Source organism: Exiguobacterium sp. s191 (genome assembly GCF_018618955.1).
GTDB lineage: Bacteria > Bacillota > Bacilli > Exiguobacteriales > Exiguobacteriaceae > Exiguobacterium_A > Exiguobacterium_A abrahamii.
In genome coordinates, this window is sequence record NZ_JACSNC010000003.1 from 56167 (window position 1) to 171509 (window position 115343).

114 protein-coding genes, 1 riboswitch and 1 other annotated feature (1 of these 116 running past the window's edge) are annotated in these 115343 nt (G+C 46.3%); of the genes, 59 read left to right on the forward strand and 55 right to left on the reverse strand.

All coding sequences use genetic code 11. The features are described 5' to 3' along the window. Positions 1-14: 14 nt before the first annotated feature. Positions 15-620, reverse strand: coding sequence for a hypothetical protein (locus tag KNQ09_RS13615; RefSeq protein WP_050678446.1), 606 nt, complete (start codon positions 618-620; stop codon positions 15-17). A 30-nt stretch (positions 621-650) separates the two neighbouring features. Continuing rightward, on the reverse strand, positions 651-2333 hold the full coding sequence (argS, locus tag KNQ09_RS13620; protein WP_214858817.1) for an arginine--tRNA ligase: 1683 nt from the start codon (positions 2331-2333) through the stop codon (positions 651-653). A 60-nt stretch (positions 2334-2393) separates the two neighbouring features. Then, positions 2394-2612 (reverse strand) — a binding site (T-box leader). Between the two features lie 129 nt (positions 2613-2741). On the opposite strand from argS, the gene KNQ09_RS13625 reads away from it, so the two are divergent. Continuing rightward, positions 2742-4418 (forward strand): GGDEF domain-containing protein, encoded by a 1677-nt coding sequence (locus KNQ09_RS13625; protein WP_214858818.1) that lies wholly within the window; start codon positions 2742-2744, stop codon positions 4416-4418. Positions 4419-4454: 36 nt separating this feature from the next. After that, on the forward strand, positions 4455-5216 hold the full coding sequence (locus KNQ09_RS13630; protein ID WP_251138211.1) for an alpha/beta hydrolase: 762 nt from the start codon (positions 4455-4457) through the stop codon (positions 5214-5216). 58 nt (positions 5217-5274) lie between these two features. On the opposite strand, the gene trhO is transcribed toward KNQ09_RS13630, so the two are convergent. After that, positions 5275-6189: an oxygen-dependent tRNA uridine(34) hydroxylase TrhO gene (trhO, locus tag KNQ09_RS13635; protein WP_082627445.1), complete on the reverse strand. Its 915-nt coding sequence runs from the start codon at positions 6187-6189 to the stop codon at positions 5275-5277. A gap of 238 nt (positions 6190-6427) precedes the next feature. Between trhO and KNQ09_RS13640 the strand changes: the two genes are divergently transcribed. The 4 genes from KNQ09_RS13640 to KNQ09_RS13655 all read left to right on the forward strand — a co-directional run bounded on the left by KNQ09_RS13640 (position 6428) and on the right by KNQ09_RS13655 (position 10190). Beyond that, complete coding sequence (locus tag KNQ09_RS13640; RefSeq protein ID WP_023469681.1) at positions 6428-7075, forward strand: TVP38/TMEM64 family protein; 648 nt, start codon at positions 6428-6430, stop codon at positions 7073-7075. A gap of 263 nt (positions 7076-7338) precedes the next feature. Then, entirely contained in the window at positions 7339-7665 is a 327-nt protein-coding gene (locus KNQ09_RS13645) for a DUF485 domain-containing protein (RefSeq protein WP_023469682.1), read from the forward strand. Beyond that, positions 7662-9218, forward strand: coding sequence for a solute symporter family protein (locus KNQ09_RS13650; RefSeq protein WP_075642919.1), 1557 nt, complete (start codon positions 7662-7664; stop codon positions 9216-9218). The genes KNQ09_RS13645 and KNQ09_RS13650 overlap by 4 nt, the downstream gene beginning before the upstream one ends. Before the next feature lie 114 nt (positions 9219-9332). Further along, positions 9333-10190, forward strand: coding sequence for a sulfite exporter TauE/SafE family protein (locus tag KNQ09_RS13655; RefSeq protein WP_064300678.1), 858 nt, complete (start codon positions 9333-9335; stop codon positions 10188-10190). Positions 10191-10245: 55 nt separating this feature from the next. Here the strand turns inward: KNQ09_RS13655 and KNQ09_RS13660 are convergent, their stop codons facing one another. Then, positions 10246-11622: an alanine/glycine:cation symporter family protein gene (locus KNQ09_RS13660; RefSeq protein WP_064300679.1), complete on the reverse strand. Its 1377-nt coding sequence runs from the start codon at positions 11620-11622 to the stop codon at positions 10246-10248. 144 nt (positions 11623-11766) lie between these two features. Here KNQ09_RS13660 and KNQ09_RS13665 point away from each other — a divergent pair, with 144 nt between their 5' ends. The 3 genes from KNQ09_RS13665 to KNQ09_RS13675 all read left to right on the forward strand — a co-directional run bounded on the left by KNQ09_RS13665 (position 11767) and on the right by KNQ09_RS13675 (position 15231). Next, positions 11767-12984 carry a PucR family transcriptional regulator gene (locus tag KNQ09_RS13665; RefSeq protein ID WP_029342896.1) on the forward strand — a complete coding sequence of 406 codons (1218 nt, stop codon included), beginning with the start codon at positions 11767-11769 and terminating at the stop codon, positions 12982-12984. Positions 12985-13105: 121 nt separating this feature from the next. Continuing rightward, entirely contained in the window at positions 13106-14230 is a 1125-nt protein-coding gene (gene ald, locus KNQ09_RS13670) for an alanine dehydrogenase (protein WP_064300680.1), read from the forward strand. 140 nt (positions 14231-14370) lie between these two features. Next, positions 14371-15231: a tetratricopeptide repeat protein gene (locus KNQ09_RS13675; protein ID WP_064300681.1), complete on the forward strand. Its 861-nt coding sequence runs from the start codon at positions 14371-14373 to the stop codon at positions 15229-15231. Between the two features lie 3 nt (positions 15232-15234). Here the strand turns inward: KNQ09_RS13675 and KNQ09_RS13680 are convergent, their stop codons facing one another. Then, the gene (locus KNQ09_RS13680) at positions 15235-15882 is read right to left on the reverse strand and encodes a diacylglycerol/polyprenol kinase family protein (protein ID WP_064300682.1); all 648 of its coding nucleotides are present in this window, start codon (positions 15880-15882) and stop codon (positions 15235-15237) included. A 115-nt stretch (positions 15883-15997) separates the two neighbouring features. Between KNQ09_RS13680 and KNQ09_RS13685 the strand changes: the two genes are divergently transcribed. Continuing rightward, entirely contained in the window at positions 15998-16621 is a 624-nt protein-coding gene (locus KNQ09_RS13685; RefSeq protein ID WP_023469690.1) for a DUF1836 domain-containing protein, read from the forward strand. A 45-nt stretch (positions 16622-16666) separates the two neighbouring features. On the opposite strand, the gene KNQ09_RS13690 is transcribed toward KNQ09_RS13685, so the two are convergent. Both KNQ09_RS13690 and KNQ09_RS13695 read right to left on the reverse strand, forming a co-directional pair. Beyond that, positions 16667-17143, reverse strand: coding sequence for an LURP-one-related family protein (locus tag KNQ09_RS13690; RefSeq protein WP_023469691.1), 477 nt, complete (start codon positions 17141-17143; stop codon positions 16667-16669). A 171-nt stretch (positions 17144-17314) separates the two neighbouring features. Then, a complete protein-coding gene (locus tag KNQ09_RS13695) occupies positions 17315-17701 on the reverse strand; it encodes a restriction endonuclease (RefSeq protein ID WP_230088865.1) in 387 nt (128 codons plus the stop codon). Positions 17702-18004: 303 nt separating this feature from the next. Between KNQ09_RS13695 and KNQ09_RS13700 the strand changes: the two genes are divergently transcribed. Together KNQ09_RS13700 and KNQ09_RS13705 are read left to right on the forward strand one after the other, a co-directional pair. Continuing rightward, a complete protein-coding gene (locus KNQ09_RS13700) occupies positions 18005-20140 on the forward strand; it encodes an ATP-binding protein (RefSeq protein ID WP_214858819.1) in 2136 nt (711 codons plus the stop codon). Further along, the gene (locus KNQ09_RS13705) at positions 20140-21204 is read left to right on the forward strand and encodes an SDR family oxidoreductase (protein ID WP_251138212.1); all 1065 of its coding nucleotides are present in this window, start codon (positions 20140-20142) and stop codon (positions 21202-21204) included. Before KNQ09_RS13700 ends, KNQ09_RS13705 begins: the two co-directional genes overlap by 1 nt. Before the next feature lie 51 nt (positions 21205-21255). On the opposite strand, the gene KNQ09_RS13710 is transcribed toward KNQ09_RS13705, so the two are convergent. Further along, positions 21256-22647: a TrkH family potassium uptake protein gene (locus KNQ09_RS13710; protein WP_064300686.1), complete on the reverse strand. Its 1392-nt coding sequence runs from the start codon at positions 22645-22647 to the stop codon at positions 21256-21258. A 160-nt stretch (positions 22648-22807) separates the two neighbouring features. Between KNQ09_RS13710 and KNQ09_RS13715 the strand changes: the two genes are divergently transcribed. The 3 genes from KNQ09_RS13715 to motB all read left to right on the forward strand — a co-directional run bounded on the left by KNQ09_RS13715 (position 22808) and on the right by motB (position 24673). Beyond that, complete coding sequence (locus tag KNQ09_RS13715) at positions 22808-23047, forward strand: hypothetical protein (protein ID WP_023469697.1); 240 nt, start codon at positions 22808-22810, stop codon at positions 23045-23047. A gap of 98 nt (positions 23048-23145) precedes the next feature. Then, complete coding sequence (gene motA, locus KNQ09_RS13720) at positions 23146-23931, forward strand: flagellar motor stator protein MotA (protein WP_023469698.1); 786 nt, start codon at positions 23146-23148, stop codon at positions 23929-23931. Beyond that, on the forward strand, positions 23906-24673 hold the full coding sequence (gene motB, locus KNQ09_RS13725; RefSeq protein WP_214858820.1) for a flagellar motor protein MotB: 768 nt from the start codon (positions 23906-23908) through the stop codon (positions 24671-24673). Before motA ends, motB begins: the two co-directional genes overlap by 26 nt. Before the next feature lie 42 nt (positions 24674-24715). On the opposite strand, the gene KNQ09_RS13730 is transcribed toward motB, so the two are convergent. The 6 genes from KNQ09_RS13730 to KNQ09_RS13755 form a co-directional block, all read right to left on the reverse strand. After that, a complete protein-coding gene (locus tag KNQ09_RS13730; protein ID WP_023469700.1) occupies positions 24716-25249 on the reverse strand; it encodes a DUF420 domain-containing protein in 534 nt (177 codons plus the stop codon). A 3-nt stretch (positions 25250-25252) separates the two neighbouring features. Next, positions 25253-26680, reverse strand: coding sequence for a dihydrolipoyl dehydrogenase family protein (locus KNQ09_RS13735; protein ID WP_214858821.1), 1428 nt, complete (start codon positions 26678-26680; stop codon positions 25253-25255). Next, positions 26677-27054, reverse strand: a complete 378-nt coding sequence (locus KNQ09_RS13740) for a DUF1499 domain-containing protein (RefSeq protein WP_050678428.1) — start codon at positions 27052-27054, stop codon at positions 26677-26679. Before KNQ09_RS13740 ends, KNQ09_RS13735 begins: the two co-directional genes overlap by 4 nt. A gap of 93 nt (positions 27055-27147) precedes the next feature. Next, the gene (locus KNQ09_RS13745; RefSeq protein WP_251133726.1) at positions 27148-28506 is read right to left on the reverse strand and encodes a sensor histidine kinase; all 1359 of its coding nucleotides are present in this window, start codon (positions 28504-28506) and stop codon (positions 27148-27150) included. 23 nt (positions 28507-28529) lie between these two features. Continuing rightward, complete coding sequence (locus KNQ09_RS13750; RefSeq protein WP_023469704.1) at positions 28530-29222, reverse strand: response regulator transcription factor; 693 nt, start codon at positions 29220-29222, stop codon at positions 28530-28532. 20 nt (positions 29223-29242) lie between these two features. Continuing rightward, entirely contained in the window at positions 29243-30448 is a 1206-nt protein-coding gene (locus KNQ09_RS13755) for a hypothetical protein (protein WP_251138213.1), read from the reverse strand. 178 nt (positions 30449-30626) lie between these two features. On the opposite strand from KNQ09_RS13755, the gene KNQ09_RS13760 reads away from it, so the two are divergent. Then, positions 30627-31457 (forward strand): Cof-type HAD-IIB family hydrolase, encoded by an 831-nt coding sequence (locus KNQ09_RS13760; RefSeq protein ID WP_064300691.1) that lies wholly within the window; start codon positions 30627-30629, stop codon positions 31455-31457. Positions 31458-31826: 369 nt separating this feature from the next. On the opposite strand, the gene KNQ09_RS13765 is transcribed toward KNQ09_RS13760, so the two are convergent. Beyond that, entirely contained in the window at positions 31827-32486 is a 660-nt protein-coding gene (locus KNQ09_RS13765; protein ID WP_208796370.1) for a uracil-DNA glycosylase, read from the reverse strand. Between the two features lie 80 nt (positions 32487-32566). On the opposite strand from KNQ09_RS13765, the gene KNQ09_RS13770 reads away from it, so the two are divergent. Next, on the forward strand, positions 32567-33292 hold the full coding sequence (locus tag KNQ09_RS13770) for a WecB/TagA/CpsF family glycosyltransferase (RefSeq protein WP_214858823.1): 726 nt from the start codon (positions 32567-32569) through the stop codon (positions 33290-33292). A 280-nt stretch (positions 33293-33572) separates the two neighbouring features. On the opposite strand, the gene KNQ09_RS13775 is transcribed toward KNQ09_RS13770, so the two are convergent. After that, on the reverse strand, positions 33573-34205 hold the full coding sequence (locus tag KNQ09_RS13775) for an NAD(P)H-dependent oxidoreductase (RefSeq protein WP_023469709.1): 633 nt from the start codon (positions 34203-34205) through the stop codon (positions 33573-33575). 146 nt (positions 34206-34351) lie between these two features. Then, a complete protein-coding gene (locus KNQ09_RS13780) occupies positions 34352-34810 on the reverse strand; it encodes a MarR family winged helix-turn-helix transcriptional regulator (protein ID WP_029342913.1) in 459 nt (152 codons plus the stop codon). A 171-nt stretch (positions 34811-34981) separates the two neighbouring features. On the opposite strand from KNQ09_RS13780, the gene KNQ09_RS13785 reads away from it, so the two are divergent. Beyond that, entirely contained in the window at positions 34982-35242 is a 261-nt protein-coding gene (locus tag KNQ09_RS13785; RefSeq protein WP_214858824.1) for a hypothetical protein, read from the forward strand. Between the two features lie 17 nt (positions 35243-35259). Beyond that, complete coding sequence (locus tag KNQ09_RS13790; protein WP_214858825.1) at positions 35260-36213, forward strand: LacI family DNA-binding transcriptional regulator; 954 nt, start codon at positions 35260-35262, stop codon at positions 36211-36213. A gap of 54 nt (positions 36214-36267) precedes the next feature. Here KNQ09_RS13790 and KNQ09_RS13795 read toward each other — a convergent pair whose 3' ends face one another. The 5 genes from KNQ09_RS13795 to cbpA form a co-directional block, all read right to left on the reverse strand. Further along, entirely contained in the window at positions 36268-36921 is a 654-nt protein-coding gene (locus KNQ09_RS13795) for a C40 family peptidase (protein ID WP_214858826.1), read from the reverse strand. A 219-nt stretch (positions 36922-37140) separates the two neighbouring features. Further along, positions 37141-40338: an efflux RND transporter permease subunit gene (locus tag KNQ09_RS13800; protein ID WP_214858827.1), complete on the reverse strand. Its 3198-nt coding sequence runs from the start codon at positions 40336-40338 to the stop codon at positions 37141-37143. A gap of 14 nt (positions 40339-40352) precedes the next feature. Then, the gene (locus tag KNQ09_RS13805) at positions 40353-40910 is read right to left on the reverse strand and encodes a TetR/AcrR family transcriptional regulator (RefSeq protein ID WP_064300696.1); all 558 of its coding nucleotides are present in this window, start codon (positions 40908-40910) and stop codon (positions 40353-40355) included. Positions 40911-41120: 210 nt separating this feature from the next. After that, the gene (locus KNQ09_RS13810) at positions 41121-41891 is read right to left on the reverse strand and encodes a pyrroline-5-carboxylate reductase family protein (RefSeq protein ID WP_214858828.1); all 771 of its coding nucleotides are present in this window, start codon (positions 41889-41891) and stop codon (positions 41121-41123) included. 60 nt (positions 41892-41951) lie between these two features. Continuing rightward, a complete protein-coding gene (gene cbpA, locus KNQ09_RS13815) occupies positions 41952-42590 on the reverse strand; it encodes a cyclic di-AMP binding protein CbpA (protein ID WP_023469717.1) in 639 nt (212 codons plus the stop codon). A 340-nt stretch (positions 42591-42930) separates the two neighbouring features. On the opposite strand from cbpA, the gene KNQ09_RS13820 reads away from it, so the two are divergent. The 9 genes from KNQ09_RS13820 (at position 42931) to queF (ending at position 49088) form a co-directional block, all read left to right on the forward strand. After that, on the forward strand, positions 42931-43548 hold the full coding sequence (locus KNQ09_RS13820) for a DUF47 domain-containing protein (RefSeq protein WP_023469718.1): 618 nt from the start codon (positions 42931-42933) through the stop codon (positions 43546-43548). Between the two features lie 16 nt (positions 43549-43564). Continuing rightward, positions 43565-44569, forward strand: coding sequence for an inorganic phosphate transporter (locus KNQ09_RS13825; RefSeq protein ID WP_023469719.1), 1005 nt, complete (start codon positions 43565-43567; stop codon positions 44567-44569). Positions 44570-44700: 131 nt separating this feature from the next. Then, positions 44701-45516: a pyridoxine/pyridoxal/pyridoxamine kinase gene (pdxK, locus tag KNQ09_RS13830; RefSeq protein WP_023469720.1), complete on the forward strand. Its 816-nt coding sequence runs from the start codon at positions 44701-44703 to the stop codon at positions 45514-45516. Positions 45517-45577: 61 nt separating this feature from the next. Then, on the forward strand, positions 45578-45946 hold the full coding sequence (locus tag KNQ09_RS13835) for a YojF family protein (RefSeq protein ID WP_214858829.1): 369 nt from the start codon (positions 45578-45580) through the stop codon (positions 45944-45946). Beyond that, positions 45943-46593: a bacillithiol biosynthesis deacetylase BshB2 gene (gene bshB2, locus KNQ09_RS13840; protein WP_023469722.1), complete on the forward strand. Its 651-nt coding sequence runs from the start codon at positions 45943-45945 to the stop codon at positions 46591-46593. The genes KNQ09_RS13835 and bshB2 overlap by 4 nt, the downstream gene beginning before the upstream one ends. 171 nt (positions 46594-46764) lie before the next feature. Continuing rightward, complete coding sequence (gene queC, locus KNQ09_RS13845) at positions 46765-47421, forward strand: 7-cyano-7-deazaguanine synthase QueC (protein ID WP_023469723.1); 657 nt, start codon at positions 46765-46767, stop codon at positions 47419-47421. After that, positions 47418-47873: a 6-carboxytetrahydropterin synthase QueD gene (gene queD, locus KNQ09_RS13850; RefSeq protein ID WP_023469724.1), complete on the forward strand. Its 456-nt coding sequence runs from the start codon at positions 47418-47420 to the stop codon at positions 47871-47873. Before queC ends, queD begins: the two co-directional genes overlap by 4 nt. After that, a complete protein-coding gene (gene queE / locus KNQ09_RS13855; RefSeq protein WP_023469725.1) occupies positions 47870-48586 on the forward strand; it encodes a 7-carboxy-7-deazaguanine synthase QueE in 717 nt (238 codons plus the stop codon). Before queD ends, queE begins: the two co-directional genes overlap by 4 nt. 13 nt (positions 48587-48599) lie before the next feature. Then, positions 48600-49088, forward strand: a complete 489-nt coding sequence (gene queF, locus KNQ09_RS13860) for a preQ(1) synthase (RefSeq protein ID WP_023469726.1) — start codon at positions 48600-48602, stop codon at positions 49086-49088. Positions 49089-49352: 264 nt separating this feature from the next. Here queF and KNQ09_RS13865 read toward each other — a convergent pair whose 3' ends face one another. Then, the gene (locus tag KNQ09_RS13865) at positions 49353-49634 is read right to left on the reverse strand and encodes a helix-turn-helix domain-containing protein (protein ID WP_023469727.1); all 282 of its coding nucleotides are present in this window, start codon (positions 49632-49634) and stop codon (positions 49353-49355) included. A gap of 257 nt (positions 49635-49891) precedes the next feature. Here KNQ09_RS13865 and KNQ09_RS13870 point away from each other — a divergent pair, with 257 nt between their 5' ends. The 5 genes from KNQ09_RS13870 (at position 49892) to KNQ09_RS13890 (ending at position 55923) form a co-directional block, all read left to right on the forward strand. Beyond that, the gene (locus KNQ09_RS13870; RefSeq protein WP_023469728.1) at positions 49892-51559 is read left to right on the forward strand and encodes a PTS transporter subunit IIBC; all 1668 of its coding nucleotides are present in this window, start codon (positions 49892-49894) and stop codon (positions 51557-51559) included. 86 nt (positions 51560-51645) lie between these two features. Next, complete coding sequence (locus tag KNQ09_RS13875; protein WP_023469729.1) at positions 51646-52449, forward strand: endonuclease/exonuclease/phosphatase family protein; 804 nt, start codon at positions 51646-51648, stop codon at positions 52447-52449. 169 nt (positions 52450-52618) lie between these two features. Further along, complete coding sequence (locus KNQ09_RS13880; RefSeq protein WP_023469730.1) at positions 52619-54031, forward strand: sucrose-specific PTS transporter subunit IIBC; 1413 nt, start codon at positions 52619-52621, stop codon at positions 54029-54031. 34 nt (positions 54032-54065) lie between these two features. After that, on the forward strand, positions 54066-55001 hold the full coding sequence (locus KNQ09_RS13885; protein ID WP_353049758.1) for a PRD domain-containing protein: 936 nt from the start codon (positions 54066-54068) through the stop codon (positions 54999-55001). Further along, complete coding sequence (locus tag KNQ09_RS13890; RefSeq protein ID WP_050677176.1) at positions 54988-55923, forward strand: carbohydrate kinase family protein; 936 nt, start codon at positions 54988-54990, stop codon at positions 55921-55923. Before KNQ09_RS13885 ends, KNQ09_RS13890 begins: the two co-directional genes overlap by 14 nt. A gap of 106 nt (positions 55924-56029) precedes the next feature. Here KNQ09_RS13890 and KNQ09_RS13895 read toward each other — a convergent pair whose 3' ends face one another. Next, the gene (locus tag KNQ09_RS13895; protein WP_064300700.1) at positions 56030-56725 is read right to left on the reverse strand and encodes an alpha/beta hydrolase; all 696 of its coding nucleotides are present in this window, start codon (positions 56723-56725) and stop codon (positions 56030-56032) included. A 173-nt stretch (positions 56726-56898) separates the two neighbouring features. Here KNQ09_RS13895 and KNQ09_RS13900 point away from each other — a divergent pair, with 173 nt between their 5' ends. Continuing rightward, a complete protein-coding gene (locus tag KNQ09_RS13900; protein WP_231681714.1) occupies positions 56899-58155 on the forward strand; it encodes a purine/pyrimidine permease in 1257 nt (418 codons plus the stop codon). A gap of 44 nt (positions 58156-58199) precedes the next feature. Here the strand turns inward: KNQ09_RS13900 and KNQ09_RS13905 are convergent, their stop codons facing one another. The 4 genes from KNQ09_RS13905 to KNQ09_RS13920 all read right to left on the reverse strand — a co-directional run bounded on the left by KNQ09_RS13905 (position 58200) and on the right by KNQ09_RS13920 (position 62114). Further along, entirely contained in the window at positions 58200-59693 is a 1494-nt protein-coding gene (locus KNQ09_RS13905; protein ID WP_047390672.1) for a peptide MFS transporter, read from the reverse strand. A gap of 239 nt (positions 59694-59932) precedes the next feature. Continuing rightward, positions 59933-60568, reverse strand: a complete 636-nt coding sequence (locus tag KNQ09_RS13910) for a Rossmann-fold NAD(P)-binding domain-containing protein (RefSeq protein ID WP_058704374.1) — start codon at positions 60566-60568, stop codon at positions 59933-59935. A gap of 20 nt (positions 60569-60588) precedes the next feature. Continuing rightward, complete coding sequence (locus tag KNQ09_RS13915) at positions 60589-61788, reverse strand: glutathionylspermidine synthase family protein (RefSeq protein WP_214858830.1); 1200 nt, start codon at positions 61786-61788, stop codon at positions 60589-60591. After that, positions 61785-62114 (reverse strand): hypothetical protein, encoded by a 330-nt coding sequence (locus tag KNQ09_RS13920; protein WP_035395686.1) that lies wholly within the window; start codon positions 62112-62114, stop codon positions 61785-61787. Before KNQ09_RS13920 ends, KNQ09_RS13915 begins: the two co-directional genes overlap by 4 nt. A 147-nt stretch (positions 62115-62261) precedes the next feature. On the opposite strand from KNQ09_RS13920, the gene KNQ09_RS13925 reads away from it, so the two are divergent. The 4 genes from KNQ09_RS13925 (at position 62262) to KNQ09_RS13940 (ending at position 65471) form a co-directional block, all read left to right on the forward strand. Continuing rightward, positions 62262-62705, forward strand: coding sequence for a hypothetical protein (locus tag KNQ09_RS13925; protein WP_050677179.1), 444 nt, complete (start codon positions 62262-62264; stop codon positions 62703-62705). An 86-nt stretch (positions 62706-62791) separates the two neighbouring features. Beyond that, positions 62792-62965: a hypothetical protein gene (locus tag KNQ09_RS13930; protein WP_214858831.1), complete on the forward strand. Its 174-nt coding sequence runs from the start codon at positions 62792-62794 to the stop codon at positions 62963-62965. Between the two features lie 31 nt (positions 62966-62996). Then, positions 62997-64553, forward strand: a complete 1557-nt coding sequence (locus KNQ09_RS13935; RefSeq protein WP_133208420.1) for an ABC-F family ATP-binding cassette domain-containing protein — start codon at positions 62997-62999, stop codon at positions 64551-64553. A 132-nt stretch (positions 64554-64685) separates the two neighbouring features. Then, positions 64686-65471 carry an alpha/beta hydrolase family protein gene (locus tag KNQ09_RS13940; RefSeq protein WP_214858832.1) on the forward strand — a complete coding sequence of 262 codons (786 nt, stop codon included), beginning with the start codon at positions 64686-64688 and terminating at the stop codon, positions 65469-65471. A 9-nt stretch (positions 65472-65480) separates the two neighbouring features. On the opposite strand, the gene KNQ09_RS13945 is transcribed toward KNQ09_RS13940, so the two are convergent. From KNQ09_RS13945 to KNQ09_RS13955, 3 genes are read right to left on the reverse strand one after another with little or no spacing between them, the layout of a single operon-like run. Beyond that, positions 65481-66059, reverse strand: a complete 579-nt coding sequence (locus KNQ09_RS13945; RefSeq protein ID WP_214858833.1) for a ferric reductase-like transmembrane domain-containing protein — start codon at positions 66057-66059, stop codon at positions 65481-65483. Next, a complete protein-coding gene (locus KNQ09_RS13950; protein WP_214858834.1) occupies positions 66047-66937 on the reverse strand; it encodes an FAD:protein FMN transferase in 891 nt (296 codons plus the stop codon). Before KNQ09_RS13950 ends, KNQ09_RS13945 begins: the two co-directional genes overlap by 13 nt. An 11-nt stretch (positions 66938-66948) precedes the next feature. After that, positions 66949-67257 carry a hypothetical protein gene (locus KNQ09_RS13955; RefSeq protein ID WP_058704368.1) on the reverse strand — a complete coding sequence of 103 codons (309 nt, stop codon included), beginning with the start codon at positions 67255-67257 and terminating at the stop codon, positions 66949-66951. Between the two features lie 100 nt (positions 67258-67357). Between KNQ09_RS13955 and KNQ09_RS13960 the strand changes: the two genes are divergently transcribed. From KNQ09_RS13960 to KNQ09_RS13970, 3 genes are all read left to right on the forward strand, one after another. After that, positions 67358-68035, forward strand: coding sequence for a response regulator transcription factor (locus tag KNQ09_RS13960; RefSeq protein ID WP_064300706.1), 678 nt, complete (start codon positions 67358-67360; stop codon positions 68033-68035). Next, complete coding sequence (locus KNQ09_RS13965; protein ID WP_214858835.1) at positions 68028-69197, forward strand: sensor histidine kinase; 1170 nt, start codon at positions 68028-68030, stop codon at positions 69195-69197. The genes KNQ09_RS13960 and KNQ09_RS13965 overlap by 8 nt, the downstream gene beginning before the upstream one ends. Before the next feature lie 79 nt (positions 69198-69276). Beyond that, positions 69277-69690 carry a DUF2231 domain-containing protein gene (locus KNQ09_RS13970; protein ID WP_214858836.1) on the forward strand — a complete coding sequence of 138 codons (414 nt, stop codon included), beginning with the start codon at positions 69277-69279 and terminating at the stop codon, positions 69688-69690. 67 nt (positions 69691-69757) lie between these two features. On the opposite strand, the gene KNQ09_RS13975 is transcribed toward KNQ09_RS13970, so the two are convergent. The 5 genes from KNQ09_RS13975 to KNQ09_RS13995 form a co-directional block, all read right to left on the reverse strand. Next, positions 69758-70990, reverse strand: coding sequence for a DEAD/DEAH box helicase (locus KNQ09_RS13975; protein ID WP_023469749.1), 1233 nt, complete (start codon positions 70988-70990; stop codon positions 69758-69760). A 104-nt stretch (positions 70991-71094) separates the two neighbouring features. Further along, positions 71095-71394, reverse strand: coding sequence for a DUF3817 domain-containing protein (locus KNQ09_RS13980; RefSeq protein ID WP_050677188.1), 300 nt, complete (start codon positions 71392-71394; stop codon positions 71095-71097). Between the two features lie 78 nt (positions 71395-71472). Next, positions 71473-72438, reverse strand: coding sequence for a ring-cleaving dioxygenase (locus KNQ09_RS13985; protein ID WP_050677189.1), 966 nt, complete (start codon positions 72436-72438; stop codon positions 71473-71475). A 119-nt stretch (positions 72439-72557) separates the two neighbouring features. Then, entirely contained in the window at positions 72558-72758 is a 201-nt protein-coding gene (locus KNQ09_RS13990) for a cold-shock protein (RefSeq protein ID WP_023469752.1), read from the reverse strand. 275 nt (positions 72759-73033) lie between these two features. After that, entirely contained in the window at positions 73034-75424 is a 2391-nt protein-coding gene (locus KNQ09_RS13995; RefSeq protein WP_214858837.1) for an immune inhibitor A domain-containing protein, read from the reverse strand. A gap of 256 nt (positions 75425-75680) precedes the next feature. Here KNQ09_RS13995 and KNQ09_RS14000 point away from each other — a divergent pair, with 256 nt between their 5' ends. From KNQ09_RS14000 to KNQ09_RS14010, 3 genes are all read left to right on the forward strand, one after another. Beyond that, complete coding sequence (locus tag KNQ09_RS14000; protein ID WP_214858838.1) at positions 75681-77168, forward strand: HD domain-containing phosphohydrolase; 1488 nt, start codon at positions 75681-75683, stop codon at positions 77166-77168. Positions 77169-77186: 18 nt separating this feature from the next. Continuing rightward, entirely contained in the window at positions 77187-77618 is a 432-nt protein-coding gene (locus KNQ09_RS14005; RefSeq protein ID WP_050677192.1) for a GyrI-like domain-containing protein, read from the forward strand. Between the two features lie 173 nt (positions 77619-77791). Then, positions 77792-79327: a M4 family metallopeptidase gene (locus KNQ09_RS14010; RefSeq protein WP_214858839.1), complete on the forward strand. Its 1536-nt coding sequence runs from the start codon at positions 77792-77794 to the stop codon at positions 79325-79327. 106 nt (positions 79328-79433) lie between these two features. On the opposite strand, the gene KNQ09_RS14015 is transcribed toward KNQ09_RS14010, so the two are convergent. The 4 genes from KNQ09_RS14015 to KNQ09_RS14030 form a co-directional block, all read right to left on the reverse strand. Beyond that, positions 79434-80300: a hypothetical protein gene (locus tag KNQ09_RS14015; RefSeq protein ID WP_064300712.1), complete on the reverse strand. Its 867-nt coding sequence runs from the start codon at positions 80298-80300 to the stop codon at positions 79434-79436. A gap of 68 nt (positions 80301-80368) precedes the next feature. After that, positions 80369-81352 (reverse strand): YhdH/YhfP family quinone oxidoreductase, encoded by a 984-nt coding sequence (locus KNQ09_RS14020; protein ID WP_214858840.1) that lies wholly within the window; start codon positions 81350-81352, stop codon positions 80369-80371. A gap of 254 nt (positions 81353-81606) precedes the next feature. Then, positions 81607-82116 (reverse strand): hypothetical protein, encoded by a 510-nt coding sequence (locus tag KNQ09_RS14025; RefSeq protein ID WP_251138214.1) that lies wholly within the window; start codon positions 82114-82116, stop codon positions 81607-81609. Between the two features lie 46 nt (positions 82117-82162). Continuing rightward, positions 82163-82936: a hypothetical protein gene (locus KNQ09_RS14030; protein WP_214858841.1), complete on the reverse strand. Its 774-nt coding sequence runs from the start codon at positions 82934-82936 to the stop codon at positions 82163-82165. Positions 82937-83077: 141 nt separating this feature from the next. On the opposite strand from KNQ09_RS14030, the gene KNQ09_RS14035 reads away from it, so the two are divergent. Then, complete coding sequence (locus KNQ09_RS14035; RefSeq protein ID WP_214858842.1) at positions 83078-84715, forward strand: glycoside hydrolase family 55 protein; 1638 nt, start codon at positions 83078-83080, stop codon at positions 84713-84715. Between the two features lie 260 nt (positions 84716-84975). Here KNQ09_RS14035 and KNQ09_RS14040 read toward each other — a convergent pair whose 3' ends face one another. The 3 genes from KNQ09_RS14040 to KNQ09_RS14050 all read right to left on the reverse strand — a co-directional run bounded on the left by KNQ09_RS14040 (position 84976) and on the right by KNQ09_RS14050 (position 87801). Further along, the gene (locus tag KNQ09_RS14040) at positions 84976-85797 is read right to left on the reverse strand and encodes a DUF1028 domain-containing protein (RefSeq protein ID WP_035395554.1); all 822 of its coding nucleotides are present in this window, start codon (positions 85795-85797) and stop codon (positions 84976-84978) included. A 99-nt stretch (positions 85798-85896) separates the two neighbouring features. Continuing rightward, positions 85897-87300, reverse strand: coding sequence for a YfcC family protein (locus KNQ09_RS14045; RefSeq protein WP_214858843.1), 1404 nt, complete (start codon positions 87298-87300; stop codon positions 85897-85899). Positions 87301-87519: 219 nt separating this feature from the next. Beyond that, the gene (locus KNQ09_RS14050) at positions 87520-87801 is read right to left on the reverse strand and encodes a putative quinol monooxygenase (RefSeq protein WP_064300718.1); all 282 of its coding nucleotides are present in this window, start codon (positions 87799-87801) and stop codon (positions 87520-87522) included. A gap of 156 nt (positions 87802-87957) precedes the next feature. Between KNQ09_RS14050 and KNQ09_RS14055 the strand changes: the two genes are divergently transcribed. The 5 genes from KNQ09_RS14055 to KNQ09_RS14075 all read left to right on the forward strand — a co-directional run bounded on the left by KNQ09_RS14055 (position 87958) and on the right by KNQ09_RS14075 (position 94192). Then, on the forward strand, positions 87958-88443 hold the full coding sequence (locus KNQ09_RS14055) for a cupin domain-containing protein (RefSeq protein ID WP_023469764.1): 486 nt from the start codon (positions 87958-87960) through the stop codon (positions 88441-88443). Positions 88444-88529: 86 nt separating this feature from the next. Then, complete coding sequence (locus KNQ09_RS14060) at positions 88530-89420, forward strand: aldo/keto reductase (RefSeq protein ID WP_214858844.1); 891 nt, start codon at positions 88530-88532, stop codon at positions 89418-89420. 13 nt (positions 89421-89433) lie between these two features. Then, the gene (locus KNQ09_RS14065) at positions 89434-90366 is read left to right on the forward strand and encodes an aldo/keto reductase (protein WP_064300720.1); all 933 of its coding nucleotides are present in this window, start codon (positions 89434-89436) and stop codon (positions 90364-90366) included. An 81-nt stretch (positions 90367-90447) separates the two neighbouring features. Further along, entirely contained in the window at positions 90448-90900 is a 453-nt protein-coding gene (locus KNQ09_RS14070; protein ID WP_156501866.1) for an OsmC family protein, read from the forward strand. A 127-nt stretch (positions 90901-91027) separates the two neighbouring features. Beyond that, positions 91028-94192, forward strand: a complete 3165-nt coding sequence (locus KNQ09_RS14075; RefSeq protein WP_214858845.1) for a DEAD/DEAH box helicase — start codon at positions 91028-91030, stop codon at positions 94190-94192. Here the strand turns inward: KNQ09_RS14075 and mutT are convergent. Next, positions 94167-94571, reverse strand: coding sequence for an 8-oxo-dGTP diphosphatase MutT (gene mutT, locus KNQ09_RS14080; RefSeq protein WP_064300723.1), 405 nt, complete (start codon positions 94569-94571; stop codon positions 94167-94169). The two genes, KNQ09_RS14075 and mutT, sit on opposite strands and share 26 nt — an antisense overlap. A gap of 186 nt (positions 94572-94757) precedes the next feature. Here mutT and KNQ09_RS14085 point away from each other — a divergent pair, with 186 nt between their 5' ends. Next, entirely contained in the window at positions 94758-95942 is a 1185-nt protein-coding gene (locus KNQ09_RS14085; protein ID WP_064300724.1) for a class I SAM-dependent rRNA methyltransferase, read from the forward strand. Between the two features lie 84 nt (positions 95943-96026). On the opposite strand, the gene KNQ09_RS14090 is transcribed toward KNQ09_RS14085, so the two are convergent. Continuing rightward, entirely contained in the window at positions 96027-97025 is a 999-nt protein-coding gene (locus KNQ09_RS14090; protein WP_064300725.1) for a zinc-binding dehydrogenase, read from the reverse strand. A 109-nt stretch (positions 97026-97134) separates the two neighbouring features. Between KNQ09_RS14090 and pepT the strand changes: the two genes are divergently transcribed. Beyond that, positions 97135-98370, forward strand: a complete 1236-nt coding sequence (gene pepT / locus KNQ09_RS14095) for a peptidase T (RefSeq protein ID WP_064300726.1) — start codon at positions 97135-97137, stop codon at positions 98368-98370. A 39-nt stretch (positions 98371-98409) separates the two neighbouring features. On the opposite strand, the gene KNQ09_RS14100 is transcribed toward pepT, so the two are convergent. The 4 genes from KNQ09_RS14100 to KNQ09_RS14115 form a co-directional block, all read right to left on the reverse strand. Then, positions 98410-99429, reverse strand: coding sequence for a DUF916 domain-containing protein (locus tag KNQ09_RS14100; RefSeq protein WP_214858846.1), 1020 nt, complete (start codon positions 99427-99429; stop codon positions 98410-98412). A gap of 23 nt (positions 99430-99452) precedes the next feature. Continuing rightward, the gene (locus tag KNQ09_RS14105; RefSeq protein ID WP_167507595.1) at positions 99453-100145 is read right to left on the reverse strand and encodes a WxL domain-containing protein; all 693 of its coding nucleotides are present in this window, start codon (positions 100143-100145) and stop codon (positions 99453-99455) included. A 16-nt stretch (positions 100146-100161) separates the two neighbouring features. Next, positions 100162-101730 carry a hypothetical protein gene (locus tag KNQ09_RS14110; RefSeq protein ID WP_214858847.1) on the reverse strand — a complete coding sequence of 523 codons (1569 nt, stop codon included), beginning with the start codon at positions 101728-101730 and terminating at the stop codon, positions 100162-100164. Positions 101731-101962: 232 nt separating this feature from the next. Next, a complete protein-coding gene (locus KNQ09_RS14115) occupies positions 101963-102832 on the reverse strand; it encodes a prohibitin family protein (protein ID WP_195866042.1) in 870 nt (289 codons plus the stop codon). A gap of 299 nt (positions 102833-103131) precedes the next feature. On the opposite strand from KNQ09_RS14115, the gene KNQ09_RS14120 reads away from it, so the two are divergent. The 3 genes from KNQ09_RS14120 to KNQ09_RS14130 all read left to right on the forward strand — a co-directional run bounded on the left by KNQ09_RS14120 (position 103132) and on the right by KNQ09_RS14130 (position 107198). Further along, entirely contained in the window at positions 103132-104754 is a 1623-nt protein-coding gene (locus KNQ09_RS14120; protein ID WP_023469778.1) for an ABC-F family ATP-binding cassette domain-containing protein, read from the forward strand. A gap of 65 nt (positions 104755-104819) precedes the next feature. Further along, the gene (locus KNQ09_RS14125; protein ID WP_214858848.1) at positions 104820-105203 is read left to right on the forward strand and encodes an NUDIX domain-containing protein; all 384 of its coding nucleotides are present in this window, start codon (positions 104820-104822) and stop codon (positions 105201-105203) included. A gap of 114 nt (positions 105204-105317) precedes the next feature. Continuing rightward, positions 105318-107198 carry a PhoX family protein gene (locus KNQ09_RS14130; protein WP_214858849.1) on the forward strand — a complete coding sequence of 627 codons (1881 nt, stop codon included), beginning with the start codon at positions 105318-105320 and terminating at the stop codon, positions 107196-107198. 39 nt (positions 107199-107237) lie between these two features. Here the strand turns inward: KNQ09_RS14130 and KNQ09_RS14135 are convergent, their stop codons facing one another. The 6 genes from KNQ09_RS14135 to KNQ09_RS14160 form a co-directional block, all read right to left on the reverse strand. Continuing rightward, complete coding sequence (locus KNQ09_RS14135; RefSeq protein WP_029342963.1) at positions 107238-107705, reverse strand: SRPBCC family protein; 468 nt, start codon at positions 107703-107705, stop codon at positions 107238-107240. A 76-nt stretch (positions 107706-107781) separates the two neighbouring features. Continuing rightward, positions 107782-108729: an ATP-grasp domain-containing protein gene (locus KNQ09_RS14140; RefSeq protein WP_214858850.1), complete on the reverse strand. Its 948-nt coding sequence runs from the start codon at positions 108727-108729 to the stop codon at positions 107782-107784. After that, on the reverse strand, positions 108726-109784 hold the full coding sequence (locus KNQ09_RS14145) for an LLM class flavin-dependent oxidoreductase (RefSeq protein WP_214858851.1): 1059 nt from the start codon (positions 109782-109784) through the stop codon (positions 108726-108728). Before KNQ09_RS14145 ends, KNQ09_RS14140 begins: the two co-directional genes overlap by 4 nt. A gap of 74 nt (positions 109785-109858) precedes the next feature. Then, positions 109859-109961: riboswitch (SAM riboswitch) on the reverse strand. Between the two features lie 112 nt (positions 109962-110073). Next, the gene (locus tag KNQ09_RS14150) at positions 110074-110712 is read right to left on the reverse strand and encodes a DUF975 family protein (RefSeq protein WP_050678780.1); all 639 of its coding nucleotides are present in this window, start codon (positions 110710-110712) and stop codon (positions 110074-110076) included. 63 nt (positions 110713-110775) lie between these two features. Further along, entirely contained in the window at positions 110776-112041 is a 1266-nt protein-coding gene (locus KNQ09_RS14155; protein WP_251138215.1) for a DUF2325 domain-containing protein, read from the reverse strand. 90 nt (positions 112042-112131) lie between these two features. Beyond that, positions 112132-112917, reverse strand: a complete 786-nt coding sequence (locus KNQ09_RS14160; RefSeq protein ID WP_214858853.1) for a DUF817 domain-containing protein — start codon at positions 112915-112917, stop codon at positions 112132-112134. Positions 112918-113069: 152 nt separating this feature from the next. Here KNQ09_RS14160 and KNQ09_RS14165 point away from each other — a divergent pair, with 152 nt between their 5' ends. From KNQ09_RS14165 to KNQ09_RS14180, 4 genes are all read left to right on the forward strand, one after another. Beyond that, on the forward strand, positions 113070-113735 hold the full coding sequence (locus KNQ09_RS14165) for a YczE/YyaS/YitT family protein (protein WP_023469787.1): 666 nt from the start codon (positions 113070-113072) through the stop codon (positions 113733-113735). Between the two features lie 154 nt (positions 113736-113889). Then, on the forward strand, positions 113890-114345 hold the full coding sequence (locus tag KNQ09_RS14170; protein WP_023469788.1) for a MarR family winged helix-turn-helix transcriptional regulator: 456 nt from the start codon (positions 113890-113892) through the stop codon (positions 114343-114345). Between the two features lies 1 nt (position 114346). After that, positions 114347-114982, forward strand: a complete 636-nt coding sequence (locus KNQ09_RS14175; RefSeq protein ID WP_050678777.1) for a nitroreductase family protein — start codon at positions 114347-114349, stop codon at positions 114980-114982. Between the two features lie 52 nt (positions 114983-115034). Then, positions 115035-115343, forward strand: partial view of a nitroreductase family protein gene (locus KNQ09_RS14180; RefSeq protein WP_023469790.1) — the 5' portion only. Its footprint extends 327 nt past the window's final position; the window shows 309 of its 636 coding nt (coding positions 1-309); the start codon lies at positions 115035-115037; the stop codon falls past the right edge of the window.

Here is a 115343-nt window from a genome sequence, read left to right on the forward strand (position 1 = left end):
GTGTATCTTATTGATCAGAGATAACGGACAAGCGATGCCTTGACGACATCTACTTGTGTGAAGTTCGTCTCTTCCGCGAATGTTTCGATGACTTGACGGACATCCCCTTGACGACGTACGAAGCTCGTCGGGACTGGTGTCGTACCGACAAGTTGCTCATGCAGACTCGTCAATCGATGATCATCGATGATCGTCGTCATCAAATCAAGGAACAAGAGAACATGCAGACGGTTCAAATAATCCCATGGTTTGTCTTCCGAACGGAATTCATTACGAGCGAGCCATTTTTTCAACCCGATCGCATCGATTTGACTCAACGTCTCTGTCGTACGTGCCGACTTCCAAAGCGTTAACAATTCCCCCAGTTTTTTTCGTGTCTGTTTCTTACGCATGAAGAATTCAAAATTATCTTTCGTCCGTAATGCGTCTCCTTCAATCGGAGCAATCAAATCAGCTTCCGGCGCCGTCACGAAATCGTGAACGAAATCGACAGACTCTCCCGGTAACCAAGCAGCGACTTTCCCGTGAAAATCAGCCATAAAGGCGACCGTTTCTGCCAAAGGCTCCTGCTTCATCTGTGAAGCAGCTTGCTGTAATCGTTCTTTCGTCTCAGTCTTCATAATCTACCTCTTCTTATTCGTGGATTGGTCTTACATTTCTTCTGGAGCGCCGACACCAAGCAAACGAAGACCCTCTGTCAAGACGATCGTGACCGACTTGACGAGTGCAAGACGCGATTGTTTTGCTGCGTCATCTTCGAGAACACGGACGTGTCCGTAGTATTTATTGAAGCTTTGTGCAAGATCTAAGACGTAGCGGCTGATGATTGATGGCTCGCGACGTGTGAACGCGCGATCGATGACCGTCGAGAATTGGTTTAGCATCGAGACGACACCCCATGCATGATCATCGGCACTACCAGCGAATGGTGTGCCATCATAGCCACCTTTACGAAGCAACGAGTGCGCACGGGCATTCGTGTACTGGACATACGGTCCTGTTTCGCCTTCGAATTTCAACATCTGCTCAAGATCGAACTCGATGTTGTTCATCCGTTCGTTCTTCAAGTCGTGGAAGATGACGGCGCCGACACCTACTTGACGAGCCGTTGCTTCGGCATTCGCTAAGTTCGGATTTTTTTCCGCGATGTTTTGCTTCGCGACGTCGATCGCTTCTTGTAGTACTTCTTCAAGTAAGACGATCCGACCTTTACGCGTCGACATTTTCTTTCCGTCCTTCATGATCAGACCGAACGGCACATGGTGCATTCCGTCGACGTTCTCAAATCCAAGTTTCTTCAAGACTGCGAACAATTGCTTGAAGTGAAGCGCTTGTTCCCCACCGACGACGTAGAACGCTTGCTCAAAGCGGTACGTTTCGAGACGATAGACAGCAGCTGCTAAGTCACGTGTCGCATAAAGCGTTGCGCCATCTTTCTTTTTAATCAAGGCAGGTGGCATACCTTCTGCTTCGAGGTCGACGACCATTGCCCCTTCTGATTCGACGAGGAGATCTTTTTCTTCGAGCAAATCGATGACGTGTTGCATCTTATCGTTGTAGAAGGCTTCTCCGTTCAAACTATCGAATTTAACACCGAGCATCTCATAGACACGGTTGAACTCGACGAGTGAAACTTCACGGAACCACGTCCAAAGCGTCGTCGCCTGCTCATCACCTTGCTCGAGTTTTTTGAACCAGAGACGTCCTTCATCTTCAAGAGCTGGGTTCGTTTCCGCTTCTTCGTGGAACCGGACGTATAATTTCAACAATTCCTTGATTGGTTCTGCACGAACTGCCTCTTCCTCACCCCACATCGTGTAAGCCACCATCAATTTCCCGAACTGTGTTCCCCAGTCCCCTAGATGGTTGATCCCGACGACGTCGTACCCTTTTTTACGTGAGATTTGGTTGAGCGCGTTCCCGATGACCGTCGAACGCAAGTGACCCATCGAGAAAGGTTTCGCGATGTTTGGCGCTGAGAAGTCCGTGACGATCGTTTTTCCATTCGCTTCACTTGATCCGAATGCCTCTTTCTCCGTCAGGACTTGGTTAACGATTTCTTGCGAGACGACTTCCCGGTTCAAGAAAACGTTGATGTAAGGACCAACAGCTTGAACGTTCGAGAACAACGGCGCGTCAATTTTTTCTGCGAGCTCCGAAGCAATCATGTTCGGTGCTTTACGGAATGCTTTCGCGAGCATGAAACATGGGAATGCTAGATCTCCATGATCTTCATGTTTCGGTTGCTCGATCAGTTGTTCGATTTGTTCAACCGATAAGGCACCTTCCATGACGTGATGTAATACTTCTGCATACTGCGCTTTATAACTCATCTTTATTTCCTCCTGCTTCACTGATTTTTTGGCAATAAAAAACGCCCCTTGCGCCACGCGCAAAGAGACGGAATGACCGCGGTACCACTCTTCTTGGTGTCATTTCGACACCCACCTTGTTCGGGGATAACGGGGTTCCCCCGGCTACGCCTTTTCCATCAGGAATCGGGTAGCGTCTCAGAAGTGCGTTTCACGACCGGTTCGTCCTCAGGCTTCCACCATTCCCTGATTCGCTAGTTGACGAATATCAACCGTTACTCTCTTCATCATCGACTGTATTCGATATCTTTCACATTATACGCAATTCTTTCTTTTCTCTCAACCTTATTTTTTTGGTAAATGGCTTATCAAAATTTCCACAATTCGGGTATAGGAATAAAAGATACTTCTCAGGGGGAGGGATGTTTCATGCGCTACTACCAACATGTAGCCCGGACGAGCTGGATCGTCTTCGGTCTCGTCGCCTTGACATTATTAGTGATCGGCATCGTTCATCCACCAACCTTCCATCCTTCTGTCTCCATCATCAACACCCTTTATTTATTCGGACTCGTTCTCCTGTTTCAGTTCGATAATGTCCGTCGTGGTGGCATTTACTATACATTCCAAGAAGGAATTATCTTATTTTTATTCCTCAATTACGGTTTAACGTACGCCTTGATTTTAAGCCAAATCGGTATTCTCGTCTTTCAATTCATGTCCCATCGAAAAGCGATTCGTTGGAAACGTTTCGTTTATCTTTACCCGATCAATGCCTTATTCGATTTAGTCTACATTTCGCTTCCGGCCTTTGCGTATTATGCGCTCGGCGGACCGATCGGCTCAAACTTTACGTATACGAAAGCCTTGCTCCCTTTCACCGGCTTTTTGATCACCGTCTTCCTTGTCTCTTACTTCCAATGTCTGTTCGTCAATCGCTTCCTCTACTTGAAATACGATTGGCAACGTCTCGTAAAGCTTCAGTCCCTCGTCTACGGGATTAGCATGTTAAGTGCTCTACTTGGAATCTGGTTCTACGATGAAAGTCCGCTCGTCGCGGCTACAGTTTCCGCCTTGATTCTCTTTTTGTTCAAACGTCTGTTGCAAGAGCGTGGCGACTCCCTTGAAGCAAACGATAATGCGAAGCGATTCGATGATGCGAAGGAACACTTGTTGATTTCCCGCTTCGAACGCGAGACGATCGATTCACTGCTCCTCGATTTACCACATCTATTGCCGTTTTCTGAAGGTTGGATCTCAATTCAACAACAGCGGAAACAAGTCATCTATAATATCCGGACGAAACAACCGATTGACGTGTTACCACTGTTTCATTCCTTGTCAGCCGACGATTTGCATACCCCGATCATCTATGGGCTGCGTTGCGACTGGGGAAACGATATTCAAATCGGATTGCCTGTCGATCGTCACTCGATGCTAGCGATTCCTTCGATTACGAGCGGAGAGGTCGATGTTTCGATCATCCTGTTCCATCAAGTCGCAGACGCCTATGATGTGACGAATGCCGACGAATTATCTCGTTTGCTCCGTATCTTTTGTCGCGTCTTAGAACGCTCACGTGAAACGGTCCAACTCTATACGGAAAGTCGGACCGATGCCTTGACCGAGTTACCGAATAGTCGTGCTTTTTATGAACACGGTCGGCAGGAATTTGCCGCTGACTGCTATCCGCTCTCCGTGATCCTGTTCGATATCGATCATTTCAAACGTGTCAATGATACGTACGGTCATAAAGTAGGCGATCTCGTCCTTCGTGAACTCGGTCGACGTATCAAGGCGATCCAATTACAATATGATGATGTCTTTGCTGCTCGTTATGGTGGGGAGGAATTCGTACTTCTGTTGCGAAATGGTAGTCAAGAGGCTGCTATCCAGATTGCCGAGACGGTCCGCCATGCGGTCATGGATCGTCCCTTCCTCGTCGATGGTCACCGACTGTCCTTAACGGTCAGCCTCGGAATTGATACAGTGGAGGAAAGATATCAACGGACGTTCGAAGAATCGTTACGTCAAGCCGACCATGCACTCTATGTCGGCGGAAAACACAATGGACGCAATTGTACCGCGCATTATGCAAATCTTTGAAAGGTCGTGACTCTATTGTCGATTACGGAAATTGAAATGACGCTACCGACATCACAAGCTCACCGGACGATTCGGATTCATCGTCCGCCCCATTTAGATCCTTCTGAAGCGTTACCGGTGATTTATATGCACGATGGACAAAACGTCTTCAGTGGAGAAACCGCCTCGTTCGGAAAAGGCTGGGAGATTCATCTTGCGCTACAACAAACACAGATTCCGGCAATGGTCGTCGCGATCGACAGTCCAGAAGACGGCATGGACCGTTACGACGACTACGCGCCTTGGAGTGATGAAGCTTTATTGATGCGGACTGCCTATCCTTCGCACCGGAAATCGATCGGAGGAAACGGTAAGGTCTATATGGACTGGATCATCCGCGAGTTAAAACCATACATTGATGCCAACTACGCGACACGTCCTGATGATACGACGATGATCGGCAGCTCGATGGGTGGCGTCATCTCGCTCTATGGATTATTCGCGTATCCGGAAGTCATCACGCGTGTCGCTGCCCTGTCGACTGCCGGATGGGCAAACTTTTCCTCACTCCTTGAATTCATCGAGCGCAGTCCGTCGCTGTCTACTGCCCATCGCTGTTATATGGATGTCGGGACAAAAGAAGTGAGTGGTCCGATGACGGAGACAGATTATTTACACACAAATGATGTCTTAGCACGCGCGGTCGAACAGAAACTTACTCAAAGTCGCTATACGATCATCCCGGAAGCGATTCATCATGAAACCGCCTGGGCGAAACGTTTACCGGATGTTTTGCGTTACTTGTTTCCTTCCTCGTGAATACACAAAAAGCCGGGCGATTTCTACTAAAGAAATCTTCCGGCTTTTTACGCGTGCCTTATACTAATTCTTCTTGTTGCTCTTTTTCATAACGGTTGCGCGGATGCTCCCGGCATTCATCGGAACACGAACGCATGACTTTTGGTTCGCATTCTTCACAGCAGAAGTGCTGTCGATTACATTCCGGGTTTGCACAATTAACGTAGCGCGTCTCCGGTTTTCCACAGTAGTAACATTCTGAGACGACAGAAGGATTGACGGCATTGACAGGAACTTGTACACGCTCATCAAAGACGTATAGTTCGCCTTCCCAGTCTTCTCCTTGCGTCTGTTCATCTTTTCCGTACATGACGACTCCGCCTTTAAGATGGAAGATATCATCACTCTGTTGCCGTTTACGGAAGTACGCCGTGAATTTTTCACAACGAACGCCACCCGTACAGTATGTGAGAACCTTTTTCCCTTCAAACAAATGCTCGTTCTCGTCAAGCCACTCCGGGAATTCCCGTGAAGCATCGACATCCACTTTTACAGCATTCTTGAAGTGTCCGAGGTCGTATTCATAGTTGTTGCGTACATCGAGAATGACGACATCATCTTGTTTCATCATTTCTTTCCACTCTGCTGGTTCAAGATACGCAGCGTGTTCTTCTGGTACGTTGAATTCATCCTCAAAACGCCATGTGACGAGTTCTTTTTTGTAACGGACGAACGTCTTTTTGAAGGCGTGCCCTTCGACTTCATCGATTTTGAATTCGATGTCAGCGAATCGTGGATCCGCCGTCAAGTCCTTCATGTATTGTTCCGTTTGTTCGACCGTTCCAGAGAGTGTGCCGTTGATTCCTTCTGGTGCGATCAAAATCCGACCTTTAATACCGAGCTCTTTACAGTAAGCAAGATGCTCTTTCGTTAGCTGTTCCGCATTTTCGATCGGAACATACTTATAAAATAATAGTACGCGATAAGGTTTCATATTCCTCATTAGCCCCCATGTCAGTTTTTTGCAGTAAAACGAACGTTGGCAAACGAAGCGTCTAGCTATTGACTAGCTGGGAACGCCTGCAAAACGCACCCATTTAAGTATAATACCAACTCCCTTTCGAATGTACAATCTACAATTCCTGAATCCCTTTCAAGGAATTTCATTCCCTTTCTGAATCAGAAAGAGGTAAAATAAAACACAGTAGTACATCTCGCAAGGAGGATTCCGAATGCTCCATACACTTCGTGACTGGATCGAGCAGATGATTTTCTTTCTCCAAGACTTACCTGGAGGAGCTGCCACCGGTTTGATTGCCCCGTTTCTTGAGTCTCTATTTCCTTTCCTGCCACTCGTCCTGATCATTTCCGCGAATGCGGCAACCTATGGTTTTGGTATGGGTGTTCTCGTATCATGGGTCGGGAGCATGCTTGGATCACTCGTCGTCTTCGCTTGTATTCGATATCTATTTCGTCGTCCGGTTACGCGTTGGCTTGAAAAACACCATGCCGCACAACAGTGGATCGAACGTGTTCGTCACATGAGTCCCATCTCACTCGGATTCTTTTTTTCACTTCCGTTCATGCCTGCGTTCATCATCACGTCCATTTCCGCCATGATTCAACTATCGCTGCGGACGTATTTGATCGCTGCTGGTGCCGGTCGTCTGATCGTCGTCATCATCTTCTCGCTAATCGGAAAGGAATGGTCCACGTTTCTTGAACGTCCGATGCGTCTTGTCCTTCTATTTTTGATTTTACTCGCCATCTGGGGAGTCAGTCGCGGTACGGAAGAATGGCTGAAGCGTCGTGCGCTCTCAAAACGTGCGGATCATTTACGGGAAATCGAAGATAAGATCGAACGTCCATCTGAAAAATGACTCAAGCCTGTCTATGCTTCCATAGGCAGGCTTTTTAAGTTGTTCTCATTTTCCGGGTACTAGGTCTTTTGAATCATTTTCCGACATAATTAATATATAAAAATAACGTTCAAACAATGTTCAATATTGCAAACGCTTACATTAAATTGGTATGACCAATATTAATATAATAATGAGCTTTTCTTCTTAAAAATTAGGATAGCTTTTCCAGAAACGACATCCTTATAATGAATTTACATTCATTCCTTAAAGGAGGCGTCCTCATGCATCAAGTGTCCGAAGTTCAAAAAAATGAAGCGACTCAATCCGCTCCAGCAATCGTCGAGAGCGCTACTTTTCAACAATTGATGCGTCAAAAGAATGGCTTCATTCTTCCAGCCATCAGTTTCTGTCTTATTTTTTATTTTACGCTTCCGATTTTAACAAGCTACTTCACGATTTTAAATCAGCCGGTGTTCGGTGATATTACAGGTGCTTGGATCTTCGCTTTTGCTCAGTTCATCATGACGTGGACGTTCTGCATGATGTACAGCAAAAAAGCACGTGCCTTTGATCGACTCGTCGAACAGATCAAGGAGGAGTCGAAATGAATTATACTGCCGTTGCCTTATTTGCGGCGATCGTCGGTTTGACGCTCGTCATTACATACTTTGCTGCTCGTAAAACAAAAACTGCTAACGACTTTTATACAGCGGATGGTGGACTCACTGGTGCACAAAACGGGATGGCGATTGCCGGCGACTATATGTCTGCTGCCTCGTTCCTCGGAATTGCTGGAATGATCGCTTTAGCCGGATTCGACGGATTCTTCTACTCGATCGGCTTCCTCGTTGCCTATCTGGTTGTCTTGTACCTCGTTGCCGAACCACTTCGGAACCTTGGGAAGTACACGATGGCGGATATGATTGCCGCTCGTTTCAATGCTTCAAAAGTTCGAGGAGTCGCTGCCATGAACTCAATCGCGATCTCGATTTTCTATATGATTGCGCAACTCGTTGGTGCGGGTGCCTTGATTGAACTGTTATTAGGAATTCCTTACACGACAAGTGTCATCATCGTCGGTATCTTGATGACAGTCTACGTTGTCTTCGGTGGTATGACGGCGACCTCATGGGTCCAAATCATCAAAGCGATTCTCTTGATGGCAGGAACAGCTGTCATTTCGTTCATGGTATTCGCCAAGTTCGATTTTTCGATCTTCAAGATGTTTTCAGAAGTCAAACAAGCGACACCGCTCGGTGATTCATTCTTGAATCCCGGAAACAAGTTCAAATTACCGCTCGATACGATTTCATTGAATCTCGCACTCGTTCTCGGAACGGCTGGATTACCACATATCTTGATTCGTTTCTTCACTGTTAAGGATGCTCCAACTGCTCGTAAATCCGTCGTATATGCGACGTGGATCATCGGTGCCTTTTATATCTTGACGATCTTCCTCGGCTTTGGTGCCGCTGCTTTCGTCGGTTCTGAAGATATCATTGCTGCCAATGCTGCTGGTAACATGGCGGCACCACTTCTCGCTCAAGCACTCGGTGGTGATTTACTCTTCGCGTTCGTTGCCGCGGTCGCCTTTGCGACGATCCTCGCCGTTGTTGCGGGACTCGTCTTATCCGCAGCATCCGCCTTTGCCCATGACTTCTACAGTCATATTCTTCGCAAAGGACAAGCAACGGAAAAAGAACAGATGACGGCAGCACGACTCGCTTCCATCGCCGTCGCCTTGATTTCGATGGTACTGGCATTGTTCGCGCAAACGATGAACGTCGCGTTCCTCGTTTCGCTTGCCTTTGCTGTCGCGGCAAGTGCCAACTTGCCAGTCATTCTCTTGACGATCTTCTGGCGCCGTTTCAATACTGGCGGAGCTGTCACAGGTATGGTCGTCGGGTTATTCTCTTCACTGATTCTCGTCGCACTCAGTCCAAACCTTTGGGCAGTCGACGGTTCAGCCTTGTTCGTCGGGGAAGCCCTCTTCCCGCTGACGAATCCAGGAATCGTCTCCATCCCGCTTGGCTTCCTCGGAGCCATCGTCGGAACATTGTTGACGAAATCGAACGAAGTTGCCGGTAACTTCGAACGTATCGTAGTCAAGGCCAATACCGGTATCGATGCAGCCGCAGAAGTCGCCGCGTCAAAAGAATAAGTTCCCCTTAACGGCTCCTTCAACCCCCTTGAAGGAGCCGTCCCCTTTTACATTCTTCTCATTCATTGCCATACTAAGTGAAGAATAGAGAAGAAAAGGAAAGGAAGACTGTACATGGATCTCGCTTTTTATTATTTCTTAATCCTCGGATTTTTCATTGGAATCATCTCCGGCTTTTTCGGAATCGGTGGCGGTATCATCTTGACGCCCCTACTACTCATTTTAGGATATGCTCCAAGCGTTGCGATCGCGACCAGTCTCATGTTGACTCTCGGATCAACGGTTTCAGGTACGCTCTCTCACTTACGCCTTAAAAATGTCGTCTGGCGCGATAGCCTTGTCGTCGGTGGTGTCGGAATCATCGGTTCGACGATCGCGACACCACTTGTCCTTCGTTTAGAGGAAGTCAACGGTGCTCATCTCGTCATCTCGATCGTTTATATCGGACTCCTACTCTACTTCGCGAATAAGTTCTTACGTCCGAAAGCAACGACCGGAGAACAGACAGGTTGGAAAAATCGATATCTTGCCCTTGCCTTTACTGGTCTGTTCGCTGGATTCATCTCTTCGCTTCTCGGTGTCAGCGGTGGATTCATCATCACACCGTTACTCGTCGGGATTGTTGGCTATGAGTTGAAACGTGCGGTTGGAACGAGTATTGCCTCCGCGTTACTGATCGTCCTATCGGGACTCGTCAACTATACGGTCGCGAGCACGAATATCGATATCCTCGTCGGGATCATGCTGATTGTCGGCGCCTTGCTCGGAGCACCGATTGGCGCGAAGCAGTTGACGCATTTCGAAAGTCCGTTCGTCAAAAAGTACCTTGGTATCTTCTATTTGACAGTTGCGGTCAGTGTCCTACTCGAAGTCATCGGCTGGAACGTCGCTTCACTTTCCGTTCTCGTTGCGCTTAGTTTGATTTTCTTACTGACACTCCTCGTCTACAGCCGTCGTCGAACGAATGGATGAATCGTCTCATCAGAAAAGCGGTGATGCCCCTATCAGGTATCACCGCTTTTTTCCGTTAAGCCACTCGTTTGTGACCGGCTCGTTCATAGTCTCTCGTTTGTTCAATGACTAAGTGCGACAAGAACAACATTCCAACCAAGTTCGGAATCATCATTAATCCATTGGCAATATCCGCGACCAGCCACAACGGTTCTAATTGCGCGACCGCACCATAACAGGCTGCGAGCGCAAAGAACACGCGGTATCCTTCGTTGAAGCGTGTCGTACCGCTCAAGTACTCCAAGCACTTCTCTCCATAGACATACCAACCGATGATCGTTGAATAACCGAAGAAGAAGACGGAAAAAGCGACCGTCCATTCTCCAAATGATCCTAGAACACTCGCAAAGGCGGTTGCTGTCAGTGCTGCCCCGGAAAGATTCGCATCATGCATCATACCTGAATGTAGTCCACCTGATGGATCCCAAAAACCTGTCGTCAGAAGGACGAGTGCCGTCATCGTACAAACGATCAAGGTCACGATGAAGGTACTCGTCATCGAAATCAATCCTTGTTCGACCGGACGCTCACTTTTCGCAGATCCGGCAATCAATGCTGCTGTCCCAAGTCCTGCTTCGTTCGTGAAAATACCACGTGCTACACCGACTTGCATCGCCATCATGATCGATACACCGGTGAAGGCTCCTGCAGGCGCAAGCGGCTGGAAGGCGTACTCAAAGATTAAACCAAAGGCTGGTAGAATCTGATCCGCCTTCAATATTAAAAGGACACAAGCGGCACCGATATAAAGTAAGCTCATGATCGGAACAAAGATCGTCGAGATCGCACTGACGCGTTCAAGTCCACCACGAATCGATACATAGACCGCAATCGCGAGCAGAATGCCGAACAATAGCAGCGGCACACGGAAAGATTGCTCAAGCACCGTTGCCATCGCATTCGCTTGCACCGTATTCCCAACACCAAATGATGCGATCAAACCAAATACCGCAAACAGGATAGCGAGTAGTTTAAATTTAGGTCCTAGTCCCTTCTCGATATAATACATCGGTCCACTGACGGCTTCGCCGCGTTCGTTTCGACTTCTAAAGAGAATGGCAAGGAGGCTTTCTGCATATTTCGTCGCCATTCCAATTAAACCGATGACCCACATCCAAAAGACTGCGCCCGGTCCGCCCATCGTCAAGGCGACTGCGATCCCTGCGATGTTTCCGTTTCCGATCGTCGCCGCGAGGGACGTCATCAACATCTGAAAGCTACTGATTTCACCTTCACCTTGCCCTGATTTTTGAACAGATAATTGAAACGCTTGTTTTAAACGCCGAAACTGAAGACCACGTAAGCGGATCGTAAAGTACACTCCTGTTCCTACCAACAACATCATACTCGGAATCCCCCAGACCCAAGCCGATATCAGACGTAACACTTCCATGCCATTTCATCCTCTCTCTCTTTTCCGAGGCTTAACGTAGCATGTAGTTGTGTTTTCTTACAATACAAAAGAATACTTTTTGTGATTTTACACAATAGAAGATATACTAAAACTATCGAGTGAAAGAGAAAGAAGGGAAATCCCATGTTAGAAGCTTCATATCATTCCTTAGACGACTTAGCGGAAGCGATCGGTATTGCCTTGAATGCCCCGATTACGATTGAAGATCGCAATCACCGCCTTCTTGCGTATAGTACGCATACGGCTGATACAGACCCTGCCCGTGTCGCAACGATCATTGGTCGCCGGGTACCGGAATCGGTCATCGACCAACTCTGGAAAGATGAAGTCATCCAGAGCCTTGCTACACAAGATGATCCACTCATTATTTCTGCACGCACCGGTGTCGGACTGAATGACCGTGTCGCTATTGCGATCAAGCAAGATTCAGAAATTCTCGGCTATATCTGGTCGATTGCGCGAAGCACTCCGTTTACTCCGTCGGAATTAGCCGATTTAAAGAAAGGAGCTCTACTTGCTCAACGTCAGTTGCTGGCGATCGACATGCAGAAAAAACGGAAGGAAGAACAGACGGAACAGTTCTTCTTCGAGTTATTACATGAAGAACTATCCGAGTCGGAAATCTTGAAGATGTTCTCTAAACTCCATGTCGCACCACCCGGCATCAGTCGTTTGACGGTCATCCGTTTTTCGGAAGCGATCACACCACGCCTCGCCGATCGCCTGCGCTATTTATTGACGATCCAGCAGACGGTTCGTCCGTTACTTTATGCGTATGATGAGACGGATTTCATCTTGTGGATCAGCACAAACGATCGCGACGCAGAACAAGAGCGTCTGCAGTTCGATGCCTTCATCCAGTCGTTCCGACAACTACTCGCAGAGCGATTTGATTATACGGACTTCGTCGCAGCAAGTAGTGAAGTCTTCACGGGCGTCCAAGCGATTCCCGAGCGCTATGAAGAAGCGGGCATCGTCTTGCGTTTGAAAGATGCCTTTCCATTTGAGCTGAAGAACGTGACCCGTTACGAACGTCTCGGCCTATTCCAACTCTTACCGATTTTCTCGGAGCGTCTGCGACGGCGGACGGTTCGCTTGGAAGAAATCGAACGTCTGCGTGCTTACGATGTGAAACATGCTTCCTCCTTATGTGAGACGCTAGAATGGTTCCTTCATTATGATGGGAACGTCAAACAAGTCGCCTCTCATCTCCATGTCCATCCGAATACGATCCTCTATCGGATGCGACGGATCGAGGAGGAAGCGGGCATTCGAATGGAATCTTTACCTGAACGCTCCTTACTTTATTTGTACCTAAAAGCAGACCGATATCCTTTGTGATTTTACACAAAGGATATCAGTTATTTTTGAAAACGCCGATAAAGTAGAACGCTTTCATTTCTCGTATACTGAAGAAGAAGAGAAATTGATTTGTTTATTTGCGAAAGGGGATCGCGTTCACATGATCATTGGAGTATTAAAGGAAATCAAAAACAACGAAAACCGTGTTGCATTAACACCTGCCGGGGTAGCAGCGTTACATGCACAAGGACATCGTGTCATCATTGAATCAATGGCAGGTATGGGGAGTGGCTTCACGAACGAAGAGTACGTCAAAGCTGGTGCTGAAATCATCGCGACTGCTGCTGAAGTCTGGGCAACAGCCGAACTTGCTTTAAAAGTTAAAGAGCCGATCGCTTCAGAGTACCAATACTTCCGTCCGGATCTGACATTATTCACGTATCTTCACCTAGCGGCTGAGCCAGAACTGACACGTGCACTTGTTGATTCGAACATCACAGCAATCGCTTACGAGACAGTTGAAAAGAACCGCACTCTTCCATTGTTAACACCAATGAGTGAAGTCGCAGGACGTATGGCATCGCAAATCGGTGCACAGTTCTTAGAAAAACCACACGGTGGTATGGGCATCCTGCTTGCAGGTGTTCCTGGGGTTCGTCGTGGAAAAGTCACAGTCATCGGCGGCGGTGTCGTCGGAACGAATGCTGCGAAACTCGCGGTTGGTCTCGGTGCGGATGTCACGATCATCGATGTCAGCCCAGAACGCCTTCGTCAGCTCGATGACATCTTCGGTAACTCGATCAACACGTTGATCTCCAATCCGTACACGATTGCTGAAGCGGTCGCTGAGAGTGATCTCGTCATCGGTGCTGTCTTGATTCCAGGTGCAAAAGCACCGAAACTCGTCACTTCCGACATGGTCAAACGCATGAAGCCGGGCGCTGTCATCGTTGACGTTGCCATCGACCAAGGTGGTATCTTCGAGACGGTCGACCGCATCTCGACGCATGATGACCCAACATATGAAAAATTTGGTGTCGTTCATTACGCGGTCGCGAACATGCCAGGTGCTGTTCCACGTACGTCTACACTAGCATTGACGAACGCAACGCTTCCGTATGTCCTTGAGCTCGCGAACAAAGGCACACACCGTGCGCTTGCTGAAAACGATGCTCTTGAAAAAGGATTAAATGTCGCGCAAGGATTCGTCACGTACGAAGCGGTCGCACGCGATCTCGGATACACGTACAAATCCGTTGAAGATGTGCTTCACCTACACGCATAATCTTGAAAGTAGAAATAGTCGATGATTCCTTTTTGAGGAACCATCGACTATTTTTTTTACTTCTTGAGGCGCCACTCGGCTTGTCATATGATGAGAAACGAAGACTTATGATTTTGAACTAGTAGAGGGGATCTCATTACATGACACAAACCATAACCGCTCATTCTCATGAACTTCAGAGCCACGTCGCTGAAGTCGCGTTACTCGAAACACTGACATCCGATACAGAAGAGAGCGTACGTATTGCCGCAACTGAGCGCTTACGTGTTCTCATCCCATCTCATCCATTGCTCAACATTGCTACAGCTCATTCTCTTTACTTCAAGAACGAACACACTCAAGCGCGCCGGCTGATCGAAGAGACACATCAGCAACTCGGCGAACATGTGCAAGGATACATCCTCCTCGGTATCATTAGTGAAGATGAAGGATATATGCACGAAGCAGAACAGTTTTTCCTTTCAGCCATCACACGGTTCCCTGAAGAGCCAGCAGGACATCGTTTCCTTGCCGTCCATTACAATCATCGTCAATTTTATGGGGAATCCGCCATTTATGCGTTTACATATTTAAAGAAGGTTGGCGCATCTGGAATCGATACGCTGATGGCCATTGATTCCATCCAACAACTGGACGGTCATTCGATCGACATATTGGAAGCACTCTATTCCTTAATCCTTGGCGTATCTCATCTCGACAAAACCACCGTCTTTCATGCGACAGCTTCTGTCAATCAAAGTATTCAATATGAGAAGCTGCATGCTACATTGCGCGAAGACAGCGACGAGACCCTCTACGCTAAACTCGACGAATGCCTTTCCAACATGCTCGAGCATGGCTTGTTCGCAGCTGTTTATGACGATTCCGAAGAAAAGATCTATCGCCATGTCTTTCAGGATATGTGTCGGGATATGACCATCCGTCATGCAGGTTGGCGTGCGTATCCGGACTATATTCGATTACGCTTTCTCTATTTCAAACAATTGTTGTTACGCGACTGAACGTCAAAAAGCAAATGCGACGAGTGCCGCGATCGTCCATGGCAAGATCAAGTTGTCGAGATCGCGATATGAGATGGCTTCGATCAAGGCTGCGATATTCGCAAGCAAGAAGCCATAACTGACAGCGAGCCAAACCGGTTGTCCATAAAACAAGAACGTCACGGTCAACACGAGGAATGACGCCAAAAATAGGGCGATACTTCCTTCAAAGGATCGTTTCGTCTCACCACGGACGTAAAACGTCTTTCCGTAGCGTTTTCCGACGAGAGCCGCGAGACCGTCACCCCAAGCAAGCACCATGCTTCCCGCAATGAGCGCCATCGGCTGTCGCTCGAAGAAGAACAGGACAAGTCCCGCTAGAGCGAGTGGATAATAGACCGTTCCGTAAGAAGGACGATCGACGTCGTGCATCTGACCGATTCCTTTTCGTAGTGTCACTAGATTCACGACAGCAAAGAATAACAACGGTACGATCGCAACGTACCAGTGATCCAGCCAGAGCAGCGCAAGAAATACCCAGTGACCGACAGCAATATGAATCCATTTTCGAACCGTCTCGGGAGAAAAGCCGAAACGGCGTCCAATGACTTCCAGGATGACGAGAACTAGCCCGACGATTCCAATCGTGCCAAGAGCAGCTATCCATTCCATCGTCATTCCCCCTTTCTTTCCTATTATTGTACGTTGTTTCAGTTGCCATTTGCCCTATTGAACCTTCATTTGATAACATAAGGTCAAATGACGTCCTAGAGAGGAAGTTTTGGAAATGTATGATGCTCAAGCAGTCCAAACATTATCAAGTTGTCTGCAACGCCTAAATGAAGGAAAAGGAATCGAACCCCTCGTCGCAACGGAAGGCACAGAATTGCCGAAGGTCATCAATCGCTTGAAGCAATTCGATCCATTAAAAAATGGTCTATCCATCAATGAAATCGTTCATTTGGCAAATGCCCTGATTGGTGAACATATGTCAGCGACGACGATCCAGAACTGGACGAAACGTGAAGTCCGGGACATCATCGGCGTACCGCATCGCGGAAAGAAGTACTCGATCAATCAGGCTTCGATCATCTATTTACTGGATGATTTAAAACACCTCTTCTCGTTAGAAGAAACACGAGAACTGCTGACGATCGTCTTCAAGAATCCGAATATTGATGAGGATGATTTAATCAGTCCGCTTAATTTTTATCTCGTCTATACGCAACACGCGGAGACAAGTGGTCCGATCGAATTGACGGAGAAGCGTCTCAGACGCTCGCTCGAGCGCATTAACGCTTACCGCCCTGAAACTGTCCACGTTCTCCAACTGTGTCTCTATGCCCGTCGTGTATCGCATTTAACACACGAAGCGAAACAACGCCTCCATCATGTTCTGCAAACGACATGATGAAAAAAAGATGCCATCCATGTCATGGAAGGCATCTTTTTTTATTTAGACGGCTGTCAGTGATTTATAGTGGACGTTGTTCGTCAGACTTTTCAAGACAGAGAGTAGTTCGTACATCGAGAGTTTGTCCGCATCCTTGACGAGACGGTACTCATCACCGTCTTGCAACAATTCAGCAACGACTTCTCCAGCTGCACTCCGTACGGAGAATTTTCCTTTTGTCAGGTCGAAGGAAATCGTGAATGTACCACGCTCATACACGTTGTACTCACATTTCTTCGAGAAGAGCGAAAACTTCTCACGCATTTGACCTACCTCTTGTCCATCATGGTTCATCACGACCCACTTCTTACACGTCGGAATGAACTTACCAAACGCTACCCCTCTACCTTCACCATTCATTACTTGAACACGACCATTCTCGTCGTGTTGAACCGCACCGATCATTTGGTGCGCTTCATCATAAATCGCGGCATGACCTTGCGAAAAAACGCAACCCTGCACATAGACAACTTTGCGCAACAGAAATTCTCCTCTCACTGCTAAAACGTGCTGGTTTTTCGTCCCCAGTTTATTTAGACATCCTGTATAGTTTAACTTTCTTTATCTGTATGATATTTCGTTAACGAAAATGATTATTGCACCGTTTCTCCAAATTGACAACCCCCTTTTGTCGACAATCATTCGACATGTTCAATGCAGGTTCATCTCCTTTGCAAATGCGAGCAATTCTTCCCGATCAATGAGGCGAACCTGATTTGGTTCAGCTAGCTGATACGCAGCTTCCGTAAAGGTCGAATTCGTAACGACCCACCCCTCGTCCATCCCGTAGAATGGAACCGAGGCAGCGACCTGTTGAACCGCTTCGAGCCCTACAGCCGCACTATATCGCTTTGCCTGGATGGCAATCTTATACCCTCGTTCATCCTCTATCAACAAATCTGCTCCGAAGTCGCGTGAAGCAGGTGTCAACTCGACCCGATATCCTGCTGTTTCAAATAAATCGGCAAGCCATTCTTCAAATTCTCGTCCTTCCATTCGATCGAGTCGTTTTTCAAGCGACGGCGTTAAAATGGACAAAAGAAGAAAAAGGATACACCCTACTATACTGATGATTAAGATTAAAGGTTCCCAAGAACTCGAAAAAAAATAAGTTCCGAAAATTCCTATCATTGCAAACAAAGCTGCTAGTAACAATCGTTTTCGTTTTAATCGTTTCATCGTGCTTTTCCCCTCTACTTCGTCGTGACCTTTTTTTCACTATACTAAAATTCTTCGTCGGTTGCTTCCTTCAACAGGAAACACGACTCGTCTTGCAGAAGTAAACTAACGAGGAAAGGCTGTCTTAAAATCCATGGTCGAAGACCAGTCAGGAGGTAGCTCATGGCAGAACATTCATCTCCTTCATCGCTACGAATCATTCACGCGACGTTACGTGCTATGAAAGACCCTGTTCTTCTTGTCGATGCAAATGGAAGGATTCAATTTCATAATGACGCGTTTCAACACCAGTTCATGAACACTCCAAATATCGAAACCGTTCAGGAGCTGTTTCCCATCACGGATGATTTCTTTCCATTACAGAAGGAAGCCGTCATTTCAACGACACATCAATTAACAGTCACAGCGATTGAAGCGACGGACTATTTTCTTGTCCATGTCGCTCCCTTGAAAATCGAGGACTTATTCAATTCAACACTAGATACTGCTCTATTCATCACCGACTCGGAGTTTCGGATTCAAACTTGTAACGAAGTGGCAAGCACCTTATTCCGTTTCGAGCATGCCGAAGACATCATTGGTCTCCAAGCGACGATTCTACATGATGCGAAGGAAATCGCTACCCGCCGTCAACATCTCGAACAATTGAACTTAAAAGACTTATCGGACGCGCAACTGTTTTTACTGCATGGACGGGAAGCCGAAAATGAATGGACCTATCATCGTTTGGATGGCTCAACGTTCCATGGACGCCTTTATATGACACGGTTACCAAACGATACGTACTTCCTGCTCATTCAGGACATCACACCGCAAAAACAAATCGAATGGCATCTAACGAAAAGCGAACGCCGCTTCCGACTCTTCTCGGAATCCGTCGTTGAAGCCGTTATCTTTCATGACCACGGAATCATCATCGATGCCAATCGCGCAGCAGAAGTCATTTTCCGGACGAAACTTGAGAAAATGAAAGGTAAGATGACGCTTGAATTGATTCATCCGGATCATCACGCGCGTGTCTTGCAACGCATCGAGGAGCATCGAGAAGAACCATACGAAGTTCTCGGTCAACGTGCCGACGGAACCTCTGTCGAAATCGAAGTCTTCCCGCGTGAAATCATCTACAACAACATCCGGATGCGTGTCGCCGTCGTTCGTGATATTACCGAACGAAAAAAGATTGAGAAAATGCTTGAACGCGAAAAAAATGCCATCATGCGTCAGCGTGATATCACACAATCGATTCTTCAAGCATCCAATGAAGGTTTCCTACTGACAGAAGAGGATGGGAGTTTCATCTTCATGAACGTCAAAGCACGCAAATTACTCGATGTCCCAGGCATTGCACCAAGTAAGATTCAAGAACGAATCAGTCTGATTCCGAATCTCGATTTGAACACTCGATTCGAGATGCTCCGACAAGTAGAAGAATTACTCGCCGGAAAACATTCTGAACTATCGTTTCGTTTCACGTTACAGCGACCAAATGAGTCCAGTCCACTTTATTTCGAATTTTATGCGACTGCGATCAAAAAGGAGAAGAGTCGCATTTCTCGTCATGGCTTCCTATTTGTTTTCCGTGACCGGACAGAGGAAGCGAAGATGGATCAAGTAAAGGACGAACTCGTCAGTACAGTATCGCATGAGTTGCGCACGCCACTGTCCTCCATTCTTGGCTATATGGAATTACTACGATATAAAAAACAATCGGCTGATCGAATCGAACGTTATGTTGAGATCGTCCACGAAGAGACGAAACGATTGACGAAGCTATTAAATGAGTTTTTAGACATTCAGCGTCTAGAAGGTGGAAAACAGGAGTATACCTTCACGTCGTTCTCGTTGCGCGATCTTCTCGCATCAACCGTCGATGCCTATGGCGAGACCGTCGAGACGCATCGAATTGATCTAGAACTACCAGAGGATCCTGTTCTGATTTTTGCGGACGAGCACAAAATCAAGCAGGTGATCTTGAACTTGCTTTCGAACGCCATTAAGTATTCTCCACAGGCGGATCATATTCGAGTCATTCTTTCAGCCAATCCGGAACAAGCAACGTTCTCTGTGACGGATTATGGACTCGGTATTCCACAAAATGCTTTTGAAAAGCTCTTTACGAAATTTTACCGGGTCGATAACTCAGACATCCGGAAAATCGGCGGAACCGGCCTCGGACTTGCCATCTGTAAGGAAATCATCGAATCGCACGGAGGTGCGATTTCCGTTGAATCAGAAATCAATGATGGTTCGACCTTCACCGTTGTACTCGAACGTGATCCAAGAAAGGAATGGAATTGATGCGGACCTACTTTATGACGGGTTTCCCCGGTTTTTTAGCGACCAAACTGATCGAACAACTGGCACGTGTTCCGGACCAAATCGCTTGTTTTCATTTGCTTCATTTACCGTCAGAGCGAAACGCAGCTGTTAAGCGACGCCAGGATCTTCTAGAACGTACATCCTTACGACCGGAGCAACTTGTATTGCACGAAGGCGATATCACGGTCGAACAGCTTGCTTTATCATCAGAGGCTCGAATGATGTTGCAACAAGACGTCACACACATCTTTCATCTCGCGGCGCTATATGATTTAGCAACAGCATATGAACCTGCCTTTCGAATCAATGTGATCGGTACCGCGAACGTGACACAGTTTGCTCATACGTGTCGGACCTTAGAGCGCTACATTTACTTCAGTACAGCGTATGTCTCGGGTCTTCGTTCCGGAATGGTTCTAGAAGATGAGTTACAAGCTAGTACCTTTAAAAATGCTTATGAAGAAACGAAATATTTAGCAGAAGTGCGTTTCCGTAAAGAAATCGGAACGATTCCCTATACGATCATCCGTCCTGGGATCGTCGTCGGTCATTCCGAAACGGGCGAAACACCGAAGTGGGATGGGGTGTATTTCGTTTTGAACGCGATGCGTCTCCTGCAATCCTTCGCCCCTCTTCCGTACCCAGGTCGAGCAAACGCACTCGTTAATCTCGTGCCCTATGATTACGTCATTGAAGCGACCGCTTATCTCAGTCATGCACCGGTCGGAAGAAATAAGACCTATCATCTGACAGATCCATTCCCACATGGCGCACGCGCGATTTTTGAGATGTTACACGTCGCCTATTATGGACGTTATCCGCGAGGAATCGTTCCGTTTCGACTCGTCAGCACGGCATTGACTCCAGCTGTCGCAAAACGACTTCAGATGCAACGGCAGACACTTGACTACTTCATTCATCCCGTTCAATATGATACGACACATGCCTTACGTGACTTACGGGACACTGGTATTATTTGTCCAGATCTTGCAGAAACGATGCCTCGACTCGTCCAGTATTATCAAACACACGTGACACACTAAAAAAGTCCAATCGTTCTTCCACAAGGGAAGTCGATTGGACTTTTTTATCGGTTACCCGATCAACATATTTTCTTTTGGATAACGAATCGTCCGGTCTCGTTGCGTCGCGAACGTGAACAGAATCGTCAAGGAGCCGACACGTCCAAGTAGCATCATAAACATGATCAAAAACTTACCAAAGCTATTGAGCTCAGCTGTTACGTTCAAAGAAAGACCAACTGTTCCAAATGCCGAAACGGTCTCAAAGAATAGACCAATAAAGGAAATATTCGGCTGGGTCAACGCCAGGAACGTCGTAATTAAAGCGATGAACAATAAACTGAAGACAGCAATCGCGTATGCCTTTTGAATCGCTTGCGTCTGAACAGTCCGTCGCATCAGAACCGTTTCACGCTGTCCGCGGAGATACGTCCAGACATTTTTCAAGATGACCGCTGCCGTCGTGACCTTGATCCCGGAACCTGTTGATGCGGAACCTGCCCCAATGTACATCAAAACCATCATCAAACCGATCGAGAGCGGCACCATCGTCGTTAAATCGATTGTCTGGAAACCAGCCGTTCGTGTCGTGACGACTTGGAAAAATACGATATGGAGCGCACTGAAGAACGATTCATCTTTTAACGAACCCAAGTTCGAAACCCATTCGTAGAGCATCATTGCTAAAACACCTAGTCCATTGATGACGAGTAGTGATAGCACCATCAATTTAGAATGGAGCGAAATTTTCTTGAAGTTTCGTTTTCCAGCGATATCCGCGATGACCGTAAAACCAAGACCACCGATCATCAAGAGCGCTGCAATCGTCAGAATGAATGTCGTATCTTGTTGAAAGCCAATTAGGCTATCCCCCCATAAAGCAAACCCTGCGTTGTTGAAAGCAGAAACTGCATGGAACAAGCCATAATACAATGCTCTCCCAAAGGTATATTTGTATTGAATGAACAAGTCTAATGCAATCAAGAGCATACCAATCATCTCAACGACGACCGTCGTTAAGATAATGTTACGAACGAGACGAATCGTACCGCCCGGACTATCGAGGTTGAACATTTCTTGGATGATGATCCGCTGACGAATCCCAATCTTTCGGCCCGTGACGCTGAGTAAGACGAGTGCAATCGTCATGAATCCAAGACCCCCGATTTGGATGAGCAGCATGAGAATGATCTGCCCGAGCAGATCGTAGGATTCTGCGATGTTGATCGTCGATAACCCGGTCACTGTCGCCGCAGAGGTGGCAACGAATAAACTATCGATGAAAGAGACCGCTTGCCCCTCGTTCTGAGAAATCGGTAACCATAATAAAAAACCACCGAGCAAAATCGTCAATGTAAAACCTGTCGCAATGAAGCGTGCCGGTTTATCAAACAGCTGATGATACATCAATTCACCGAAACGCCCGAAGCGTGCGAGTCGTGAACGTCTTTTATGCGAGAACATCTTACTCCCCCTAGATTGTTTTCAGACAGAATTGTCTTTATCATACTCCCTCGAATTAAGAAGTTCTATCGAAATATGCAATCGACTAAACGTTTTCGTATTTTTTTGGTAAACTAGATAAAAGTGGACGTGTAATCATTAAAGGAGGTTGAGGGAAACAGTGGACCCTAAGACGGCTGATCATTCGATTGAGGATGTCTGGCGAAGGCTGGAACGACAATCACAATGGATGCCTGCGCAATTGTATTATCAATTCGAGGAACTCTTATCATTACATTTGGAGCAACCGATTCTAAATGAATTGTATCAAGTGTTAAAAAAATACGACGTACTGACCGATATAGAGCGTGACGAACGAAACGAAAGCATTCAAATGCTAATCGACGAAAACGGCGCTTGATTCTCGGTTTTTGGATTTCCGAGCAGAAGAAGTGTCTTCTGCTCTTTTATTTTTCGTTCCTATACGGATTACATACAGAAAGGTGGCACACATCAATCATGGATATCGTGTCGATCATCGGGATCATCCTTGGTCTCATCACACTAGTCGGAGGTATGATCTTAAAAGGTGCGCCTCCAGTCGCTCTACTCAACCCTGCAGCCCTTGTCATCATCTTTGTCGGAACGGCAGCTGCCATCATGATTTCCTTCCCGAAGGAACGATTGAAAGTCTTACCTGCCTTGTTTAAAGTCATCTTATTCGAACAAAAGCTGATGACAAAACAAGTGTTGCTCGGACAATTTTTGACACTCTCGACGCAAGCACGTAAAGAAGGTCTGTTATCTCTCGAGTCAGCACTTGAAGAAGTCGATAATGCCTTCATGAAGCGTGGCGTCATGATGGTCATCGATGGGCAGCCATCCGAATATGTCGAGGACGTCATGACACGTGACCTCGAAAACATGACGGAACGCCATCATGCCAATGCGAACATTTTCACGCAAGCCGGTACTTACGCACCAACGCTCGGGGTTCTCGGTGCCGTTGTCGGTCTCGTTGCCGCCCTATCCGATTTATCGGACATCGAAAAATTAGGTCACGCCATTTCAGGTGCCTTCATCGCGACGCTGTTCGGTATTTTCACCGGGTACGTCCTATGGTTCCCGTTCGCAACGAAGTTGAAGCAAAAATCAGCAAGCGAAATTCAGTTGTACGAGATGATGATTGAAGGAATTCTATCGATTCAAAACGGTGAATCACCAAAAAACTTAGAAGATAAGCTACTTGTGTACTTGACACCGAAGGAGCGTGCGAACTATGAAGCGGAAAAAGAAGCCGCATGATGAACATATCTCCGAAGGCTGGTTAATTCCGTACGCCGACTTATTGACCTTGCTTTTGGCCCTCTTCATCGTTCTGTTTGCTTCGAGTAATGTCGATGCTGTGAAACTAAAAGCAATGTCCCAGTCGTTTAGCTCCGTCTTCAACGGTGGCTCAGGGATGATCACGAACAGTTCGCTCTCCACCCAAGAAGAAGAGGATTCAAAAAAACTCGATGCCCGGACGAAGGCACAAAGCTATGAAATCGCAGAACTCGAAAAAATCAAAGAAGAAGCCAATCAATACATCAAAAATGAAAAACTTGAAAAAGACATCAAGGTTGAAATCACGAATGAAGGACTCGTCTTTACGATTCGCGACCGCGCACTGTTCTCACCAGCTCAAGCAGAAGTAAGAGGACGCTCGCTTCAAATCGCAGAGGGGATGAGCGCACTGCTCGTCAAGGCAGGACAACGTCAGATTCAAGTCTCTGGCCATACAGACAACATTCCAATCAATACAGCACAGTATCCATCAAACTGGGAACTGAGTGCTGATCGGGCGATCAGTTTCATGCGCGCCTTACAACGGAACCCAAAGCTTGAACCAAAACGCTTCACCGTCAGCGGTTACGGTGAATTTCAACCAATCGCGTCCAATCAAACAGAAGCAGGTCGCAGTCAGAATCGACGCGTCGAAGTGTTAATTCGACCATTGATCGATTTGAAGGCGAATGTACTCGACGAAACAAAAGTTAAGTCCTAACGATAAAAAATCCTTCGTGGCAGTTCGCCACGAAGGATTTTTTTAATAATACGGACGAATCATGATGTAGACGATGACACCGGTCAAACTGACGTATAACCAAAGCGGCATCGTAAAGCGTGTCCACTTTTTATGCTTCTCGAAGTTTTGATTCACAGCGTGCGCGAGTGACATCAAGACGAGTGGGACGATGACTGCAGCTAGGATGATATGCGTAATCAGGATGAAGAAATAGACAGGGCGAACGAAACCTTCGCCTCCGAATTTCGTCGATTCACTGACGGCGTGATACGTGACGTACGAAATCAAGAACAGTGTCGTCGTCGTCATCGCACCACCAATGAAGCGACGATGGTTCACCCGGTTGCCACGACGAATGGAAATCCAAGCGCCGAGCAACAGCATGAAGGTAAAACTATTGAAGATGGCATTCAAAAAAGGAAGCAACGTCCAATCGAATCCTGAATCAACTTGTACTGGTGGCGCAAAGAATAAAAGGGCCACGAGCAAGTTGATGACAAGCGTCAGCAGGATGACGAGCGGAACGAAATTCCGTTTAGTAGCAGGTTGTTGCATGAATCATTCTCCTTGTTTCCAGTCGAAATAACGTTTCAACCATTTTGGGATCGGACCAGCGAATAGACGTTCACGCCAGTAGACATCAGCAGCACGCTGAACAGCAGCACCACGGATCGGATATGGGTGGACGACACGCGACAATTGACCGACCTTATCTTTACGTGCCATCGCATAGACGACTTCTTGCATCCACTCACCCGCTTGTTCTCCGATTGCATGTGCTCCAATCAGTTTTCCACGCTTATCGGCGATGAGCTTGACGCGCCCTTGCGTCTGACCATTGATGACGAAACGATCGACTTCATCGAGACCGGTCTGATAGACCTTGATCTCCCCATGTTTCTTGCGTGCCTCGTCTTCCGTCAATCCGAGATGGAACAATTCAGGTGTCGTGAATGTGACCCACGGAACCGCGCGATAATCCGGCTTCGTCCGTAGACCGAATAAAGCATTCGTGACGACCGTTTTTCCTTCAAGCCCTGCGACGTGCGTAAACGGAAGTGAGTTGATCGTATCTCCGACCGCAAAGATGTGTCGCTGACTTGTTCGAAGTGAACCATCGACTTGGACGAATCCTTTTTCGACGTGTACACCAGCTCGATCGAGACGTAGTGTTTCGATACGTGGCTTACGACCGACTGCGACAAGCACGGCATCCGTTTCAATGACACGTGATTCGCCGTTTGCTTCGACCGTCACTTCGATGCCCCCGGCTGACTTGCGGACGTGCGTGACCTTCGTATCGAGATGTAATGTTAATTCTTGTTCAAGCTGACGTTGAATGACTTCGACCATGTCACGGTCTTCTTTTCCGAGTAACGTCTTCATTCCCTCGATAACTGTGACTTCTGTTCCGAGATGCGCGTAAGCTTGCGACAGCTCAAGACCGATCGCACCACCACCGATGACAAGCAGACGCTCCGGACGCTCCGTCAATTCGAAGATCGTCTCGTTCGTTAAATAATCAATCGTATCGAGTCCATCAATCGGTGGAATGATGGGTTGAGATCCCGTGGAGATCGCAAACTTCTCACCTACGACAAGTTGTCCCGCCACTTCCACTTCATGGGCACTGAGGAATGTCGCTTCTCCGATATAGACATCGACACCAAGGTCTTCGAACCGTTTCGTTCCATCGTGTGATTGAATGATGTTACGTGCCCGATCGACGCTTGCTTTCGTTTTGGAATAGACCGCGTCCCCGTTCAGTGTCACGTTGTACTTTTCAGCCGTCCGCTTCATGACATGAACATCGTGCGCCGCTTCGATCAAAGCCTTTGAAGGAACGCAACCGTAGTGAAGACAATCTCCACCTAGATGCGTATGGCGTTCGATCAGGGCGACGTGTGCGCCAAGACTTGCTGCACCGGCAGCAATCGTCATTCCGGCTGCACCACCACCGATGACGACTAATTGATAGTTCTTCATCGTGATCCCTCCTCGTAGCGACGTGTAATGTCTTCCATTCGTTTACGGTTGACGCCCCAGTCGGAGTACCCGACACGTGATGCCGAACGGAAATGAATCACCTGTGCAGCTTCATCGAAGTAAAATTCGACGTCATCCTTGAAGCGAAAGACTTTACTCGTGAAGATGGCGTGGATGTATGTCCCTTCCTCCTTGACGACTTTGACGCGGTCGAGGCTTTGTAGGATACGTAGTAATTGAAACTTCGAATCTGCAAGCGTTCCTTTGAACGGGAGCGGACGCATTTTCATATCCTGTAGATCGGTTTGAGTAGATACCGCGTTCGGTTTTCCGGAGAGCGGTTGAAGCGTACCATTTGAAACACCAAGTGCCATGACTGATTCCTCCGTTTCCTATCATCTGATCCATTTCGTACTATAATCCACTTAACTTTACCAGTTTCTGTTTCACTCTGCCCGTCTCAGTGTTTACGCTTTCGTGACAGGTAGCAGAATCGTCGCGATGACGCCGCCTTCCGGCTGATTATCAATGAATAGCTTGCCTTCATGTGCTTCGACGAGTTCTCGGCAAATCGATAGTCCGAGCCCTGTTCCGCCCTTTCCTTTTTGCACTTGATAGAACTTTTCTGTGACGTGACGTAAGTGCTCTTTCGGAATGCCAGGTCCTTCATCACTGAAGGAGAGGAACAACACACGCTCTGAACGAACGAGTCGAATGGTGATCGTGCCACCGACTGGAGAAAAGCGGATCGCATTATCAAGCAGGTTCAAGAAGACTTGTTTCAATCGGTTTTCGTCGTATAGACCGACGACTTGCGCCGGTAACTTCTGTACGATCTGGACATTTTTTTCTTCCAGCTTTTGACGAAGTTGCGCCGTTACGGTCTCGATGATTTCCGTCAAGTTGACTTCCTGACGGTATAAGACGAGGCGGCTCGTCTCGAGTTTCGAGAAATCGAGTAACTGCTCAACGAGCGAAATCAAACGCTCCGTCTCCGAATGAATGATGCCCATCCCAAGCGACGCCTCTTCCGGCAACTGATCCTGTTCGACGAGTAACGTTTCACTCCAGCCTTTGATCGATGTCAGCGGTGTCCGTAATTCATGAGAGATACCAGAAATGAATTCATCTTTCAACGTTTCCTGCTGTTTGATCTGTTGCCCCATATAATTGATCGTCCGCGCTAGTTCTCCAAGCTCGAACGAGTATTCCTCGTTCACCTTGACGTCGTAATGCTGTTTCGCGATTTGGTCCGATGCACCGATGACTTCTTGAATCGGTCGGACGATCGACGAGACGAGACGTGAGGAATAGATGAAGGCAAGTCCCCAAATAACTGTACCCAGGAGGACGATCGCTAAACAAATTTCGATCACACGTCGATCGATTCGCTCAAGCGACGTCGTATAACGAAGCGCTCCCGTCGTCTGACCGAACGATACAACAGGTTCTGTTACTTCCAGTAAATGTTCTCCCGTCGCTTCATCGTCATATCGTTTCGTGACGGTCTGTCCCGCCCTTACTTGATTGACCGCTGCTCGCGTCAACTTACGTTCCGAGATGAATCCGGTCGAAGAGTAACGCGGAATCCCTGTCGCATCCAACACTTCGATCTCGGCGTCCGGATAAGCGTAAGAATCGAGTACATCATGAATCGTCGCTTCTGAATCAGCGTAATCATAAGCAAGACCGCTATTCGCAAATAAGACAGCACTCGCATTCGCATGACGTTTTAAGACATCTGTCGCCGTCACGTAGTAATAGTTATAGGTCACGAACGAGAGGATCCCGATGACGAGTAAGACTGTCACCGTGATAATCGTCATGAACCGCATCAATATCTGGCGCTTCATTCTTCGTTACGCCACTTGTATCCATGTCCCCACAATGTCTCGATGAACTTCGGTTCCGCTGGATTCTCTTCGATTTTTTGACGAAGACGGCGAATGTTGACATCGACCGTCTTCCGATCACCAAAGTAATTCTCACCCCATACCGCATCGAGTAACTCATCTCGCGACATGACTTGATCTTCGTTTTTGATGAAGTGGCAAAGTAAATCGTATTCAGTTGGTGTCACTTCGACGTCAACACCTTCTTTTTGGACGCGCTTCGCCCCTAAATCAATCCGGAACGGTCCAGAGACGAGTTCACGTGGCTGTTTTCTCCGGCGTAACGTCTCTACCCGTCGTAACAGTGACTGGATGCGCGCAAGAAGCTCTGCTGGACTGAACGGCTTCGCGATATAATCGTCCGCGCCTACGCTTAGTCCCATGACTTTATCCTCTTCTCGTGTCCGTGCCGTCAGCATGATGATCCCGACGACCTCATCCTTTGCCCGCGCCTGTTCACAGACGGCAAAACCGTCGACTTCCGGCATCATGATATCGAGTAACAGAATATCGAAGGTTTGTTGATCAAACTGCGCAAGCGCTTCTTTCCCATTTTCCGCCTCGATGACATCATAGCCTGCTCGTTTCAAATTAATGACGATGAAACTGCGAATCGCATGTTCATCTTCGGCTACTAGTATTTTGGTCATTCTTTTCTCCCCCTGATTCTTTATTCCACGAGTGTGACACGATTGACGAACAATTCATAATCCTTCGTCGCATCAATCACATAGACATAATCGATACCTTCTTTGATTTTTCGTTTTTGATCACTCGCAATGTATTGATTCTTCGGAATGACCTCTAATTCGAAATCAATCTGCTTCGTTTCTCGATTGATGAACCGAACACGATTTTCGCGTTTCTCGATCGTTTCACGCGTCGCCCAGTTGGCAGGGAATCGCATGACGAAATTGTATTCTTGATCGATGTACTGCTCTTCCCGCAATTCGAATCCACTCTCGAGAAATGGCGGATTATCTGACCCATTCCATGTGTAGTATGCCGTGATGCGTGGTTTCGGTTCACCCTCACGCCCTTTACTGCCTTCTGGCGTATATTGATGACCAAACTCGACGATTCCGTCTTGATCGACATCTTTCGGGAAGGTATACATCGGTTCGACGATCTCATCGATCTGACCGAAACGAACCTGTTCCAACGTATCGTTCGCTAAACGGAATAATGCGATGTGCATTTTCGCATCTCGTGTATACGATACGATCAAGCCTTTATTTCGAGCGGCATTGATCGTATCGACTTCAAATAAATCATGTTCTGCGAATAAATCGCCATCCTGCGTTGAAAGTGTCGTCTCTTGGTGCTCTTTCGACAGGATGTCTTTATAATAGATCAGACGAGACGGACTGCCCTTTTGCAGAAGCACCATATCCCGCTCTCGATCTTGATTCAAATCAGCTACCGACAGACGATCATACCGATCGACTGTCGTGACGTCTCGTTGCTTCGATAGTAACTGCTCAATGATGTATAACGTATTTTCACCATAACTGGTAATACCGATGACCAGGTGGTTTTGTTTATGTCGTGCGTCAGTTATGACTTCGAGTCGATCGATGGCTCGACCGTCAGCTACCGTCTGTCGCGCCACGAGTCGCCATTTTTCGCCTTGTCGTTCATGGACGAGAAGATGAATCGTGAAGCGCCCGTCCTGCTCGCTACGGTAGAAGGTGATCGCTTCATCTTTACCATTTCGATCTAAGTCGACGAGTTCGTATAGGCGGGATACCGCTTGATTTCGTGGTGCCACGATCTCTGCCTGTTTCGGCAAATCGCGGTCAATCCGTTCTTTCAACGACTGCTCCCATGCCGGAAGGGACGGATGTTCGAGTAAAGAGGCGGGATGAGGAAACATCGTACTGCATCCTGCTAATAATAGACTTGATATGATCATGAAGAGATATTTCATAAAGTTGGAATCCTTTCCGTACGGGCTCTGTTTCCACTTTATCATACTCTCTTCGAGGAGAGTATATTGTCGAACGGGGGACAAGTTGTTACGATATACAGATAATTGAAAGGGGTTTGAATGTATGACGTATAAAATGATTGTTCTCGATTTAGATGATACCTTGTTGACAAGTGACCATACGATTTCACCACGTACGAAAGAAGCTTTACTCGCTGCGCAGCGACGCGGGAAGAAAGTCGTGCTCGCTAGCGGTCGTCCGACGTTTGCCATGCTCGACCTCGCAAAAGAACTGGAACTCGCCCGCTACGGCAGTTACATCCTAAGCTTCAATGGCGCTTCCATCATTGATTGTAAAACGAACGAGTCGCTCTTCCTCAGCACACTTTCCCCGGAGACGGTCCACCGCCTCGACGATTTGAGTAAACGGGAGGGTGTCTACATCCACACGTATGTCGGACATGAAATTCTGACAGAGGAACCGAATGAATATACGACGCTCGAAGGACAACTGACAGGCATGGAGGTCATCCCTGTCGCTGATTTTAAAGCCGCGATCCAAACACCTGTCGTCAAGTGTTTAATGATGGCAGAAGAGACGCACCTCGCGCGCGTCGAACAGACGCTTCAACAGGAACTTGAGGGTGAACTCGCGGTGGCTCGCTCGAAGCCATTTTTCCTTGAATTCACAGAAGATGGTGTCACAAAAGGCACAAGCCTTGCCTTACTGTCTGAAAAACTGGGAATCGCTCAAGAAGAAGTCATTGCTTGTGGAGACGGCAACAACGATCTATCGATGATCGAATGGGCAGGTCTTGGTGTCGCGATGGCGAATGCAGCCGATACCGTCAAAGAAAAGGCACAGTATATGACCGCTTCGAACGATGAAGATGGTGTTGCTCTCGTCGTCGAAAAGTTCATGATGGATGAAGAACCGGCGATCTCAAGCCGCTAAGTAACTCAAAAAAGAATGACGCGTCTTTTCACGCCCTTTCCTCAGGCGAGACACATGCCAATTTTCCTGCTTCATTCAAGCAGAAAAACGGGTCTTGTTTGTCTCTGACAGCGCAAATATGCGCTTTTTCCTGAAGGAGTTGCGTGTGACGCGTCATTTTTTTATACCTGGAAGAAGGATTTAGGAAGCGTTTCGTTCACTCGACATCGCTTCCTAGGGAAAAACAAGTAAGAGCGACCCTGCAGCGACGCAATGCTTGTTCCTGGAAAACGATTCGAGACGAACAAAAAAGCGCAATCCTTCTCGTTAAGAGAAAAACTGCGCTTTGTCTTCAGTCTCAGGCTGACTTTTGAGTCAGCCTTTTTTGATTTACGACAAACACCAGTCAATCGGCTCTCTTCCCTGCTCTTTCAGCCAAGCATTCGTTTGAGAATACGGTTTACTACCGAAAAATCCACGACTCGCGGATAAGGGACTCGGATGGACGGCTTCAAGAACAAGATGACGATCCGTATCGATCAGTGCTTTTTTACTTTTCGCATGATTTCCCCAGAGGATGAACACGATCGGTTGTGTCTGTGTTCCTAATACTTCGATGACCCGATCCGTGAACGATGCCCAGCCTTTTTTAGCATGGGATCCCGCTTTCCCCTCCTCAACCGTTAGCGACGTATTGAGCAAGAATACTCCTTGCTGGGACCATGCTTCGAGATTGCCGGATGTCGGTGCTGGACAACCGATGTCCGCGACAAGTTCCTTATACATATTTCGAAGGGATGGAGGAATCGGAACTCCGTCGTGGACGGAAAAGCTGAGTCCATTCGCCTGACGCGGACCATGGTAGGGGTCTTGCCCTAAGATGACGCACCGGACGTCTTCTGGCGCGACTGCATCAAACGCATGAAAGATCCGCTCTTTCGGAGGATAGACGGTCGTCGTTTGATAGGCTTCCTTCAAAAAAGCCCACAGTTCTTGAAAATAGGGTTTTTCCTTTTCTTCTTTTAACACGGTTTGCCAAGATGGATGCACGTGAATCCGCTCCTTTTTCAGTCTCAAGTCGCTGTTCGTCCGTCTTGATTCTGCTATGATGGATGATGAGGTGGAAAATTATGATTCAGACAAAACAATTATTCGGACTACCATTCGTCGATGCGACACCTTCGCAATGGTATACCCATATTAAAACAATCTTACACGACCGCGGAAAAGCCTTTATTGTCACGGCGAATCCCGAGCTCGTGTTGCGTGCATTGCGTGAACCTTCTTACGATGCCATCTTACGACGGGCGACGTTCATTACACCAGACGGGATCGGTGTAACGGCTGCCAGTAAACGGATGGGAGCACCGCTCACTGCGACATTGCCGGGAATCGAGACCGCACGTGAACTATTGCGGACGGCAGACGCACTCGAGAAGCGCGTCTTTTTACTCGGTGGACGTCCGGAAGTCATGAAATCGTTGATCCGTCAGTTATCGATTCGTTTTCCGAACATCCACTTCGTTGGAACGTTTCATGGTTTTGGAAAGACAGAAGAAGCTACGCGAGCGATCGCAGAAGCAGACGCTGATCTTGTTCTCATCGCACTCGGTGCGCCAAAACAGGAAGAATGGATTGCTTCCATCTATGATCAAGTCGATCATGGTATCTTCATCGGTGTCGGTGGTGCGTTCGACGTCTGGTCCGGACACAGTAAACGCGCGCCTAAATTATTCCGTCGCTTCAAGCTAGAGTGGCTCTATCGTATCTCGACGCATCCTCGTGGATTCGAGAAACTCAAGGACTTGTTACTTTTCCTGACGCTCGTGCTTCGTAAAAAATCAACGCTCTCTTGAGCGCACACAAAAAGGGCTGACTTAAAAAATGACGCGTCTCACACCCTTTCCTCAGGCGAGACACAAGCCAGTTTTTCCGCTTCATTCAAGCAGGAAAACAGGTCTTGTTTGTCTCGACAGCGCAAAATGGCGCTTTTTCTGTAGGAGCAGCACGATGCTTGTCCCAGGAAAACGATGCGAGATGAACAAAAAAGCGCAATCTTTCTCGTTAAGAGAAAAATTACGCTTTGTCTTCAGTCTCAAGGCTCCCGACACGGCGGGAGCCTTTTTGACGCTTATCTTATGCGTTGACAGTCGAGAATGAACGACCGAGTTCTTTTGCTTTAGCGATTGCTGCTTCTTTGATCTCTTCTGCTTTTTCTGGGTTCATTGCCATACCTTCGATGAAGAGTGCATCGTAGTCTGTTACACCAGTGAAAGCAAGTGCTTGACGGAGGTAGTCATCACCGAAGTTGAGACCAGATCCTGTGTAGACGCCACCTGTTGCTTGGATGTGGAGTGCTTTTTTGCCTTCCATCAAGCCTTTTGGACCTTCTGCAGTATAAGCGAATGTTTTACCTGCAAGAAGAACGCTGTCGATGTACATTTTGAGACGTGCTGGGAAAGAGAAGTTCCACATTGGTGTGACGAAGACATACTCATCTGCTTCCATGTATTGCTCGAGATGTTTTGTCATCGTACCGACTTTTGCGATCTCCACTTCTGTTAACTCTTCGCCTGTTGCGAATTTGCCCCATGCGCTAAGAACATCTGTATCGATTTCTTGGACTGTTTCGTTATATAGATCAAGAACTTCTACTTCAGCTGAAGGATTCGCCGCTTTGTAGCTTTCGAGGAATGCTTCACCGACTTGAAGGCTGAAAGAGTGTTCTGTAGCTTTCGGGTTAACAGTTACATAAAGTAATTTAGTCATTATTATTTCTCCCTTTTATTTAAAGTAAATTCTGTAACTAAACATACCAACCACCTTTTCGTTTGTCAATCAGTTTGACTTCCAAACGAATAAAAAAAAGCTCAAGTCCGTGACCTGAGCTTTCTTGATCTTATGAGTGCTAATTCTTACACATTTTCGAGTGGCGTATAATGTTCGGCTCGTAAACCGATTCGTTTCAACTGATCAATCAACTGTTCCTTTTCAGAAACCGACAAATCCTTAAATAAGTCTGCTAAAAAGGCTTCATGTTTCGGGAATGTCTCTTCCATTAGTTCACGTCCCGCTTCCGTTAATGTCCCAAACGTGACACGACGATCCGTCGCACATGATTTTCGCGCAATCAACCCACGCTTTTCAAGTTTATCCACGACATATGTCACACTTCCGCTCGTTAATAGAATCTTATCGCCAATTTGTTGTAGAGGCGTGTCCCCTTTGTGGTACAGCAATTCAAGAACTCCGAATTCCGATAAATTCAACTGATGTGTTTTGATGTCTGCCTTCACTTGCTCCGTCACCGCATGCATCGTCCGAGATAGAACAACGAGCATTTTTAATGCCAGCTTCGAGTCTGTCGATTCCATTTTACGTTCGCCCCTCTTTGTGTTGTATCGTCACAATCATAGACTTCTTTGTCTAACTGGTCAATTCTTGCTGAATTTTTCCAATCGATCCACTGCGTAAAAATAGTTCTTGCCGTGAAACGCGTTTCATAGCCTATCGTCTTGATATACACTAAAAAGGAGGTAATCATCATGTCGATTCATACACGGTTAACACAACTGTTTAAACGAAATGTTGCTTTTGAGTGGGCCATCGAACAATTGCATACACCAGCAGGCTATTATTTGTGTCAGCACACGTTGGTCGATCAATACCCTGATTTGTCTCCTCAAGAAAAAACACAACTGCTCTCAAAGATCAATGAATTGGCTGAGCAGACAGCTCCATTCTCGGCTCCCGTCTCCCGACAGGATTGGCGCCGACTTGAACGACGATTATCTCGTAAGATGTAATCCAGGAGGGATGCGCGATGACGAACATCCGAGACTTGGCACGTGAAGCCAACGTGTCCGTTACGACAGTCTCACGTGTACTAAATGATCATCCTTACGTTGCTAACGAGAAGCGACAAGCTGTTCGAGAAGCTATCGAAAAACTCGGATATATCCGTAATCAGACTGCCGTTCATCTATCGACGGGTATGACAAAAACGGTCGGAGTCATGCTCCCGTTCGTTGATCATCCGTATCACGCTGCCATTCTTCAGGGCATTGCGCAAGCTGCCTTTAACGCGAGCTATCGGTTCTTGACGTGGCAAACGAATTATGTGGAAACGCATGAGCAACTGGCACTGGATGCGCTGGCGCAACAGGAAATCGACGCACTCATCGTCGTGTCGCACAGTCTTCCCTTATCAGCGATTTTATCGTATGAACGTTATGGACCGATCGTCTTTTGTGAACATCATGAAGATGTCGCTGCCGTCTATATCGATCACTATACGGCCTTCCGACAAGGACTTGCACATCTGCGACAACAAGGACATACATGCATCGGCATCTGTCTTGGGCGACCAGATAGTACGAATAGCTTGGCGCGTAAACATGCGTATCAAGAGGTCGTACGTGACGAATTTGTCTATGAACAGACCTTGACGATTGAAGACGGTGCGACCGTCGCAAGACGCTGGATGCAACAAAAACAACGACCGACCGCTATTTTGACCGCAAGTGATCACGTGGCAGCAGGTCTGATCTTGGAACTCCGAAAACAAGGTTATCAGGTTCCTGGAGACCTGTCTGTCATTGGTTTTGATGGAAGTGAACTCGCTGAAGTCTTAGCGATGACGACGATCGCGATCCCTTATGCCACGATCGGGCGACATGCTTTTCAATTAACCGTCCGCGAAGATCTCGTTGCTCGTCCACAAATCGAAGTACCTTCGGCGTTCATTGCTGGAACGACCGTTCTTCCTCATACCTGAATCCATATAAAAAAGCGACGAGTTCATCGATTTGAATTCGTCGCTTCATTTCGTTTACAGAGTTCCTGCCGCTACATAACGTGATCCCCAGTAACCGCCACGGAACGATTCTTTGACGACTCTTCCATAATACGAGTTCGCATTGATCATCGTACCGCCATCGACAGCGATTCCAACGTGTTGAATCCCACTTCCATGTGTAAAGAAGACGAGATCCCCAGCGCCAGGTGCCGTACGTTTTGTTGCTGAGTATTGAGCCGCTGCCGTACGTGGGAGTGATTTTCCTAGTGCTTGATAGACGTAACGTGTAAGTCCAGAGCAATCAAAGCTAACAGGACCTGTCGCACCAAAAACATAAGGACGTCCTTTGAGACCTTCTGCTACCGAAACGATCGTTGATCCTGTTTTACTAAGACCTTTCGTCGCTTTAGCGTTATATGCTTTCGTGTATGTAGAGGCGATATAGGCTGATTTCCCCTGATGACGGATTTGATACCATTCTTTGACCTGACCTACGACGGTTACAGCTTGTCCAAGTTTCAATTGCCCGACTCGTTTACTCGATACAGCAGCTTTTGCACGAATATTCAGCACATCCACTGACACCACTACTTTTTTACTTGTTGCAGCTTGCGTTGATGCTGGGACGAGTGTCCAACTACTGATGAGTAACGTTAAGGTTAACAAAACACGAGTGACAGCTTTCATCGATTCATTCTCCTCTTATGTATGAATGTATTGTACGTCTGAATTGTCAGATAATTTCTGTTTTTATCCTATCACGTTCCAGATTTTCATCATATTACAGTTCTTTAACGCGGACTATTTTTCGTAATACTTTTGTAACAAAATAAAAAAACAGGATGTAGAATGGCTTAAGATAGCCATTTCTACGTACCTGTCAGTTTGAGTCATTTAATCGTTTTTTTAAGAATCAATTGACTTCTTTTTACGGAAACGTGCTAAGAATTCATAGACGATCGGCACGATGAGGAGTGTCAACAACGTCGAACTTGTGAGTCCACCGATGACCGTCACACCTAACCCTTTTGAAATCAATGCGCCACCTTCGAGTCCAAGCGCAAGTGGTGCAAGTGCACCAATCGTCGCAAGTGCCGTCATCAAGATTGGACGTAAACGTGTACCTGCTGCATCGAGTAGTGCTTCACGCGTCGATAAACCTTCCGCTTCTTTATGAATGACACGGTCGATTAAGACGATCGCATTCGTCACGACGATTCCGATCAACATCAAAGCACCAATCAAGGATGACACAGAAATCGTCTCTCCTGTAATCAATAGGGCAACCAGTCCACCGATGATGGCGAATGGAAGTGAGAACAAGATGACGAGTGGTGTCAATGCTCCTCCAAACGTAATGACGAGGACAAGATAGACGATCGCTACAGCTGCTGCCATTGCTAGACCAAGTTGTGTGAACGACTCTTGGATCTGCTCTGTGACTCCGCCTTGCTCATACGAGACGCCTGTCGGACGATCAATGTTTTTAACGGACTTTTCAATCGCTTGAGAAGCCTCTGTTGCTTTATCCGTTTTTAGTTCTGCTGTAACGGTAGCGACGAGTTTTCCATCACGTTCGTTGAGCGAATCAGGAGTCGTCCCTTTCTTCACTTCAACGAAATCGGACAGTTTGCGAACGCCAAGCGGTGTCACGACATCCGTCTCTTCCAAATCTTGAACGGAATCGTATGTCGTCTGTTCGTTTGGAACGATGACATCGAGTTCCTTCCCATCTACCTTAATAGTAGAAAGTGGTTTTTCTTCTCCTTGGACATTGGCAATGCCTTGCGCAAGTTGTGCTGTTGAAACGCCGAATTCAGCCGCTTTTTGCTGATCGACTTCGAACGTATATTGCGTATACGCTTCTTTTAAATCTGTCGTTACTTTTCGAACATACTTCGATTCACCTTCGATCGCATCAACGAATTTCGGTGTTACTGCTTCTAAATCTTCAATATTATTCGCAAAGATCGAGTACGAGACGCCTGACGAAGCTGCGCCACCACTGAAGTCTTGCTCTTTCCATTCTCCTGTCGGAATGTCAGCATTCAGCTGTTTGATGGCTGTCTGTTTAACATCTGCGAAATCTTCTGTGTCTGGATCGTATTGGACGATAAAGACCCCTTGCTTTGTATTCCCTGGATTCAATGGATTTTCTCCACCGACGGTAAACTGAAGATTATCGATATTTTTTTGTTTGTTGAAATAATCTTCTGCTTGATCAGCTGCTTTTAACGAATCATCCAGCGTTTGACCTGGTTTTGGATTGTACGTGACGTAGAGTGTCTTTTCTCCTTCTTGATTCAAGAAGTTGACGCCAATCGTTGGTACGAGAGCAAAACTACCGATCAACAGCAAGACTGATAGACCAAAGACGATGAGTTTATGGTTGAGAGACCAATTCAGCATACGGCGATATCCGTTCGCCAACTTTCCGCCCTCTTCTTTTTCCGGTTTTGGTGCTTTACCACGCTTAAAGAGCGAATCGGCGAACATCGGAACGACCGTAACCGCAACGATCAAGGACGCGAACAGTGCAAAGACGACTGTCAAAGCGAATGGTAAGAAGAGCTCACCAACGAATCCCGTAACGAATCCGAGTGGCAAGAAGACCGCGATCGTAACGACTGTCGACGAAGCGATTGGAATGAAGACCTCTCGTGTTGCACTGATGATCAGTTCTTTTCCTTTTAACTTTTCCGTCGGATCCGTTAAACGGCGATAAATATTTTCGATGACGACGATGGAATCATCAACGACTCGACCAATCGCGACCGTCATGGCTCCGAGTGTCATGATATTCAAGGAAATATCCATCTGCTTCAGCACAAGAATTGCCATTAGAAGCGATAACGGAATCGAAATAACAGCGATGATCGTTGATTTGATGTTTCGCAAGAACAGCAAGATGATGACGATTGCAAATAACGCACCAATCAATGCTTTACTGATCATCGTCGAAACGGATTCCTCAATTGGTTTTCCTTGATCAAGTGTCACAGATGCCTTGACCGAACCGTTTTCTTTTTCAAAGTCTTTGATCGTCTGCTTCACTGCATTGACGACATCGACCGTATTCGCATCTTGCGACTTCGTCACTTGAACACCGATCGATCGTTCACCATTCGAACGCGAGATCGATTCCTCGATTCCTTTATCTTCAATCGTCGCGACTTGCGACAACGTGACAGTTGGTACTTGCGTTGGCGCCGTCTGTGTTGCCTGACCTGACACCGCACCTGTCGATGGTGTCGTTTGAGATGCCGCAGGAGCTGACGATGGAGCTTGTCCTGCTTGTCCTGCTTGTCCTGCTTGTCCTGCTTGTCCTGCTTGTCCTGCTTCAGGAGTATTCGATGCTGGTGGTGTATAGGGAAGACGAAGATCTTTTAATTCCTTGACCGTCGTTGCTTTTCCATCTAATACGACCGCTTGTTCTTTATCTCCTAACTCGTACAAGCCAAGCGCTAAACGTGAATCATTAGCTTGGATCAATTGTTTCGCATTCTCTTCGGTCAAACCGTAACGTTCGAGTTTTTTCTCATCGAAGCGAATTTCGATCCGGCGAATCTCTTGACCCGCGACTTGAACCGTCTGCGCCCCTTCGATTCCTTCAAGCTTCGGTTGAAGTTCGTTTTCAACGAGTTTCGTTAATTCAGATAGGGAACGTTCCTTATCCGAAACGGCAAAACCGATGACTGGGAATGCATCAAAGGAGATCCGTGATACTTGTGGTTCCTGGACACCTTCTGGTAGTTCGACGTTTGAAAGAGCTTCTTTTACTTTTTGCTCGGCTTCTTCCATATCCGTACTAAAGTTATAGTCGATTTGTAGGTTCGATGCATTTTGGAAGGACGTCGAACGTACAGTATCGACTCCTGATAAATTTTCGACCTTACTTTCAAGTTCTCGACTGACTTCATCTAGAACCTGTTCTGGTGTAGCACCTGGATAAATCGTCGTCACCGACACGGTCGGTGTCGTGATGTCTGGCAATGTCTCGAGCTTCATCGATGTTCCCGCATAAATACCGGCAACCGTGATAATGATCGTCATGAGCCAGAGGGCAAACTTATTGTTCACCGAAAACTGGATGATCTTTTTCATCGTATGGTTCTCCCTCACTCTTCAATTTGTTTATCTAGTCGTCGTGCACGTTCTATTAATTGCTGAATTAATCGTTGTCGCACATTTGGAGACGGTGCACCGAACTGAAAATGCTCCGACAATTTCAAACCGTCTAATGTAAAGCGAATCGATAACACTTCAACCGGATCCATCTGTTCTGTCAGTTGGCGAAAGAACTGCTCCGCTTGTCGCTTTCGTTCCTCGACGAACGCCGCATGATCCTTTAATAAGGACAACAAGTAAAGAAGCGCATCCATGTCGAGATGGAACTCCTCTTGTTGCTGGATTTGCAACGTCACGAACGCTTCCATCGGTCCCATCGTCAACTGATGCTGGGCATATAGTTCAAATTGTCGTGCTTCTTGCGCCTCGATGACCCCCATTAATAAAGCTTCCTTCGAAGCGAAATGATACAATAGTCCACCTTTTGAGACATTTGCTTGTTTCGCTACTTCTTCAAGCGTCAATTGGGTGAATCCTTGTTGCAAAATAATCGTCGTCGTTGCTTCAAGAATCCGACGACGAGTCTCTTGCGCTTTTGCACTGGCCAATAGTCTCCCCCTTCCCTCATATTTACTGTACCGTCTGGACGGTTTCTTTTTACAGTGTACGAATTCTTATTTGAAGATGCAATCGCTTTGTTTATGTTTCACGTGAAACTTTCGTGAACGAAAAAAAGACTGACTCAAATGTCAGTCTCTACAAAGATAAGGACGTGAAAAGAAGCGTTATTCTTTTTGAGTCAGCCTCTTTTGAATCCATTATTCGTCTGCTTCGCGTGCACTCTCTCGTAGTGCCGCTTGCATCGTATCGAATAAGTGATGCTCCCGTAGCACTTGGACGCCACGATCTGTCGGTCCACCAGGTGCCGCAACATCAGCAATGAGACGATCCGTACTTGCGTCGGAGCGCATGAGAATTTCAGCCGAACCTTTCATCGCTTGAGCAACGATTCGGCGTGCATTTTCTTCTTCAAAACCAGCATCCGTCAAAACCGGCACCATGCCAGCTACGATTTCATAGAAGAAAGCAGGACTACATCCAGCTGCCGCCATGAATGCAGGCATCGTCGATTCATTTGCTTCCGCAATTTCTCCGACACGTCCAAATAATGCCTCGACTACACTTCGGATCTCTTCATTCACGCGTGAGCCGAACCATAGTCCAGTCATTCCTAAACGGTGTGCGACTGGAGTATTCGGCATGGCAGCGACTGTCGGACGTTTTGCCAACTGTTCGATTTCATATGGTGTAATATGTGCAGCAATCGAAACGATCGTCTGATTCGTCCATTGTTGATTCGCTACATAGTCGAGTACACCATCGGGTTGCATACCCAGCATGACGATATCGTATAAGGAGACGTCCTCCTGCTCGACCGTTCGAACACCATGTCGCGCTGCAACTTCCGTCAAACGTGCCCCGCCACTTCGATTCGTCATCGTGATATCTTCTCGTGCAAATCCAGAAGTGACCCATCCTTGAACGAGTGCCTCACTCATCGCACCGGCTCCTACTATTAATAGTTTCATCGTCTATCCTTCCTTTCCCTCAAAAAAAGACCAGTCATGAACTGGTCTTGTGCGGGTCCATTATACACGAACGGCTAAATCTTCGACAGCAACGACACGAAGTCCCTTGTCGTCAAGTTTCTTGACGATTTTTTTCTTCGTCTTCTCGTCACAATCCGTCGGTAATGTAATCAATACACGACGCATGACGCTACTCTTCGCATCGAGCGTCATCAGACTCGCGACCGTTGAATATTTGTTGACGATCTTCGAAATTTTCTCAAGTGCCCCTTTTTGTTCACTTAGGGCTACCGTCAAGACGTAACTCCCAGAATCACGGTTCCACGCTTCTTCAAGCATTCCAAGCATTTTTCCGTGAGGTAGGATGCCGAAGAAATGACCATCGTCATTTAAGACAGCGATATACGGTAATTCCTTGATTGAGAAGAAGACTTCAAAGAAATTACTTCCTGTATAGATGTATTTGGATGTATTCTTAATCAGCGACATGACGTTGTCGTCTAAACTGCCACCATTCATCCCATGCCGATAGATGTGCATCTTATAGATGTTCCCCTTGAAGTCCTGTCCTGATTGGTCAAGGACAGGGACACATCGGTATCCGGTTTTTTCAAGTGTGTCGAGTGCTTCCCGAATCGTCGCTGTTTCAGAAATCGTGACACATTGATGCTTCGGAATACATAAACTTTGTACGAGCATAATAAAATCCTCCTCTTTTACCTGATTACGCAGACTTAATCATATCATTCGATTTTCGTGCGCCATATCCTCTTTTCCCACTTCTGATGCGCTTCTACTCTTACAATCACAAGACAATTTCTTGCAATCACAACGTAATCCAACTCATTTCAATCAAGTACACTTTATTTTTCCATTGTCAGACAATTTATTAAATCTACAATCACCTTCATATTAAGATTTATTAAGATTTCGTAAAGACGCTTCATAAATGTATTCTTTTATAATATCGTCTGCTACAATCGAACTCGTGAAGTTACTTCACTATTCTATTCTTGTTCTTAATATGGAGGCAGAAGAAATGTTTAGTAAAAAACAAGATCCATTCGCAGTGAAATTATCCGAAATCGCAGGACACTTAAAAACGACTTCGCAATTCTTCGTTGACTTTAAAATCAACGGCATCGCGGATGTAAAAGAATTTGCACATAAAGTAAAAGACTTCGAAACAGCTGGGGACGATTTGATGCACCAGTTGATCATCGACTTGAACAATGCGTTCATCACGCCGATCGACCGTGAAGACTTACTCGCACTTGCTAACGCACTTGATGACGTCTTAGACGGTTTTGAAGAATGTTCAGCGATCTTCGAAATCTACAATATCGTTCAAGCAGACGAGCACATGATCAAGTTCGTCGATGAAATCAACATTGCTGTCACAGAACTCGCGATGTCAATGGATCTTCTTGTTGCACGTAAATTGCAACCGATGCGTGAACACGTCATCAAAATCAAAGAACAAGAGACGATTTGTGACAACCTACGCCGTAAATCGATCAAAGCATTGTTCGCAACAGAAACAGATCCGATCAAAATCATCCAATATAAAGAAATCTATGAATCGCTCGAATCAATCGCGGACTACTGCCAAGATGCAGCTAACGTCATTGAAACGATCATCATGAAAAACGCTTAAGTGAGGAGCTAACGAGATGGATAGCCTGTTTATCATCACCGCCATAATCGTGATTCTCGCACTTAGCTTCGACTTCATCAATGGTTTCCACGATACAGCGAACTCGATCGCGACTTCGGTGTCGACTCGTGCTTTGAAACCACGTCATGCCATCATCTTGGCTGCATCGATGAACTTCCTAGGTGCAATCACGTTCACTGGAGTCGCAAAAACGATCTCTGGTGACATCGTTGACCCGTCAACACTTGAACATGGTAGCTACGTCGTCATCGCTGCCTTGATTTCAGCCATTGCCTGGAACCTTTTGACTTGGTACTTCGGTATTCCGTCAAGTTCTTCGCATACACTGATCGGTTCGATTGCTGGTGCCGCTGTTGCCTCTGTCGGATTCGGAGGAATCGAAGCAAAAGGCTTCTTGAAAATCGTTCAAGCCTTGCTCATTTCACCAGTGCTCGCATTCACACTCGGTTTCATCGTTTATGCAATCTTTAAAGTCATCTTCAAAAAAGGGAACTTGGCGAAGACGAATCGTCGCTTCCGTCATGTTCAAATTGCAACCGCTGCTTTGCAGTCGTATACACACGGTACGAACGACGCACAAAAAGCGATGGGGATCATCACGCTTGCTTTGATCTCATCTGGTTATCAAACAGATCACGAAGTTGCGACTTGGGTTAAACTCTCGTGTGCGATCGCGATGGGTCTCGGAACATCTGTCGGTGGATGGCGGATCATCAAGACCGTTGGTGGTCAAATCATGAAAATCCGTCCAGTCAACGGGGTTGCAGCTGACTTAACATCAGCAGCAATCATCTTTGGAGCGACAGCGATTCATCTTCCGGTTTCGACGACACACGTCATCTCTTCTGCCATCTTGGGTGTAGGTACATCACACCGTAAGAAAGGTGTAAAGTGGGGAACAGCACAACGCATGCTCATTACATGGGTCATCACATTGCCGATTTCGATGGCTTTCGCTGCCTTGATCTACTATATTCTCGACTTCTTATTCATTAAATAAGTACTTGCCCCGCCTACTCAAAAGAGGTGGGGTTTTGTGTACGTCAGAAGCGTCGATAGTTGTTGTTTTTCCCATAATTCGCTATGATGAAGAACAAGAAGGATTGTCTATTTCTTTAGGAGGAATGCCCCATGACAAAACGTAAAGCCTTAACGATTGCTGGTTCCGACACGAGCGGTGGAGCTGGTATTCAAGCTGATTTGAAAACATTCCAAGAACTTGGTGTCTATGGAATGAATGCTTTGACGGTCATCGTCGCCCAAGACCCTGATCACTCTTGGCACCATGCGGTTTACCCAATCGACACAGAACTCGTCCGGACACAAATCCACACGGTCCTTGGAGGTATTGGTGTTGATGCGATGAAGACGGGTATGCTCCCGACTGTCGAAATCATTGAAGCCGTTGCTGAGAAAATCAAATCATCCGGCGTTCAAAACGTCGTGATCGATCCTGTCATGGTCTGTAAAGGCGAAGACGAAGTGCTGAACCCTGATACAGCAAACGCACTTCGTGATGTCTTGACACCACTTGCGACGGTCGTCACACCGAACGTCTTCGAAGCCGGACAACTGTCGGGTCTTGGTAAAACACCAGCAACGATCGACGAGATGAAACTTGCAGCAGCGCGGATTCATGAAAAAGGTGCGCAATACGTTCTTGTCAAAGGTGGCAGCAAGATTGACCATCCACAAGCAGTTGACGTGCTTTATGACGGAAAAGAGTTTATCCTGATTGAGGACGAACGAATCGAGACACCGTACACGCACGGTGCTGGCTGCACGTACTCTGCAGCAATCACGGCCGAACTCGCAAAAGGTGCATCGGTAGAAGCTGCTGTCCGTACAGCAAAATCTTTCATCACTTCCGCGATTCGTCATTCATTCCGTTTGAATGAATACGTCGGACCAACTGATCACGCTGCACATCGTACAGTCCAGTCTTGATCCGCTTAAGAAGTCCGCGATATCCGCGGACTTCTTTCTGTATAGGAGAGGAGAAAAGTTTATGCAAGCCATTGATGTACAAGAAATACAGCGTTATATCGACGAACATGCGAATACACCGTTATATGTACACGTCGAGACGACGAACGGTGCCTACGCGACACACCAAGATCCAACTTTCCATAGCGCAGGGATGTTTTTCCGTAATGCGGAAATCACTTACGAACGTGGTCTGATCACAGGAAACGGACCTTACCGGATCGGTTTGAAACTTTCCCACGGCTGGTTATACGGTGAAGGATTGACTGACTTCGAATTTGCTGGGGATCAATTGTTGATTGCCGGTCACGATATCGAAGGACGTCTTGCGATTGCTTTTGAACTTAGCCCGACACCATTCGCTCAAGGCGCAGAGGAGGTAGACGCATGACACACGAAGATCATTTACTCGTCGTCTTCCCTCACCCGGATGATGAAGCCTTCAGTTCTGCTGGTACGATCATCGAGCACGCTGAAAACCGTGGTCCTGTCACATACGCTTGTCTGACACTTGGTGAGATGGGTCGTAACATGGGACGCCCTGTCTTTACGAACCGGGAACAGCTCGCGACGATTCGTAAACGTGAGTTGATCGATGCTGCTGCAAAAATGAAGATTTCGGATCTCCAAATGTGGGGACTTCGTGATAAGACTGTTGAATTTGAGGATGAAGCGGCACTTGCCGACCGTATTCTTGCCTTGATTCAACAGACACGACCAACTCGTTTGATTTCGTTCTATCCGGGTTACGCGGTCCATCCCGATCATGAAGCGACAGCTCGTGCCGTCGTTCGTGCCCTTCGGATGATGGATCCTGCTGATCGTCCAGAGTTCCTTGCGGTCGCTTTTGCGAACAATACGAAAGAAGAGCTCGGGGAAGGAACGTTCATTCATGATGTCAGTGCCTATACGGATCAAAAGATCAAGGCACTCGAAGCGCACGCTTCACAAACAGGTGGTCTGATGAAAGTCATCTCGGAAGATTCGAACATTCGAGATCTACTCGTCAAAGAACGCTACTATCACTATCCGCTTTAATCTTCTTACACGAGATGCGTACCGTCCGATCGACGATACGCATCTCTTTTTTTGTCTTCATCAGAAAACATCGACTTTTTCAATGGCTTCTGCTAGTGTGAATAGTTGAGACTATGTCTCCGGAGTTCGTAACCTCCTCCGTTACAAAAACTAGGAATGGAAGTGTACATTATGAAAAACGAACGTGCTCTTGTCGTCTTTAGTGGCGGCCAAGACTCAACGACTTGTTTGTTTCAGGCATTGAAACAATACGAAGAAGTCGAAGTCGTGACGTTTAATTACGGACAACGTCATGCACAAGAACTCGAAGTCGCACGCGACATCGCCTCTGAGCTCGGTGTCAAACACCATGAGCTTGATCTCTCTCTTCTCAGTCAACTGACGAGTAACGCCTTGACTGACCACAGCCAAACCATCACGACGAATGAAGATGGTCTTCCTTCTACTTTCGTAGATGGACGAAATCACCTGTTTCTTTCGTTCGCAGCCGTCCTTGCGAAAGGACGCGGAATCCGTCATATCGTCACTGGCGTATGTGAAACGGACTTTTCCGGTTACCCTGACTGCCGTGATGCCTTCATCAAGTCACTCAACGTGACATTGAACCTTGCGATGGACTATCCATTCGTACTTCACACGCCACTCATGTGGCTCGACAAAAAAGAGACGTGGGCGCTTGCCGATTCGCTCGGTGCGTTTGATTTCGTTCGAAATCGCACGTTGACGTGTTACAACGGCGTCATTGGAGATGGTTGCGGCGAATGCCCAGCCTGTGAATTACGGAAAAATGGATTAGATGCATACATCAAGGAGGTTCAACACACATGACATTCAATTACGAAGCACCTGAAACGGTCGAGCGCCCGACTGGCGACTCCCTTATCTATACGAAATCCCGCGTTATGATCGTTAAAAAATTAACGTTCGACGCAGCACACCACCTATATGATTATGATGGAAAATGCCGTGCCCTTCACGGTCATACGTACCATGTCGATATGGGGATCAGTGGTTTTCTGGATCACCGCGGTATGACACTCGATTTTGGTGATCTCAAAAAAATCTTCAAAACACATCTCGAACCACTATTGGATCACCGCTACCTGAATGAATCGTTACCATACATGAATACGACAGCTGAAAACATGGCGGCTTGGATTTTCGAGACGCTCGGACAACACCTTCCGGATGAGCGTGGACTTCGTGTCGAATTCGTCAAGCTCTATGAGACACCGACTGCTTTTGCTGAAGTCCGTCGTGAGTGGATGAACGAAGCATGAGTGCTTTAACGAAAACACCAAAAATTCCGGTTCTCGAGATTTTCGGACCAACATTTCAAGGAGAAGGACGATCGATTGGTCAAAAGACGATGTTTGTCCGGACCGGCGGTTGCGACTACTCCTGTTCGTGGTGTGACTCCGCCTTCACATGGGATGGTTCTGAAAAACCTGAACTCTTGACGGCAGAGACGATCATAGAACGTCTTGATGCACTCGGCTCTTACGGACATGTCACGATTTCTGGTGGGAACCCGTTACTTCATGCTTCAATCGGCACACTGGTTGCGGCACTAAAAGAACGAAACATCACGATGTCCGTCGAGACACAAGGCTCCTACTGGCAAAATTGGTTGCTTGATATCGATGACGTCACACTTAGCCCTAAACCACCTTCAAGTGGGATGAAGATTGATTTCGATCGCTTGGATGTCTTTTTTAAACGTTTACCGGAACAACAGCGTGCCGTTAAAATCGTCATCTTTAATGAGGAAGACCTCGACTTCGCGGCGATGATTTCAGAACGATATGCGCTAAAGACGCTTTATCTATCGCTCGGTAATCCTGATCCGCACGAAGAAGGAACGATCGCTCCACGCATGCTACACGATTTAAAAACACTTTGGGAACGCGTCGCCCGTGATGAGCGCTTCAATCATGCGCGCGTCCTACCACAACTACACGCCCTCGTTTTCGCGAACGATCGTGGCGTCTAAGGAGAAATGATTTATGCGCCCTGAAGATTTAAACGACTTATCGTTACTCGGCCAAAAAGCCGTTCCATACATTTTTGAATACCAACCCGAAGTACTCGAAGCATTCCCGAACCGTCACCCGGAAAATGATTACTTCGTGAAATTCAATGCACCAGAATTTACGAGTCTTTGCCCGATCACGAATCAACCGGACTTCGCGACGATTTACATCTCGTACATCCCGGACGAAAAACTCGTCGAATCAAAATCACTGAAGTTGTACTTGTTCAGCTTCCGTAACCACGGTGATTTTCATGAGAACTGCATCAACGTCATCGGAAAGGATCTCGTGAAATTGATGGAACCTCGCTATCTTGAAGTATGGGGCAAATTCACGCCACGCGGTGGAATCTCAATTGATCCGTACTACAATTACGGGAAGCCTGGTACAAAATACGAACAAATGGCAGAGCACCGTTTATTCAATCACGATCTCTATCCTGAAACGATCGATAATCGTTAAGACGACTAAGAGACTGACTCAAAAAAGAATGACGCGTCTTTTCACGCCCTTTCCTCAGGCGAGACACAAGCCAGTTTTCCTGCCTTATTCAGGCAGGAAAGCGGGTCTTGTTTGTCTCTGACAGCGCATAAATGCGCTTTTTTCCTGTAGGAGTGGCGTGAAACGCGTCATTCTTTTTGTTATGAGATAAGGGTAGCAGATCACTATTCTGCTACCCTTATCTTTGTGGAAACTGACTTTTGAGTCAGCCCCTTTTAATGCTCATCAACTAGATGGAAGGTCGATCAAGGACGGGCTATCATGCTGACGGATGACCTCAGGTGGCCAGATATGCCGAATTAAGTGATCCGAAGGGACATGTAAGACACGGGCCAGTCGCTCAATCATTGAAAATGAGGGATGGGCAATGCTACTTTCAATACGCTGGATCATCTCAGGTGTCGTCTCAGTTAACTCTGCTAATGTATTTTGATCTAACTGATGACGTTCTCGTAATGTACGAATCCGCTGTCCGTACTGTCCGATCGGTTGAATCCCTTCTTTCATCCGCTTCAAACATCCTTTCTTCTTTTAAAACTAAACAACGTTCACTGTAGTCTTATTCCCACTTTTTTAAAATCTGAATACCTTTCCGAACTATCAATTTCTAATCAAAATAAAATTTCAAATATTTTTCTTGTAAAACACTAGCTTTTTAAAAAGTTATCGCTTACAATTTTATATGCAAACGGTTGCATTAATCGCTTACATTATTGCACTGTTCTTACACACATATTAGAGAAAAAGAGATACAAAAGGAGTGAATGATCTTGAAAAATGCTATTTCGTTCGATTTTTGGCAAAAACTCGGTAAAGCCTTGATGGTCGTCATCGCGGTTATGCCTGCTGCAGGAATCATGATCTCGGTCGGGAAACTGATCGGCATGTATGGAGGCGATATCGCGTTAATGCAAACGATTGCTCGAATCGTTGAAGATTTAGGTTGGGCTATCATTACGAACCTTCATGTCTTATTCGCCGTCGCGATTGGTGGGTCATGGGCAAAAGAACGTGCTGGTGGTGCGTTCGCAGCGTTACTCGCCTTCATTTTGATCAACCGTGTCACAGGAGCTATCTTCGGTGTCAACGCTGACATGATCGCGGACCCAAAAGCAACGGTCGATTCATTGCTTGGTTCTGAGCTCATCGTAAAAGATTATTTCACTTCAGTTTTAGGGGCACCTGCTCTCAACATGGGAGTATTCGTCGGAATCATCTCTGGTTTCCTTGGTGCCGTTCTCTTTAATAAATTTTATAACTTCAGTAAATTGCCAGATGCGCTTGCATTCTTCAACGGAAAACGTTTTGTACCATTCGTCGTCATTGGTGGATCAGTCGTTGCAGCATTCGCCTTATCACTCGTTTGGCCGTTCGTTCAAGGCTTATTGAATGACTTCGGTCGCTGGATTGCCTCTTCACGTGATTCTGCACCGATCATTGCACCGTTCGTATACGGTACACTCGAGCGTCTATTACTTCCGTTCGGTCTTCATCACATGTTGACTGTCCCGATGAACTACACGGAACTCGGTGGAACGTACAAAATCCTGACAGGTGCTGCTCAAGGATCGACGGTTGCTGGTCAAGATCCGCTTTGGTTAGCTTGGATCACTGACCTCGTTAATTTAAAACAAGCCGGTAACACACAAGGATACAATGACTTAATCAACAGTGTCGTTCCTGCTCGTTTTAAAGAAGGACAAGTCGTCACATCACTTGCTTCATTGATCGGTATCGCTGTCGCAATGTACATGTCAGTTGATGAAGATAAGAAGAAAGCATACAAACCTGTCTTCTTATCTGCTGGACTTGCAGTTTTCTTGACAGGTGTCACGGAGCCAATCGAATTCATGTTCATGTTCATCGCTCCTGTTCTTTACGTCATCTATGCTGTGCTCACGGGTGTTGCTTTCGCACTAGCAGATGTCATGCATCTTCGGATTCACGCATTCGGTGCGATCGAACTCTTGACGCGGATTCCATTGATTGCAAAAGCTGGATTAATTGGTGATTTAATTCGTTTCATCGGTGTCTGTGTGTTCTTCTTCTTCTTGAACTTCTTCACGTTCCGTTTCGTCATCAAGAAGTTCAACTATGCGACACCAGGTCGTAACGGGAACTATCTTGACGATATCAACGTATCTACAACTGAAGCTTCAGGTGAGGCTGCTGCGACATCAGCTCCTGCCGACGGTTCGCAAGCTTCACAAATCATCGATTTGCTTGGTGGACAGCAAAACATCGAGGACGTCGATGCCTGCATGACGCGTCTTCGTGTCACTGTCAAAGATCCAGCGCTTGTTGCAAAAGAAGCAGACTGGAAAGCAAACGGTGCACTTGGTCTGATCCTTAAGAACAATGGCGTGCAAGCCATCTACGGTCCAAAAGCCGATATCTTAAAATCAGATATCCAAGACCGGATCGGCGCATAAACCTGCGAGATTAGGGAACTACCTAAAGGTGAAGCTCTTTTATAAGAGTTTCACCTTTCTTATTTGAAAAATCAGGAGGACCACTCATGCGTCTACTCACACTAAACTGTCATTCGTGGCAGGAAGAACAGCCACTCGAAAAATTAAACCAGATCGTTCAACAAATTCTCGCTCAAGATTATGATGTCGTCGCACTGCAAGAAGTGAGTCAATTGATGGATACACCCATCGTCTATGATGATGTGCGCAACGATAACTTTGCCTATTTGATCCAGCAAGCGTTAAAAGAACAAGGTCAAACCTACTCCCTCGTCTGGGATTTTGCTCATATCGGCTATGATAAGTATGAAGAAGGACTCGCTCTTTTGACGAAACATCCAATCTTAAAATCGGACAGTTATTATGTCAGTCGCAGTCAAGATACATTCGATTGGAAATCGCGAAAAATCGTCCGTGCGACGATCCAAGTCGACGGTACACCGATTACGTTCAATACATGCCATCTTGGCTGGTGGGCAGATGAAGTCGAACCGTTCCAGGAACAATTCAATCATTTGATGGCCCGGATGGATCCACTCGAATGGACATTCTTCCTCGGTGATTTCAACAACGATGCCTTAGAACGAAATACAGGTTATGACTATATGATGCAACGGGGATTACACGACGTCTTCCTGCTAGCTAAGGAAACGGTCGGAATTGAGACGATCAATGGCAACATCGATGGATGGGAAGACAATCAACAAGGATTGCGGATCGATCTCGTCTTATCGAATCGGAAAATTGACGTCGAACGCGTCGGGGTCGTATTCGATGGGATTCACGGTCCCGTCGTTTCCGATCACTACGGTGTTGAGGTCGATATTCAGATTCAAAAAAATGAACATTAAGTATTGACAACGCTTTCTTTTCTCCTTTAAGATGAAATCAAATCAATAGTGCGGATTGTGACAGTACGGCTGGCAAGACCGAAATGACACCTCGTTAGGAGAGGTGTTGTTCGGTCTTGCCTTTTTTTGTCTCATTCAGCACGTTTCATGAAAAAGGAGGACTTTTCCGATGGATTATCAACAAACTGCTAAACGTGTGCTCGAACTCGTCGGTGGACGCGAGAACATCATCACTGCTGCTCATTGCGCGACGCGTTTACGTCTTGTCTTGCATGATGAATCAAAGGTCGATCAAGCAGCACTTGAAGACTTAGATGGTGTCAGTGGCGCCTTCTCAAGTTCTGGTCAATACCAAATCATCTTTGGAACCGGTACCGTCAACAAGGTATTTGCTGCGTTTGCACCACTTGCCGGTGTAAAGGTCGATGGAGAAGAACCACTCGACGTTAAAAAGGCTGCATCGCAAAAATTAAATCCGTTCGCCCGTCTTGCCCGCTCGCTCTCGAACGTCTTCGTTCCACTCATTCCGGCAATCGTCGCAGCCGGTCTCTTGATGGGATTACTCGGTATGATCAAGGCCTTCGGTTGGGTTGACGGTGATTCACCGATCGTCCAACTACTGGATATGTTCTCGTCTTCTGCCTTCATCATCCTACCGATCCTGATCGGTTTCTCGGCAGCCCGTGAATTCGGTGCGAACCCGTACCTCGGTGCCGTCATCGGGGGGATCATGACACACCCGTCCCTCTTAAACCCTTGGACGCTCGGTAATAGTGATCCGGAAGTCATGAAGTTCCTCGGAATGAACATCGAGTTGATCGGTTATCAAGGAACGGTCTTCCCGGTTCTCTTAACCGTTTGGGTCATGGCAAAGATTGAACAACAAGTCCGGAAACGGACACCCGAAACGCTTGACTTACTCGTGACACCGTTCGTTACGGTTCTCGTCACTGGATTCCTGGCATTGATCGTCATTGGTCCGATCGGAACGTTACTCGGAAAAGGCATTTCATTCGTACTCGTCTTCTTCTATGAACAGTTCTCAGTCGTCGCCGGTCTTCTCTTCGGTGGACTTTATTCGACAATCGTCATCACAGGGATGCACCATAGTTTCCATGCTATTGAAGCAGGATTACTTGCAGATAAGAGTATCGGAAAGAACTTCCTCTTACCGATTTGGTCGATGGCGAATGTCGCTCAAGGTGGTGCCGGACTTGCCGTTTACTTCTTGACGAAGAACGTTAAACTCAAAGCACTCGCCCTACCGTCTGCGTTCTCAGCATTTCTCGGAATCACAGAACCCGTCATCTACGGTGTCAACTTACGTCTTGGAAAACCATTCATCGGTGGTGCCATTGGTGGTGCGATCGGTGGCGGTTATGTCGTCTTGACACAAGTCGCTGCGAACGCTTATGGATTAACTGGAATTCCGATGATTGCGATCGTCGCGCCACTCGGTGCGTCAAACTTGATCAACTATCTCGTCGGGTTCGCCATTGCAGTCGTCACTGCTTTCATCTCGACTGTCGTCTTGATGCGTCTCGATGCACGGAAACAAAAAGAAACGGACGTTGCTGCTTAATCCTTCATGCGACCAAACCGAGTCCTCGGGCTCGGTGGTCGCATTTGTCGGTTCGCAAAGCGCTGAAGTTCGCTTTATAATAAAAGAAAAGATCGGAAAGGAGGACGTCAGGCTGATTATTCATAAGATCCTCAATAACAACGCTGTTGTCGTCAAAGAAAATGGACAGGAACGCATCGTCATGGGACCAGGCATTGCTTTTGGAAAAAAGAAAAAAGATCCGATTCAAGCGACGAAGATTGAAAAAATGTTCATCCCTTCATTTGAAAATGCAGAACAGTTCAAAGAGATTCTGACAACGACACCACTTGAGATCATTGATTTATCGGAACGCATCATCTCACATGCAGAAGGTGAGCTCCAAACGCCGTTTCATGACTATATTCACGTCAGTCTGACGGACCACCTTGCTCATGCCGTACGATTAGCACGTGAACAACTCGTCGTGCATAATCGATTGGCAGAAGAGATTCGCCTTTTGTATGGACCGGAGTATGCGATTGGAGAATGGGCAGTTCTTGAGATCGAGCGTGCCTTACAGGTCACGCTACCGAAAGAAGAAGCTGCGAACATCGCGCTTCACTTATACAATGCACGCCAAACGCATCCGAATATGGCCACTGCGTTGCAGACGGTTACGTTACTCAATGAACTACGTGAACAGATCGAAGTCTTTTTTGGACAAACGATCGAGACCTCATCGATGACGTATTATCGTTTCTTTACGCACATGAAATTGGTCCTCGCCCGGATTGAACAAGGAGAAACCTTACACGACATGGATGATGTGATTTTATCTGCCGTCAAAACACGTTATGCTGAGGCTTATGCCTGTGCGAGTCAAATGGGCAATTGGTTGACTGTCGAACTCGATACACGTGTACCTGAATCAGAAATCGGCTATATGGCTTTACACATCGAACGGATTCGTCCGGATCTTGAAAGGAGTTCTACGTATGAAAATCTTTAGTTTAGGGGAAGCATTGATTGATTTGATTCCTCTTGATGCTGAAAACATGACGTTTCAAAAAAATCCTGGAGGTGCTCCTGCCAATGTCTCTGTCGGACTCGCTCGATTAGGCGCTGATAGTTATTTTCTTGGAGCTGTCGGTGATGATTCGATGGGACACTTCTTGAAAGATACGTTACATCATTATGGTGTTCGTACCGATCATCTCGTCCACGATTCGACGCAAAAAACAGGACTTGTGCTCGTTACAAACGGTCAGGATGGAGAGCGGTCGTTCGAGTTCATCAACGCGGAGCGCGCTGATATGCAATTCCACGAAACACATGTACCGGAGGATTTCACGTCCGTCGATTTATTACACATCGGTTCGATCTCTTTGATCACTGGAGAATCCGTCAACGCGACACGAAAAGCCATCGCACGTGCAAAAGCGCACCAAGTACCAGTCTCTTACGATCCGAACTTACGAGAGTCGCTATGGCCGAATCTTGACGAAGCGCGGACGACGATCCGGTCTGTCCTACCGGATGCACAAATCGTCAAACTTGCTGAGGAAGAATTGACGTTTCTAACTGGACAAACAAATCTTGATGACGGGGCTGCTGAATTGTTAGCTGAATATCCGATTCGTCTTCTTGCCATCACGCGAGGAAGTGAAGGATCGATTCTCTATACGGATCGTGCGATGGCTGTCATCGATGCGATTACGGTCGACGCAATCGATACGACAGGAGCTGGAGATGCCTTCATGTCCGGTTTACTCTACCAGTGCGCGCTACGCGATTTTTCGTTTGATTGGTCTGAAGATGAACTTCGCGACATCGGTCGATTCGCAGCGATTTCAGGCGGACTTGCTGCTTCCGTCAAAGGAGCGATGGCTGCTTTGCCAACGCTCGACGAAGTCGCTCATCGCTTGAATTGAATCGATAACTCAGTAGAAATAAGGATGGAGAGATTCCGGACCCAGTGCCAGAATCTCTCCATCCTTTTCATTTGATTGATGAGTCGTTTATTCACTAGAGAATTGATTAAGGTGTATCGATAAATCGTTTGATTTCATCTAACGACTCGTCCTGTTGTTCTTTTGGCGTTAATGGGCTGCTGTTATCCCCTTTTTGTCGACCGTACATACCAAAGTTCGCATGGTTCCCTTGCTTGATTTCATGGAATACGGCATCTTTTCGAACGTCCTGTTTACTTTTTTCGATATCAGCGACTGGTAAGACACCATCTCGTCCACCATAAATCGTCAACGAGGGCACATCAATCGAATCAATCGGATAGGACGCGAGGAAAACGATTCCTTTAATTTTCGGATGTTGTTCGACGATCGTCGAAGCTGCGCTTCCACCGAGCGAATGCCCGATCAGATACCACTTTTTGACCTGCGGATACTCCTCGATGACATCGAGTCCTTCGCTTGAGTCAAGCAACGCAATCCGAAACGGTAGCTTCGGGATGACGACGAAGTGCCCGTCTTTCGCTAGTTGCTTGCCGTAATAACTGTAGGCCGCTGCATCGACTTTTGCCCCTTGATAAAAGATGAATCCAACGTCACTCGTCTTTTTTCCAAATGTCACTTCACGTGGTGTAGCTGTCTCCACGTAAGATATCGCTTGGGGAGATGCATCATAATCGAACTGCGCCCAGATCATGAATGCAAATACGAGCAGTGCCAACAGCGCAGCAATCGTTCCAATGATTCGAATACTCCATTTTTTCATTTCATTCCCTCCCGTTACCGTTATACCCCATATTATGTGTTAAATCACATATGAAAACAAATATTAGAATTTTCAGTCATTGTAAGCATCCCTATCGCTTTTTCATGAATTGGTTTAAGATGAAACCAATATTGTTTTTTCGAAAGGAGATTCACGTTTTGCCGCGTACCCTTGTGTCTACGATTCAATGGTTTTTATTCATCATCTGTACTAACATTGCCCCGCCCCTTGCCATCGCAGCATCGTTTGAACTCTCGGGTGCCGAGACGCTTTCCTTCTTATCTCGTTGTCTATTCGTATTTGCCATCTTAAGTCTCTTTCAAGTCCTGCTCGGACACCGTCTACCGATCATGGAAGGTCCTGCTGGAATTTGGTGGGGTGTATTTGCCCTCTATTCGTCGATTGGTGTCACATTGTACGGCAGTTATTCAAACACTTTACAGTCGCTTGGATTCTTACTCCTACTCAGCGGTATCATCTGTATCGTCTTGACGATGACGGGTGTATTACGGCGCTTAGTCCCTCTTTTTACACCGCAAGTCATCGGTGTCTACATGCTACTGCTGTCGGCACAACTGTCCGGATCCGTCATGAAAGGATTGCTCAATATCGAGGATGGACGAATTCAAGTATTACCTGCCGTCATCTCGATTCTGACGGTCTTGATCTCGCTTTATTTAGAACGAAGTGATCGCTTACGCCAGTACGCTTTATTAATCACGCTACTCGTCGGTTGGAGCATGTTTGCATTGATCGGTCGTGCCGAGATGCCAAGTTTCGATGGTCCACTGTTCACTTTACCGAGTTTATTGCCGTTCGGCGGTATTCATGTCGACTGGAGCTTATTACCGACAGCTCTCATCATCTCGTTGTTGTTAATGACGAACGTCTTAGCGAACATCAAGGTCATCGAACGGATCATCAGTGCCAAGCGTGGTGAAACCGTCAAAGGACAAGTCGGAACAGCTGGTATCACGGCTGGTATCGGACAACTCTTCGCTGGTCTGTTCGGTACGGTGGGTCCTGTCGCCATTTCCGGAACGGCTGGGTTCATTGCTTCAACAGATAACACGGACCGCAAAGCGTTCGTCTATGCGAACATCACGTGTCTCTTCCTCAGTATCGTGACACCATTCGTCGGATTGATCGCTAAAATCCCCGTCGCTGTCGGTTATGCGATGGTCGCACCGATCGTTGCCGGAATGGCAATCATCGGCGTCACGGAAGCAGCCCGCGACTTGAATCGTCAAACGGCGATGATCACGGTCGGTCTCCCGGTCCTTGTCGGCATCGGTGCGTTGTTACTACCAAAAGGAGCAACGGCCGATTTACCGCCACTCGTGACGACCCTGATGTCAAACGGTCTCGTCCTTGGAACATTGGTCGCCTTGCTCGCAGAAGGGTTACGCCATATCCGGACGAATGATTAATAAAAAGACGCTTTCTCGATCGAGAAAGCGTCTTTTTTCATGCATCAGCGAATACCGCGCATGTATTTTTGAAGTTTTGGTGCGAAAGCGAACAAAAGTAATCCGAAGATGACGGCAACGATACCCGTGATACCGAAGTACAAAATCTCCGTGTCATTCGTGTAGTATTTAACGATTTGTGCGTTGACCGCTTGACCCGTTGCGTTCGTCAAGAACCACAGACTCATCGTTTGCGCTGAGAAGGCAGCCGGCGCCAGTTTTGTTGTTGCCGATAGACCTACTGGTGACAAGAAGAGCTCACCGATTACGACGAGGAAGAAGCTCAGTGCAAGCCAGAGTGGACTAACTGACGTCTCCACACCGAACAGGATACCTGGTAGTGTCATGACGATGAACGAAAGTCCAGCGAACAGAAGACCAAACGAGAACTTTTGCATCGTCGTTGGTTGACGGTCACCGAGTTTGACCCAGAAGCTCGCAAAAACAGGTGCTAACACGATGATGAAGAGCGGATTCAACGATTGGAAGAATGCCGGTTGAATCTCAAATCCTAAGAATGAAAGATTCGTCCGTTCACTTGCGAAGATTGAGAGGACATATGAACCTTGTTCTTGGATTGCCCAGAAAATCGCTGCTGCGATGAACAACGGAATATACGCAATCAAACGTGAGCGCTCATCATCCGTGATCTTTGGACTACGAAGCATGACTGTGAAGTAAGCGATCGGAATCAAGATCCCGAGAATCGTGACCATTAAAGTAAAACGAGAAATCGTCAGCAGTCCTGTCATCGATGCAACGACACCGAGTACAGCAATTACGACGACAACGATTGATGCGATCGTGATGAAACGTTTTTTCTCGTCCCCTTTTAATGGGTTCAAGACGTACGTACCCGCTTGACCTAGGTTTTTCTTTTTCGTCAAGACGAAGACGACAAGTCCTGCGAACATCCCGATGGCAGCGAGTGCGAAACCAGCGTGATATCCACCGCGGTCAGCCACTTCACCGACGACGAGTGGTGAGAGGAATGCACCAGCGTTGATCCCCATGTAGAAGATACTAAAACCAGCATCGCGGCGGTTATCCGTCTTGCTGTACAAGTCACCGACGATATTCGATACGTTCGGTTTCAAGAAACCAGTACCGATGACGATGAGTCCCATTGAGATGAAGAGGGCTGTAATGCCTGCTGGTAAAGCAAGGACGATATGTCCTAGCATGATCAAGATACCACCATAGAAGACGGTCCGTGACGTACCGAGTAAACGGTCAGCTACCCATCCCCCAATGATCCCTGACATGTAGACGAGCGAACCATAAACGGCCATGATTGACGCAGCTGTCGTCTTATCGATACCTAGACCACCGTTGGCAACTGAATCGTACATGTAGAAGATAAGGATGGCACGCATGCCATAGTAGGAGAAACGCTCCCAAAACTCAGTGAAGAAGAGGGTGAACAACCCTTTCGGATTCCCGAAGAATCCTTTTTGCGGAACGGTCTTATAGACCTGATCGCGATCAAACTCTGCCATATGATCGGCTCCTTTCATCAATCCTAAATAAGTGCATAATCCATCATCTTTTCCCGCTTTCCCCAAACGATAAGCGTGACGAAACAGATAGGATACGAATACACTGTTTTGCCTGAATTGTCTCACTTCTTTTTTTATATATGAGACAGCACTTTACCATTCAACCGCAAATCATTTGACGAGTCAAATATTATTTACGTTACAAGAATAACAAAAAGAGCAGTCGACTACTCGACTGCTCAGGATTGCATCTGTTTCGATTCGATGATTGTAATTCCAGGCGGTGCATGTAATGTTTCACGGATCATCGCTGCAGCGACTTGACCAGCTTCGATCGGAGCAATGGCGCTCCGCTTCAACAAGGGGCGTAAGACCGTCGAAATTTTCGCAGCCGCTTGTTCGCCTAAGCGGAATTCATCTCGATCCCCTAATAACAAGGATGGTCTAAAAATCAATAACGCGTCATACCCCAGTACACGTAATCCGTTTTCCGTGTCCCCTTTTACGCGATTGTAGAAGGTTTTGGCATTCGGATGGGCACCGAGCGCCGAAATTAAAGCAAATCGTGTCGCGCCGAGGTCTAACAATTCACGGCCAAGTTCAATCGGATATGTGTAGTCAACCAAACGAAATGCCTCTTGCGATCCTGCTTGTTTGATTGTCGTTCCCAGTGCACAATAGACATGGTCGACGACAGGTAATTCGATTTCTGTCACACGATCAAAATCAATCACCCATTCTTCCAATTTCGGATGAAAACGGCGCATCGGGCGGCGAACGAGAACATGTACCTCGCTATATGCATCTTCTGCCAACAAACGATCCACGAGTTCTTGTCCGACTAGACCAGATGCTCCTAAAATTGCTGCTCTCATACGTTTCTCCCTCCTTCATGCTATCGACCAATTGGTACGAAATAAGAACGGTTTCCAGTGATCCGTTCTCCGGCACGTACACCGATCGCACTTGGTCTTCCTCCTAAAATAAAGACACCGTACATATACGCGACTTCTCCCTCTTCCTGAAGTGAGTACGTCGGTAGTTCTTGATACGCTTGATAAACAGCCGGTTGATCACGAAACGTATGCTGTTCGTTCTTTAACATGATATTTCCGTGTCCATCATGGACCGTCACGGTATCTCCCTCACGCCCGAAAATCGGTTTTTTAACGAATGATCGCTGGCTTGAAATGAATGGATCAGCGGATAAGTACGTCGGTAAAAAATAACGCGCAATCGTCATGTGGTCCGTTTCGCTCAAGTACGGATGATTGGCTTCATGCAACATCCAGATCAATGCAAGAACCGACTTGGCTTGCATTAAAAAGGCAGACGGCGGATTGATGATTTCGAGTCGCCCTGTCTCGACGAGTTGCAGGAGTAATTGTCCTAAATTTCTTCCGTCTTCATCTCGGTCAAGTAAGGCCATCTCAATCGGAAAGGTTTGACGATATAAGATATCGATTCTTTTACCTGCCTCATCGTACAGACCTTCTTCCGGACGAATCTCTAATGCATGAAGTGGACAATACGTCGCCTCATCCCAAAACGACTGCAAATACTCAGCCGTCAACCGATCCTCGACATGGTCACCATGTGAGGTGAAGACGACATGCGGATGCTGTTTCGTCCGATGTGTCGCGGCTTCGATCGCACGACGGACAGTTGCCTTCAGCCATTTGTTTTCCCCATCGTTGACCCGTTCAAAACCTTGTTTTTCCGCTACGACATCATTGACTTCGAATACTTCCTTGATGAAAGTCGGCGTATCCGCGTTCCATTCCATGAGTGAAATACGATCTGTCGTCGCAATGAAATCAAAGCGTCCGATGACGGTCAACGGTCGCATCGTCTCGAGTCGTAAAAAAGCGAGACTCTCAGACGGGAAGCCAAGCTCTAGCAGCGCCTCATCATCCATCGATCGAAGAATCGGAAGCACTCTTTCGAATATCCGGTAAACTTCTTGCGCCGCATCATGCAGTTGGTCGATTTGTTCTTCCGAGATGGGCATGATTTCCGTCACAGCGTACGGTTCCCCGTCTAGCACATCCCAAAAACGATCGATGTCTCCGTAAAAGGTTTGTCGTCTGTTCATCCGCCGAAAAAGCCGGAAGATGAGCCTGTTCCGAATCCCTTTGTCTTCGTGTTATAACTTTTTACTTCTTTTGATTTCGGCGTATACCCTTTTGTTCGCATCGCACTATGCATCAAGGCACGAGATGCGAAATAACTGCCACCCCAGTAATAGTAGCCTGAATGGGTTGACGAACTATCATCACAGTACCAAACGCCTTCATCATTATCATACTCATAGTCATCACAATCCGGATCATCTGGTCGTTCCGCCCGTGCATCATCCGATCCACACCCACTCAGTGTCGTTCCGATCAACAGTGTTGCAGCCAGTGTCGCTTGTTTCATCCAATTCACCGTCTCAGTCCCCTTTCCTTTTACTCTCGTTATGGATAGTATACGCTTTTTTAGAGAGAAAAGTTTCTTTGTTCTGCCGGAACTTTTTTTCCTTGAAGGTGGTAATAGTATCTATAGAATGAAAAGGAGGATTTACGCATGTCACTTGCCTACTATGTTGAAGAAAATGGTGAATTCCATCCGATCTATCAATATGATCGCTATGCGATCGAACCGGAAGAGATCATCGCCCACCAACTCTGTGAATTCCATATCATCGAAGGACATCAATACGAGCTTCGTTCCAATGAGATGGCAGGTGATTACGATCAATTGATCGTCGATCATATCAAGGCATCACCGCGTGCGACAGAAGAACGCGTTTATCCACCGCACCAAATTCATATCGAGTTCAGACAGTATTTGTCCGACAGCGCTCAACCGCTCCTAAAGACATCAACGGTTCCGAATCACATCCAAGCGATGCGTTTTTTGATCAAAGACAAGATCGAAGTCGAAGGCCACGGTATTTTTGAGCGTGACAGCTGTGAAATCGATATCGACCGGAATTGTTACGTCGTCTATCTCGCCGATACACTTTGAGATGTAAAATCAGGTCTCTTCATTTCCAAGAGACGTTTTTTTTGGCATACTAGAAAGTAAGAACGAATCAATCGAGGTGAACGAACATGAGTGAACAATCAAAAAAACTATCGTTGCAAGAGGCAATGATCGAACGCTTGAAAGCAAAAAAACAAGCGCAAACAAAACGTCCGACTGGCTTACAAGGAACACAAACGAAACAATTGACGAGCCAACAGACGAAAAAAGCAAACAACCAGAAAAAACGGACAGGCGTCTAAGTCACAGGAATTCATGAAATAAGGAGTAATTATGAGTATTTTAACGGTATCTAACTTAAGTCACGGATTCGGTGACCGCGCCATTTTCGAAAATGTCTCCTTCCGCCTGTTAAAAGGCGAGCACATCGGTCTCGTCGGTGCGAACGGTGAAGGAAAATCGACGTTCATGAACATCATTACGTCGCAACTTGAGCCAGATGAAGGAAAAGTCGAATGGGCGAAGCATGTACGCGTCGGTTATTTGGATCAGCACGCTGTCCTTGAAAAAGGATTAACCATCCGCGATGCACTTAAAGGTGCATTCCAGTATATGTTCGACATCGAACAGGAAATCAATGATTTGTACGGTAAAATGGGCGAAGTCGAGCCAGAAGAACTTGAAAAGATGCTCGAAGAAGTCGGCGTCTTGCAGGACATTCTGACGAATAACGACTTCTATACGATCGATGCAAAAGTCGAAGAAATCGCGCGCGGTCTTGGTCTTGATGAAATCGGACTCGACCGGGATGTACAAGAGCTCAGTGGTGGACAGCGGACGAAAATCCTGCTCGCCAAACTCCTTCTTGAAAAACCAGACATTCTCTTACTTGATGAGCCGACCAACTATCTCGATGTCCAGCATATCGAATGGTTGAAACGCTACTTGAATGAATATGAGAATGCGTTCATCTTGATTTCGCACGATATTCCATTCCTCAACAGCGTCATCAACTTGATTTATCATATGGAAAATCAAGAATTGAATCGTTATGTCGGCGATTACGACAACTTCGTCACGATCCATGAAGCGAAGAAAAAGCAACTCGAGTCTGCGTTCAAGCGTCAGCAGCAGGAAATCTCTGAGTTGAAGGACTTCGTTGCCCGGAACAAGGCACGTGTCTCGACACGGAACATGGCGATGTCACGTCAGAAGAAACTCGATAAAATGGATGTCATCGAACTTGCGCAAGAGCGTCCAAAACCAGAGTTCCACTTCCTTCAAGCACGGACACCAAGTAAATTGATGTTCGAAGCAAAAGGTCTCGTCATCGGATACGACGAGCCGCTCTCGCGCCCTCTTGATCTGACAATTGAACGTGGGCAGAAGATCGCGTTGCACGGTGCGAACGGAATCGGGAAATCGACGTTGCTCAAGAGTTTGCTCGGTGAAATACAAGCTGTCTCAGGTATCGTTGAGCGAGGCGAGAACTTGCATATCGGGTACTTCGAACAAGAAGTCAAAGAGAAGAACTCGAATACGTGTATCGAAGAGATTTGGAATACGTTCCCGTCTCTGACACAACAACAAGTCCGTGCCATGCTCGCGAAGTGTGGTTTGATGACGAAACACATCGAATCGAAAATCGAAGTGCTCAGCGGTGGGGAAAAAGCGAAAGTCCGTCTTTGTAAATTGATGAATACGGAATCGAACATCCTCGTACTCGATGAGCCGACGAACCACTTGGACGTCGAAGCAAAAGAAGAATTAAAACGCGCGTTACAAGAGTACAAAGGAACAGTCCTGTTGATCTCACACGAACCAGAATTCTATGAAGCTGTTGCGACAGACTTATGGAACTGTGAATCATGGACGACAAAAGTATTCTAAGCCACGCCATACAAAAGATGGGATGCCCAGAAGGGTATCCCATCTTTTTAGTTCACACACTTAATCATTGCATGATCGTGCATCTTCACGCACACTAAGACTTAGAAAATGATTATGAAGGAGCGTGTTTTTTTGGAAACGATCACGAAAAAAGCAACACTATCCTATCTCCATGTTCCAAGCGGTGGTTCAGAACAGTTGATTGCCCGTCTCTATTCACCTGAACACACAGCGGATGCTCCACTGATTGTCCTCTTCCACGGATTTCCCGGGAAACAGTTGAACATGGACTGGGCAGTTCAACTTCAAAGCGCAGGATACCATGTACTCGTCACGTCGTATCGTGGAACGATCGGGAGCCCTGGAACCTTCCGATTCCAACATGTTTTGGAAGACGCGACCGCGACACTACAGCACGTCTGCTCAGAGTCTTTCACTGCCGAACATGGCATCAAGGCAGATCAGGTTACCGTCGTCGGTCATAGCATGGGCGGCTTCGCCGGTCTGCATGCTTTTGCTGAGACACCGGAGGCTGCACATTATGTCGGGATTTCTCCTTTTAATTTTGGTCTCGTCGGTCAGCTCGTCCTCGAACATCCGGAATACGAAGCTGCGCTACACGGTGTACTCGAGCGAGGAGCTGCTTTCCTGAATGGTGCCGCTGCTGACGCGTTACTCGACGAGTTGAAGCATCATCATACGACTTGGAACTTACTGACGCTAAAAGAACGTCTAGCCGATCGCTCGATGTTGCTTATGACGTCAGAACGGGACGAAACATCGATCAAAGCGCTCCATCATGACTTATTGCTACCCGACAGTCCGTTCGAGGAAGCGATTGTCGATAGTGATCACAACTATATCGAGAATCGGGACGCTGCCTTTAACGAATGGACGTCTTGGCTCGCACGACAATGAAAAGAGCGCTCAGCGTACGACTGAGCGCTCTTTTGCTGAAGTTCGAGTCCGTTGCACAGGACGGATCCGCATCCGGTATAGGACGAGCGTAAACATCGTCAGTGTTGAGACAGCGTACCAGATCGTCGGAAACAAGGTTCCGGTATCCGTACCGATGAATAGACCGTGTGCCGTCATTAATAGCCAAGCAGGTAAGACGAGCCAGTGTGTCAATTTCCAAAGCGTCTTGCCTAACGTCTCCTTTAAGAAATCCGAAGTCACGAGAACGAACCCGAATAAGTAGAGACTGATCGTTCCTAGCGCATTCCAGAGTGGTTCATAAGAAGCTTGGCCCGGAATTAGGACCTCAAAGATTGTCAGTGGCGCGTATGAATCGACGATGATGAGCGTCGCATGAAGGACGATTGCGAGCAAACCTGCCCAGCCACTATATAAGTGCACGTGATGCAGTCGTGCTTTTTGTTTTTTGAGTACCGGGTAGGAACCGAGCAATCCCGCTAAGACAGAAATCGTCATGAAGAAGTGCCCACTTAATCCACTCAACCGGATCATCGTCCATGTTGAGAACAACCATTTCATCCAGTCCATGTCTCACTCACTCCTTTCTGTTCACTTCGCCATTCCCCAGCAGTATCCAAAATCAATAATCGTCCTTTTGGAAACCAACGAAACAGCTTTTCTTGACGTTCTGTCTCTGTCATCTGAAAGGCAAGTTTCGTCATGACTTCCGCTTCATAGAGTTGTGGCGCAGATGCGGTCACTTGAAGAATCGGACTTTTCGTCGGACGTCCTGTTCGTCCATCCAATAAATGATGATGCGTCTGTTCGTCCGTCTTCCACGATCGATAGACACGGTTCGATGTCGCGACCGCGCCTTGTCGCAATTGCACATCAGCGACGCGTTGTTCGGTCTCGGGATGCGTGATCGTGATATTCCATGGTTCCTCATCGGACCAGACGATGACGTCGCCTCCCGCTTCAATCAATCCACGATTCCAGCTTTTTCGTAGTCGTTGCGCTGCAATCATCGCGGCAGCTCCTTTTCCGATGCCACCTAGGTCGATAAAACCGCCTCCGACTCGAGTCACGTCACATCCTTCAATGATGAATGGAGCGATTTCTGGTGGAGCAACCTCTTCATAAGCGACAGCTTGTGTGAAAGGAAATGATTGCCGATAGCCATTGGCTTGTTGTTGCGCCAGCAGGAATGGGGAAAAATAACGTTCGGTCTGCTCGAAATATCGTGTAGCGCGGGCAAGCAAGCGGGCTAACGGTAAGGACACCGATAACGTGTCGCCGATCCGTAAGCGATTCAATCGACTGACTTCACTTTGCTCATCAAAGCGTGACCACTGCCGATCCACATAATGAAAGAATCGGACAAGTTCCTCCCATTCTGCTTCATCGATCGGCTGATCCGTTACGAACCGCACCTGATTATGCATCGCATACAATTGTCGCTCCATCTTCCTCCTCCTTACCTCGAATGGCTAGACTGCCCGTCACTCGATCCACCGGGTTGACTGAAGCCAGATGATTCATCACCTTGCCATTGATCATCATCGTCTTCTTCGTAATATCCATCATCCCCTTCGTATTCGCCTTCATCATCGCTATATTGATTCCCTTGAGATGGTAATGTCGTATCGTTCGAATACGTATCGCCTGTCGAAACAGGTGTCGTCGAGGAATCGTTCGAACTGACACTCAACTGACCAATGGCGAGTCCGATGAAGACGGAACTACTAAGCCCGACAAGCCATTTCGCAAATGGTTTGGGTTTCATCTGTTTCCTCTCCCTTCTTGTTACGTTTACTGTATCGAAAAAAACTGACAACTAACTGACGGCAACTATGGGATAATGAGAAAAAAGAGGAGCGATGTGCATGCGCGTTTTGGTAGCAGAAGATGATCAGCGTCTTGCAAAGATGTTACGCCTCCATTTGGAGCGGGCAGGATATCAGGTAGATGTTGCGCAGGATGGAGTGGAAGCGCTCCTCCAATGTCAGACGTATCGCTATGACTTACTCGTTCTCGATTGGATGATGCCTCGTAAGAGCGGAATCGAAGTCGCCGCTACCTTACGCCAAGAACAGTTCGAAGGCGGCATCTTGATGTTGACTGCTCGTGATACGGAAATCGATCTCGTTCATGGTCTCGATAGTGGAGCCGATGACTATCTCGTTAAACCGTTTCAATCGAATGAATTACTGGCACGACTGCGCGCGCTCAGTCGTCGTCAACAAAAGGCATTCGTGTCGACGGTCTCCTTCAACGGACTAGTACTCGATCTATCGTCACAAACAATTTCCTATGAACATCATCCGATTGATTTAACACGACGTGAATTTGAATTCCTTTCCTTACTATTAAGACGACCTGAACAGGTCATGAGTCGTGAATTAATCATCGAAGTCGTGTGGGGGATCGGTGCGGATATTACGGATAACGCGCTCGATGCGCTCGTCCGACTCGTTCGGAAAAAATTAGATGCGGTCGGTGCTCCTAATTTGATCCGGACAGTTCGCGGGTTCGGTTATCGTTTAGGTGATCCGCATGCTTGAATCGATTCGAAAACGACTGACCTTGTTATTCAGTGGTTCGTTTTTTCTTGTACTAGTCCTCATCCTGATTGGTGTGTATGTCACGAACGCTCAATTGCTGAATCGAATGGAATTGAATCAATTGAAGGGCGTATCTGATCGAGATATCTTCGAACGGATCGAACACGGGGAAGATCAATTCATCCGAAATCCGATCTACTTCCAGTTACTCGACGGTTCAGGAAACGAACGCTATGCAAGTTTGCCGCCTGGCGTCGAGATGAAAACACTGCGCCGTTTTTTAAGCTCGAATGATACGACGAAACAAGTGGAGTGGGATGATCGACACTTCTTGCTGTATCAACGAAGTACCGAAGAAGGACGACTACTGCTAATGAAGGACATCTCTCCGACCGAAGATACCTTGCAGCGATTGATTGCCGTTCTTGCGGGGATTGGCGTTCTCGCAACGATCGTTCTGACGCTAGTCGGATACATCCTTGCTGGTCGAGCCGTCATTCCGGTGCAACAAGCATTTGATCGCCAACGTCGTTTTACATCCGATGCTTCACATGAACTACGGACACCTCTGACAATCGTCTATAGCGGGATTGAATTGCTAGAAGCGGAATCACTTTCGAATGAAGGACGCACGATTCTAGAGGATATCAAAGCAGAAACGGCAGGGATGCAGTATTTAGTCTCTGATTTACTATTGCTTGCGCGAGAAGGACAACCTTCACCGAAACAGGAAGTTGACCTTAGTTCACTCGTTCAAAAGACCGTCGAACGTTTTCAGCATGCCTACTCGGATCGCGTCATTCACGCTTCGATTGCTTCTGACTTACGCATGAAAGGAGACGCCCATCAATTGAATCGCTTATTGACGGTCTTTCTTGAAAATGCTCTTGTCTACAGCGATGAAGCCATTGATGTCTCCCTCGAAGAAACTACTACAGAACGCCAGTTGACGATACAGGACCGTGGAATCGGTATCGCTTCCAATCAACAAACTAAAATATTCGAGCGTTTTTACCGGGGTGACCATTCGCGTCACGGAACAGGAACCGGTCTTGGGCTATCGATTGCTCAATCCATTGTGGAGCAACATGGTGGAACGATTTCCATTGATTCCACATTAGGTGAAGGCACACGGTTCATCATTCATTTCCCAACTCTTTAAAACGGTGTCAGTTAACTGTCAGATAAGCAGGGTAAAGTGAAATTATGCTTTACCATACTTATCCAAGGAGGTCTTTGATATGTTGGGGAACGTACCGCTTCATCCACTTCTTGTTCATGCACCGATTGCACTTTTATTATTTGCGACGATCTTATTACTCGTCAGTCTGAAATGGATGCAATTCAAACTGTTTGCCCTTTTTACGTTAGTCGTCGGTCTGATTTCCGGAGTCGCTGCCTATTTGTCTGGAGACGGAGCAGAAGAGTATGCGGAAGCGAACTTAAGCAGTGTTACTCATGCTGCTATCGAAAATCATGAACATTTCGCGTTGTTCAGTCTTGTTGCCTTTGGTGTCTCGCTGTTATTTCTGTTATTGGGTTACCGCTCAAACAAAAAAATGTTTTTGTTACTTAGTTTCGTTGTTGCGATCGTCGGTAGCGGGTTGCTTGCTTATACCGGACATCTCGGTGGTCAGATGGTCTACGCCAAATAAAAACAAGAGCCGGTCTATTTTCTCTTTTTATGAGAGAAGTAGACCGGCTCTTTTATCTTGTTTTTGTTTATTTACGATGTGCACGTCCCGGGCGACGGTTATTCGAACGACGTGTGTTTCCACGTCCTTCTGTCGTCTTCCGTGATCCTTTGCTTTGGTCGTGCTGTGCGCGAATCGCTTCTTCAGATAATTCGACGACGATCGGCGTGACCGAGATGTTCAATTCCCGCTCCATATCACGGAACGTCCGACCATCTTTCGGCGTCACGATCGAAACAGCAATTCCGTCGTTCCCGGCACGTCCTGTCCGACCGATCCGGTGAACATAACTTTCCGCATCGTCCGGTAAATCGTAGTTGAAGACGTGTGTCACACCTGTCACATCGAGTCCACGCGAAGCGACGTCTGTTGCGATCAGGAATTGTGTTTTTCCTTGATAGAACTTCGCCATCGCCTTTTCTCGTTTCCCTTGCGTCAACCCACCATGCAATTCATCCGTCGGATACCCTTGCATCTGCATTTCTTCATTCAATTTACTGACGCGACGTTGCGTACGGCAGAAAATGATTGCTGCGTAAGGACGCATCTCGTCAAGCATCGTCCGCAGTGTCGCCTGTTTACGGCGATCCGTTGTTTCGACGACGAACTGCTCAATCGCTTCAACAGTGATACTTTCCGCTTCTACTTGGACTTCGACCGGGTTACGCAAATACGTTTTTGCGAGTTCCTCTACCTTCGGTGGCATCGTTGCGGATAACATGACGAATTGACGATCAACCGGTGCTGCTTCGATGATGTCTTCGATTTCTGGCAAGAAACCGATTTGCAGCATTTGATCTGCTTCATCTAAGACAAGCGTCCGTAATTCACTTAAATCAAGTGTACCGCGACCGACATGGTCAAGAATCCGTCCTGGTGTCCCGATGATGATTTGTGGCATCCGACCGAGTCGTTGAATCTGTTTAAAGACGTCTTGTCCACCGTATACAGCAAGCGCACGGTACTGTTCCGTGTTCCGAATCAGTTTATGCGTCTCATCGGCAATTTGACGCGCAAGTTCACGTGTTGGTGCAACAATCAATGCTTGAACCGTTTGTGATTCGACATCGATTTGCTCAAGGATTGGTAAGAGAAACGCTAACGTTTTTCCTGTTCCCGTTTGTGCCTGCCCAATCAAGTCACGTCCGTCGAGTAATGACGGAATCGCTTGTTCTTGAATCGGTGTTGGCTCCTTGATGCCTTGTTTTTGTAATTTTTTTATCCACAGATCGCTGATGTGTAATGTTTCAAATGTTGACATGATATATCCTCCTAAAAATTATCCACAGAAAAAAGCTGTGGATAACCTGCTTCGCATAGACAAAAACAGTTATCCACAGCCGTGCTCTATTCAGTATACACAATTTACGCGTTTGTTGCTTCCTGTTTTAGCTTCCAGTCGAGCACGAATGTACCAAACGGGATGAATGATGCGATGAACGCAATCCCAGCCTTGATAATCGACCAATCGTATTTGAATTTCACGACCGCGAGCCAGAGTGCATACATGACGAACAAGACACCATGAAGTGCGCCAACGACCGAAACAGCTTGCGGAATATCCGCCATATACTTTAACGGCATCGCAATCAACAGTAAAACTAAAAACGAGATTCCTTCTAGTATCGCAATCATTCGGAATTGCCCAAGCGTAGTTCTTAACATCCCGTCACTCCTTTTTCTTGATTCCTGTTCTTAGTATACGGGATGGACGATCCTTCTGTGACCTGTGTCACAGGATTGTCAGATTTCGAGTGGACGTAACCGTGCTTCGATGGCAGCTCGCTTTGGTTCAAGAAACGGTGGTAACGCAAGCGTCTCTCCTAATGTTTCAACGGACTCATCCGTCGCGAACCCTGGTGTGTCTGTTGAAAGCTCAAACAAGATATGGTTCGGTTCCCGGAAGTAAAGAGCTTGGAAATAGTGACGATCGACTTTACCGGAGTTCGGTAAGTGATAGGAATTCAAGCGTTCGACCCACTTTTCATATTCATCACTGTTCGGCACTCGGAACGCGACGTGATGCACACCACCACGACCGAGACGTTCTCGGTCGAGATCTGGACGTGCCTCAATATGAACCTCTGCTCCGATACCACCTTCTCCAGTTGCATAGACTTCAATCGGCTCAAAGTCACCTGCTAAAGATGGATAAGAACCTACTTTTCGGAATCCCATGACTTCCGTCAGAACACGAATCGTCAACGTCGGATCGTTGACCGTTAATGTGACAGCTCCCAGTCCAACAATGGCATGCTCCGATGGAATCTCTTCTTGCGGCCATGGTACACCACCTGCGACACCTGCCTCACCATCTTCTGCGACGAGAATCAAGCGTGTTCCTTCCTGATCACGAAAGGCTAGTGTTTGGCGCCCTGCTCGCTCGACGATTTCATCGTGATCCACACCTTTCGCTTCAAAACGTCGTTTCCAAAAATGAAGTGCAGCCGTTGTTTTGACACGAAGCGATGTCGAAGAGATACTCGATGCCCCCGGTACACCCGTTCCAAGATGCGGAATATCAAAAAACGTCAAGTCCGTTCCTGGATTCCCTTCCGCATCTCCATAAAACAGATGATACGATGTCGTGTCATCTTGATTGACAGTCTTTTTGATCAGACGCATGCCAAGTATTTGTGTGTAGAATTGATAATTGCGTTCCGCCATGCCTGTTAAGATCGATACATGATGAATTCCGAGTAATTCCATCTTCCTCACTCCTTGTCAATGATTTGGTAATTGGAGTATATCTCACATTTATCTTGAATTCAAGATATTAGTCTAATAAAAAACCGCCCCTCCGAAAAGGGACGATTGAATAGTTGAAATTAAAGTTTTACGACGTTAGCAGCTTGTGCTCCACGTGCGCCTTCAGTGATTTCGAACTCAACTTCTTGACCTTCGTCAAGAGTTTTGAAGCCTTCACCAGTGATTGCTGAGAAATGTACGAATACGTCTTCTCCGCCTTCAACTTCGATGAAACCGAAACCTTTTTCTGCGTTAAACCATTTTACTTTACCTGTGTTCATGGGAACAACCTCCAAAAATAAATTACTTAATACATATGCTGGGCATATGAAAAGAATTCATTATTGTCCCGAAATACATGGAGCAACGAAAAGATTGTTCGTGACACGATGTGAATCCGTAATGACAATAACAATATTAAGCTAACGTAAGTATAGAATGGATGCGCTTTAAAAGTCAAGTTGTCAGACCAATGTTTTTTCCAATTGATTCCACTTCTTCTACATAACTAAAATAAAAAACAGGTTCAGCCGAAACTGAACCTGTTCTTCTGTTTTTAACGGTGGATCCAGACTGCTCCAGCAGAGTTGTCTTTCGCTTCACCGATGACTTGAATCTTCAGCCCGTTGTTCGGAAGCAATTTCCCTGCGTCCGGAATCAACTGGTTGATGTACGATTTCGAATCATCGAACTTCGTCACACCTGGAAGACCTTTGTAGTCATAGAGTCCACGTGATGGGGAGTCGATCAACCATGCAGGTGCTTTATCATAACTGAAAGCAGCATCTGCGATCTGGTAACGTGTGCTTCCTGTCGTAACCGGCTTACCGTTGAGTGTTCCAACGATTGCTTCAGGATGTGAGTCGACGACTCCGAGGAATCCTTCACCTGGGTGTACGCCAACCCAGTTATCGTTGAAGCTTGAATCGCCATACCAGACGACAAGACCTGTGTTGTACTTAACGCCTCGTGCATGCTCGAGTGCTTTATCCGAGCCTGCATAGTTACGCCATTCGAGGTAGTACGCGTTATCGGCATAAGAGAAACCGTCTGAAGCAACGAAACCATCTAGAGTGAACTTAGGAGTACCCTCTGCATCATCTTCAAAGACGACTTTACCGTCAACTGTCAACTTCGCGTTATCAAGTGCAAATCCGTCTAGTGCAAGTCCACCATCTGTCACGTATTCAAATTTCAACGTGACTTTTTTACCCGCAAATTCGCTCAGGTCATATGATTTATCGACCCATGCTCCTTTTGTTGATTCGGCACGCTGATCACCGTCTGTATCTTGATCACCGATTTTATCGATGACTTTCGATTGACCGTCAGCAGTAGCTGTGACTGTCAAGTAATCGTAATCAAATTCAACATCGTAAAAGGCTTTGAAGTCGAACTTCGCTTCTTTTGCATTCGTCAAATCGAACTCTGGTGAAGTCATCGACGTATGAAGATCGTCACCTTTCGTACTGTAGTAATACTTCTTACCGTAAGCCGGCGTGATACCTTTTACCGGTTTTTTCGGTAAGTTGACTTTGATGATTCCTGGATTTTTTGATTTCGTGACACTCTGGTCGAGGTACGATGCCGTTCCTGCCTTAGTGAGTGAATCAAAATCAATCTGTTGGATGTTCGCCCAGTTTCCACCCATCACGTTTTGGAAGAACTCTTTGTTTTGTGGCGAGAAACTTGTTGGTTCTGTTCCGGCGATGTTACCATTCCAGCTACCACCACTCATGATGGACCAAGATGCAACTGGTTCACCTTGACCTGTGTACTGTGTATCGTACTCATCAGGAAGTCCAAGATCATGACCAAATTCGTGCGCGAAGACGCCGACTGCGCCATCTTCTGGTTGAACTGTGTAATCATAAGCAGCCATTTTTCCGCCCCAGTAATTGACGCTTGCCGTCGTATCCGCTACAGGATACACGCTACCAAGTGTCCAGCGGTGTGACCAGATCGCGTCGTCACCGAGCTTACCGCCGCCTGCTTCTTGTCCTGTACCAGCATGAATGATCATCAAGTGATCGACGAGACCATCTGGCTCATTCAAGTCGCCATCGCCGTCCATATCGTACTGGTCGAACTTATCGTAATCTGCTAAGTTAATGCCGGCTTTAACAGCTGCATTCAAGGAATCCTTGACGAGACCACGTGGTCCTTTTGCGCCAGGTAAGTTATCGTTTCCACCTGCAGGATTATCCGAACCATAATCTTTTGCTGTTCCAGGAACAGTCAACCAATTGGACACTGTACCATCTACCGAGTAACTACCACCTGATTGTTCTTCATAGAACTGTTTGAACGTTTTTACTTTGTCTCCGTTGAAGAGTTCGAACTCTTGATCACCAAACATTAAATCTTGATAATGTTTTTGGTTGAAGTCATCTGAATACATATATCCAGGCTCTTGAACGACGTTGTTGTGCTTGAAGTCGCTGTACTCGACGAGAAGGACGAGGACTTTGTCCGTCCGTGTCGCACCGTTATAGGCTGCCTGCTTTGCTTTATCCACTTTGACGAAGCCATTCGGATTACCTTTTTTGTAGTTGTCGTGTTTTTTCTTTAATTGTTTAGCAAGTTGTTCCTTTTGTTTTGTTAAGAAGTCTTTTGTTTTCTTATCAAACGCGGCTTCTTTACTTGATTCATGATCGTGGTCATGATCGACGGCCGGTTTTCCGTTCGCCTTTTTGTCCAGATACTTTTGAACGGCTTTTTGTTTTGCTTCTGCTGAAGCTGCTTTTGAGATGACCCCACGTTTTTCAAGCACTTTTGCTAATCGATCCTGATCGACCGTGTTCAAATCCATCGGTGCACCAGGTGCTACTTTTTCTGCTGCTTGTACGGACGTTACCTGCCCACCAGGTAAGACCGGACCAACAGCAAATGCAGCTGCCGTAATTCCAGATAGAACGGCTAGGCTAAGCTGTTTCTTTTTTCCCACGTGAATTGACCCCCTATGTAATAGTGAAAAGCATGTGATTACTATACTTTTCTGAATATTCAAATCATAGATTATTTTATTTCGTTAATCAATCACTTTTAAGACAATTGGGTCTTTTCGACCAGACCTATTTTTTGGAATTTAAAATAATTAGTTTTTCAAAAAATCACTTACTTTTTTTATAAAAATCAAGATACCCCTCTGTATCGTGAAAAGGTACGCTGAAAGCACTCTAATTCACTTAAGGGAGGATACAATGAGCGCTTTACAACGTTTTGAACGTCACTTACTAAGGAACTATCTAATCGGTTCATTCGTCGCTGTCTTCGGCGTCGGATGTCTGTTTATTTTTGAGACCCTTACCTTCACTAGAACCGAACAATTGATGTTGATGGGACTCATGGCTGTATCTGTCAGTCTGATGTTTTTACTCGAATATACAGTCTATTCGCGACATATTCACCCTTTACGTCGTTTCTTCCAAAACGATATTCCGTCTCTCGTCTCGTTTCAGGAGGCTTATCAAACGGTACATCGTTTTCCGGTACTGACTGTCCAGCGCATCATGGGACCTCATTTTTTAGGACTTTCTGTTCCCGCTTCACTTCTGACAGCACTAGCGATCTCACAAGGATGGTTACAGATGCCGTACTATTTGATTGGTCTTGCTTGTTTTGGTGCGGTCCTCGTCGCCATTCTGCATGCGCTGATTGAGTTTTTTCTCACTTATCGTGTCACGGAGCACATGCTTCTGACGTTAGAGAAGTCCGCTTTTGAACATGGATTTGATTTTCCTAAAAAAACGACAGTTGTCACGCTAAGACAAAAAATGCTCATCAGCATACTCATCATCGGTGTTTTCCCGATCATGCTGTTCGTTCTCGCCTCAGCTGTCCAGTTAACTGAAAATGAGAGCCTTCGCTCTTACTGGAGTTGGGCGACACTCATTTTAATCGTCATCTTATCCGTTGCGACGTTTTGTAGTCTTCTTCTCTATGAAAACATCCGTAAACCAATCGCTACCCTGCAACAAGGGATTCAAGATGTCGAAAGCAATCGACTCGTCTCGTTACCGAATCCGTATTCAGACGAGTTCTCCCATCTCGTTTCTGGTTTTAACTTGATGATGGAAGGTATCAAAAAGCGTGATGCGGAAAACGAACAGTTACTCGATAGTTTGTTTACCTTGTTCGCTGCGACACTAGATGCCCGCGATCCTTACACAGCCGGTCATTCCGTTCGTGTCGCTGCCTATTCAGTCGAAATCGCTACCGCTGCCAATCTACCGAACGAACAAATCGAACTGTTACGTAAATCCGCGCTGTTACATGACATCGGAAAAATTGGGATTCGAGACGATGTGTTATTGAAAGAAGGACGTCTCACAGACGAAGAATTTCAGGTCATTCAGCAACATCCAGTCATCGGTGTGCACATTCTATCGCAAGTTCAGTTACCAAAGACGTTACAACCGATTCTTCCTGGGGTAAAGTACCATCACGAACGCTATGACGGAAAGGGGTATCCGGAAGGTCTCGTAGGAGAGGACATTCCACTCTTCGGTCGAATCATGGCGATTGCTGACGCCTATGATGCGATGACATCCGACCGTCCTTATCGTAAGGGAATGTCCGCAGAAAAAGCCTTGTCGATTTTAGAAGAAGGTATGGGTACACAATGGGACGCCACCTTTACGCGTCTATTTCTAGATTTGAAGCGTTCGCCCGTCGAGGACGTGTCATAAGAAGGAAGGGAGTTTCTGATGCATCCAAAAATCGTTGAACGCCATGAATTTTATTTTGTTGGACTTGGACTGACGTGTGAAGAGAACGAGTTGCATACATTGATGCCGGAACTCTGGCGTGAATTTTCAAGACGTTCGCATGAGATCCCTGCAAAGCTGGACAGCTATCCGCTCGATATCTCGCTCGAACGAAACGGAACCAAATATTCGCAATGTGTCGGGTATCCCGTCTCGTCGCTTGAACAGATTCCTAAAGGTATGAAAGGGCATCGGATTCCTGCTGCGCGTTATGTCTTTTGGAAGCACGAAGGACCGGATATCGAAATTTGGAAATCGTTCGAGAAAATTCAACGCTTCGCTTCAAAACAAGGAATCGAGCTTGATCCACATGACTTTAAGATTGATGAGACACGAGATGACGTCCATCATCTCTACCAACGCATTCGCTGAACCATTCTCTTGAATGGTTCTTTTTTTGTCTTGAAATATCTTTTACACTTAATAATTCAGTACAGGTACTACGGACTATATTCAGAAAATTCTATTTAATTCGAATGACTTATTCTCGCTTCTCTGATTCTTTGGCATAGTTAGACTCAACCCAAACAAGGAGGCGATTTATTTTGAAAAAGTTTCTCGCTACATCGCTTGTCGCAAGTGTACTTGTCGTTCCTACGGTAGTAGGTGCAGAAGGTCTTCAGTCTGGTAAGCTCACGAAAGCTTCGTCAGAACCAGCTGCAACGATCGTTAAAGATTTCGTGAACAAAAAAGGTGACTTTGCTGTTCAGAACGTCGAAAAAGACGGATCTTCACAGATCGTACGTCTCCAACAAGAAGTGGATGGCGTCCCTGTCTTTGGTAGTGTCGTCGTCGGGAACGTCGCGAAAGACGGTACTTTGAAAGCAGTCGTAAACGATGCAATCAACGTCAAAGGAAAACCAGGTCTCGCGAAAAAAGCAACGCTCTCTGAAAAGAAAGCCATCAAACTTTATCAAAAAGCAATCAAGGCTTCTAAATTCGAAGTCGCTCCAAAAGCAGAACTCGTCATCTATCCAGTAAAAGATGATGCTGTCTATGCATACAAAGTCACATCGACAGTCCTCGCGGGCAAAGAGCCATCACGTTGGACTTACTTCATCGATGCGAACTCAGGTAAAGTACTTAATAAATATGACCAACTCGCACATGCAAAGCCAGTCAACACTGTAACAGGTACAAACGCTGTCGGTACGGGAACAACGGTTCTTGGGACAAGCGCGACATTCAACACAGTGAAAAGTGGTTCGTATTACTATCTTCAAGATTCAACACGCGGTAAAGGAATCTACACATATGACGCGAAAAACCGTAACACTCTCCCAGGATCACTCTGGGCTGATCTCGATAACCAATTCAATACGACATATGACCGCGCAGCTGTCAGTGCGCACGTCAACGCTGCTAAAACATATGACTTCTACAAGAACACATATGGTCGCAACAGTTACGACAATGCAGGTGCTGCTCTGAACTCAACGGTTCACTATTCAACGAGCTACAACAATGCATTCTGGGATGGCACGAAGATGGTATACGGTGACGGTGATGGTTCAACGTTCACATACCTCTCTGGCGCACTCGACGTCGTTGCACACGAATTGACGCACGCTGTCACAGAATACACAGCTGGTCTCGTATACCAAAACGAATCTGGTGCGATCAACGAAGCCGTTTCAGATATCATGGGTACGGTTGCTGAATACTCAGTCGGATCGAACTTCGACTGGCTCGTAGGAGAAGACATCTACACACCAGGAGTCAGCGGTGACGCACTCCGCTCGATGTCGAACCCAGCAGCTTACGGTGATCCAGATCACTACTCTAAACGTTACACAGGTACACAAGATAACGGTGGTGTCCACATCAACTCTGGTATCATCAACAAAGCCGCTTACCTCCTCGGTAACGGTGGAACGTTCTACAACGTATCTGTCACAGGAATCGGCGTGCCGAAACTCGGTGCGATCTACTACCGTGCTCTCAACGTGTACTTGACTCCGAACTCGAACTTCAGCTCACTCCGTGCAGCAGTCGTTCAATCGGCGAAAGACCTTTACGGTTCAACAAGTGCAGAAGCAACAGCTGCAGCGAAATCATTTGATGCAGTAGGCGTCTACTAAGAAAATCTCCTCCCAAAGGATTTTCATATTTCCTCCCGAGTGTCGGACTCGGGAGGTTTTTTGCGCAAAAAAAGACGAATTCGCTTGAAGCGAATTCGCCGTTCATTCATTCTTGTCCAGGATCACGCGCAAGACGTAAACGCATCTTTCCGTTATCCGGGAACACTTTTAGTTGTAAGGATTCTCCCTCGTACCACGTACCATAGCTCGTATCGACGACAGGTTCACCCAGTGTCGATAATCCACCAGTCGAAGCATTCGTCCAGTCAATCGCTTCAATGATTCCGTCCGAGACGACAAGCAGATATCCAGCATTCGAGAAGTAATACGTATTGACGGCATCCTGTTGTGTATTACCAACAGCACCATACTTCGCTTCGAATTCAGCAATCGGTTTTCCGAGATACTGCTCCGGCTTGTCAATCGGTTGATTAGCGACTGCTTGCGAGAGCGCCGCAAGAACGGCTTCGTCTGACGTCCCTTTTGGTGCTTCCAAACGAACATCACTTTCCGGTAAGTATCCTTCGATGCTGTCATTGAGTTTGAGATGGACCATGCCGTCCTTTGCATCCAGTACCTCATAAACATCACCTAAATCTGCTTTGTAGATGACACTACTACGATTCGCATCACCGTAAACGTTCGCGAACGGACGCGTCACCCAAGCCGCTTGCGCATACTCTGCTGCTTTTTTCTTTGCTTTCTTCTTTTCTTTTTTCGCTTCTTTTTTATCATCCGTTGCTGCTGTTTTCTTCTTTGACTCTTCGTTTTGTGTTGCTTGATCGGTCGTTTTCGGCTTCTCGAGCGTCGATGTTGCTTGAGAAGCGTCGTTGTTCGTCAACATGTATAACCAACCACCGACGATGAAAAGCGTTGCTAAAATACCTCCGAAAGCAATCCCTCGACGATTGCGTTTTTGTTTCCGTCTTTCTTGTCGAGACTGTCGTTCTTGTTCTTGTTGGTGTTCACTCATGTATGGTTCCTCCTGAAAAAGTCGACACAGTTTTTCCCCACTATACCACCAATGTTTACTCGAAATATTTAAATTTCGATGACAGTTCGACCACGATGACGTGAAGTCAGCAAGGCTTCTGTAATTTCAGGTAAATCGTTTAGTGTTTTGATATCGACTTCTGACGCAAGATCGACCTGCCAGTCACTCGCTAAACGTTGCCATAGCTCTTCGCGATAGGCGATTGGTGTTTGCACCGCATCGATGCCGATCAAGCGGACACCACGTAAGATGAAGGGATAGACTGTCAACGTCATTTCTGCTCCACCGACGTTCCCACACGTCGTGACGACACCACCATATTGCACGAAGCGAATGACGGACGCGAGCAATGGTCCCCCGACCGTATCAATGACACCGGCATAAAGCCCTTTTTTTAGAGGACGATCGGTTTCTTCTAGGAATGTCGTGCGGTCTAGTACCTTAGCCACCCCTTTTTTGAGCAATCGTTCTTGTTCTACTCGTTTTCCGGTCACAGCATGTACCGTGTATCCTAATCGAATCAGTAAAGAAATCGCAATCGTACCAACCCCACCTGTCGCTCCCGTCACGAGGATCGGTCCTGCATCCTTCGAGACGATTCGCAACAATTCATCAACCGATTGCGCTGCCGTCAATCCGGCCGTTCCATATTGCATCGCTTCTAATGGACGAATGGATTCTGGGAGTAGCGTCACCCAATCGGCTGGTACGCGTATGTATTCTTGAAATCCGCCTGAAGTGTTCATCCCGAAATCAAAGCCATTGACGACGACGGCTTGACCGATATGAAATCGTTCATCTGTCGTTTGTTCGATGTATCCTGCTGCGTCAACGCCCGGGGTATGAGGATAGGATTTCGTCACCCCACGATTACCCGACATCGATAAAGCATCCTTATAGTTGACGCATGAGTGTGTGACACGAATCAGGATATCTCCTTCTGGTAAATCATCGACGTGCTTTGTCTCGATATTCCCCTCGTATGATCCATCGACTTCGCGAACGACGAATGCTGAAAAAGTGTGTTCCATGATCTCTCTCCTTTCGCTTGTGCTTCTCTATACCCTGTTGTTTCCATCGACACACTAAAAATCCCTGCCGTTTCTCAAAGAAACGACAGGGAGCGGGGACGGAAAAAGCATCAGGGTTCCATAGGTGGTCAAAGGTAACAGGTCAATCTGTCAATGGTTCGTGGTCATCGGTTTGCCGTCGCCATTTCTTCTCCACAGAGGAAAATTGAGGTCCGTCCCCTCCCCTTGACGCGGAGTCTCACCACGCCAAGGAATTACATGTAACGTCCACCATCAAAATCGATCGTCGTCTGGTAGTTCGCGGCATTGATTGCATTCGATACTTTGTGTGCTCGTCGTTCCACTTCCTCCGCTTTTAAACGATAGGCATCTGGATCAAACAAGGCATGACGAATGACCGTCGTTCCTTCGAATCCGTATTGGAACTCACGTTTCGGTCGACTCGCAAGCATCTGGTAATTTTGTGCCTTTGCCCGTAATTGGGTAGCCCACTCGATCGCTTCGACGAGCGGCATGTCTCCTTCATCCGTCGCGATCACGGTGTTTAAATTCGCTGCATAAACGAGACGATCTAAGACCCGCATGTCGTAACGCACAATGTCCATTGCGGCTTCTACGTCAGTTATCGTTCGTCCTTGTTGCGTCGGGAGTGCTTCTCCCTTTTCTAAATCAATGAACGCTACGCGCTCCATTTCTTCGATTAGCTGATCGAGTTGTTTCCTCAAAATACTCTTTAATTTCACAGCATCTGCTAGGTACATCATCATCTCCCCTTTCCTGTTTCATTTACGTCATCTTGTTCAAAAGGTTTCAATCGAACTGATGGACGAAGGCTCCGAATTCTCCCTGAATCGTTTGTTTATCCATCTCCGATATCGCAAAAGATCGTTCTGTGTATCGTTCTAGAAGATAGGCTTTTGTTAAGCGATGGGAAGGTTGAAATCCAATTCGCAGGCACCATTCCTGAAACGTCTCTGTATCATGTCGCTGTAAACGGACCGGGAGAATCTGATTGAACTGGATAAGCTGTTTGCGAATCCAGGCATCTGGTAGCTCGATCGAGTTCTTTTTTATAACAAAGTCGTTGTCTAAGGACTGTAACGGGGTGTCAGTTCTGATCGAGTCCTCACCCTGTTTCTTGGTCTTTCGACGTTTCCGCCAAACGATATAGCTTATGATGAATAGAGGTAAAACAAGCAGGCTCATCAGTAAGATCGATGAGGAAGATCCCCCTTTTTCATTCGTACCTCGCTTAGCATTTTCAACTCCTATAGTGAAGATCTTATTCTTTTTCTTTTTCGGTTTGAGGTCTTTCTGCTTCTTCGGCTTTTCCTTCGTATCCCAAGCACGTAAATCTTCATCATTCTTCATTTTCTTTTTAGGTAACCACGAAAGAAATCGAATGTTTAACAATTCGCCTTTTTTCTTGCAGTTCGGTTTACACGATCTATTTGTTTCGATTCCAGACGGCTGAACCACTTTTGGCTTCAATGCTTGGATAGCTACTTCTGTCAGTGGCTTACCGATCCCTAATAGCAGCAAAATCAATCCGATACCAATTACGAGTCGTTTGCGAAGTGACATCAGAAGACCTCCTCTTTTAAAATCCATTATAATCCATTTTAAAAATTTTTGTGTATTTTTATGGATGTATTAAAACGAGGAATGATTGTGTAAGGAGAGGGGAAAAGGTAGACAGACCTATTCAGAGAGGGGAACCATTTCATGTTAAAACTCGATCACACGCATGATCCGTATCAAAATGCGGCGTTGATTCAGGAATACGTTGAAACGTCAACCAACGAACAAGCAGTTCGACAAGCGGAACAACTGCTACACGATAGTCCATTCGTCGCACCACGACGCAATCCTAACCTCAGTCGAACGCTTCGTTCGATGATCTCGCCATTATTTTTGACGAACCGTGATAAACATATTCTACCGCTGACACCCGCTTTCGTGACACCACGCGATGAGATTCGACCGAGTTGGTTCGGTCGTCTCAATCATGAGTTCGAACGTTTGATCAGCGATGTCGAAACTGTCGATGTCACTGCTTTTGGCGCAGTCGGTGATGGACAGACGGATGATACACAAGCATTCATCGACGCACTCGGTGATGGACATCGACAAGTCCATGTTCCGGCCGGTACGTACATCGTTCGAGGGATTCGTTTGCCTAGTTATACGATTTTAACAGGAGCCGGTAAAGGGAAGACAATTTTAAAGATGCACGATGATGCACCAAAAGGACGACGTCTCGTGACGAATCAAAATTATCTTCTCGGTAATCATCATCTACTCGTCGAGAAAATGACGCTCGATTGGAACATTAAACGAATCGGTGACGCGAAAAAAAGTAGCACATGGGGCAACCACTCCAGTTGTCTTACGTATGCGCATGTCACCTATGGCTGGGTCTTTGATGTCGAGGCCGTCAACCCGGGACTTCACTGTTTTGATATTTCGACACCGTATTACAATTACAATGGAGACGGAGCTCGAGCAAACTTAAGTAGTTCATTCATCTGGTTTGACGGATTGACCGGCTCTGGATTCGGCGATGACGGAATCACGACGCACCATAGTGATCATCTTTTCATCTCGAACTGCTTCATGCATGACCCAAGTGGACGTGCTCATGCAGAAGGTTTCTCGAATTCAAATGGTATTGAAATCGATGATGGATCACGCGACGTTTGGTTGTTCAACAACGCAACAAGTCGTTGTTTCGGTGGACTTGAGATCAAGGCACATGCGACCTCTTCTGCTGCCTCAACCGTCAAAATCGTCGGACACCTATCGATTGATGATCATCGCGCCTTTAACTTCCGACACATTGGTCACCATCAAGCGACTGATCCGACATCTCAAACGGCTTATAATATCATCGCAACGCGTTTAATCGCTCAAACTCCTCAGTATACGGAGTTATATGCGAATTCAAAACCGCGCGCACTCGTCGTTTCCGCTTATCGTAATGTCGTCATACATGATTTTACGGTGCTCGGTGATCCGTATTATGACTATCAAGAACAACCGATGATCGGGATTCAATATAAGGCTCAGAACGTCACGATCAGTCAGTTGAAGATGAGCGGATTCCGTCAAGCGAAAACGGACATCCAAATCTTTGGGGGAGAAAACGGAGCTGAGGATGTACGCCTTCGTGATATCCGCATCGAGGATTCAGCCAAACACGGGATTACGATCGGTCCAGACATCACGCGTATCAAGTTGACGAACGTGGCATTAAAAGGAGACGGAACAGTTGGCTTGAACGCTAAATCGGAACCGGAAATGGAACGATTCATCGCGACCGGATTCAAAGTACCGATTCGCGCCCAGTCGACACAAGTATGAACAAAATGACGGGGCCGACTTATAAGTCAGTCTATACAAAGATAAGGGTGGCAGATTCATGATCTGCCACCCTTATCTCGTAAAAAGAAGAATGACTCGTTACACGCCACTCCTACAGGAAAAAGCGCATTTTTGCGCTGTCAGAGACAAACAAGACCCGCTTTCCTGCTTGAATGAAGCAGGAAAACTGGCTTGTGTTTCGCCTGAGGAAAGGGCGTGAAAAGACGAATCATTCTTTTTTTGAGTTAAACTCGTCGTTTTCATTGTGACCGGATATATGCGAGGACACGTGTATCAATCGCACGATCCGCTTGTTCGCGCATCTCGAAGTTTTCCGTATGCAGATATGTCCGGAACGCGTCTTCGAAATCACCGCGATAGCCAAGCGCTAATAATTTATCCATCAACTCTGACTCTAAGACATCATCGATCGGCTTGATTTCTTCCGGCTTACTCGGTTGTAGATAAAGGGTATGCAGTTGATAGATGCGTTCGAGCTCTTCAATCGGACTCGGATGATCGTCAACGCGTAAATCAATATAACGGTCGTTGAATCCACCGTATCCGCCACCCTCCTTGACGACGAGCAGTGCCGCTGACTGCATTCCGCGTGAGTCCCCGCCTGCTGCTTGACCAGCTGCTAACGCACGCAATAAACGTTCTGCAAGCGGACCTTGCGTTGATTCAAAGACACGTGCCATCTCTTTCACCGTATTACCGTCTACAAGAATATTCCCTTGCGCTGCAAAGTGTTTACCGGCAATCCCACCTGCCCAGTCGTTACATCCCTCACCCGTGAATGTCGCACTCTTGCCATTCGCATCGATGATCCCGACCTGGCGATCCGCTCGTCCTTCATCTGCTTCCGTCAATCGACGTAACACCTCGTCCGCTGAAGCGCCTTGTTCGATCATCCGCAATCCTTCAGGACCATACGTCGTGTTTGCAAACGACTGTGTCGCTACCGCACCCACTCCTGCCTTCGCAAATGGTACGGCACTCCCGACCGCTAAAAACTTCGACTGAACGGCAACACCCCACGCTTGTTCTTTTTCACAATACCCAACGATTGAATATGTCACTTCAGTTCCCCCTTTAGTCATTACCTATTCCGTTCGTGATAACGCTTCCCGATTCCTGCAACTGAAAAACCTTCCGGACAGATGTCCGAAAGGTCGACTTCATTGAATACCAAGCGTTACGGCAAGTAATAAGGCAGCACATGCCAAGGCAATCCAAATCGCGAAGAGTTTCCAGACGAAGCGTAACCATTGCTCATACGGAATGCCTGCGATTGCGAGAAATGCCATCAAATGCGCGCTCGTCGGGAAAATCATGTTCGTCAGTCCATCTCCATATTGGAATGCTAAGACAGCCACTTGACGCTCGATCCCGAGTAAATCCGACAATGGTGCCATGATGGGCATCGTCGTCGCCGCTTGTCCACTCCCGGATGGAATGAAGAAGTTTGTAATCAATTGCACGGCGTACATCCCGATGACGGCAAAGAACGTCGGTAAATGTCCTACGGCATTCGATAAGCCGTAAATGACCGTATCGATAACACGTCCTTCTTCGAGAATGACGACGATTGCTCGAGCAAATCCAACAATCAAGGCGCCGAACGTCACGGCTTTTGCGCCGTCAATCAAACTCTCGAACGTACCGTTCACACCAAGCGTAACGATTCCCGCAATCATCCCGATGATCAAGAAGGATGCGGTTAATTCCGTCAAATACCAGCCCCACTCAAAGATTCCGATCACATTGAGCGTAATGCCACCGATTAAAACCAGTAAAACAAAGGCATGACGTTTCGAAAAGCTTGAAATCGTCGTCGCTGCTTCTTCCGAACGACGTTGTTCGAGATCATAAACAAGACTGCGCGCCGGATCATGTTTAACTTTCCGTGCGTAGTTCATCACATAAAGAATCGTCACCGCTAAAAATACGATATAAACAGCCGTTCGATAACCGAGACCACTAAAGAGCGGTACTTCCGCAATTGATTGAGCGACACCTACCGTAAACGGATTCAACATCCCACCGGCAAAACCAACCGCCGCCCCTAGACTGACAATCGCGGCTCCTGTCATCGCATCATATCCAAGGGCACGTGCTAACATGATCCCAATTGGCACGAAGATGATTGTTTCTTCTGCCATACCAATCGTTGCTCCGGCAATTGAAAAGACGAACATCGTCATCGGAATCATGATGTGCCCTTTTTGACCAAATCGACGGATTAATTGATTGATTCCCGCTTCAATAGCACCGGTTTGACGAATGATACCGAAGACACCACCAACTAAGAAAATGTAAAAAATGATCGCAGCACCCGCTTCCATGCCTTGCGGAATTGCTTCAAATAAACCAAAGAGATTGACAGGCGCAGACTCTACCGCGCGATATGTACCATCGATGACGACAGTCTGTCCGTCTTGCTTTTCACGATCGAATTGTCCTGCTGGAAGTGTATACGTCAAGATGACTGAGATGATGAGAATTGCCATGATGATGGCATATGTATGAGGCATCTTGAAGAATGATCGCTTCGACTCTGGTGCATTCGTTCGTTCATTCATGATAAAAGCCTCCTTTTTGTGTCTTTATAAGAATAATGCCCTAATCAGGGAAAAACTAACAGTTTCAGTGAAATGTCATACGATTGTAAAAGAAAAGTGGAATACTTCTAACTTAAATAAAGGCTTTAACCGATCATGTCGCATGAAACAAAAAAAGGAAGATATGCTAGGTCACGAACCTAGAATACCTTCCTTATGTGTCTCGTCAATCGCTTATGATTATGCTTGGAACGATTGAACGTCTAATGGTTTAGCGAGAGCCGTTTGTGCAAACGCAACGAACTGTCCGAAATGAGTACTCGTGTTGTGTGCTTCGATTGCAGCTTGGTCTTCCCATTTTTCAATCATCATGAAGACATTTTCGTCTTCTGTGCTTTGGAACAAGTCGTAGCCAATGTTTCCAGCTTCAGCACGTGATGCTTCTACTAACGTTTTTGTTGCTGCTAAAAACTCTTCTCGTTTTGCTGGTTGTACTTCTAATTTTGCTTCGATGGCGATCATCGGAAAGCCTCCTTTGTAATTTCGTTAACTTAAGCATCTTAGCACCTCCGAATTCGTTACGCCATAAAGATGCTCGGACGATTGATGATATTTAATTACGGGTAATTACAGATGTAATTATTACTTTGTGCCACATCAGAGAAAGGAGCAACGAAGATGCGCGTTGAGGTATTTTACTTTGAGGATGACGGGCACATTCCGAACAACCCGACATTCCCCGTGTTGATTTATCGACATGCATTTGCAGAGCCATCACACATCGAACAGACCTTCCATGCACATGACTGGCGTAACAGCTGGGTGGATGGCATTTTTGACTTTCATCATTATCATAGTATTGCCCATGAAGTGATCGGGATTCTTGAAGGGCATGCAACCGTTCAGCTGGGTGGTCCGCTCGGTAAGACCTTCACTTTGACGAGTGGAGATATTCTCTTACTTCCTGCCGGTACAGGACATAAAGCACTTGATACAAGCCGACACTTTCGAGTGATCGGTGCCTATCCGGATGGTCAAGATTACGACACGCTGACAGGTCAAACAAGTGAACGCCCGGAAAATCTTCAACGTATTCGTCAGGTGATGCGTCCAACTCAAGATCCTGTATTCGGTGATCACGGTCCCTTGTTTGAGCATTGGTGACGTCTCCTTCTATTGAAGAAGACGTTTTTGTTCGGAGTTCGCGTGGTAAACCCTACTATTGTCTCTCTACTAAAGGAGGAAGAACGATGAACGCAACAGAAAAGACGTTGATACTTGCTGCATTAAAGCAAAAAACGGTGGCGTTTCCCGATCAGACACATGTTCGGGCACTCGGACAAGGCACATGGCGGATGGGAGAAGAGTCGGAGAAGCACGAAGCAGAAATCGAAGCACTCCGTGTCGGTCTCGATAGTGGAATGGAACTCATCGATACGGCAGAGATGTACGGGGAAGGTGCTTCTGAAGAATTGATTCGCGACGCGATTGCAGATCGACGAGAGGAAGTCTTTCTCGTCTCGAAAGTGTATCCGCATCATGCTGGCGGAGAAGCATTGAAGCAGGCTTGTTCCAACACACTTGAACGTCTTGGTACCGATTATCTCGATTTATACCTTCTGCACTGGCGTGGTGATATTCCACTCAAAGAAACCGTCGAAGGGCTGGAAGCTTTAAAACAAGAAGGCAAGATTCGCCGTTGGGGTGTATCGAACTTTGACGTATCAGACATGAAGGAACTGTTGGCACTGCCAGGTGGTGATCAATGCGCTGTCAATCAGGTACTTTATCACCTTGGATCACGGGGAATCGAGTATGAACTATTACCGTTACTACGTGAGCATGGTATACCAGTGATGGCGTATTGCCCACTAGCAGAAGGTGGTTCATTACGTGATCAACTTCTGAATCATCCGACCGTCGAGGAACTCGCTGAGACACATGGCGTTGAACCGGCACAGATTCTACTCGCATGGGCGATTCGTGAAGGTGACGTCATCGCGATTCCTAAGGCTGGTCAGGCACATCATGTCGAAGCCAATGGTCGCGCCGCGCTCCTGAATTTAACAGAGGAAGAGCTCGCTGCACTTGATCAAGCGTTCCCAGCACCAACGAAAAAAGAACCACTCGATATCGTTTAAGGAGGTCATTTTCATGACAAAACATGTTCAACTCGGTCAATCTAACTTATTCGTTCACCCCATCGGTCTCGGTACGAATGCTGTCGGTGGACACAACTTGTATCCGAATCTCGATGAGCAAGCCGGACGCGATCTCGTTCGTGTCGCTTTGAAGCAAGGAATCAATTTCCTCGACACAGCTTTCATCTACGGACCAGAACGTTCGGAGGAACTCGTTGGTGAGGTCTGGAAAGACACAGTCGCTCGAGAAGATGTCGTCCTCGCGACGAAAGGTGCGCATCAGTTCGTTGACGGAAACGTCGTCATGAACAATTCACCAGACTTTCTCCGTCAATCGGTCGAAGAGAGTTTAAAACGCCTTCAGACAGACTATATCGATTTGTATTACATTCATTTTCCGGATGAATCGACACCAAAGGATGAAGCAGTCGCAGCACTCGCAGAACTGAAGAAAGAAGGAAAGATTCGCGCAATCGGTGTCTCGAACTTTTCGCTTGAACAACTGAAGGAAGCGAATAAAGACGGACATGTCGACGTCTATCAAGGGGAATACAACCTATTCAAACGGGATGCGGAAAAAGAGTTACTCCCGTATATCGTTGAGAACGGTATGTCGTTCGTCCCGTACTTCCCACTCGCTGCTGGATTATTGGCAGGGAAATATACAAAAGAGACGACGTTTGATGATTTACGAAAAAACGATCCTTTGTTCCAAAAAGATGTCTTCGAGGAAAACCTCGCAAAAGTCGATCAACTGCGTCCGATCGCAGAAGCACATGATGCGGAAGTCGCACACGTTGTACTCGCGTGGTATTTGGCACAGGACGGTATCGATGCCATCATCCCTGGTGCGAAACGACCGGATCAGGTGACGGATACGTTGCGTACGTTAGATGTTCAGTTGTCACAAGAGGATATCGAAAAAATCGACCAAATTTTTAGCTGATCGTTCTCTTCTAATTGAACATGAGCAGAATAGGCGAAAAATCATGCTGAACTTCGTATGATGGAGGCATGGAGGCGATTGATCATGAAGCACCACTTTCATTTAACCGCAGACTGGCCGGGCAATCGCAATGATGTTGGTCAGATCGAGACGGGTGAACTAAAAACAAAAATCTCAATTCCGGACGCCATGGATGGTCCAGGGGTTGGTACGAATCCAGACGAGATGTTACTCGGGGCAGCTGCTACGTGCTATATCATCACGCTTGCCGCGATGCTTGAGCGTAGTCACATTCCAAAAGTCTCGTTAACGATGGAATCTGAAGGCATCGTCGATGTCACGAACGGTGTCTTCACATACGACGCGATCATTCATCGTCCGAAACTGTTATTGCCAGCCGATCTGTCGGATCGTGATCTGGAGAAGGCGCAACGTCTTGCTGAAAAAGCGGAAGGTTCGTGTATGATTACGCGAGCATTGGCTGGTAATGTCAAAGTATCGCTTGAGGCTGTTGTGGAGCGAATCTCAAATTAATAAACAAAAATCATCGTTTAACTTTTTAGTTAAACGATGATTTTTTTACTTTATTTATCTATTTATTGGTATATTATTGATGATTTGCTCATTATAAATACCATTTACTATCATTCGGAGGATAACCATGTCTTATTATGAAACACTACGTTCTTCAACTGAAACTAACTCACAATCTGATACAACAAGTGTCTCTGTACCAGCACATGACTACACAACAGAATTACTTACACACCTTAATCAAGTACTATATCAATCTTTAGACCATTTACAAAAACAAGATAAACCTGATCAAATGGTTGAAACGGTCAATGAATGGCTCCTTCATTTAAATCAACCTCCGATCGACTCGCCGCTTCATCGTGAACTCACTACTAGCACAACTCATGCTTTACCTACACAATATAAAAATTCTTTGCGTGCTTGGGAACTCATTGCTCCTGGCCAACTCGAACAAAAACAGTTATTGCATCATATCAATCAAGAATTATGGACAGCATCTGCTGCTGATTGGATGGTGAGTTTTACACGACATTCTGGAATCCAAACGCTTGTACCAGCTTTAAAAGAAGCAGAAGCTCAAAACAAACCAATTCGCATTTTGACTTCATTTTATATGAATATTACAGAAGCGAAGGCTATCCGGCATTTGATGGAATTCAGCAATATCGAAGTAAAAATTTATGAACCGATTAAAAAAAATCATGCGTTTCATCCGAAAGCCTATTTATTTTCACGTCCTGATCAGTTGGATAGTGCTATTGTTGGATCTTCTAATTTATCAAAATCAGCTTTAACGCACGGCATGGAATGGAATATTCGTATACCTTCTACACCCGTCACAACATTAGTCACTCAAGCAAAAAACTTGTTTGAACAGCTTTGGAACAGCCACGAAGCGACTATATGTACAGAAGAATTATTAGTTCAATACGAACAGTACCAACAAGAAACACCATCTATAAGATCATTTTCTATCCGCGATACAGTTGCCGAACCCGCTGTCGATTACACCGTTATTGAACCAAACCTCATGCAGATTCCAGCTTTAGAAGAACTGAATCGTTTGCGCGAGCGAAAAGAAAAAAAAGCAATGGTCATTGCGGCAACAGGAACGGGGAAAACGTACTTAGCAGCATTTGATGTCCGTCAAGCTCAGGCTAAAAAAGTATTATTTGTTGCACATCGTGGAAAGCTACTATCACAAGCTGAGCATACATTTAGGCAAGTTTTTGCAAATGAAAGTTATACATTTGGTAGATATTCAGGATCACAACAAATTCAAGATGCACAATTTACCTTCGCTACCGTTCAAACACTTTCAAAAGAGGTTCATCTTAATCAATTTTTACAGGATACGTTTGACTACATCATTATTGATGAATTCCATCACGCTTCATCTGCTTCTTACCAAAACATTCTTAACTACTTTACGCCGAAATTTTTGCTTGGCGTAACGGCAACACCAGAACGAATGGATGGTCAAAATATCTTCCAGCTTGTTGACTATAATGTCGCTTACGAAGTTCGTCTGTATGATGCCTTAGCACAAGATTTACTTTCACCATTCCATTATTTTGGTATTCAAGATGATGAATCGATTGATTATTCTCTTATTCCTCAACAAAACGGCTTTTATGTAGAACAAGATCTTGTTGTTGCACTCGAACGCTCAACACGAACAGATTATATTGTTGAAATGATTCGTAAATTTGGATTCAGTGGTAATCAGGCTGTTGGATTAGGATTCTGCGTCAATATCAATCATGCAGAGTTTATGGAGCAAGAATTTAAACGACATCAAATTGAAGCAATGGCTGTTACAAGTAAACAGTCTGAAGAAGAACGCGAAGAAGCCATTCGCCGACTAGAGGACGATCAAGATCCACTACAATATATTTTTACAGTTGACTTGTTTAACGAAGGAGTCGATATTCCAAAAGTCAATCTCATGCTATTTTTACGTCCTACGGAGTCTCCTACTATTTTTATTCAACAATTGGGGAGAGGCTTACGTAAACATAGCTCAAAAGAATTTGTTACGATTTTAGATTTTATCGGAAATAGTCAAAAGGCTTTTGTTGCACCGCTTGTGTTGTCCGGTCAACAATCGTTTCATTCTATTGATCGTTATAAAATTGCTACTGCTGTAAAACAGCATTTTCCGATTTTACCGGAAGGATCTTTAGCCATTCTAGATTCAATTACAGAAAGATTTATTATTGAACAAATGAAAAAAATAGAGTTTTCAGCTAGCAAACAGCTCCGTGAAAGTTATCAAAGGCTGACACGTATGATCGGAAATCCTCCGAGTTTAAATGATTTAGTTACGCATAAAGACGCACCAGCTATTGAAAGTATTGTTCAGCAATGGAGAAGTACATTACGTCTTAAACAACTTGAAAAACATGCTACCGATGAAGAACTACGTTTATTGCTCGATGACACAACACGCAAAATTGTTGAACAGCTCGAAGGGCTATTCCCAATTCGCGAGCCCTTCAGCTTACTGATTTTAAAACATTTACTGCATCATCCTTCTGCTTCAGTACAAGATATTGAACAAGAAGTTTTCAAAGAATTCGCCTTATCGACGAATCACTCTTTTTCAAAGCGACCTATTATTCATCATCTTTTTAAACGCTGGTCTACTGCGTTTAAAAATGACCGTATTCAATTGCTAGATGCTGTATCAGAAGAGCGCTATCGCTTTTCAAATACAGTCGTCCAAGCACTTCAACAATCAACTGAATTACGTTCATATATGATGCATTTTATCCAAGCAGGTCTACTTGCATTTCATCAACTACCAGATCGAATTAACTGGTTGATCGAAGACCAGGCGTTTCTATTACATCAAACATACAATCGTTCTGTTATCCAACGTCTTCTTTGTTCACCAAGTCAGGAAGGTTCTTGGCGTGAAGGCGTAGCTCAAGCTGGTGACGATTACATTTTATTCGTGAATTTACACAAAGATGAAGCCATTGATGAGCAACTAAAATATAACGATTATTTCTTAGATCAATATCGTTTCCACTGGCAGTCTCAAAGTAATGCAACTGCTACAGGTAAAGCCGGTACTTTATATCAAAACCATGAGAGCGAAGGAATTCGTATTCATTTGTTTATGCGTAAAGCAGATAAAGAACAAGGAAAAACGCTACCGTTCACATACTTTGGCCAGTTAAAGCATCTTCAAAGTACAGGTTCTAAACCGATTAGTGTGACTTGGTCACTTCATTCTCCACTATCAATTGAACTGTTTAAAGAGTGGCAAACTCTTTCTTAATGTACTCAACTGCAGGAATATCGGCAGGAGCCCATTCAAGCTGATCAAGATCTGAAACAGATACCCAGCGAAGCTCTGCATGTTCTACGGCAATCGGTTCTCCTGTTACGATTTCAGCTTCAAACGTATGCAGTGTAACAATAATAGCATCGTACTCGTACGTCGTTTTTTCAATTGGTTGTTTGACCTTAATGTTACATTTTAATTCTTCATTGATCTCGCGAACTAAAGACTGCGAAGGCGTTTCATGTAGCTCAATTTTTCCACCAGGAAACTCCCATAAGTTGGGCAATGACATTTGGCTACTACGAAGTGCACACAATATTTCATTATGATCGTTGCGAATGACAGCCCCTACGACTTGAACATGTTTTTTCATTTTTTATGTTTCACTCCAAATCATTATAGATTTTTCAGTTCTCTGCTTATCATAACAAAAAACCGTTATTCCTTTGACTTATGCAAAGAATAGCGGTTTTATTTATATCCAGTTATCCACATGTGGATAACCCCATTTATGGTATACTTATGGCACTTATCCACAAGTAGAAATGAGGAAACTAACATGTCCCGTGAACTTTATCCAGTTGTCGTCAAACCAGAATGGATTGAATCGATTCAAAGCGGGTATCCCGCGTTACGCAAGGAAATGTTCGAAGCTTTGCACCATGTCAAAGAGGCAGGCGGACTGCTTCATCTGATGACAGAACATAAAGAATACCTCGCGACCGGTTATTTTGGCAAGCAGGAAAAAGGTGTCGGTTGGACTCTCTCAATGGACGAGCAAGAAGCGATTGATGTCGCCTTCTTCAAACAACTTTTTGAAAAAGCGTTAGACAAACGAAATGAATTTTTTGAAGAGTATTCAGAAGCCTTCCGTATCTTTAACGGTGCTGGAGATGGTATTGGTGGTTTGACGATCGACTGTTATGATCATCATTACCTCATTACATTCGAAAATGAAGGCATCTATACATTCCGCCCACTGATTCTTGAGGCTCTTGAATCACTACTGAATTATAGAAGCATTTATGAAAAACGAGATTTCCTCGTCGATCTTCAACCGGTCAAAGGCGACGACTTTTTGAAGGGGGAACGAGGCGATTTTCCTGAAGTCGCACAAGAATATGGTGTGTTGTATGAGTATGACTTGGATGCTGGCATGCGGACTGGTTTTGACATTGCCCAACGTGAACTACGCCGAATCCTTCTCGATTCCGTCGAACGAAAGACCGTACTTAACCTCTTTTCCGATACAGGAACGTTAACGGTAGCTGCCCTTTATGGTGAAGCTGCCCGAACGACAAGCGTTGATTTCTCGACACGTAGTCGAAATAAGACAAAAGATAATCTGATGTTGAACAGTTTTACTCCCGAAAAACAGAAGATTATAGTTCAGGATGCGTTCGACTACATCGAACAAGCGGATAAGAAAACTCGTTTTGACGTCGTCTTATTCCATCCGCCCGTACAAGTTAATACACGGACGCGTCAGTTTCGGACGGAACAGGATCTCGCCCTTTGGATCCAAAAAGTCATTCATCTGACGAATCGTGGAGGACTGCTTGCGATTACGACAGATAGTCCTGCTCTTGATGCCTCACAATTGAAAAAAGCTGTCGAGCAGGCATTCAACAAGTTGCGTCAAAAATTCGAAGTCGTATGGGAGCAACCGGAGCAGAAAGATTTCCCGACTCCTCCTTCCATGCCACAACTCGCTCCAAAAAGCATTCTCGTTCGTCGTAAATGATGTGTTATCTAAAAAATCCGCTACCGAATTTTTCAGTAGCGGATTTTTTATATTTTTAACAGGAAATGTAAAATGAATGGAGAATCATTTTTTAGGGGTTGGATATACGCTCACCTTACCAAAGTGTGATGTTTGATCAAATCGTTGATAGAGATCGTTTAGTGCATCGCGTTCATAGGGAATTTGCTCTTCAATTCGAATCTCAATCGTTCCCTCTTCCACTAAATGAATGAGTTCTGATAAGTGGCGTTGCTGTTGTTTCATCTCATCTACTTTTCCTTTCAGTAACGGAAGCGCGACGAACACAGCTTCAAGTGACAAAGCTTTACTATGCATCATCGTTAAATCTTGTGTCGTCCGTGTCGCGATCGAAATGATGCGTCCCCGCTCTTTAGCGAGTATGAACGATTCTTGTAAATGGTCACCGCCGACTGTATCAATAATGACGTCGAATCCGTCCAGATCCAGTCGGTTTAGCAACACTTCAGCCGATTCTTCCTTGTACCGATGAACGCGGATCCCTTTTGCTTCTAGCCAAGCTGCCTTCTCGTCAGAAGAGGCGCTCGCTGTGACGTCACATCCATAATGATGAGCAAGTTGCACGGTAAGATGTCCTACTCCACCCGTTCCACCTGCTACATAAACACGGATTCCTGGGGTAATCGCGATTCGCTCTTTTAAAATTTCCATCGCCGTCAACCCAATCACCGGTAAACAACCAGCAACCTCAGCCGAGACCCCTTCCGGTCGTAAGACTGCCATCTGTTCAGGTACAAGCATTTCTTCCGCTAGCGCACCGGCACGTGTTCCAAGTCCGCCACCGAATGCGACGATGCGATCGCCGATAGAAAAAGACGTCACACCCTCGCCGATCTCAATGACTTTCCCCGTTACATCGCCCTGGAGAATTCCAGTCGTCGAAGCCGCCGCCACATGTCCGAAGAACATCTTCGTATCAAGTGGATTGATGCTCGACCCCTCGATTTGAACCCGTAATTCGTGTTTCCCCGCTTTTTCAGGTGTGACGTCTTTTTCTGTAAGTGATGCGTCTTTTCCATACTGATCGACTACGAATGCTCTCATGAAGAATTCCCCCTTTTTCATTATTAGTCTATCATGATTCAGAATTCTCTCACATTAGTCGTTCATGCTATGATGAAGGTATCTTATGACGAGAAGGGACGTTTTTGATTTGAAACAAGAATTGATTGATCGTCTAACTACATACGTGAAAGTCGATACACAGTCGAACTATGAGAGTACAACTGTTCCAACAACTGAAGGGCAATGGACACTGGCTCGTTTGCTCGTAGAAGAATTAAAGACAATTGGCATGGAAGAGATCACGGTCGATGACAATGGTTATGTCATGGCGACGTTACCCGCTAATACAGATGCAGACATTCCGACAATTGGTTTCCTTGCTCACCTTGATACGGCAACGGACTTTACAGGTACGAATGTCCGTCCGCAACTCGTGGAAGCATATGACGGAAATCCAATCACGTTAAGTGAAGTACCGTCCGTCATCCTGTCGCCAACTGATTTTCCAGCACTACACAACTATGTTGGTCATACCTTAATGACAACGGATGGTACGACATTACTCGGTGCCGATAATAAAGCCGGAATCGCAGAAATCATGACAGCAATGCATCATCTGATTTCACATCCAGAAATCAAGCATGGTCGCATTCGTGTTGCCTTCACACCAGACGAAGAAATCGGTCGTGGACCACATCACTTCAATGTCGAAGCATTCGATGCCACGTATGCTTATACGGTCGACGGCGGTCCGCTTGGTGAACTCGAATACGAAAGTTTTAATGCGGCTGCGGCCAAAATCGTCTTCCATGGAACGAATGTCCATCCAGGAACAGCAAAAGATAAGATGGTCAATTCGCAGAAACATGCGATGGCATTCCACGATCGTCTTCCTGGAGAAGAGTCTCCTGAATTCACGGATGGTTTCGAAGGATTCTTCCACTTAATTTCGTTTGACGGTTCTGTCGAAAAAACGACACTCGACTACATCATTCGTGATTTTGATCGTGAGGCATTCGAAGGACGGAAACACTTCTTATCTGCCCTTGTCGATGAGTGGAACAAAAAGTATGGCGCAGGTAGTGTGGAAATCGATTTACACGATCAGTACTACAATATGCGCGAAAAAATCGAACCCCACATGCACATCATTGATATCGCTCATGCAGCGATGGAGTCGCTTGACATCACACCGATCATTAAGCCGATCCGTGGTGGAACGGATGGATCACAACTTTCATACATGGGTCTTCCGACACCGAACATCTTTACCGGTGGCGAGAACTACCACGGCAAGTTTGAATTCATTTCGGTCGATAATATGGTCAAAGCAACACAAGTGATCATTGCCATCGCTCAAGGATTTGAACAAGCTTCGCGCTAATCAAAAAGCAGATTCTCAGCGCTGAGAATCTGCTTTTTTTCATGTCTGGCGTTGTTGTTTTTTCAAACGATAGATATAACCAATCAACAAAAAGATAATCAACGTCGAGGCAATCATGAGTTCCTTTGACCATTCACCGACGAAGGAGTTGGAATTTTCCTCAATCTCTCGCTCAGGTATCTGTTCTTTCATCCGGTCTGCTTGACGCTTCGTGATTTTAAAGCTGTCTTTCCACTTCCACGTCTTTTCTTCTCCTTCAACACGGATATTAATGTGATACGTCCCTGGTTCTAAGATTCCCGTCGTTTCAATCGGTGTTCTCATATAAATCGACGGAGCAAATCGAACTTCCATCTCTTTACGAACGACGACTTTTTTGCCTTTCATGACGACGGCTTCGAACTTCATAGGCTGACTGATCGTCGGTACCTGATTGGCTAGCTTAACAAAGACAGTCGGTCTAGAAAAAGACGACTTTGCCTCTACCCCTTCGTACGTAATCTCGGGCGCCAGGTCTTTAATCGAAGATCGGACTTTCAAACCGATGATGTAAGAGTGACGATTTTGAATACCGATTGTATTTTTTTCAGCTGTTTCTTTTTCTGGTTTCTTCTCGACCCGAACACCAGCTAACAAGGTACCGTCTAAATCGTTCACGATCTCAAGTGGTAAAGAAACGACTTTCGATTCGCCTCCTTTGATGAACGTCGATGTCGCGTTCGGTTGAATGAGATCCGTCAACGAAGTCGGAGCTAACGGGACCGGTTTCTTTTGATCGTAAACGATCAAACCATTATCGTTCGTCGTCGCATTCCGGATTGATGTCAAAAACGTATGATCATCAGGTCCGTGATTGAAAATCCGAACTTGAATGTTCGTCTTTTGTTTTGCCGTCATACGTAAGTCAAAGTACGAGACACCAGAATCGACTTGGTAGGCATTCGGAACGGCTTCAATCGAAAAATTGACGCGATCTTCTGCAAAACTAGTCGAAGGTATGACGCAGAATAACAATCCATAAAGTAGTATAGCAAGACAACTGGCTCCCCATCGTTTCATCTTTGTCTTCACCTGCTTTCAAGTCAATTCACGACATCCGTAAGCGTCCAGTCGAGTGTTGCGGTGTGTGTGCCTTGCACTTGAGAATTGATTGGTACATTGAGTTTGATGTAATCGTTATCGGTTCCATTACCCTTCCAGTAAATTTGCCAAGTTGAGAACGTTCCTTCTGGGGATGTTAATATCGTTTGCGCATCTCCTGCATTTCCTGGTGTCAATGTTATGTCTCCTGTCGTAGGTGCTGCGAATCCTGATACATTCACTAATGTTTGAACAGTACCGGCATCAATGGATAACGTCGAACCTATTAACGAGGGTTTTCCACCTTCATCTATAAAGTCTCCCAACTTCACAGTTACTTCCCATTCTGTCCGATTAACCCGTCGATCCGTTACTTGGAGAAATGGTTTTTGATCAGTCGCCTTAAACTCAGCTTTATTGGAAAGCAATTCGTTTGATCCAAAATCAAAGTTAGGCGCATAGTCGAGTGTCAATGCTCCTGTATTTCCTGTAGGTGTATTTCCGCCGTTTTTGTCTGGTTCATATGGATTGTTCGGGTCCCGATCATCTGGATCCACGATGACCGGTGCTTCATTCGTCGTGAACGTAATTTTTGCCGTCGACTCGCCCGTAGAAGTCGCCGCCCATGCAGTGGTTGTTCCTAAAACCAAAGCTGTACTCATCAATACCGTCGAAACAGCGAAACGTTTCTTCATTTCTGTTCTCTCCTTTTCATGGTGCATTGATTAAACTCCATTGAATGTCTGCGCTATACGATGAAGGTTTTGGATATTTGCCAGTTAAGTCGAGAATGATCCCTTCGTTTTCTGCGTAGGTTAACGGTGTCTGATTCGAGCTTGCCGACATCGTCCCTGTTGCGATTTCAATAGCAGTCGTTTGTAACAATTGGGTTTTCGAAGTGGTCTTAAAATAAAGAACATCGCTCAACACGTCATTGTCTGTACTCGTCAAAGGACGACTGAGACTTGCTTGTAACTTCCAGTTGTAACCTGTTGCATTTTCGTGCGAAATAGAAATCGTCATTGGGGACAAGCGAGGGATGATTTTCTCACGTCCTGTCAACTCATGACTTCCGAAATCTAGAGTATCCGGAACACTTAAGTTGAATGTAGATCCGATTCCAAGTGTTGCTGTAGCCGTACCACTACTTAAAACATTCAAATCAACTAACCCATCTGCTAAAACACTCCGGAACGTATAGACTTTATCGACTCCGACTGGTAGATTTCCGACTTTGAAAGATAAGGTGAATCGATCGCTACTTAGAAGAGATAGCTTTAATAAAGAGCTAACATCAGCATAGATTTGGTTATTCGTTCGATCGATTATTGCTGTCGCATCTCTCGTTTGCGATCCAATTCCAAGTAATCCACTATAGCGATATTGCAGTTTGACGGAACTCGTTTCAATACTTTGCATCACTTCTGGTGGTAGTCGAAAAATAATATATCCACTTGATAAATTTAAGCTCAACAATCCAGAAACAGTATTTTCTAGTGTGATCGTTTTAGTCGTTCCATTATAGGAAGCATCTAAGCTTGATGTTCCGAGCAGTGCTACTCCAGCAAGCATCGGTACAACCGCTTGTTGCTTCTCTTGTCTTGGTTTAGGTGACGTTAGGACAGGAGTTTCGATTTCGTTCGGTGATTCTGCTTTACCAGAATCAGGTTGGTCGGGAATTTTGTTTTCCTCTTCATCAGTAGGTGCTGTCTCAGGTGTCAGTGGATCGTCATTCTCGGTTGGAGATGTCTCTGGTGTGGATGGATCTTCACTTTCAGTTGGGGGTATCTCGGGTGTTGATGGATCTTCATTCTCAGTTGGAGGTATCTCGGGTGTAGGTGGATCTTCGCTCTCGGCTGGTACTGTCTCAGATGTTGGTGGGTCTTCGTTCTCAGTTGGAGGTGTCTCTGGTGTGGATGGGTCTTCGTTCTCAGTTGGAGGTGTCTCTGGTGTGGATGGGTCTTCGTTCTCAGTTGGAGGTGTCTCGGGTGTGGATGGGTCTTTACTCTCGGTTGGGGGTGTCTCGGGTGTTGGTGGGTCTTCACTCTCGGTTGATGGTGTCTTCTCTACTTCTACGAGTTCTTCGCATTGTTCAATTTCCTCTTTTTCCAACAAGTCCTTTTTCTTTGGATCATTCAACGTCTCTTCACAAAACGATGACGTCAAAGGGTCTGGAATCTCGAATTCCTCAGTCGTCGCATGACTGTGCGGAATCGGAAAGCTTGTTGCCAGTAAGATCATTAAGATGATAAAAAGATTTGGTGATCGATTTCGATACAATAAAATTCCTCCTTCAATTGGAACAATTCATTGACCTAGTTGATCTAAATGACTTTTCTTTACACCTTCTTCCTTCTAAATAAGGTAATTAAACCATTAATTTGGGATTTAAAAGATATAAAATGTATCATTTTTTATTGATATATTAAAATTTAATACCGTAAGAGCATTAGTACAGTCATTTTATTATGATGAAATAAAAAAATGTGCTTGTCTCCAAGCACATCGAGTTTTAATTCTTGTCTTCTGTTGTAGCATCCGGAATCGGTAATTGAACCATACTACCCGATCCACTGACGAGTGGTGACTTCCCGTCCCATTTCTTGACAGCTTCGTATTGAATCATTTCTTCTGTCAATGTCTTCTGTAGTTCTTTTTGAGCTTTTGCTAAACCTTGGGCTTCAATCAAACGGGCATCTGCTGCTCCTTTCGCTTCTACGCGAAGACGCTCTGCTTCTGCTTTAGCGATTTCAAGATCCGTTTTCTTTTTATCAAGTTCCTGCGACGCTTTGACACGCGCATCGATTGCTTCCTGTGTCTTTTCATCTGGTTTCGGCGCACCGAGTGCGACATCTTCGATGATGAAACCGATATCCTTGACGTCTTCTGCAAACTGCGTCTGAATGCTCGTCGAGACATTCCCTGATTTTTCACCGAACAGTTCAAGGACGGTAACTTTCGAGATTTGCTCACGCGATGCATCATAGAGACGCTGTTTCAGATAACCTTTTGCGATCTCATCGATTTCGATCGGTCCGAACTTATTGAAGACTTTCGTCACCTTATCCGGTGAGACGGAGAAGCTGTATGTAAAGTCAACGACGATGTTCTTTCCATCCTTGGTCGCAAGCGTCATGTTTTCAAGCGCTTTTGTCTGTGTCCGAATCGGATACTCTGTCACCCGTGTAATCGGTGAAACGACATGCCAACCTTGCGATAACGTCTCATCTTTGACACCGCTTGACGGTGTATAGACGACACCAACTTGTCCAGGTTCAATTTGTTCAACGATGAACGGCGTTGTTGCAAGCAATGCTAGTACGAGTACACCAGCGATGATCATCGATGGGCGAATTTTTTTCTTCGGTTTGATTTCTCTCATTCTGAATCTCCTTTATCGATCTTTTCTTGGATATAACGGTAGAGTTCCATGCCAAGCAAAACGATGAGGGCGAAAAACAATAATGTGAAAAAGATGGCCATCTAACCCCTCCTCTAACGAATTCCTTACTTTCTTCTACGTATCTATCTGGAAAATGTTTCATTTTTTTAAATGTCTGGTTGCTTATTTTTAATTTCTGTCCTAATATGGAGGGAACTTTGCCTGCTCTACGACAGATCACGATTTGTGGTACACTCGAATGAGCACATCACTTACTAGAAACGAGGGTTCATCTCTATATGATTACAGTACAAAACGTCGGTCTTCGCTTTGCAGACCGAAAATTATTCGAAGACGTCAACATCAAGTTCACACCAGGTAACTGTTACGGTCTGATTGGTGCAAACGGTGCCGGTAAATCGACATTCCTGAAAATTCTCGCTGGTGACATCGAAGCACAACAAGGCGATGTCATCATCACACCAGGCGAACGTTTAGGCGTTCTCCGTCAGAACCATTACGAATACGAAGAATTCCAAGTCATCGAAACGGTCATGATGGGACACAAACGTCTCTATGAAGTCATGAAAGAAAAAGATGCGATCTATATGAAAGAAGATTTCTCGGACGAAGACGGCATGCGCGCTGCTGAACTCGAAGGTGAATTCGCTGAGATGAACGGTTGGGAAGCAGAATCGGAAGCCGCAATGCTTCTTCAAGGACTCGGCATCAAGGAAGACCTTCACTCGAAAACGATGGCTGAGCTGACTGGATCGGAAAAGGTCAAAGTCTTGCTTGCACAAGCGTTGTTCGGCAAACCAGACATTCTCTTACTCGATGAGCCGACGAACGGACTTGATTTGAAAGCCGTCAAATGGCTCGAAGAATTCTTGATCGGATTCGAGAACACGGTCATCGTCATTTCCCACGACCGTCACTTCTTGAACAACGTCTGTACGCACATGGCGGATCTCGATTACGGTAAGATTCAACTGTATATCGGAAACTACGATTTCTGGTACGAGTCAAGTCAGCTTGCTTCGCGTATGGCAAGTGACCAAAACAAGAAAAAAGAAGAGAAAATCAAAGAACTTCAAGCCTTCATCGCGCGTTTCAGTTCAAACGCTTCGAAAGCGAAACAAGCGACGTCGCGGAAGAAATTACTTGATAAAATCACACTCGACGACATTCGTCCATCGTCACGCCGTTATCCGTTCGTCGGTTTCACACCGGAACGTGAAATCGGAAATGACCTCTTGATGGTCGACGGCATCTCGAAGACGATCGATGGCGTCAAAGTCCTTGATAACGTCCGCTTTTCGTTGAACAAGACGGATAAAGTCGCGTTCATCAGTCAGAGCGATATCGCAATCACGACTCTCTTCAAGATCCTTATGGGTGAGATGGAACCGGACAGCGGTACGTTCAAATGGGGCGTCACGACTTCGCAGTCGTACTTGCCAAAAGATAACTCGGAATTCTTCGAAGGCTCGGATAAGACGATCCTCGATTGGCTCCGTCAGTATTCGCCGGCAGATGAGAGCGATACGTTCCTCCGTGGATTCCTCGGTCGGATGCTCTTCTCAGGAGAAGAAGTCATGAAAAAAGCATCTGTCTTATCTGGGGGCGAAAAAGTCCGTTGTATGCTTTCAAAAGCGATGCTCAGCGGTGCTAACGTTCTCGTACTCGACGATCCAACGAACCACTTGGATCTCGAATCGATCACAGCACTCAACGATGGCTTGATCGCTTATAAAGGTGCGATGCTCTTCAGCTCGCATGACCATCAGTTCGTCGAAACAATCGCAAACCGCATCATCGAGTTAACGCCGAACGGTATCGTCGATAAAGAAACGACATACGATGAGTACTTGAACAATGATACGATCCAACAGCAATTAACAGCGTTATACGCACAATGATGTCAAAAGAGACCGGAACTGTCGTTTCGGTCTCTTTTTTGAATATATTAAAGGAGGAATACGATATGCGACATCGCGTATGTGCTGCATTGATCGAGGAGCAACAAATCCTAATGGTCGAATTACACACGCCTTCCCGGACGTTCTGGACGTTACCGGGCGGAGGTGTCGAGAGTGGGGAAACCAAAGAACAAGCCGTCATGCGGGAAGTGTTAGAAGAGACACATCTTCACGTTACAATCGAACGACAACTCTACGAGATTTCAATCGATCAGGGAATCGAGACATGTTTTCTCGTTCAACGTCCCTCAGGTAGTTCTTCTGCACCTCGACTCGGGATTGATCCCGAACTTCCGCTTAATCAACAGGAATTACGAACCGTCCGTTTCCGACCACTAAAGGACCTTCAAGATGATCCACAGATTGCTCGTTTGCTGACCTTACTGTAAAGGAAAGATTAACTAACTGAGATATAACTGACCAGGTTTTTTTACACCCTCTACATAATCGACTGATTAAATGAAAATGTAGCAACAACACAAACTCATTTGGGGGAAACAAAAATGAAACGAACACTCATGGTTGGTCTATCAGCAGCGGTCTTGTCATCAAGTATGGTCCCGATGTTCGCGGATGCCCATAGCTCTTCTCATACAACACGCAACATCAAGAAGGTCGAATTCTTGTCGATGGAAGCACCGACGAAAATCGATCAGATGGTAAAAACTTATACAGAAGCAAAAGTCAAAGTCACCTATACGAACGGCAAAACGGAAGTGAAGCCGTTGAACTATAATCAATTATTCCTGTCGCAAGATAAAATCGTCGAAAACAAAGGCGAGATGATTGCAGCAGGTACACCGATCGATGCTAAAGGAAATCCGATCATCGACCGCAGTGTACCGGACAAACCGGAAGCCTTCGTCTCAGATGCACCAGACTCGAATAGTCTGCTTGAAGTGCACGGAAAAAAATACATGGTCTCTCACTTCGAGTATGACTCGATCGACAATGCTGGTAATGAAGTCAAGGGACTTCCAGCATCGATGACATTAACGGAAGTCGTACAAGATAAAAAGACAGGAAAACTTGCTGTCAAAAAAGCCAGCAAGATTGATTTTGAAAACGTCAATGGACTCTGGACACCATGTAACGGTTCGACGACACCATGGGGAACGCACCTTGGGTCAGAGGAATATGAACCAGATGCTCGTGCGTTTGAGTCAGACAAAACGTCAGCTGCTTATAAAGAAGTAAATGCCTTCGCTGAGCGCTATTTCGGAACGACCGAAAAAGCGAATCCTTACTTCTACGGGTATACGCCTGAAATCTCGGTCGACCGGAAAGGAAAAGCGACAGCAGTGAAACACTACAGCACAGGTCGTTTCTCGCACGAGATGATGCAGATTCTACCGGATCAAAAGACCGCGATCTTTGGTGACGACGGCAATAACACAATGATGTTCATGTATGTCGCAGATAAAAAGCGCGATTTCTCAAAAGGAACACTTTACGCGGCTAAGTTCAAACAAACACGCGCAACGGAAGGCGGAGCTGGTGATCTCGAATGGATCAAGCTCGGTCATGCTTCCGATAAAGAAGTCAAACGCTTGATTGATAAAGGAACGAAGTTCAGCCACATCTTCGAGACAGCCGATGCGCCAACTCCTGGCTTCAAAGCAGTCAAAACAGCTGCTAGCAAAAAAGTCGAATACTTGAAGCTCAAGCCTGGTAAGGAAAAAGAAGCGGCTTTCCTTGAATCACGTCGTTATGGTGCGTTGCTTGGCGCAACATCAGAATTCAACAAGATGGAAGGCATCACGGTCAACGAGCAAGACAAAAAAGCCTACATCGCCTTGTCTTATGTGTCAGGCAGTACCGAAAAACAAGAAGGTGCTGTCCAAGACGACATCCAGCTTGAAAAACGCGAATCGGGTGCGACATTCGAAATCGATCTTGGTCGTGCAAAAGGCATCGACAGCCGTTACGTACCAACGAATATGCAAGCACTCGTCATTGGTGAAGATTTGAAGAAGCCGGATTCTTACGGCAACACAGCGAATCCGGATCTCGTCGCGAATCCAGATAACCTTGCTTACTCCGCGACATCTGATACGCTCTTCATCGGTGAAGACAGCTCCTTGCACACGAACAATTTCGTTTGGGCTTATAACCTGAAGACGAAAAAGTTATCACGTATCCTTTCGGTTCCAGTCGGAGCGGAAGCAACTGGCCTTCGTTCACTCGATCATGTTGGGAAGTATAGCTACCTCCTAAGTAACTATCAACATCCCGGTGAGTCATTGACTGACAAACAAATCACCGCGGTCGATCCAAAAGCGCTCGAACAAGCGATGAAAGACGGCATCGGAATTCAAAAAACAGGTGGTGTCGGTTACCTCTCTGGTTTACCGAGTGGTCACAAATCATATACGCATCGATAAGATGCTAAAACGGATTCCCAGGCACAGGAATCCGTTTTTTCATGCGTTGTTCTTCTTCTGTTTTGCTGCTTCTTCTTCAACACGCTGCAGCAGCCCGTGAACAATTTTTTCGTTCTCCCGCTCTCCTCCAAGCGACAACAAACTCTTTCCAACAAAGTTTGCTCCCTCGTTTTTTCCCGTATAGATCAATAGACAGCGATCAGGTCCGAGCGGTTTGAGTGTAAAGGTCATCTCGATCTTGAATATTTTAGCCAACGTGAATCCGATCGTATTTTGTTTGAAGTCGGGTTCGTTCGTATAAGCTAAATCGGTCACGATATAGGTTTCAAGTCGATTACCCTGCATGTATGTTTGACGATACGTCGAACCGACGACACCCGGTTTTCGTTCAATCACCTCGTGCTGGACGACGTTTGGAATCAAACGCTGCAATCGCGTGTGATCAAACAAGTGCCATGCTTCCTCAATCGGAATATCGAGCTGTCGTTCTTCTCTCCACGTAATCATAGATCCGCCCCCTTTTCTATAGAAATACCCTGTCATCCGGTCTTGTAACGTCCGGTGACAGGGCGAGAGCAGATTCTTATTTTACTGTGCTTGTTTCAAGGGCTGCACCGAGGAACTTCGCTAGTTCGAGCATACCGTAGCGTCCTGCAGCTGCCTCGGCATCCGAATTATAGTTCGTATTCGTATTGACGTCATACGTATAGATCGTACCTGACGCATCCTTAATGAACTCGATGCCTGCGACCGCGATTTGGTTCGCTTGGAGGAATGCTTCATACTTTTGGATGATCGGGTCATTGAAACCTTCAACGATTTGGAACTTCATCGGCGTTTGCGGTGCTTCTTCTCCGACTGGGCAGAACAAGTCGTCGATCACACATGCATCTGCTGGGCAAAGCTCAAAACCTTCTGACGTATCGACTCGAACCGCGTAGACAAACTTTCCACCCACGAACTCACAACGCGTGATGTACGGTTCTGGTGCTTGAATATACTCTTGAATCAACGTGATGCCATCGACTGGTTCGTCGAATGTCGGACCATCGAGATAAGCTTCAAGTGCTTCAATCGAATGGAATAACTGGACACCGAGACCTTTCCCTGCACGGTTGTGTTTCGTGATGAATGACGAAACACCGATCTCTTTTGCTGCTTGCACGATTTGATCACGTCCGACGGCAGCCGTCGTCTTCGGTACACGAATCCCAGCCTTACGCAACGCCGTATATTGATTGACTTTGCTGACTTCAAGACGGAGCGCACGCGTTCCGTTAAAGACGGTCCGGTCATGCTCTTCTAACCAAGCGAGGACCCCTTCCGTCAACTCCGGCGCGTAACGATGTCCCCGCGTATGCGAAGAAGCACTCATCCGGCTGTAAAAGACGCCTTCTGGCGGCAGTTCATCCAGCGGAACGATTCCTTCATTCAAGTGCCACTGTTCATACGGTAATTCGAGTTCTTCGAGACGTTTGATGAGATGGTCCGTCCATTCTTGGTTTTCGTGGAGAATATGAATTTTTGTCATGATTGTTGACCTACCTTTCGTTTCGCTTCGACCAGTGGCATTACGTCACGAGCAAAGCGTTCCATTTCTTCAAGTTGTGGTGAGAATTGTAACAAAAGTAACGTGACACCGACGGCTTCGAACGCTAGAATCCGTTCAGCGATTTGTTCTGGTGTCCCGATTAAATTCGGACGTAGACCACGGTTCGAGACAGAATAATCATTCCGCTCGACCTGTTGCTCCAGTTGCGATTTACTAATGAAATCCTGATAACCGGCATAACCGGCGCTGTCTTCCTTGACGTCCGTGATCCGTTGCCATTCAAGAAGTGCTTCTTCTTCCGTATCCCGACAAATGATGTAGGCAGCAAGACCGAAGCTTTCGAGCGGCTTTTGTCCCGTCGCTTCCCGGCGTACTTTCATATCGTCGATTTTATGGGCTACTTCTTCAACAGTGCCCCCGTGCATGACATAAGCGTCACAGTGTTCGACGATCGTTCGCTTTCCAGCTTCACTCTCTCCACCAGCGTAGAGCTTGATCCCCGGACGCTGGACTGGCTTCGGATGGAGTTCTGCTTGCTCGATCGTGTAGTGATGACCGGAGAAGCTATACGGTGACGTATCTGCCCATAGTCCCTTCATGACCGTGACGAACTCTTCCGTCCGAGCATAGCGTTCATCGTGCGCTGTGAAGATACCGTTGTATTGTTTCGCTTCCTCTGCCCACCACGCTGAGACGACGTTGAGCGTAAAGCGTCCACCACTCAACTGATCGATGTTTGCCGCCATCTTCGCCGTCGTCGCTGGATTATGGAACCCGGGACGAACCGCTGTCATGATCTCTAAGCGTTCCGTCGTTGCAGCAATCGCTGCTGCCGTCGTCCATGCCTCAAGACTCGGTTCCTTAATGCCTTTGATATCGTTCAAGTTCAGTTCCGCGATCAACGTCGTCGAGAAGCCGATCCGTTCTGCTGTTTGTGCGACTTGTTTCGCATAATCGAATGTCGGTGGCATCTGTTCATCCTCGACGTTACGTAACCATCCCCCAAAAATCGGTAACCAAAAACCATACTCCACTCCATCGTCCCCCTTATCATAAAAAAACGCTCTTTTCGAAGTTCGAAAAGAGCGACGGTATCTTGTCCTGTCCGCTCTTATCTTCGGAAGGTATCCCTTCCTGGAAGTAGCACCTTCCGCCACGGCGGGGTTGCTGAAGTGTCTTCGGGCCAGTCCCTCGACTTCTCTAGATAAGATGTGTTGCATTCATCGTACAAAATTCACTGAACTAAAGCAACCATTAAACCGTCTTTTCCAATCGGAATTATTTCGAGCATAAAAAATCCCGACATCGTGTCGGGATTCGGGATTAATATGGTGCGACGAAATCTGATGTTGGCTCTGGCGCCTGTTCACCACGAACACGATCATAGAATTTTGCCATCGTGACGCTGAAGTATGGTCCAACCCATAAGACAGCAAGACCAAGTGTAACAATCACAAGTAATGCCCAACCAATGAATGATAGGAAGAGTAAGAATGCTTCCATTTTATGACCATCCATGAGTTGACGTGAACGCGTGATTGCCTCGAGAATACCGACTGATGGTTCATCTCGAAGGATGTAGAACGTCAACAAGTAAGAGAACGACTTGATGATCCCTGGAATGATCAAGAGTAAGGTCCATAGGAATAAGAAGACCGCTTGCACAATCGACACGCCGATGACTTTACCGAAGATTTTATACGGTTCGAACAAATCAGCTACTTTGACTTCTTCATTGCGTGCGAACGACATCGCGACCCACGTCCAACCCGCTGCGATTGGGATCAATAAAATCGAAAGAATGATGCTGACCGCACTCATCGCATTTAGATCTTCGTTAGGATCTGGTCCGATGAACGTCGGAACGCTCTGGATGATAGAAAAAAGTACGAACATGAGGATGGCAAATCCCCAACGACCGCTGAGCGACTCCTTCGCTGCTTTTTTTAATTGAGATGACATGAGTAAGGTCCTCCTTGAAAAATAAGTTCTCACCTTACTTTACGGTCGAATTCTTCTAATGTTTCACTCTTTTTTCAATAATTTCCCGTCTCTTTGCTGGTTGAGCCAGGCACGCTCAAGCTGTCGTTCACACGCCGTGTATAACGAGCGTCGACCGTCGAGCCGTTCCATCGCGAATGGAATACCATGCTTTTTCGCCTGCGCGATGACATGTGCACTCGCTGCATGAGAAACGCGACTCGTTACGACGACGATCGCGTCCGTCTTTTTGGCGAGACAGGCAATCTTTTTCGCGGACTGTGCGTCCCCTGCCAGATGAATCAATTCGATCCCCGTCGGCGCAAAGAACTCACGATAGACAGCGGTCTGTTGTTCGTTTCCGACAATGACGAGACGCATTCCTGTGAAGCGCGTGAAATCAAGCGGTGTCTTATCAACGAAATCCATCAATTGTCCGGGTACAGCTGTCGTCACGATCGGTTCAATCGTTCGCTCTTTTGGCATACGGACGCGACGCTGCGCTTTTTTAGCTTTCGGCACCGGTTGTCGTTTCATTTTTCGTGCATACCGATTTGACTTTTTTGTTGTCACAGATGCCTTCACTACCGGTTGCTCTACTTCTGATCGGCGGTTAGATGATGCGTTGACGATCGGCTCTTCATACGTGAACGGATGCTTCCAAGCAATCGTCAGTGTATCCTTCCGTTCCCGCCACATGACGAGATCGACGAGTTGACCTGCTTCTAGTCGGAAATAGCGCATGTCTTCTACCGGTACGACATAATAGAACGATCTGCCCGACTCATCTTGCAGTGGACCATTCACCGTTTCCTCAATGATTCCATGTGCCTTGACGATTGCTTGTTCAAACACGACACGTTCCGGATTCTCTCTCATTCGCTCCGTCGAGACGACGGCTTCAACACGGCACATCGTTTTTTGATCATCCTGACGATCGATACGGACCCGGACTTCCATGCCGTGCTCGAGATTCCAATCGCGGACGTCTCGTTCTGAAATATGACTGCCGGACCATTCTAGTAAAGTACCGCCTTTTAAACCCCGCTGAAACGTATAGGCATAACGTTGCTTGCGTACTGGCTCGACAGGTACTTGCGATGGTATTACGATGGTCTGCTTCTCTAGCTCCACTACTTCGTCAATGACCGGTGTTTCTTGAACGTCGCGCGGTGCATAATACGCTGACATCTTGACCCATTCGTCGATTCCGTTCACTTCGTCGAGCCAGAGTTGCCAATCTTCATACCGCTCCACGACCGCTAATTTCATCTGTACCAATTCAGTTGCTCGTTCCAACACCTGTTGCATCATCCGTAACCACTTCCTTTGCGTTTTTTTCACTATAGCAACGAAAAAACGCGGAAGTAGTTCAAAAAAATAACCGGGTTATTTTTTTATTTAGGTGCGTTGCTGAATTTCCACAGCCGGATCCTGACGCTTATATTTCGCGACGATGACGATCAAAACCGTGATGATCACAAGTAGGAACCAAGAAGATAATTTTCCAAGATCAACGACTGCCCAGCCTCCTTCTTGATGCGGATAGACCCAGCCTTTAAAGAACGTCACGATATTCTCTGCGATCCAAATGAAAAAGGCGATCAGTAAAAAGGACAGGACGAGCGGCATCCGGTAAATCGTCTGCTCGATCGTAAAATAAACCCATGACTTATAGAAAACGAGGACGACGAGAACCATCAATAGCCAGCGTGCATCGAAGATCCAGTGGTGGGTGAAGAAGTTGAGATAGACGAGACTGCCGACGCTGATCGCAAGCCACGGGGGAGGAAATGCTATGAATCGCAAATGAAATCGCCGAAAAGCCTGGCAGACATAACTCGCGACGCTTGCGTACATGAATCCTGCATACAATGGAACACCAGCCACTTTCGTCAAAGCTTCTTCCGGATAACTCCAAGACCCGACGTTCACTTTGAACAGTTCAAGTGCTAGACCGATGACGTGAAACAATAAGATCAGTTTGAATTCCTCCATCGTTTCATAACGTGTGACGAGTAAGACGATTTGGACGAGAATACACCATAGCAACAGGAGATCATATCGAGCAACCATTTCAGTAGGAAGATAACGTGAAAGAGCAAGTGCTGCGAAAATCATCACGGGAAAGACGCAACAGATGGCTTCTATATATGTAAAACGAATCAGGTGCCGGATCGCTTTCATTCGGTCATCTCCTTTTTTCTTCAGTATACGGGTCTCAATCCTCCTTCCCCTCCTTCTTAAGATGGAAAAAACGGAAAATTTCGTCTTTCTTCTTCCACTTTCCTCATGATACAGTTAACGAATCAATTATTTTAAGAAATGAGGTGCCAGACATGACGCGTCATCGCGCTTCCTGGTTGTTACGCGCTACGTTAAAGTGGGGACTCTTCCTGCTTGGTTTATTTTTACTCGCTCTTGGCTCATCGATGATGATCACGGCTGAACTCGGTGTCTCGACGTGGGATGTATTGCATCTTGGTCTCCAAAAGAAGACGCCACTATCCGTCGGAACGATCATCTTACTTGTTGGTCTATTACTCGTTTTCGTTAAGTACGCATTAGACCGCGTCACACCGCAAATCGGAACGCTCGTCAACGCGATTTTCGTCGGTGTCTTCATGAATCTTGTGCTTGGTTCTCATCTCTTACCCTCTTTTGAATCGATCTGGTTGAATACGCTCTGGCTGATTTTCGGTATCTTCATCATTGGGATGGGCGCTGGTCTGTATGTCGCTGTCGGATACGGGGCTGGTCCACGTGATGGGTTAACGCTGACACTTGCAGAGCGCTTCGGAACGTCGATTCGTCTGATGCGGACGATCATGGAAGTCACGGCATGCGGCATCGGTTGGTTGCTTGGGGGACCTGTTTTCTTCGGTACGATCCTCTCGATTTTCCTGATTGGACCGTTTCTGCAATTTTGGTTGTTTTATTTCCGCCGGATCATTGCAGCGATTGATGCAAAAGGAATTCCAGCGTCTGAACGCCAAATTAGCTAAGTCGCCTGACTCGATATCATTCTGCGTGAATGATATCTTTTTTTATGTCAGAAGCAGATAAGTTGCGCCATCAAAATAAACACGTTATATTCGTTTACATATCAATCTTTGATACGTCAAAGGTTTCTTCGAACGAAGGGAAGGATGTGATGGATTGAGTATTTCCTGCACCGAAAAAGGACGTTTGATCTATGCACTCGTCTCCGTCAATAAGACGATTGCTCAAAAATTCGATCTCTGTACGGATGGTTTCAGTCAGACTCGAATGGACCTACTTGCTCAACTACAAGTCGATCAAACGATCAGTCAAAAAGAATTGCAAAAACGCGTCAATGTCGATCATGCAGCAGTGACCCGTCATCTCAAACATCTGGAATCGACCGGGATGATTGCTCGCGAGCGGTCAGCCGCTGACAATCGGGTGATTCTTGTTTCCTTAACGGAACAAGGGGCGACGCGCATTGCACGATTACGCGAACAAAAAGATGAGTTCCTCGAGAACTTACTCGAAGGATTCTCCGCTGAAGAACAACGGACGCTAGCTGAGATGATTCAACGCATCGAAGCGAACGCCGACACATTACCTAAATTAAAAGAGGAGTCGATTTAATATGGCAACGCAAACAACAACAGACTTCATGGAAATCGTCAAAGGACGTCGCTCGATCCGTAACTACGATACAGACGTGAAGATCTCAAAAGAAGAAATGACACAAATTCTTGAAGAGGCAACACTCGCACCTTCTTCTGTCAACATGCAACCATGGCGTTTCCTCGTCATCGATAGCGAAGAAGGCAAAGCGACACTCGCACCACTCGCGAAATTCAACCAAGTCCAAGTCGAGACATCTTCTGCTGTCATCGCGGTCTTCGGTGACATGAACGCTGTTGATCAACTCGAGAACATCTACGATACAGCTGTCGCAAAAGGGCTTATGCCACAAGAAGTACGCGATCGCCAAGTACCAGCGATTCAAGGTATGTACAGCAGTGTATCGGCGAACGATTTGAAAGACAGCATCTTGATCGACTCGGGTCTCGTCTCGATGCAATTGATGCTCGTCGCTCGTGCACACGGATATGATACAAACCCAATTGGTGGTTACGAGAAAGATCAAATCGCGGAAGCATTCGGTCTTGAAAAAGAGCGTTATGTACCGGTCATGTTGCTATCGATTGGTAAAGCGGTTGACGCAGGATACCCATCGGTTCGCCTACCAATCAACGACATCGCAGACTGGAAATAAGTTTTTTTACACTATAAAAAAAGAAAACACACACAAGGGAGATTGAATAATTATGACTACTCAAACAACAACGGACTTCATGGAAATCGTCAAAGGACGCCGCTCGATTCGTAACTACGACACGAACGTAAAAATTTCAAAAGAAGAAATGACACAAATCCTTGAAGAAGCAACACTTGCACCATCTTCAGTTAACATGCAACCATGGCGTTTCCTCGTCATCGATAGCGAAGAAGGTAAAGCGACACTCGCACCACTCGCAAAATTCAACCAAGTTCAAGTCGAGACATCTTCTGCTGTCATCGCTGTCTTCGGTGACATGAACGCAGTCGACAGCATCGAGACAATCTATGATATGGCT

Coding starts and splice junctions, on each gene's coding strand:
- KNQ09_RS13615 (WP_050678446.1), bottom strand. CDS start 620: ATGAAGACTGAGACGAAAGAACGATTACAGCAAGCTGCTTCACAGATG.
- argS (WP_214858817.1), bottom strand. CDS start 2,333: ATGAGTTATAAAGCGCAGTATGCAGAAGTATTACATCACGTCATGGAA.
- KNQ09_RS13625 (WP_214858818.1), top strand. CDS start 2,742: ATGCGCTACTACCAACATGTAGCCCGGACGAGCTGGATCGTCTTCGGT.
- KNQ09_RS13630 (WP_251138211.1), top strand. CDS start 4,455: ATGACGCTACCGACATCACAAGCTCACCGGACGATTCGGATTCATCGT.
- trhO (WP_082627445.1), bottom strand. CDS start 6,189: ATGAAACCTTATCGCGTACTATTATTTTATAAGTATGTTCCGATCGAA.
- KNQ09_RS13640 (WP_023469681.1), top strand. CDS start 6,428: ATGCTCCATACACTTCGTGACTGGATCGAGCAGATGATTTTCTTTCTC.
- KNQ09_RS13645 (WP_023469682.1), top strand. CDS start 7,339: ATGCATCAAGTGTCCGAAGTTCAAAAAAATGAAGCGACTCAATCCGCT.
- KNQ09_RS13650 (WP_075642919.1), top strand. CDS start 7,662: ATGAATTATACTGCCGTTGCCTTATTTGCGGCGATCGTCGGTTTGACG.
- KNQ09_RS13655 (WP_064300678.1), top strand. CDS start 9,333: ATGGATCTCGCTTTTTATTATTTCTTAATCCTCGGATTTTTCATTGGA.
- KNQ09_RS13660 (WP_064300679.1), bottom strand. CDS start 11,622: ATGGAAGTGTTACGTCTGATATCGGCTTGGGTCTGGGGGATTCCGAGT.
- KNQ09_RS13665 (WP_029342896.1), top strand. CDS start 11,767: ATGTTAGAAGCTTCATATCATTCCTTAGACGACTTAGCGGAAGCGATC.
- ald (WP_064300680.1), top strand. CDS start 13,106: ATGATCATTGGAGTATTAAAGGAAATCAAAAACAACGAAAACCGTGTT.
- KNQ09_RS13675 (WP_064300681.1), top strand. CDS start 14,371: ATGACACAAACCATAACCGCTCATTCTCATGAACTTCAGAGCCACGTC.
- KNQ09_RS13680 (WP_064300682.1), bottom strand. CDS start 15,882: ATGGAATGGATAGCTGCTCTTGGCACGATTGGAATCGTCGGGCTAGTT.
- KNQ09_RS13685 (WP_023469690.1), top strand. CDS start 15,998: ATGTATGATGCTCAAGCAGTCCAAACATTATCAAGTTGTCTGCAACGC.
- KNQ09_RS13700 (WP_214858819.1), top strand. CDS start 18,005: ATGGCAGAACATTCATCTCCTTCATCGCTACGAATCATTCACGCGACG.
- KNQ09_RS13705 (WP_251138212.1), top strand. CDS start 20,140: ATGCGGACCTACTTTATGACGGGTTTCCCCGGTTTTTTAGCGACCAAA.
- KNQ09_RS13710 (WP_064300686.1), bottom strand. CDS start 22,647: ATGTTCTCGCATAAAAGACGTTCACGACTCGCACGCTTCGGGCGTTTC.
- motA (WP_023469698.1), top strand. CDS start 23,146: ATGGATATCGTGTCGATCATCGGGATCATCCTTGGTCTCATCACACTA.
- motB (WP_214858820.1), top strand. CDS start 23,906: ATGAAGCGGAAAAAGAAGCCGCATGATGAACATATCTCCGAAGGCTGG.
- KNQ09_RS13730 (WP_023469700.1), bottom strand. CDS start 25,249: ATGCAACAACCTGCTACTAAACGGAATTTCGTTCCGCTCGTCATCCTG.
- KNQ09_RS13735 (WP_214858821.1), bottom strand. CDS start 26,680: ATGAAGAACTATCAATTAGTCGTCATCGGTGGTGGTGCAGCCGGAATG.
- KNQ09_RS13740 (WP_050678428.1), bottom strand. CDS start 27,054: ATGGCACTTGGTGTTTCAAATGGTACGCTTCAACCGCTCTCCGGAAAA.
- KNQ09_RS13745 (WP_251133726.1), bottom strand. CDS start 28,506: ATGACGATTATCACGGTGACAGTCTTACTCGTCATCGGGATCCTCTCG.
- KNQ09_RS13750 (WP_023469704.1), bottom strand. CDS start 29,222: ATGACCAAAATACTAGTAGCCGAAGATGAACATGCGATTCGCAGTTTC.
- KNQ09_RS13755 (WP_251138213.1), bottom strand. CDS start 30,448: ATGTTTCCTCATCCCGCCTCTTTACTCGAACATCCGTCCCTTCCGGCA.
- KNQ09_RS13760 (WP_064300691.1), top strand. CDS start 30,627: ATGACGTATAAAATGATTGTTCTCGATTTAGATGATACCTTGTTGACA.
- KNQ09_RS13770 (WP_214858823.1), top strand. CDS start 32,567: ATGATTCAGACAAAACAATTATTCGGACTACCATTCGTCGATGCGACA.
- KNQ09_RS13775 (WP_023469709.1), bottom strand. CDS start 34,205: ATGACTAAATTACTTTATGTAACTGTTAACCCGAAAGCTACAGAACAC.
- KNQ09_RS13780 (WP_029342913.1), bottom strand. CDS start 34,810: ATGGAATCGACAGACTCGAAGCTGGCATTAAAAATGCTCGTTGTTCTA.
- KNQ09_RS13785 (WP_214858824.1), top strand. CDS start 34,982: ATGTCGATTCATACACGGTTAACACAACTGTTTAAACGAAATGTTGCT.
- KNQ09_RS13790 (WP_214858825.1), top strand. CDS start 35,260: ATGACGAACATCCGAGACTTGGCACGTGAAGCCAACGTGTCCGTTACG.
- KNQ09_RS13795 (WP_214858826.1), bottom strand. CDS start 36,921: ATGAAAGCTGTCACTCGTGTTTTGTTAACCTTAACGTTACTCATCAGT.
- KNQ09_RS13800 (WP_214858827.1), bottom strand. CDS start 40,338: ATGAAAAAGATCATCCAGTTTTCGGTGAACAATAAGTTTGCCCTCTGG.
- KNQ09_RS13810 (WP_214858828.1), bottom strand. CDS start 41,891: ATGAAACTATTAATAGTAGGAGCCGGTGCGATGAGTGAGGCACTCGTT.
- cbpA (WP_023469717.1), bottom strand. CDS start 42,590: ATGCTCGTACAAAGTTTATGTATTCCGAAGCATCAATGTGTCACGATT.
- KNQ09_RS13820 (WP_023469718.1), top strand. CDS start 42,931: ATGTTTAGTAAAAAACAAGATCCATTCGCAGTGAAATTATCCGAAATC.
- KNQ09_RS13825 (WP_023469719.1), top strand. CDS start 43,565: ATGGATAGCCTGTTTATCATCACCGCCATAATCGTGATTCTCGCACTT.
- pdxK (WP_023469720.1), top strand. CDS start 44,701: ATGACAAAACGTAAAGCCTTAACGATTGCTGGTTCCGACACGAGCGGT.
- KNQ09_RS13835 (WP_214858829.1), top strand. CDS start 45,578: ATGCAAGCCATTGATGTACAAGAAATACAGCGTTATATCGACGAACAT.
- bshB2 (WP_023469722.1), top strand. CDS start 45,943: ATGACACACGAAGATCATTTACTCGTCGTCTTCCCTCACCCGGATGAT.
- queC (WP_023469723.1), top strand. CDS start 46,765: ATGAAAAACGAACGTGCTCTTGTCGTCTTTAGTGGCGGCCAAGACTCA.
- queD (WP_023469724.1), top strand. CDS start 47,418: ATGACATTCAATTACGAAGCACCTGAAACGGTCGAGCGCCCGACTGGC.
- queE (WP_023469725.1), top strand. CDS start 47,870: ATGAGTGCTTTAACGAAAACACCAAAAATTCCGGTTCTCGAGATTTTC.
- queF (WP_023469726.1), top strand. CDS start 48,600: ATGCGCCCTGAAGATTTAAACGACTTATCGTTACTCGGCCAAAAAGCC.
- KNQ09_RS13865 (WP_023469727.1), bottom strand. CDS start 49,634: ATGAAAGAAGGGATTCAACCGATCGGACAGTACGGACAGCGGATTCGT.
- KNQ09_RS13870 (WP_023469728.1), top strand. CDS start 49,892: ATGATCTTGAAAAATGCTATTTCGTTCGATTTTTGGCAAAAACTCGGT.
- KNQ09_RS13875 (WP_023469729.1), top strand. CDS start 51,646: ATGCGTCTACTCACACTAAACTGTCATTCGTGGCAGGAAGAACAGCCA.
- KNQ09_RS13880 (WP_023469730.1), top strand. CDS start 52,619: ATGGATTATCAACAAACTGCTAAACGTGTGCTCGAACTCGTCGGTGGA.
- KNQ09_RS13890 (WP_050677176.1), top strand. CDS start 54,988: ATGAAAATCTTTAGTTTAGGGGAAGCATTGATTGATTTGATTCCTCTT.
- KNQ09_RS13895 (WP_064300700.1), bottom strand. CDS start 56,725: ATGAAAAAATGGAGTATTCGAATCATTGGAACGATTGCTGCGCTGTTG.
- KNQ09_RS13905 (WP_047390672.1), bottom strand. CDS start 59,693: ATGGCAGAGTTTGATCGCGATCAGGTCTATAAGACCGTTCCGCAAAAA.
- KNQ09_RS13910 (WP_058704374.1), bottom strand. CDS start 60,568: ATGAGAGCAGCAATTTTAGGAGCATCTGGTCTAGTCGGACAAGAACTC.
- KNQ09_RS13915 (WP_214858830.1), bottom strand. CDS start 61,788: ATGAACAGACGACAAACCTTTTACGGAGACATCGATCGTTTTTGGGAT.
- KNQ09_RS13920 (WP_035395686.1), bottom strand. CDS start 62,114: ATGAAACAAGCGACACTGGCTGCAACACTGTTGATCGGAACGACACTG.
- KNQ09_RS13925 (WP_050677179.1), top strand. CDS start 62,262: ATGTCACTTGCCTACTATGTTGAAGAAAATGGTGAATTCCATCCGATC.
- KNQ09_RS13930 (WP_214858831.1), top strand. CDS start 62,792: ATGAGTGAACAATCAAAAAAACTATCGTTGCAAGAGGCAATGATCGAA.
- KNQ09_RS13935 (WP_133208420.1), top strand. CDS start 62,997: ATGAGTATTTTAACGGTATCTAACTTAAGTCACGGATTCGGTGACCGC.
- KNQ09_RS13945 (WP_214858833.1), bottom strand. CDS start 66,059: ATGGACTGGATGAAATGGTTGTTCTCAACATGGACGATGATCCGGTTG.
- KNQ09_RS13950 (WP_214858834.1), bottom strand. CDS start 66,937: ATGGAGCGACAATTGTATGCGATGCATAATCAGGTGCGGTTCGTAACG.
- KNQ09_RS13955 (WP_058704368.1), bottom strand. CDS start 67,257: ATGAAACCCAAACCATTTGCGAAATGGCTTGTCGGGCTTAGTAGTTCC.
- KNQ09_RS13960 (WP_064300706.1), top strand. CDS start 67,358: ATGCGCGTTTTGGTAGCAGAAGATGATCAGCGTCTTGCAAAGATGTTA.
- KNQ09_RS13965 (WP_214858835.1), top strand. CDS start 68,028: ATGCTTGAATCGATTCGAAAACGACTGACCTTGTTATTCAGTGGTTCG.
- KNQ09_RS13970 (WP_214858836.1), top strand. CDS start 69,277: ATGTTGGGGAACGTACCGCTTCATCCACTTCTTGTTCATGCACCGATT.
- KNQ09_RS13975 (WP_023469749.1), bottom strand. CDS start 70,990: ATGTCAACATTTGAAACATTACACATCAGCGATCTGTGGATAAAAAAA.
- KNQ09_RS13980 (WP_050677188.1), bottom strand. CDS start 71,394: ATGTTAAGAACTACGCTTGGGCAATTCCGAATGATTGCGATACTAGAA.
- KNQ09_RS13985 (WP_050677189.1), bottom strand. CDS start 72,438: ATGGAATTACTCGGAATTCATCATGTATCGATCTTAACAGGCATGGCG.
- KNQ09_RS13990 (WP_023469752.1), bottom strand. CDS start 72,758: ATGAACACAGGTAAAGTAAAATGGTTTAACGCAGAAAAAGGTTTCGGT.
- KNQ09_RS14000 (WP_214858838.1), top strand. CDS start 75,681: ATGAGCGCTTTACAACGTTTTGAACGTCACTTACTAAGGAACTATCTA.
- KNQ09_RS14005 (WP_050677192.1), top strand. CDS start 77,187: ATGCATCCAAAAATCGTTGAACGCCATGAATTTTATTTTGTTGGACTT.
- KNQ09_RS14015 (WP_064300712.1), bottom strand. CDS start 80,300: ATGAGTGAACACCAACAAGAACAAGAACGACAGTCTCGACAAGAAAGA.
- KNQ09_RS14020 (WP_214858840.1), bottom strand. CDS start 81,352: ATGGAACACACTTTTTCAGCATTCGTCGTTCGCGAAGTCGATGGATCA.
- KNQ09_RS14025 (WP_251138214.1), bottom strand. CDS start 82,116: ATGATGTACCTAGCAGATGCTGTGAAATTAAAGAGTATTTTGAGGAAA.
- KNQ09_RS14030 (WP_214858841.1), bottom strand. CDS start 82,936: ATGTCACTTCGCAAACGACTCGTAATTGGTATCGGATTGATTTTGCTG.
- KNQ09_RS14035 (WP_214858842.1), top strand. CDS start 83,078: ATGTTAAAACTCGATCACACGCATGATCCGTATCAAAATGCGGCGTTG.
- KNQ09_RS14045 (WP_214858843.1), bottom strand. CDS start 87,300: ATGAATGAACGAACGAATGCACCAGAGTCGAAGCGATCATTCTTCAAG.
- KNQ09_RS14050 (WP_064300718.1), bottom strand. CDS start 87,801: ATGATCGCCATCGAAGCAAAATTAGAAGTACAACCAGCAAAACGAGAA.
- KNQ09_RS14055 (WP_023469764.1), top strand. CDS start 87,958: ATGCGCGTTGAGGTATTTTACTTTGAGGATGACGGGCACATTCCGAAC.
- KNQ09_RS14060 (WP_214858844.1), top strand. CDS start 88,530: ATGAACGCAACAGAAAAGACGTTGATACTTGCTGCATTAAAGCAAAAA.
- KNQ09_RS14065 (WP_064300720.1), top strand. CDS start 89,434: ATGACAAAACATGTTCAACTCGGTCAATCTAACTTATTCGTTCACCCC.
- KNQ09_RS14075 (WP_214858845.1), top strand. CDS start 91,028: ATGTCTTATTATGAAACACTACGTTCTTCAACTGAAACTAACTCACAA.
- mutT (WP_064300723.1), bottom strand. CDS start 94,571: ATGAAAAAACATGTTCAAGTCGTAGGGGCTGTCATTCGCAACGATCAT.
- KNQ09_RS14085 (WP_064300724.1), top strand. CDS start 94,758: ATGTCCCGTGAACTTTATCCAGTTGTCGTCAAACCAGAATGGATTGAA.
- KNQ09_RS14090 (WP_064300725.1), bottom strand. CDS start 97,025: ATGAGAGCATTCGTAGTCGATCAGTATGGAAAAGACGCATCACTTACA.
- KNQ09_RS14100 (WP_214858846.1), bottom strand. CDS start 99,429: ATGAAACGATGGGGAGCCAGTTGTCTTGCTATACTACTTTATGGATTG.
- KNQ09_RS14105 (WP_167507595.1), bottom strand. CDS start 100,145: ATGAAGAAACGTTTCGCTGTTTCGACGGTATTGATGAGTACAGCTTTG.
- KNQ09_RS14115 (WP_195866042.1), bottom strand. CDS start 102,832: ATGAGAGAAATCAAACCGAAGAAAAAAATTCGCCCATCGATGATCATC.
- KNQ09_RS14120 (WP_023469778.1), top strand. CDS start 103,132: ATGATTACAGTACAAAACGTCGGTCTTCGCTTTGCAGACCGAAAATTA.
- KNQ09_RS14125 (WP_214858848.1), top strand. CDS start 104,820: ATGCGACATCGCGTATGTGCTGCATTGATCGAGGAGCAACAAATCCTA.
- KNQ09_RS14130 (WP_214858849.1), top strand. CDS start 105,318: ATGAAACGAACACTCATGGTTGGTCTATCAGCAGCGGTCTTGTCATCA.
- KNQ09_RS14135 (WP_029342963.1), bottom strand. CDS start 107,705: ATGATTACGTGGAGAGAAGAACGACAGCTCGATATTCCGATTGAGGAA.
- KNQ09_RS14140 (WP_214858850.1), bottom strand. CDS start 108,729: ATGACAAAAATTCATATTCTCCACGAAAACCAAGAATGGACGGACCAT.
- KNQ09_RS14150 (WP_050678780.1), bottom strand. CDS start 110,712: ATGTCATCTCAATTAAAAAAAGCAGCGAAGGAGTCGCTCAGCGGTCGT.
- KNQ09_RS14155 (WP_251138215.1), bottom strand. CDS start 112,041: ATGCAACAGGTGTTGGAACGAGCAACTGAATTGGTACAGATGAAATTA.
- KNQ09_RS14160 (WP_214858853.1), bottom strand. CDS start 112,917: ATGAAAGCGATCCGGCACCTGATTCGTTTTACATATATAGAAGCCATC.
- KNQ09_RS14165 (WP_023469787.1), top strand. CDS start 113,070: ATGACGCGTCATCGCGCTTCCTGGTTGTTACGCGCTACGTTAAAGTGG.
- KNQ09_RS14175 (WP_050678777.1), top strand. CDS start 114,347: ATGGCAACGCAAACAACAACAGACTTCATGGAAATCGTCAAAGGACGT.